General features: G+C 68.9%; 79 protein-coding genes (1 of these 79 running past the window's edge). 49 read left to right on the plus strand and 30 right to left on the minus strand.

Annotated features, from left to right (window positions below; all coding sequences use genetic code 11):
- Positions 1–612: the 3' portion of a dephospho-CoA kinase gene (gene coaE / locus IT779_RS28660; protein WP_196152559.1), read on the plus strand. 546 nt of this gene lie to the left of the window's left edge; 612 of the gene's 1,158 nt are visible here — the last part of the coding sequence; its start codon lies beyond the left edge, outside the window; it ends in the stop codon at positions 610–612.
- Positions 613–625: 13 nt separating this feature from the next.
- Here the strand turns inward: coaE and IT779_RS28665 are convergent, their stop codons facing one another.
- From IT779_RS28665 to IT779_RS28685, 5 genes are all read right to left on the minus strand, one after another.
- Positions 626–1,150, minus strand: a complete 525-nt coding sequence (locus IT779_RS28665; protein WP_196152560.1) for a DUF402 domain-containing protein — start codon at positions 1,148–1,150, stop codon at positions 626–628.
- Positions 1,151–1,214: 64 nt separating this feature from the next.
- On the minus strand, positions 1,215–1,841 hold the full coding sequence (locus IT779_RS28670) for a DUF402 domain-containing protein (RefSeq protein WP_196152561.1): 627 nt from the start codon (positions 1,839–1,841) through the stop codon (positions 1,215–1,217).
- A gap of 125 nt (positions 1,842–1,966) precedes the next feature.
- On the minus strand, positions 1,967–3,331 hold the full coding sequence (locus tag IT779_RS28675) for a serine-threonine protein kinase (RefSeq protein ID WP_196152562.1): 1,365 nt from the start codon (positions 3,329–3,331) through the stop codon (positions 1,967–1,969).
- 21 nt (positions 3,332–3,352) lie between these two features.
- Positions 3,353–5,158 (minus strand): S8 family peptidase, encoded by a 1,806-nt coding sequence (locus IT779_RS28680; protein ID WP_196152563.1) that lies wholly within the window; start codon positions 5,156–5,158, stop codon positions 3,353–3,355.
- 285 nt (positions 5,159–5,443) lie between these two features.
- Positions 5,444–6,355, minus strand: coding sequence for a hypothetical protein (locus tag IT779_RS28685; protein WP_196152564.1), 912 nt, complete (start codon positions 6,353–6,355; stop codon positions 5,444–5,446).
- 723 nt (positions 6,356–7,078) lie between these two features.
- On the opposite strand from IT779_RS28685, the gene uvrB reads away from it, so the two are divergent.
- Positions 7,079–9,268: an excinuclease ABC subunit UvrB gene (uvrB, locus tag IT779_RS28695; protein ID WP_232542195.1), complete on the plus strand. Its 2,190-nt coding sequence runs from the start codon at positions 7,079–7,081 to the stop codon at positions 9,266–9,268.
- A 26-nt stretch (positions 9,269–9,294) separates the two neighbouring features.
- Here uvrB and IT779_RS28700 read toward each other — a convergent pair whose 3' ends face one another.
- Positions 9,295–9,777, minus strand: a complete 483-nt coding sequence (locus IT779_RS28700) for a VOC family protein (protein WP_196152565.1) — start codon at positions 9,775–9,777, stop codon at positions 9,295–9,297.
- A gap of 52 nt (positions 9,778–9,829) precedes the next feature.
- Here IT779_RS28700 and IT779_RS28705 point away from each other — a divergent pair, with 52 nt between their 5' ends.
- Entirely contained in the window at positions 9,830–10,696 is an 867-nt protein-coding gene (locus IT779_RS28705; protein WP_196152566.1) for a DUF6597 domain-containing transcriptional factor, read from the plus strand.
- A gap of 311 nt (positions 10,697–11,007) precedes the next feature.
- Positions 11,008–11,460: a universal stress protein gene (locus tag IT779_RS28710; protein ID WP_196152567.1), complete on the plus strand. Its 453-nt coding sequence runs from the start codon at positions 11,008–11,010 to the stop codon at positions 11,458–11,460.
- Positions 11,461–11,535: 75 nt separating this feature from the next.
- On the opposite strand, the gene IT779_RS28715 is transcribed toward IT779_RS28710, so the two are convergent.
- The 4 genes from IT779_RS28715 to IT779_RS28730 form a co-directional block, all read right to left on the minus strand.
- Complete coding sequence (locus IT779_RS28715; protein ID WP_332839022.1) at positions 11,536–13,779, minus strand: HelD family protein; 2,244 nt, start codon at positions 13,777–13,779, stop codon at positions 11,536–11,538.
- Between the two features lie 226 nt (positions 13,780–14,005).
- Complete coding sequence (locus IT779_RS28720; protein ID WP_196152568.1) at positions 14,006–14,344, minus strand: antibiotic biosynthesis monooxygenase family protein; 339 nt, start codon at positions 14,342–14,344, stop codon at positions 14,006–14,008.
- Between the two features lie 11 nt (positions 14,345–14,355).
- The gene (locus tag IT779_RS28725; RefSeq protein ID WP_196152569.1) at positions 14,356–15,687 is read right to left on the minus strand and encodes a diguanylate cyclase domain-containing protein; all 1,332 of its coding nucleotides are present in this window, start codon (positions 15,685–15,687) and stop codon (positions 14,356–14,358) included.
- 255 nt (positions 15,688–15,942) lie between these two features.
- Positions 15,943–17,667 carry a GAF domain-containing sensor histidine kinase gene (locus IT779_RS28730; RefSeq protein WP_196152570.1) on the minus strand — a complete coding sequence of 575 codons (1,725 nt, stop codon included), beginning with the start codon at positions 17,665–17,667 and terminating at the stop codon, positions 15,943–15,945.
- A 184-nt stretch (positions 17,668–17,851) separates the two neighbouring features.
- On the opposite strand from IT779_RS28730, the gene IT779_RS28735 reads away from it, so the two are divergent.
- On the plus strand, positions 17,852–18,637 hold the full coding sequence (locus IT779_RS28735; RefSeq protein ID WP_332839015.1) for a sigma 54 modulation/S30EA ribosomal C-terminal domain-containing protein: 786 nt from the start codon (positions 17,852–17,854) through the stop codon (positions 18,635–18,637).
- Between the two features lie 7 nt (positions 18,638–18,644).
- Here IT779_RS28735 and IT779_RS28740 read toward each other — a convergent pair whose 3' ends face one another.
- On the minus strand, positions 18,645–19,277 hold the full coding sequence (locus tag IT779_RS28740; protein WP_196152636.1) for a response regulator transcription factor: 633 nt from the start codon (positions 19,275–19,277) through the stop codon (positions 18,645–18,647).
- Positions 19,278–19,851: 574 nt separating this feature from the next.
- On the opposite strand from IT779_RS28740, the gene uvrA reads away from it, so the two are divergent.
- On the plus strand, positions 19,852–22,842 hold the full coding sequence (gene uvrA / locus IT779_RS28745) for an excinuclease ABC subunit UvrA (protein ID WP_196152572.1): 2,991 nt from the start codon (positions 19,852–19,854) through the stop codon (positions 22,840–22,842).
- A gap of 623 nt (positions 22,843–23,465) precedes the next feature.
- Here the strand turns inward: uvrA and IT779_RS28750 are convergent.
- Positions 23,466–24,176 carry an alpha/beta fold hydrolase gene (locus IT779_RS28750; RefSeq protein WP_196152573.1) on the minus strand — a complete coding sequence of 237 codons (711 nt, stop codon included), beginning with the start codon at positions 24,174–24,176 and terminating at the stop codon, positions 23,466–23,468.
- Between the two features lie 52 nt (positions 24,177–24,228).
- A complete protein-coding gene (locus IT779_RS28755; protein WP_196152574.1) occupies positions 24,229–24,570 on the minus strand; it encodes a DUF1844 domain-containing protein in 342 nt (113 codons plus the stop codon).
- A gap of 417 nt (positions 24,571–24,987) precedes the next feature.
- Between IT779_RS28755 and infC the strand changes: the two genes are divergently transcribed.
- The 18 genes from infC (at position 24,988) to IT779_RS28845 (ending at position 43,943) form a co-directional block, all read left to right on the plus strand.
- Positions 24,988–25,701 (plus strand): translation initiation factor IF-3, encoded by a 714-nt coding sequence (infC, locus tag IT779_RS28760; RefSeq protein WP_196152637.1) that lies wholly within the window; start codon positions 24,988–24,990, stop codon positions 25,699–25,701.
- Positions 25,702–25,758: 57 nt separating this feature from the next.
- A complete protein-coding gene (rpmI, locus tag IT779_RS28765; RefSeq protein ID WP_040706116.1) occupies positions 25,759–25,953 on the plus strand; it encodes a 50S ribosomal protein L35 in 195 nt (64 codons plus the stop codon).
- Between the two features lie 104 nt (positions 25,954–26,057).
- The gene (gene rplT / locus IT779_RS28770) at positions 26,058–26,438 is read left to right on the plus strand and encodes a 50S ribosomal protein L20 (protein ID WP_196152575.1); all 381 of its coding nucleotides are present in this window, start codon (positions 26,058–26,060) and stop codon (positions 26,436–26,438) included.
- A gap of 26 nt (positions 26,439–26,464) precedes the next feature.
- On the plus strand, positions 26,465–27,253 hold the full coding sequence (locus IT779_RS28775) for a TrmH family RNA methyltransferase (protein WP_196152576.1): 789 nt from the start codon (positions 26,465–26,467) through the stop codon (positions 27,251–27,253).
- A 300-nt stretch (positions 27,254–27,553) separates the two neighbouring features.
- Positions 27,554–27,808, plus strand: coding sequence for a ribbon-helix-helix domain-containing protein (locus IT779_RS28780; protein WP_196152577.1), 255 nt, complete (start codon positions 27,554–27,556; stop codon positions 27,806–27,808).
- Positions 27,809–27,817: 9 nt separating this feature from the next.
- Positions 27,818–28,132, plus strand: coding sequence for a type II toxin-antitoxin system PemK/MazF family toxin (locus tag IT779_RS28785; protein WP_196152578.1), 315 nt, complete (start codon positions 27,818–27,820; stop codon positions 28,130–28,132).
- A gap of 147 nt (positions 28,133–28,279) precedes the next feature.
- Positions 28,280–29,344 (plus strand): phenylalanine--tRNA ligase subunit alpha, encoded by a 1,065-nt coding sequence (gene pheS, locus IT779_RS28790; protein WP_196152579.1) that lies wholly within the window; start codon positions 28,280–28,282, stop codon positions 29,342–29,344.
- 31 nt (positions 29,345–29,375) lie between these two features.
- Positions 29,376–31,880 (plus strand): phenylalanine--tRNA ligase subunit beta, encoded by a 2,505-nt coding sequence (pheT, locus tag IT779_RS28795; RefSeq protein ID WP_196152580.1) that lies wholly within the window; start codon positions 29,376–29,378, stop codon positions 31,878–31,880.
- A 247-nt stretch (positions 31,881–32,127) separates the two neighbouring features.
- Positions 32,128–32,418: a DUF427 domain-containing protein gene (locus tag IT779_RS28800; protein ID WP_196152581.1), complete on the plus strand. Its 291-nt coding sequence runs from the start codon at positions 32,128–32,130 to the stop codon at positions 32,416–32,418.
- A gap of 12 nt (positions 32,419–32,430) precedes the next feature.
- Positions 32,431–33,213, plus strand: coding sequence for an alpha/beta hydrolase (locus IT779_RS28805; protein WP_198429036.1), 783 nt, complete (start codon positions 32,431–32,433; stop codon positions 33,211–33,213).
- 37 nt (positions 33,214–33,250) lie between these two features.
- Complete coding sequence (locus tag IT779_RS28810) at positions 33,251–33,742, plus strand: PspA/IM30 family protein (protein WP_196152582.1); 492 nt, start codon at positions 33,251–33,253, stop codon at positions 33,740–33,742.
- Positions 33,743–33,796: 54 nt separating this feature from the next.
- Positions 33,797–34,819: a hypothetical protein gene (locus IT779_RS28815; protein ID WP_196152583.1), complete on the plus strand. Its 1,023-nt coding sequence runs from the start codon at positions 33,797–33,799 to the stop codon at positions 34,817–34,819.
- A 198-nt stretch (positions 34,820–35,017) separates the two neighbouring features.
- Positions 35,018–38,221, plus strand: a complete 3,204-nt coding sequence (locus tag IT779_RS28820; RefSeq protein ID WP_332839016.1) for a sensor histidine kinase — start codon at positions 35,018–35,020, stop codon at positions 38,219–38,221.
- Positions 38,222–38,239: 18 nt separating this feature from the next.
- Complete coding sequence (locus tag IT779_RS28825) at positions 38,240–38,692, plus strand: roadblock/LC7 domain-containing protein (RefSeq protein WP_332839017.1); 453 nt, start codon at positions 38,240–38,242, stop codon at positions 38,690–38,692.
- Positions 38,689–39,132, plus strand: coding sequence for a DUF742 domain-containing protein (locus IT779_RS28830; protein ID WP_232542197.1), 444 nt, complete (start codon positions 38,689–38,691; stop codon positions 39,130–39,132). The genes IT779_RS28825 and IT779_RS28830 overlap by 4 nt, the downstream gene beginning before the upstream one ends.
- Positions 39,116–39,739: a GTP-binding protein gene (locus tag IT779_RS28835; RefSeq protein WP_456299695.1), complete on the plus strand. Its 624-nt coding sequence runs from the start codon at positions 39,116–39,118 to the stop codon at positions 39,737–39,739. The genes IT779_RS28830 and IT779_RS28835 overlap by 17 nt, the downstream gene beginning before the upstream one ends.
- Positions 39,740–39,839: 100 nt before the next feature.
- A complete protein-coding gene (gene ppc, locus IT779_RS28840) occupies positions 39,840–42,659 on the plus strand; it encodes a phosphoenolpyruvate carboxylase (protein ID WP_196152584.1) in 2,820 nt (939 codons plus the stop codon).
- A 3-nt stretch (positions 42,660–42,662) separates the two neighbouring features.
- Positions 42,663–43,943, plus strand: coding sequence for a type III PLP-dependent enzyme domain-containing protein (locus IT779_RS28845; RefSeq protein ID WP_196152585.1), 1,281 nt, complete (start codon positions 42,663–42,665; stop codon positions 43,941–43,943).
- Positions 43,944–43,952: 9 nt separating this feature from the next.
- Here IT779_RS28845 and IT779_RS28850 read toward each other — a convergent pair whose 3' ends face one another.
- On the minus strand, positions 43,953–44,501 hold the full coding sequence (locus IT779_RS28850) for a TetR/AcrR family transcriptional regulator (RefSeq protein WP_196152586.1): 549 nt from the start codon (positions 44,499–44,501) through the stop codon (positions 43,953–43,955).
- 101 nt (positions 44,502–44,602) lie between these two features.
- Between IT779_RS28850 and IT779_RS28855 the strand changes: the two genes are divergently transcribed.
- On the plus strand, positions 44,603–45,700 hold the full coding sequence (locus IT779_RS28855; RefSeq protein WP_196152587.1) for an FAD-dependent oxidoreductase: 1,098 nt from the start codon (positions 44,603–44,605) through the stop codon (positions 45,698–45,700).
- 388 nt (positions 45,701–46,088) lie between these two features.
- On the opposite strand, the gene IT779_RS28860 is transcribed toward IT779_RS28855, so the two are convergent.
- Positions 46,089–47,159 (minus strand): helix-turn-helix transcriptional regulator, encoded by a 1,071-nt coding sequence (locus tag IT779_RS28860; protein ID WP_196152588.1) that lies wholly within the window; start codon positions 47,157–47,159, stop codon positions 46,089–46,091.
- A 61-nt stretch (positions 47,160–47,220) separates the two neighbouring features.
- Here IT779_RS28860 and IT779_RS28865 point away from each other — a divergent pair, with 61 nt between their 5' ends.
- Complete coding sequence (locus tag IT779_RS28865; RefSeq protein ID WP_196152589.1) at positions 47,221–47,712, plus strand: pyridoxamine 5'-phosphate oxidase family protein; 492 nt, start codon at positions 47,221–47,223, stop codon at positions 47,710–47,712.
- A 4-nt stretch (positions 47,713–47,716) separates the two neighbouring features.
- On the opposite strand, the gene IT779_RS28870 is transcribed toward IT779_RS28865, so the two are convergent.
- Both IT779_RS28870 and IT779_RS28875 read right to left on the minus strand, forming a co-directional pair.
- A complete protein-coding gene (locus IT779_RS28870) occupies positions 47,717–48,886 on the minus strand; it encodes an alpha/beta hydrolase (protein ID WP_196152590.1) in 1,170 nt (389 codons plus the stop codon).
- Between the two features lie 131 nt (positions 48,887–49,017).
- Entirely contained in the window at positions 49,018–49,782 is a 765-nt protein-coding gene (locus IT779_RS28875; RefSeq protein WP_196152591.1) for a VOC family protein, read from the minus strand.
- Positions 49,783–49,984: 202 nt separating this feature from the next.
- On the opposite strand from IT779_RS28875, the gene argC reads away from it, so the two are divergent.
- From argC to IT779_RS28905, 6 genes are read left to right on the plus strand one after another with little or no spacing between them, the layout of a single operon-like run.
- Positions 49,985–51,043: an N-acetyl-gamma-glutamyl-phosphate reductase gene (gene argC / locus IT779_RS28880; protein ID WP_196152592.1), complete on the plus strand. Its 1,059-nt coding sequence runs from the start codon at positions 49,985–49,987 to the stop codon at positions 51,041–51,043.
- Positions 50,998–52,251, plus strand: a complete 1,254-nt coding sequence (gene argJ, locus IT779_RS28885; RefSeq protein WP_408637807.1) for a bifunctional glutamate N-acetyltransferase/amino-acid acetyltransferase ArgJ — start codon at positions 50,998–51,000, stop codon at positions 52,249–52,251. The genes argC and argJ overlap by 46 nt, the downstream gene beginning before the upstream one ends.
- Positions 52,248–53,189 carry an acetylglutamate kinase gene (gene argB, locus IT779_RS28890; RefSeq protein ID WP_196152594.1) on the plus strand — a complete coding sequence of 314 codons (942 nt, stop codon included), beginning with the start codon at positions 52,248–52,250 and terminating at the stop codon, positions 53,187–53,189. The genes argJ and argB overlap by 4 nt, the downstream gene beginning before the upstream one ends.
- Positions 53,186–54,400 carry an acetylornithine transaminase gene (locus tag IT779_RS28895; protein ID WP_196152595.1) on the plus strand — a complete coding sequence of 405 codons (1,215 nt, stop codon included), beginning with the start codon at positions 53,186–53,188 and terminating at the stop codon, positions 54,398–54,400. Before argB ends, IT779_RS28895 begins: the two co-directional genes overlap by 4 nt.
- A complete protein-coding gene (argF, locus tag IT779_RS28900) occupies positions 54,397–55,368 on the plus strand; it encodes an ornithine carbamoyltransferase (protein ID WP_196152596.1) in 972 nt (323 codons plus the stop codon). The genes IT779_RS28895 and argF overlap by 4 nt, the downstream gene beginning before the upstream one ends.
- Before the next feature lie 37 nt (positions 55,369–55,405).
- Positions 55,406–55,924 carry an arginine repressor gene (locus IT779_RS28905; RefSeq protein ID WP_196152597.1) on the plus strand — a complete coding sequence of 173 codons (519 nt, stop codon included), beginning with the start codon at positions 55,406–55,408 and terminating at the stop codon, positions 55,922–55,924.
- A gap of 29 nt (positions 55,925–55,953) precedes the next feature.
- Here the strand turns inward: IT779_RS28905 and IT779_RS28910 are convergent, their stop codons facing one another.
- The gene (locus IT779_RS28910; protein ID WP_196152598.1) at positions 55,954–56,097 is read right to left on the minus strand and encodes a hypothetical protein; all 144 of its coding nucleotides are present in this window, start codon (positions 56,095–56,097) and stop codon (positions 55,954–55,956) included.
- 219 nt (positions 56,098–56,316) lie between these two features.
- Between IT779_RS28910 and IT779_RS28915 the strand changes: the two genes are divergently transcribed.
- The 5 genes from IT779_RS28915 (at position 56,317) to IT779_RS28935 (ending at position 60,880) form a co-directional block, all read left to right on the plus strand.
- On the plus strand, positions 56,317–57,519 hold the full coding sequence (locus IT779_RS28915; protein WP_196152599.1) for an argininosuccinate synthase: 1,203 nt from the start codon (positions 56,317–56,319) through the stop codon (positions 57,517–57,519).
- Between the two features lie 54 nt (positions 57,520–57,573).
- Positions 57,574–59,013, plus strand: a complete 1,440-nt coding sequence (argH, locus tag IT779_RS28920; protein ID WP_196152600.1) for an argininosuccinate lyase — start codon at positions 57,574–57,576, stop codon at positions 59,011–59,013.
- Between the two features lie 106 nt (positions 59,014–59,119).
- A complete protein-coding gene (locus IT779_RS28925; protein WP_196152601.1) occupies positions 59,120–59,374 on the plus strand; it encodes a hypothetical protein in 255 nt (84 codons plus the stop codon).
- Positions 59,375–59,492: 118 nt separating this feature from the next.
- Positions 59,493–59,816, plus strand: a complete 324-nt coding sequence (locus tag IT779_RS28930) for a DMT family transporter (RefSeq protein WP_196152602.1) — start codon at positions 59,493–59,495, stop codon at positions 59,814–59,816.
- A gap of 179 nt (positions 59,817–59,995) precedes the next feature.
- The gene (locus IT779_RS28935; protein WP_196152603.1) at positions 59,996–60,880 is read left to right on the plus strand and encodes an SDR family oxidoreductase; all 885 of its coding nucleotides are present in this window, start codon (positions 59,996–59,998) and stop codon (positions 60,878–60,880) included.
- A 293-nt stretch (positions 60,881–61,173) separates the two neighbouring features.
- Here IT779_RS28935 and IT779_RS28940 read toward each other — a convergent pair whose 3' ends face one another.
- Positions 61,174–62,364, minus strand: a complete 1,191-nt coding sequence (locus IT779_RS28940) for a serine hydrolase domain-containing protein (protein WP_196152604.1) — start codon at positions 62,362–62,364, stop codon at positions 61,174–61,176.
- A 145-nt stretch (positions 62,365–62,509) separates the two neighbouring features.
- On the opposite strand from IT779_RS28940, the gene IT779_RS28945 reads away from it, so the two are divergent.
- The 3 genes from IT779_RS28945 to IT779_RS28955 all read left to right on the plus strand — a co-directional run bounded on the left by IT779_RS28945 (position 62,510) and on the right by IT779_RS28955 (position 65,576).
- Positions 62,510–63,265: a GntR family transcriptional regulator gene (locus tag IT779_RS28945; protein ID WP_196152605.1), complete on the plus strand. Its 756-nt coding sequence runs from the start codon at positions 62,510–62,512 to the stop codon at positions 63,263–63,265.
- Between the two features lie 86 nt (positions 63,266–63,351).
- Positions 63,352–64,848 carry an NCS1 family nucleobase:cation symporter-1 gene (locus IT779_RS28950; RefSeq protein ID WP_196152643.1) on the plus strand — a complete coding sequence of 499 codons (1,497 nt, stop codon included), beginning with the start codon at positions 63,352–63,354 and terminating at the stop codon, positions 64,846–64,848.
- Positions 64,848–65,576, plus strand: coding sequence for an aspartate/glutamate racemase family protein (locus IT779_RS28955; RefSeq protein ID WP_196152606.1), 729 nt, complete (start codon positions 64,848–64,850; stop codon positions 65,574–65,576). Before IT779_RS28950 ends, IT779_RS28955 begins: the two co-directional genes overlap by 1 nt.
- A 54-nt stretch (positions 65,577–65,630) precedes the next feature.
- Here IT779_RS28955 and IT779_RS28960 read toward each other — a convergent pair whose 3' ends face one another.
- The 5 genes from IT779_RS28960 to IT779_RS28980 all read right to left on the minus strand — a co-directional run bounded on the left by IT779_RS28960 (position 65,631) and on the right by IT779_RS28980 (position 70,599).
- A complete protein-coding gene (locus IT779_RS28960; RefSeq protein WP_196152607.1) occupies positions 65,631–65,981 on the minus strand; it encodes a hypothetical protein in 351 nt (116 codons plus the stop codon).
- A gap of 290 nt (positions 65,982–66,271) precedes the next feature.
- Positions 66,272–66,841, minus strand: a complete 570-nt coding sequence (gene idi / locus IT779_RS28965) for an isopentenyl-diphosphate Delta-isomerase (RefSeq protein WP_332839018.1) — start codon at positions 66,839–66,841, stop codon at positions 66,272–66,274.
- Positions 66,838–67,710, minus strand: coding sequence for a geranyl diphosphate 2-C-methyltransferase (locus IT779_RS28970; RefSeq protein WP_196152608.1), 873 nt, complete (start codon positions 67,708–67,710; stop codon positions 66,838–66,840). The genes idi and IT779_RS28970 overlap by 4 nt, the downstream gene beginning before the upstream one ends.
- A gap of 32 nt (positions 67,711–67,742) precedes the next feature.
- Positions 67,743–69,167, minus strand: coding sequence for a family 2 encapsulin nanocompartment cargo protein terpene cyclase (locus tag IT779_RS28975; RefSeq protein WP_196152609.1), 1,425 nt, complete (start codon positions 69,165–69,167; stop codon positions 67,743–67,745).
- A gap of 16 nt (positions 69,168–69,183) precedes the next feature.
- The gene (locus tag IT779_RS28980) at positions 69,184–70,599 is read right to left on the minus strand and encodes a family 2B encapsulin nanocompartment shell protein (RefSeq protein WP_196152610.1); all 1,416 of its coding nucleotides are present in this window, start codon (positions 70,597–70,599) and stop codon (positions 69,184–69,186) included.
- A gap of 304 nt (positions 70,600–70,903) precedes the next feature.
- Between IT779_RS28980 and IT779_RS28985 the strand changes: the two genes are divergently transcribed.
- The 3 genes from IT779_RS28985 (at position 70,904) to IT779_RS28995 (ending at position 75,689) form a co-directional block, all read left to right on the plus strand.
- Entirely contained in the window at positions 70,904–71,692 is a 789-nt protein-coding gene (locus IT779_RS28985; RefSeq protein WP_196152611.1) for a bestrophin-like domain, read from the plus strand.
- Positions 71,693–71,816: 124 nt separating this feature from the next.
- Positions 71,817–74,777: an AMP-binding protein gene (locus IT779_RS28990; RefSeq protein WP_196152612.1), complete on the plus strand. Its 2,961-nt coding sequence runs from the start codon at positions 71,817–71,819 to the stop codon at positions 74,775–74,777.
- A 312-nt stretch (positions 74,778–75,089) separates the two neighbouring features.
- Positions 75,090–75,689: a class I SAM-dependent methyltransferase gene (locus IT779_RS28995; RefSeq protein ID WP_196152613.1), complete on the plus strand. Its 600-nt coding sequence runs from the start codon at positions 75,090–75,092 to the stop codon at positions 75,687–75,689.
- 1 nt (position 75,690) lies between these two features.
- Here IT779_RS28995 and rffA read toward each other — a convergent pair whose 3' ends face one another.
- Both rffA and IT779_RS29005 read right to left on the minus strand, forming a co-directional pair.
- Positions 75,691–76,830, minus strand: a complete 1,140-nt coding sequence (gene rffA / locus IT779_RS29000; RefSeq protein ID WP_196152614.1) for a dTDP-4-amino-4,6-dideoxygalactose transaminase — start codon at positions 76,828–76,830, stop codon at positions 75,691–75,693.
- Positions 76,820–77,974 (minus strand): glycosyltransferase family 2 protein, encoded by a 1,155-nt coding sequence (locus IT779_RS29005; RefSeq protein WP_196152615.1) that lies wholly within the window; start codon positions 77,972–77,974, stop codon positions 76,820–76,822. The genes rffA and IT779_RS29005 overlap by 11 nt, the downstream gene beginning before the upstream one ends.
- Before the next feature lie 263 nt (positions 77,975–78,237).
- Between IT779_RS29005 and IT779_RS29010 the strand changes: the two genes are divergently transcribed.
- From IT779_RS29010 to IT779_RS29025, 4 genes are all read left to right on the plus strand, one after another.
- Entirely contained in the window at positions 78,238–80,469 is a 2,232-nt protein-coding gene (locus IT779_RS29010; protein ID WP_196152616.1) for a hypothetical protein, read from the plus strand.
- A gap of 123 nt (positions 80,470–80,592) precedes the next feature.
- Positions 80,593–82,950 carry a hypothetical protein gene (locus IT779_RS29015; protein WP_332839019.1) on the plus strand — a complete coding sequence of 786 codons (2,358 nt, stop codon included), beginning with the start codon at positions 80,593–80,595 and terminating at the stop codon, positions 82,948–82,950.
- Positions 82,947–83,450, plus strand: coding sequence for a GtrA family protein (locus IT779_RS29020; RefSeq protein WP_196152617.1), 504 nt, complete (start codon positions 82,947–82,949; stop codon positions 83,448–83,450). The genes IT779_RS29015 and IT779_RS29020 overlap by 4 nt, the downstream gene beginning before the upstream one ends.
- A gap of 10 nt (positions 83,451–83,460) precedes the next feature.
- Positions 83,461–83,694, plus strand: a complete 234-nt coding sequence (locus IT779_RS29025) for a Trm112 family protein (protein ID WP_196152618.1) — start codon at positions 83,461–83,463, stop codon at positions 83,692–83,694.
- Here the strand turns inward: IT779_RS29025 and IT779_RS29030 are convergent, their stop codons facing one another.
- The 4 genes from IT779_RS29030 to IT779_RS29045 form a co-directional block, all read right to left on the minus strand.
- Positions 83,695–84,294 carry a TetR/AcrR family transcriptional regulator gene (locus IT779_RS29030; RefSeq protein WP_196152645.1) on the minus strand — a complete coding sequence of 200 codons (600 nt, stop codon included), beginning with the start codon at positions 84,292–84,294 and terminating at the stop codon, positions 83,695–83,697. It abuts the gene before it with no gap.
- Between the two features lie 71 nt (positions 84,295–84,365).
- The gene (locus tag IT779_RS29035) at positions 84,366–85,148 is read right to left on the minus strand and encodes an ABC transporter permease (RefSeq protein ID WP_196152619.1); all 783 of its coding nucleotides are present in this window, start codon (positions 85,146–85,148) and stop codon (positions 84,366–84,368) included.
- Positions 85,145–85,876, minus strand: a complete 732-nt coding sequence (locus IT779_RS29040; protein WP_196152620.1) for an ABC transporter ATP-binding protein — start codon at positions 85,874–85,876, stop codon at positions 85,145–85,147. The genes IT779_RS29035 and IT779_RS29040 overlap by 4 nt, the downstream gene beginning before the upstream one ends.
- Positions 85,877–86,011: 135 nt before the next feature.
- Positions 86,012–87,532 carry a multicopper oxidase family protein gene (locus IT779_RS29045; protein ID WP_198429038.1) on the minus strand — a complete coding sequence of 507 codons (1,521 nt, stop codon included), beginning with the start codon at positions 87,530–87,532 and terminating at the stop codon, positions 86,012–86,014.
- Positions 87,533–87,884: 352 nt separating this feature from the next.
- Here IT779_RS29045 and IT779_RS29050 point away from each other — a divergent pair, with 352 nt between their 5' ends.
- A complete protein-coding gene (locus IT779_RS29050) occupies positions 87,885–88,517 on the plus strand; it encodes a DNA-3-methyladenine glycosylase (RefSeq protein WP_196152621.1) in 633 nt (210 codons plus the stop codon).
- Between the two features lie 277 nt (positions 88,518–88,794).
- Positions 88,795–90,084 (plus strand): tyrosine--tRNA ligase, encoded by a 1,290-nt coding sequence (tyrS, locus tag IT779_RS29055; protein ID WP_196152622.1) that lies wholly within the window; start codon positions 88,795–88,797, stop codon positions 90,082–90,084.
- Positions 90,085–90,556: the final 472 nt, after the last annotated feature.

Consider the following 90,556-nt stretch of genomic DNA (forward strand, 5'->3'; position numbering starts at 1 on the left):
GCGCCGGTGGTGCACCAACTGTGGGAACAGCGCCTGGTCCCGTTCGAACACAATCTACGCACCGGAAAGGCGGCCCCCGCCCCCTCGGACGCGCCGACGACCGATCCCGAACGCCCCGCCGAGGCACAGCGCCTCATCGCCCGCCTACGAGCCGCGTGCGGCGCGCACGCGAAATCCGTCGACCACATCGGCGACACCGCGGTCCCGGAAATACCCGCCCCGGCGGTGCTCGAATTCCAGATCACCGTCACCGACCCGGCCGCGGCGCGCGAAGTGGGCGCGGCGCTCGGCGGCGCGGGATTCCCGGTCCGCGACGACGTGCCCGCGCCGGATCCCGACGACCTGCTCGGAGCCGAGGCCGTCCACGGCAACGCCGACCCCGGCCGCCCGGCCACCGTATACGTGCGCGTCGACGGCGCACCCGCACAAACCTTCGCCCTCGCCGCACGCGATCTTCTACGCTCCGACGCCGAGGTACGCGCGGACTACCTCGCGGTCCGGGCGGAAGCGGCGGCGAAGGCGGCGAGCGCGGAGCCCGAGGACGCGGGTCGAACCGCCGCGAGCGTGCTCCGCCCGTGGCTGGAGGAGCTCGCCCGACGCCTTGGCGCCTGAGTCGGCGGGTGCGCTACTTCCAGGTCAAAGTGATGCCCTGGGATTCCAGCCACCGCTCCAGGGAGTACCCGTTGGCGGCGATGCCGTCGATGGCGGCGGTGGCTCGTTCGATCGCCGTCTGTGATTCGGCCGCGCCGAGCAGGCCCGCGTGGTGGGCGGCGAGCAGTTCGTCGACGTCGAGGAGTTCGGTCTCGCGGCCGGTGCGCACGACGATGTCGAGGTAGTGGTCGACCGAGGTCCAGCGGTCGGGGCTCACCTCGGTGAATTCGCCCAGATCGAGGTAGTAGTTCTGATCGCGGCGATATTCGGGGTTGTAGTGGAAGATCGTGACGCGCAACGCGAGGGCGGGCAGCAGCCAGGACTCCATGTAGTGGAACTCCCGGTGGTCGGCGGGGCGCGCCATGTACAGGCCCCACGGTTGCACATGGTATCGCTCGACCTGGCGGACGAATCCTTTCGGATCGGTGTTGGTCAGGCTCGCGATATCGAAGTACTCGACCTTGGGTCGGTGCACGTGGACTGCTGGTGCCTGTGTCATGCACCCAGAATCTACCGCCGCGGCCCCGGCGTCGAGCGGAACGGGCCGCGGCGGTGATCCCCGGTCACATCCAGGTGAGCACGATGCCCTCGGCGGCGAGCCATTCCTCCAGGTCGTGGCTGTGCGAGGCGCATCCGTCGACGACCGAGGTGGCGCGGTCGAGGGCGCGGCGGGCGCGTTCGGCGTCGACCAGGCCCGCCGCGTGCGCCGCGAGCAGTTCGTCGGCGCCGTGCAACTCGGCGGGGCGACCCTGGCGGGCCACGATATCGAGGTACAGGTCCACCGCGCGCCACCGTTTCGGCGAGATCTCGCCGAATTCGCCGATGTCGAGGCGGTAGTCGTGTTTGCCGAAGCGGGCGGGGCGGCGGTGTGCGCGGGTGACCCTGATGCCGAGTTCGGGCAGCAGCCAGGTCTCGCTGTGGCGGCGTCCGGCGCCGTCGGCCCGCGCGACGTAGAGCCCCCACGGCGCGCGACGGCACCGGTCGACGGGCCGCACGTAGCCGCGGGTGTCGGTGCCGGTGAGATCGGCCAGGTCGAAGTATTCGACGGCGGGCCTGCGCACCGGGGGCCCCGGCGGCGCCTGCTCACCCGGCGGATGGCTGTCGGAGTTGCGCCGGATGTCGCGAGCCATATAGCCCGCGATCCCGGTCATGGTGGGCGCGGCGACGAGCAGTGGTACCAGAGCGCTCATGGCGACTCCTTCGACAGGTCCGGCAACCTTTCCAGGCTACACCCGCGCGCGCCCCGCGCGGGTGTGACCGGATCGCACGCGAAACCGAAAGGAACTGTCGCTCGGTATGTTTCGCGGGCGCGGGCTCACGGCGCCCGATGCAGTCCCGACGCCGCGGCGACGACCCATGCCAGTTGCGGCTTGAAGATGTCGCTGTGCGCGCCGCCCGGCGGCGGTCCCTGATTCACCACCGTGGATGCGTCCAGGTTGAGGATCTGCTGCTTCTCGAACGGGTAGGTCGCGCCGACGCCGCCGAGCGGTTGCTTGTGCAGCGGTTCGAAGGCGCCGTGCGAGCCCATCGCGCGGAATCGGAACAGTTCGTCGCTCGCGTCGGAGGATGCGTCGCCCGCCGCCAGCGAGGCCAGCGGATACATGGTGCCGAGCGCGGAATCGAAACTCGAGTAGCAGACCGTGAGCGGGCCGTCGAGCCGCCGCAAACGTCCGGCGAGCGCGCCGCCGCCCGAGGCGAACGGGAGCCGTTCGGTGAAGGCGAAGCGCGAGAACGCGCCCTGCAGGATCGTGATCGACTTGATCGGCGAGCCGCCGTCGGTGTCGAGCCCGTCGAGCGCGAAGGCCACCACCCGCCCGCCGAAACTGTGGCCGATCAGATGGATGCGCAGTTCCGGATGATTCGCGGCCAGCCCGGTGATCACCGGGCCGACGCCCGCGCGGCCGACCACGCCGGCGCGGCCCTTCATCTTCCAGTACGACAGCTGCCGCAGCGCCTCCTTGGCGCCGTGCCGGATACGTGTGGCGAATTCGCCGAATCCGGCTGCCCCGCCGCCGATTCCGTCACCGGAGTCGACGTCGACGCCGGTCTCGGACAAGCCTTCGGCGAAGGCTTCCAGCAGTTCGGTCGGGTCGTGGTCGTCGTCGAACATGCCTGGCACGCCCGCCTGGACGAGTTCACCGTCGTCGGTCCCGGACGCCACCGCCTCGTGCCAGCCGCGCAGGTGCGCGACCAGCTGGGTGGCGCTCACCGCGGGCGCGGCCGGATCGAGCAGCCCGGCCAGCGCGGCGAGTTGGTCGGCGCCGGAAGGGAAGAGGGCGTCGAGTTCGGCCACGGTCCTCGGGTCGAGGGCGCACGAGCCCGCGGGCACCGAGCGGGCCGCGTCGAGTCCCGCCGCACCGCCCTCGGATTCGGCGGGCGCGGGCGGTGCGGCGAAGTCGGGCATCGACTCGTCGCGCCACAGCTGCGACGGCCACAGCACACCGGCAAGACCCACCCGCCGCGCCGGGGCGATGTGGTCGTCGAGCAGGGTGAACCAGCGCCGGTACAGGTCGAGCGCGCCCTCCTGCCCGTTGTTCCAGCCGTGCGAGAACATCACCAGATCGGTGATCCCGGCGCCGGTGATCTCCGCGTCCAGCGCCGCGACGAGTTCCCGGTCGGGATCGCCGTCGGCGTCGAAGGCGAGTCGCCAGAACGGGCGCTCCGCGATGGTTTCGGTCATTGTCCTGTCCTCTCCGGTGTCTCACACCGCTTGCAGTGCCCGCATGAGGTCGAGCAGCCCGCCGCCCTGGAACGCTCGGTCGCGCCCGAGCGAGGTCGCCGACTCGACGAAGATGCGCTTCACCCTTTCGGGTTCGCCGATGAATTCACGCTGGACCGAGAGGAATGCCGCGACGGCGCCGGAGACGTGCGGCGCCGCCATGCTCGTTCCGCTCGACTCCACGTAGACCGCCATGTCGTCCATGGCCGCCGGATCGTCGAAGGTGCGCGACACCGGGATCAGCATCGCGCCCGCCGCAGCCGAGGCGATCCGTTCGCCGGGGGCGACCAGATCCGGTTTGCACCGGCCGTCGGCGGTCGGTCCGCGCGAGGAGAAATAGGAGATGCCGTAGGAGTGCGGCGAATCCTTGTGCGTGGATCCGACCGTGATGGCGCGTTCGGCGTTGCCTGGATCGTTGATGGTCATCGCCGTACTGAATTGATTCACTTCGGATTTCGCGGTCTTGAAGGTGACGTACGCGGAATTGCCGGACGCGACGACCACGACGACGCCGGAGCGCACCAGTTTGTCGACTTCGAGGCACAGCGGACTGTGCCCGCACGCGAACCATTCCGGATTGAATTCGTAGCCGAGGCTCAGGTTGACGCCGTGGATGCGCGCGGGTTTGCCGCCGCCCGCGTTGATCCTGCGCACATGAGCGAGCGCTTCGATGACCCGCGTGGTGCGCGCGTCGCCTTCGTCGTCGAAAACCTTGAGGCTCACCAGTTTCGTGCGCGGCGCGATTCCGGTGAGCACGGTCGGGTCGGCGACCGGGCGCGGCTTGACGATGGGCGATTCGGGTTCGGCTATGTTGTAACGGTTTTCGGCGACCAGCACCCGGTCGGGTCGGTCCCGCCAATGTTCGAGTCCGCCCGCGATGATGCCCGCGACGTGGGTGCCGTGCCCCTTCTCGTCCACCAGCGGCGCGCCGTTTCCGGTGAAATCCTTGTGCAGATCGGACACGCTCGGATCGGTCAGCGTGCGATGGCCCTCGAAATGCGGGTGATCGCCCTGGATTCCGGAATCGATGACCGCCCACACGATTCCGTCGCCGAAACTGTTGAACGAGCGTTGCGCCGCGGTGGCCTTTATGGTGTCCGCGGATATGTCGATCTGCGGTTTCACCTCGAAATCCGGCCAGATCCGGTAGATCGCGCGATCGTTCCAGTCGATGCCGACCGCGTCGGCGGAGATCAGGCCCTCGATCTGATTCGCCGTCAGCTCGCCGACCGCGTATTCCTCGGCGAGCGGGGTGCACGGCTGCTCGGCGCCGAGGTAACGCCACAGGTCCGCCACCCGCGCCGCCGCGCCGAGCGGTCCGGTGCGGAAACGCAGATTCAATTCGATCATGATCGGGATGGCCAGGGTCGCACGGGTTTCCGAGTCGGTGGCGGCGGAGAGCAGTTCCCGCAGCGGCGGGGTGAGCACGCCCGCGATCGGCAGGCCCGCGTCCGGTCTCGGCTGCCGGTCGGGCGGTACCTGCGCGGGCAGGCGTCCCGGTGCGCCCGCCGCGCGCTCGCAGGCTTGTCCGAGCGCCTGCCTACCGGCGGGGGTCAGGCGCATGGCGTCGACGAGGCCCTGCTCGCGCAGCGTTGCCATGGCCTTGTCGACGCGGTGGTGCCAGCGTGGTTTCTTGGCTGTATAGAGTCGAGCGTCGGGTTCGAACTGGGCGGCGTAGCGCGCCGCGATCGTCTTGAGCACCGCTTCGTCGGTGATCTTCACGTACAGCGCGGACAATTCCCCCAGCACACACAACACACGATCGGTCCATATCGTGTTCTCGCTCACGACACACCGGACCTGATACCGATTGTTCGCATGCGGTGATTATCGGCGTCGCGGTGTGCGCGTTCACGAGTAGCGAACTACCTTCCCACCGTGAAATCCGCCTCATTCTCGGGCCGCACCGCCCGGATCGCCTACCGCGCATTCGAATACGCCGTTGCCGCGAGGCGGGCGGCTCGTACGCGCGCCGCGCGCGGGCGGCTCGACCATCCCGATAGCGGCGGAGGCGAGTAGCCGACTACTCGCGCACGCCGCCGACCACTTCGGTACGGGCGAGCGCGCTCGGCCTCAGTCGGGTGCGCCGATCCGCTCGGGGCCGCCGACCGCGAACGCCCGTGTGCGCCACAGTTCGAGGACCGCGAGCCGGAACGGGTTGCCGCCGGGCAGCGCCGGTATCCGCCCGTTGTCGAAGGCGTCGGCCAGCTCGGCCAGCCTGCGGGCGCCGACCGCGGGCCAGTCGTTGGCGAGCGCCCAGCTGTAGGCGGCCGCGCCCGTGCAGCGATGGCCCGCGCGGTAGAGGATGTCGAGGATGGCGGTCGCGTCGCGGTGATCCGATGCCGAGGCCAGGGTCAGCGGGCGGCTGAGCATCCCGGACAGCGTGATCATGGCCTGGGTCGGGATCGGGTCGGGTGCGCTCGGCGGTGCGGGCGTGGTCGCGTCGCCGAGCAGGGCAGGGTCGGCGATGGCCGCCCACGCGACCACGTCGGCCGGTCGCGTCGGGGTCACGCACAGGGCGTCGGTGCGCGGGTCGTCGGCGAGTTCGGCGATGTCGTCGCGCTCGGGGTCGACCGCGAGCACCGCGCCGCGCCGCCAGGCCGGGGCAGGATCACCCGGACAGGTGACGACCACCCGGTTACGGTCGACGAAGTTGCGCAGCACCGCGCAGGCGGAGATCGCCGAGGCGTGCGGCACGCGAAGCATCGGCGTGCCGCCGGAACGCTGGGTGGTCGCCGTGAGCCATGTCACGGCGGCGGCGATGCCGTCGTCGCCGGGGGAGGTGACCGCCGAGGGGAAGCGCCAGCGTTTGGCTGTCGGCGAGGTCCGGCGCATGTCCTCTGTCGAGGTCCGCCGCGTGTCCTCCGGCGGGGTCCGTCGGATGTCCTCTGCTCGGATCAGCCGCGTGTCCTCGCCGCTGATCGCCCCGGTTCGGGCGGTCGCGTCGCGTGTTGGCGTCTCGGATGTCGCAACGACCTCGGTCACCGGCCTACCTCGTTCCGCGTGCAGAAGCGCACCCCGGTGGCCGCCGTCGTACTCGCGGTGCGCCCGACTGGCCGGTGTGCGCGAACTTTCGACAAACAATGAGGATAACAGCGTTACTAGGAGTATGCCAGTCCGTGGCCGACTGGTGACTCGGATATGGACGACAGGCTGTCCGATTCGGGAACGATACTGAAACATGTTGCAGTTCAGTGGTTTCGAAACGGAACCGATTCGCCGTCGGCCGCCGCGCGTGGTCAGCGACGAGATTTGCCGGTAGGGCCGGTCGAACTCGGTGGGTCGACCGCACGCTCGGTGCTCCGGTGTGGGCAGGCGCTTGCCTGCGACTTTCGAGGACAGGGGCCGGTGAAGGGAGGGCCGAGTTCAGGACGGGGGTCGGCGTCGGGCCGTCGGCGTGCCAAGACGGTGCCGCGCCGCTCGAGTCGAAGAGTTCCTCGACGGCGTGCGCGACGCGGGGGTCGACCTCGCGCTCCGACAGCTACAAGCCGAGATCGAGCTCGGAGGTGACCGCGGCGGCGGTGCTCAGGTCGCCGTCGTCCACGATGCGGGCACGGACCGCGACGGTGGCGTCCGGCATGTCGGGGCCATGGTGGTGGGCAGACCTACCGGCGCGCGTTCGTCTGAACCGACGTCCGCCGTGGCGGCGGTGTCCCGAGGGGTCCGGGAGCGGCGAACTTGTCGGTGGTCCGGCCTACGCTGGGGACCATGGCATTCGCAACCGAGATTCCAGCCGAGGGTTACGAGGGCCGGGCCCACGGCGAGACGCCGCTCGCGCATTCGGAGTTCCGGCCCGTCGGGTCGATCGAGCGCGCCGACGGGCTGTTCCAGGTGGTCAGCGAGCACCGTCCGGCGGGTGATCAGCCGACGGCCATCGCCGAACTGGAGCGCCGGGTGCGGTCGGGGGAGCGCGATGTGGTGCTGCTCGGCGCCACCGGCACCGGCAAGTCGGCCACGACGGCCTGGCTCATCGAGCGTCTGCAGCGGCCGACGCTGGTGATGGCGCCGAACAAGACGCTGGCCGCGCAGTTGGCCAACGAGTTGCGCGAGATGTTGCCGAACAACTCGGTCGAGTACTTCGTCTCCTACTACGACTACTACCAACCCGAGGCCTACATCGCGCAGACCGACACCTACATCGAGAAGGACAGCTCCATCAACGACGACGTGGAGCGGCTGCGGCATTCGGCCACGTCGAACCTGCTCTCGCGCCGCGATGTCGTGGTGGTCGCCTCGGTGTCGTGCATCTACGGCCTCGGCACGCCGCAGTCCTATCTCGACCGGTCCGTCGCGCTTCGGGTCGGCGCCGAGATCGATCGCGACGCGCTGCTGCGGCTGCTGGTGGACGTGCAGTACACGCGCAACGACATGTCGTTCGTGCGCGGCTCGTTCCGGGTGCGCGGCGACACCGTCGAGATCATCCCGTCCTACGAGGAGTTGGCGGTGCGCATCGAATTCTTCGGCGACGAGATCGAGGCGCTCTACTATCTGCACCCGCTCACCGGCGACGTGGTCCGCCAGGTCGACACGCTGCGGATCTTCCCGGCCACCCACTACGTCGCCGGTCCCGAGCGCATGGAGCGCGCGGTCGGCGATATCGAGCGCGAACTCGAAGAGCGCCTGGCCGAACTCGAACGTCAGGGCAAATTGCTCGAGGCGCAGCGATTGCGCATGCGCACCCAGTACGACCTGGAAATGATTCGCCAGGTCGGCTTCTGCTCGGGCATCGAGAACTACTCGCGCCATATCGACGGCCGCCCCGCCGGATCGGCGCCCGCGACCCTGCTCGACTACTTTCCCGAGGATTTCCTGCTTGTCATCGACGAGTCGCATGTCACGGTGCCGCAGATCGGCGGCATGTACGAGGGTGACATGTCGCGCAAGCGGAATCTGGTCGAATACGGCTTCCGCCTGCCGTCGGCGGTGGACAACCGCCCGCTCACCTGGGAGGAGTTCGCCGACCGGATCGGGCAGACGGTCTACCTCTCGGCGACGCCGGGCCCGTACGAACTCGGCCAGGCGGGCGGTGAAGTGGTCGAACAGGTCATCCGCCCCACCGGCCTCGTCGATCCGCAGGTGGTGGTGAAGCCGACCAAGGGCCAGATCGACGACCTCGTGCACGAGATCAGGGGCCGCACCGACCGCGACGAACGCGTACTGGTCACCACCCTCACCAAGAAGATGGCCGAGGATCTCACCGACTACCTGCTCGGCCTGGGCGTGCGGGTGCGGTACCTGCACTCCGAGATCGACACCCTGCGCCGCGTCGAACTGCTGCGGCAGCTGCGGCTCGGCGAATACGACGTGCTGATCGGCATCAACCTGCTGCGCGAGGGGCTCGACCTGCCCGAGGTGTCGCTGGTCGCGATCCTCGACGCCGACAAGGAGGGCTTCCTGCGCAGCAGCACCAGCCTCATCCAGACCATCGGCCGCGCGGCGCGCAATGTCTCCGGCGAGGTCCACATGTACGCGGACAAGATCACCGACTCCATGCGGCACGCCATCGATGAGACCGAACGCCGCCGCGCCAAACAGGTCGCCTACAACACCGAGATGGGCATCGATCCGCAGCCGTTGCGCAAGAAGATCGCCGACATCCTGGATCAGGTCTATCAGGAGGCCGACGACGAGGTCGCGGTCGGCGGATCGGGCCGCAACGCCAGCCGCGGCCGCCGCGCCCAGGGCGAACCGGGCCGCGCGGTGAGCGCCGGGGTGTTCGAGGGGCGCGACATCAAGTCGATGCCGCGCGCCGAACTCGCCGACCTGGTCACCGAACTCACCGCGCAGATGATGAACGCGGCCCGCGAACTACAGTTCGAACTCGCGGGCAGGCTGCGCGACGAGATCGCGGATCTGAAGAAGGAATTGCGCGGCATGGACGCGGCCGGGCTCAGTTGAACGCCCGCCGCGCCGCCGCGCCCGGTTCAGCCCTGCGTGGCCATCCACTCGTCGACGCGCCGCTCGGCCTCCTCGCGCGGCACGTCCTCGACCCTGGTCATCACCGCCCACCGGTGGCCGAAGGGATCGATGACCACGGCGTAGCGATCGCCGGTGACGAAGGTCTGCGGTTCCTCCGCGCTGCGCGCCCCGTGTTCGAGAGCCCGCCGGATCACGCTGTCCACGTCGGGGCAGTAGTGCACGATCGAGGTGTGCACCCATTCGCCGGTGGGCGCGAGCACGCCGTTGTCGGGTATCGGCATGCCGAGTTGCAGGGTGGAATCGCCGAAGCGGAGTTCGGCGTGCGCGGGCTGCCCGTCGGGCAGGTCGTTGCGGCTGATCACTTCCGCGCCGAAGACCGCGCGGTAGAACTCGATCGCCTTGTTCCCGTCGGGTACGGCGAGGAAGCAGGTGATCGAGTGGTAGCCGTCGGGGATGGGGTGCACGGTGTCGGTTGTCGTCTCGCTCATGGGATCGAGCCTGGTCCACGCGGCGCGCTCGGTCTTGTAAGAACGCGACACCGTGGCTGAATTCCCGCTCGCGCGCGCGACGCCCGGCCCGCAGGATGTGAAGGGCATCCTGCATCCGGACGAACAGGCCCGCCACCGTTCTCTGGTCCGACTCCCGCCGGGACCGTCGGTGGCGCGGTTCGTCGAATGGTATTGGGTGGTGCGCTGGGATCTGCGCGGACGGCCGCCGTATTTCGCCGAGGTGTTGTCGTTTCCGTGCGTCAACATCACCTTCGAACGCACCGAGACGAGGTCCGGCGGATTCGTCAACGGCGTCGTGACCACGAAATTCGTTCGCGAACTCGGCGGGCTCGGCGAGACTTTCGGTATTCGTTTCCGCGCGGGCGGTTTCGGCGCGTACACGGGATTGGATGTCGGCGCCCTGCGCGATACCTCGGTCGGGCTCGAGGAGGTGATACCCGAGGCCGCCGGGCTCACCGCACGGGTGCTCGAGGCATCGTCGGATGCCGAACGCCGCGATCTGGTCGAGGAATTCTTCGGCAGCCGCCGCGTTCCCGACGATCCGACGTATCGGTCCGTGTTGCGGATCGTGGCGGCCATGGAACGCGATACCGAGTTGACGCGTGTGGATCAGGTCAGCGAGCGATTCGGGGTCACCGCCCGCACTCTGCAACGGGCGTTTCGGCGCTATGTCGGCGCGAGCCCGAAATGGGTGTTGCGCCGCTATCGATTACAGGACGGCGCGAATCTACTGGCGCGCGGCCGGTTCGAGGATCTGGCCGCGCTCGCGGCGGAGCTCGGCTACTTCGATCAGGCGCATTTCTCGCGGGAGTTCACCGCCGAGGTCGGAATGGCGCCGCTGGAATACGCGAAGAATTCGATTCGGTCGCGCGACGAGGTCACCTCGAAAGTCTTTTGAGCGGACGGTGGAGCGTGAATACCGTCACCGTGTGATGAATATCCCAGCGCCGCAAGCGGGTTCACGCAACTTGTGAGGGGTCACAGAATTTCGGGCCGGTGAATCATGTCGGCCCAGGTCACTTCGCTTTCGCCGAAACCACACGGCGGCGGCGCTGTCGAATGGGCGCGACACCGGCGGTGTGATGTGTTGCGATTTCTGAAATATCCGGGCGATTTGCCGCTATGGTCGAGCGCAGTCGCCGCGACGGTGCCTCGACTCGCTCGGGAGGCCGCCGCCAGGCACCCGACCCGCATAGTTGGAGGACTCACATGACCGCCTACCGGACCGTTGTCGTCGGTACCGATGGCTCGGACTCGTCTTACGTCGCCGTCGACAAGGCCGCGTCGCTGGCCGCGGCGGCGGGCTCGACGCTCGTCATAGCCTGCGCCTTCTATCCCACCGACGATCGCGACGTCGCCGCCGCGGCCGACGTGCTCAAGGACGAGGCGTACCAGGTCCGAGGGTCCGCACCGACCAACGAGATCCTGCGCATCGCCCGCGACCGCGCCGCCGCCGCGGGCGCGAACGAGATCGTCGAGCGCGCCGTGGTCGGCGAGCCGGTGGACTCGCTGCTGGCCCTGGTCAAGGAGGTGCAGGCCGATCTGCTCGTCGTCGGCAACCGCGGCCTGAACACCCTGGCCGGACGCCTGCTCGGCTCGGTGCCCTCGGATGTGGCCCGCAAGTCGCGCTCCGATGTCCTGATCGTGCACACCGTCCGCTGAGCCGGACCGGACAACGCCCCGCATCGCGTCCGAGACGCCGATGCGGGGCGTTCGCCGTGGACGGTCGGCCGCGGATCAGCCGAGCGCGGCGAGTTCGGCGGGCAGGTCCTCGCTGTGCAGCACGGTCAGCCGCTGGGTGGCGCGGGTGAGCGCCACGTACAGGTCGTTGCGCCCGCGCGGGGATTCCGCCACCACGCGCTGCGGCTCGACCAGGTAGACGGCGTCGAATTCCAGGCCCTTCACATCGTGCACGGTCAGCACCCGCACCGATGCCGCGGCCAGATCCGACAATTCGGCGACGAGGTCGTGTGGCGCGATCACCGCCACCGTGCCCGGTCCTTGTTCCTCGGCGAGCGAACGGGCAAGTGCGGCGGGCAGTTCGGCGGCGGCGACCCGGTGCGCGCGCGGCACGTGGCCGGATTCGCGCACCGACCGGGGGACCGCGGCGTCGGGATCGATGACGGCAAGCACCCGCGCGGCCACCGCCATGATCTCGGCGGGCGTGCGGTAGTTCACGGTCAGCTCCGTGAGCTTCCAGCGTTGCGCCACATACGGTTCGAGCATCGCCGCCCACGAGGACGCGCCCGCCGGGTCGCCGGTCTGGGCGACATCGCCCACCACCGTGATCCAGCGATTCGGGATGCGCCGCATGACCATTCGCCACGCCATCTCCGACAGTTCCTGCGCCTCGTCCACGATCACGTGTCCGTAGGTCCAGGTGCGATCGCCCGCGGCCCGCTCGGCGGTGGTCTGCCGCCCGCGCACGTCCTGGCGCTCGGCCAGTTGACTCGCGTCGATCAGGTCGTAGGCCATCAGGATCTCCGGATCGAGTTCGTCCTCGAGATCCTGTGGCGCGGAACCGGTCAGGATGTCGAGGGCGTCCTGCGCCTCGGCCAGTCGCGCGCGCCAGCGGCGACGCGAGCGCTCGCGTTCCTCGGCGTCGTCCACCCCGAGCAGTTCGGCCAGTTCGTCGAGCAGGGGCGCGTCGGCAGGGCCGAATTCGCCGTCGTCGGCGCGCACGAGTGCGGCGCGGTCGGCGGGATCGAGCGCGGTGGCGGCGCGGTCGAGCCGTTTCGGGTCGGCCAGCAGGTCGGCCAGCACCTCCTGCGGCGACAGGATGGGCCACAGCCGCCCGATCGCCTCCTGGACGTGCGGGTCGCTCTTCATCTCCTCGCGGATCTCGGCGAGGTCGGTACGGCTGAGCAGGCTCGGCCCGCCGGACAGGTCGGCGCCCATGGTCTGGGCGAGTTGATCGGTGAGCGCGTCGACGACCGAGGCGGCGAAGATCGGGCGGGCCAGATTGTGCGGGCGCCGCGAGGACCGCGCCCGGCCGCGCGCTCTGGTCGCGATCTTGCGGTCCAGGGCGACCGGATAGCCGTCGAACGCGAGCGTGATCGGCTCGCCGGGTAGCTCCTGACGGTCGCGCACGGCCTGTTTGAGCACCTCGATCATGGCCGATGAGCCCTTGATCGCACCGGCGCGCAGGGTGTCCTCGCGGGTCGCGGTCACCCCCGGATACAGGTTGCCGATGGTGGAAAGCAGCACGCCGGTCTCGCCGAGGGAGGGCAGCACCTGACCGATGTAGTCGAGGAAGGTGGCGTTGGGCCCGATGATGAGCACGCCGCTCTTGGCCAGCTGCTGGCGGTAGGTGTAGAGCAGGTAGGCCGCGCGGTGCAGAGCCACGGCGGTCTTGCCGGTGCCGGGGCCGCCCTGCACCACGAGCACGCTCTTGTGCTCGGAGCGGATGATCGCGTCCTGCTCGCTCTGGATGGTCTCGACGATGTCGTTCATGTGGCCGGTGCGCGCCGCGTTGAGCGCGGTGAGCAGCGCGCTCTCGCTGCCGACGCCGCCGTCGTCCGCGACGGTGCCCGCCCGGCGCGCCGCGTCGAGGTCGAGGTATTCGTCGTTGATCGCGGTGACGCCGCGGTTGCGCGACCGGATGTGTCTGCGTCTGGTCACGCCGTCGGGTGTGGCGGTGGTGGCCAGGTAGAACGGGCGCGCCAGCGGTGCGCGCCAGTCGAGCAGCAGCGGCTCGAAGTCGTCCTGCTCGTCGAGGATGCCGAGGCGGCCGATGTAGCGGTACTCGTCGCCGTCCTCGCTCGCCGCGAGGTCGATGCGGCCGAAACAGAGTCCGTGTTCGGCGGCGTCGTATTTGGCCAGGTCCTCGGTGTAGAGCTGGGTGAACGACTCGCGTTCGCTGCGCGCCTGCGGGGTGCCGCCGGATTCGAGCAGCACCGTCTCCAAGCGTTTCTTCGCGTAGTCGCGCATGCCGTCGAGGCGGTCGTAGAGCACCGAGAGGTAGCTCTGCTCCCGCTCGATCTCCGCGTCGCGAGTGTGCTCGGGAGCCTGCGCGGCGCCGTTGCGCGACGGGACAGCGGCCGCGCGCTCAGGCCTGCGAGCGCTGTCGCGCTCGTGGACGCCGTCGCGCTCGGCGCGGTCCTTGGTGAGGCGGTCGGGCAAACTGAACTCCTTGTCACCGCGATGAGCCGGGCCACCCGCGGGCGCGAGTGAGCCGCGCACGCGAGTGAAAACAGAGTTGTCGAGCTTACTTGGTATCCGGCGAGCTCGCCGCAACCGCAGGTGAGGCCTCCGGTTGCGATACCGGTTCGAAGTGGCGGACGGTCGGAAAAGGGTCGTAGAAATGGTGCAGCAATTCCGACCAGCGCGCGTACCGGGCGGAGCCGCGGAAGCCCTCGGTGTGGTCTTCGAGACGGTCCCATTCGACGAGCAGCAAATAGGTGCCGGGCGCCTCGACGCAGCGCGACAGCGACAGCGACCGGAATCCCGGCGTCGCCTCGATCAGCGGTCGCGCCGCAGCGAAGGCGGCTTCGAATTCCGCGCCGCGATCGGGCGCGACGGGCAGCAATACGTGTTCGATGATCAATCCGGGCACCTTCAGGAAGCGTGGGTGTTGTTCGGGCGCAGGCCGGATGCCTGGCCGGTGGTCTTGGCCCGGTACATCGCGAGGTCGGCGTCGTGCAGCACCGCCTCGGGGGTGCGGTGATCGTCGGAGTCGAGCGCGGTCACCCCGATGGACGCCTTGATCTCGATGCGGTGTCCGCGCGCGACGATCGGTTCGGCCGTCGTGGCGCGCAAGCGCTCAACCAGCGCGTCCACGTCGAATCGCCGGGTGGCCCCGGAGAGCAGCACCAGGAATTCGTCGCCGCCGAGCCGCCCGACCAGATCGTCGCCGCGCAGCGCCCGCTGCAGGCGCTGGGCCACGATCTGCAGCACGGTGTCGCCGATGGCGTGGCCGAGGCTGTCGTTGATGGCCTTGAACCCGTCGAGGTCGATGAACAGCACCGTGGACACCGGAAGGTCTTCGCTGGTGGCCAGCGCGCTCGCGAGCTGCGACAGGATCAGCGAGCGGTTGGCCAGCCCGGTCAGCGAGTCGTGGGTGGCCTGGTATTCCAGTTGCCGCCTGCTGGCCCGGAATTCGGTGATGTCGGCGAAGGAGGACACCGCCGAGGATTCCGGATCGTCCGGATTGAGCAGTCTGCTGCTTCCGGAGAGCCAGCGCCGTTGCCCGTCCGCGCGGTCGACGCCGAACACATAGCCGGTGATGGTCTCGCCGGTGGCCAGGGTGCGCGCGATCGGATGCCGCGACGGCGCGAGCGGTTGGGCGTTGGCGTCGAGCAGTTCCATGGGCAGTTCGCCGATGGTGTATCCGGTGAGGTCGCCGTCGTGCGCGCCCGCGCCGAAGATGCGAACGGCGGCCGGATTGGCGGATTCGATGCGGCCGTCGCGGTCGATGACGACCACGCCCTCCTCGAGCTGGGACACCACGGTCGTGAAGTGCTGTTCGGCCAGTCGCTGGCCCGCCTCGGCGGCGCGCTGGGCGGTGAGGTCGTGGATGACGACCTGGTAGGCGAGCCGGTCGAACCACGGTGTGCGCACCGAGACGGTTTCGACCTGGACGGTCTCGCCGTCCAGACGCAGCAGTGTCATCTCGGTGCGGTCCGAGGCCGACCCCTCGGTGTCGAGACGGCTCATCCGGTCGAGCATGGCCGGGATCGAACGCGGGTGGACGAAGCGGGTCAGCGGCTCGCCGACGAGCTCGCCCGCGTCGTGCGCGGCGAGCAGCCGGACGGTAGCCGGGTTGACATAGACGAGCCTGCGACCGTCGTGCACGCAGATCCCGTCCGGGGCGTGTTCGACGAGGGACCGGTACCGCTGGGCCAGCTGCTCGGCGTCCGCCGAGCTGTTCGCCGCCCTGTCATCACCCACTCGCAAACCCCCGATCGTCGACCGAATCATGGTCATTGCACCACGGGATTGATCTGGTTTCGAGGTGCACGAGATCACACCGCCGTTATTGCTTCGCTCACAGCTCGGATATTCCGTCGCATCCCATCGAATCGATCATGACAGAAAGCCGGTTCCCGGGGCCCGCCGGATGCGGTCACCGGGAGCGTCGGCGACGGAGTTACGGCATATCGGGCGCCGCGTTCGATACCACGGTCGGGGCAGTGCCCGCGGTGGTCATTGCGCGGGCAGCGGCACCGTCCAGCACAGCCGGGTGCCCGGCTGTCCCGCGCCGTCGAGATCCGCGCGGGCGCGGACGGCCTGCCCGATGACGAAATCGCCGCCCGACTTCTCGGCGCGCTGCTCCAGATTCCGCAGGCCGCTGCGGATGACGTGATTCGGTATGCCCCAGCCGTTGTCGGTGACGACGATGGTCAGGTAGTCGTCGACGCTGATCTCGACCCCGACGGTGTCGGCGCCGGAATGGCGCACCGCGTTGGTCACCGCCTCGCGCACCACCGCCTCGGCGTGGTCGGCGAGTTCGGCCTCGATCACCGACAGCGGGCCGGTGACCCGCACCGTCGTGCGCACCGGACTGTCGGCGCTCTGCTTGCGCACGGCCTGCTCCAGACGCTGTTGCAGACTCGCCTCGCCCTCGCCGCCGTGCAGGTCGAAGATGGAGGTGCGAATCTCCTGCACCACCTCCTGCAGATCGTTGACCGCCGTCGAAAGTCGTTGGCGCACTTCGGGGATGCCCGCCCTGCCGATCGCGCCCTGCAGGGTGAGGCCGATGGCGAACAGCCGCTGGATGACGTGGTCGTGCAGGTCGCGGGCGATGCGGTCGCGGTCGGCGACGATGTCGAGTTCGCGCATCCTGCGCTGGGTTTCGGCCAGTCGCATGGCCAGCGCGGCCTGATCGGTGAAGGCCGCGGTGAGTTCGACGAGTTCGTCGGGATAGGGCGCCGAACCGGCCGGTCGGACCGTGACCAGCACGCCCAGAGTGGAATCGGCGGTGCACAGCGGAAGGATCAGCGCCGGACCGACATCGGAGATCGGCACCCCGAAATCGACGCGCGCGGCATCGTCGAAACGCAGCGGTGTGCGGCTGGTGAACGCCTCGCCCAGCGCGGTGCCCTCGGTGCGCACCGGCCAACCCGCGTGTCCCGCACCGGGACCCGACCACTGCGTGAGGATCAGGTCCTCGCCCTCCGCGCCGGCGAGGAAGCATCGGTGCGATCCGGTGAGGCCGCGCGCGTGGTCGACCACCTGAGCCAGCACCCGATCGGATTCGGTGCCCGCGAGGAATTCGGTGGCGATGTCGCGGGTCGCCTCGATCCACGCCTGCCTGGTGCGCGCGGATTCGTAGAGCCGCGCGTTGTCCACCGCGATCCCCGCTGCGGCGGCCAGCGCCTGCACCAGCACGTCGTCGTCCTCGGTGAACGGCTGGCCGCCCGCCTTCTCGGTGAGGTAGAGGCTGCCGAACAACTCGTCCCGAATGCGTACCGGCACACCGAGAAACGAATGCATCGGCGGATGGCCATCGGGAAGTCCGACCGCGTCGGGGTGTTCGGCGATATCGTCGAGGCGAAGCGGTCGCGGCTGTTCGAGGACCACGCCGAGCACGCCGTGTCCGGCGGGCAGGCGGCCGATGCGCTCGCGCGTCGCCTCGTCCATCCCCTCGTCGATGAACTGGCTCACCTGCCGGTCGTGGCCGAGCACCGCGAGCGCGCCGTATCGGGCGTCCACCAAGTTGATCGCCGTGCGAACGATGGTGCGAAGGGTGTCGTCGAGGTCGAGTCCCGAGGTGACGGCGAGCATCGCCTCCACCAGGCCGCCCATGCGGTCGCGCGAGTCGATGATGAGTTCGACGCGCTCTTTGACCTCACCGAGCAATTCGCGTAATCGCAGCTGGGAGAGGGTTTCACGGACCGAGTACGGCTCACCCCCGCCGTCGTCGGTCATCTCGGATTCCGTTCTCGATGGCGTATTCGATTGTGTCGCTGACGGTCTTCTGTGTGGCTGAGAAGTCTCCGATCGAATGCCGCAATCAGTGTAGTTCCCGGATCGGGGACTTTCGGCCCTGTTCGCGATGGCCGTGCGAACGGTGGGATGGTCGGATCGAAGGATTAGAGAGCAGAGGTGTCCTGTGAATTCGTCGCAGCCGTTGTACCTGTCGGAGCAGTGGACCACGGCGGCGGAACCGGACTTGGCGGTCACCACCCGCGGCGCGGTTCCCCCGGCTGACGTGACGAGGGCCGTGCGCGCCATCGGACGAGTGCTGCGCCGCCACCATCTCGACGTGCCGGCGCGGGTGCGCGTGACCGCCCCCGCGGATCGCGACCAGCCCACCGTCGTGCAGGCCAATGTGCGCATGCACGAGACGCCGACCCGCGTGCAGGTCACCGGTCCGCGCGGGTTCGCCGTCACCTTCGCGGTCGAACGGCTCGACCGCCAGATCGCCCGGCTGGCCGCGCACGAGTCGCGGTCCTGGCCCGATCCCGCGCGGCCGCCGCTGGCGCGGATCACCGAGCGCCGCCCGATCGTGCGGCGCAAGGACTGCGCCCTGCTCACCGGGACGCCCGAGGAGGCCGTCGAGGTCATGGACGCCATGGACTACGACGCCTACCTGTTCACCGACGCCGAATCCGGCGAGGACGCCGTGGTGTCGTGGACCGACCCGATAGGCGTCGCGCTGGCCCGCCAGCGCGCGGTCTACCCGCCCGCCCCGACCGAAGACCGACCGCTCACCGCGGGCTCGCTGCCGATCGCGGTGCGACCCGATCCGACCCCGACCCTCACCGAGGACGAGGCCGCCACCTGGCTCTGCCGCGCGGGCCTACCCTTCCTGTTCTACTCCGACGAGCACACCCGCCGCGGCAACCTCCTCTACCGGCGTTACGACGGCGACCTGACGGTTGTGGCGCCCGCCTGAGCCGGGCTCATGACTCCCGCATCTTCGACGCGAGCACCGCAGCCTGGGTGCGGCGCTCCATGCCGAGTTTGGCCAGTAGTCGCGAGACGTAGTTCTTCACCGTCTTCTCCGCGAGGAACATGCGCGCCGCGATCTGCCGGTTGGTGAGTCCCTCGCCGAGCAGTTCGAGCAGCCTGCGCTCCTGATCGGTGAGTCCGGCCAGCCTGCCGTCGCAGTCGGTGCTGTCGCGCAGGCGCGCCTTGAGCGCGGCCGCGGCGCGATTGTCGAGCAGCGAGCGACCGGATCCGATGGCCTTGATGGCCTCCGCGAGTTCCATCCCCTTGATGTTCTTCACCACGTATCCGCTGGCGCCCGCCAGGATCGCGTCGAGCATGGCGTGCTCGTCGGTGTAGGAGGTGAGGATCAGGCAGCGCAGCCCCGCCACGTCGGCGAGCAGGTCGCGGCACAGTTCGATGCCGTTGCCGTCGGGTAGGCGCACGTCGAGTACCGCGACGTCGGGCCGGGCGCGTGGGATGCCCGCCATGGCCTGGGCGACGTCGCCCGCCTCGCCGATGACACTGAGTTCGGGATCACTGTCGAGCAGATCGATCAGTCCGCGCCGCACGATTTCGTGGTCGTCGACCAGGAACACCTTGATCACGCTCGCCTCCCGGCGTTTTCGGATGTGGTCCGTCGCGTCCGTCGCGCGGTGGTTCTGCCCCGGATCACCGTAGCCCGGATGCCGGGAACCCATTGCGAAATCGTTGCCGGAGGAAAAAGCCGGTGCCGCAGTATGTTTCGCTGGGGATCGGGTCGCGCCGGGAAAAGGGTCGCCTGCGTGCGCAATGGCGTGATTGCGCCGGCCCGCGATCGAACCGCCGCGCGGGCGGTTGGCTCGAGTCGCTCGCGGACCGGTCGGTATCGGCGGATGTTCGCCTCGCGGACTCGATGTGGTGCGGGTCACGAGCCGGTGCGAGCCCGTCGTCGGTGACCGAACGGCGTCCGAGCAGTGGGGATAGTGTGGTGGTTGCGCGGCAGGCGCGGGCCGGGGAGTCCGTCCGCGCGGTCGCACAGCCGCACGGCGCACGCGTTCGCGCGGGCCCGCGAAACTTGTCGGTGGTCGCGCTTAGCATGTCGGCGGGATAGGTCCGGGCATCGGCCGCATGGGTCGTTCGGCCGTACGGACCCCCGTGTGACCGGTACGAACACCGAGACGATCTAGAAGGGACTCACTGGTGGCCGAACGCCTCACCGTGCGCGGAGCTCGGGAGCACAACCTGAAGGGGGTCGACCTCGATCTGCCCCGCGACAGTCTCATCGTGTTCACCGGTCTGTCCGGCTCCGGCAAGTCCAGCCTCGCCTTCGACACCATCTTCGCCGAGGGGCAGCGCAGGTACGTGGAATCGCTGTCGGCCTACGCCAGGCAGTTCCTCGGGCAGATGGACAAGCCCGACGTCGACTTCATCGAGGGACTCTCGCCCGCGGTCTCCATCGACCAGAAATCCACCAACCGCAACCCGCGCTCCACCGTCGGCACCATCACCGAGGTGTACGACTACCTGCGCCTGCTCTACGCGCGCGCGGGCACGCCGCACTGCCCGGTCTGCGGTGAGCTCATCGCCAAGCAGAGCCCGCAGCAGATCGTCGACCAGGTGCTCGCCATGGCGGAAGGCATCCGGTTCCAGGTGCTCGCGCCGGTGGTGCGCACCCGCAAGGGCGAATTCGTCGACCTGTTCGATCAGTTGAACACCCAGGGCTATTCGCGCGTGCGCGTCGACGGCGTGGTCCACCCGCTCACCGATCCGCCGAAGCTGAAGAAGCAGGAGAAGCACGACGTCGAGGTCGTGGTCGACCGCCTCGCCGTCAAGCCCGGTTCCAAACAGCGGCTCACCGATTCCATCGAGACGGCGCTGCGCCTGGCCGACGGCATCGTCGTCCTCGACTTCGTCGACCGCGACGAGCACGCCCACGACCGCGAGCGCCGCTTCTCCGAACGGCTGGCCTGCCCCAACGGCCACCCCCTCGACATCGAGGACCTGGAGCCGAGATCCTTCTCCTTCAACTCGCCCTACGGCGCCTGCCCCGACTGCACCGGGCTCGGCATCCGCAAGGAGGTCGATCCCGAGCTCGTGGTGCCCGATCCCGAGCTGAGCCTGAACGACGGCGCCATCGCGCCGTGGTCGCGCGGGCAGACCGCCGAGTACTTCACCCGGCTGCTCTCGGGGCTGGCCGAGGCGGTCGGCTTCTCCATGGACACCCCGTGGCGGGAACTGCCGCTCAAGGCGCGCAAGGCGGTGCTCGAGGGCAGCGCCGACCAGGTGCACGTCTCCTACACCAACCGCTACGGGCGCAAACGGTCCTACTACGCCGACTTCGAAGGCGTCATGCCCTTCCTGCAGCGGCGCATGGAGAACACCGAATCCGAGCAGATGAAGGAGCACTACGACGGGTACATGCGCGATGTGCCGTGCCCGGTCTGCAAGGGTGCGCGGCTGCGCCCGGAGATCCTCGCGGTCACCATCGACTCCGGTGGCGACCGCAAATCCATCGCCGAGGTCAGCGAACTGTCCATCGCCGACTGCTCGGATTTCCTGAACGCGCTCACCCTGGGCGAGCGCGAGGCCGCGATCGCCGGTCAGGTGCTCAAGGAGGTGCAGGCGCGCCTCGGCTTCCTGCTCGACGTCGGCTTGCAGTACCTGTCGCTCTCGCGGGCCGCGGCCACCCTCTCCGGCGGTGAGGCGCAGCGTATCCGGCTGGCGACCCAGATCGGCTCCGGTCTGGTCGGCGTGCTCTACGTGCTCGACGAACCGTCCATCGGCCTGCACCAGCGCGACAACCGCAGGCTCATCGAAACCCTCACCAGACTGCGCAATCTCGGCAATACGCTGATCGTGGTCGAACACGACGAGGACACCATCAAGGCATCGGACTGGGTGGTCGACATCGGCCCGCTCGCCGGTGAACACGGCGGTCGGGTCGTGCACAGCGGTCCCTACAGCGAACTGCTCACCGACCCGAATTCGCTGACCGGCGCCTATCTCTCGGGTCGGGAACGCATCGAGGTGCCGATGGTGCGGCGCCCGGTCGACCGCAAGCGCAGGCTCACCGTGGTCGGCGCCACCGAACACAATCTGCGCGGCATCGATGTGGCGTTCCCGCTCGGCGTGCTCACCTCGGTCACGGGCGTCTCGGGTTCGGGCAAGTCGACGCTGGTCAACGACATCCTGGCCACCGTGCTCGCCAACAAGCTGAACGGCGCGCGGCAGGTGCCCGGCAGGCACACCAGGGTCAACGGCCTGGACCACCTGGACAAACTGGTGCAGGTCGACCAGTCGCCGATCGGGCGCACTCCGCGTTCCAACCCGGCCACCTACACCGGCGTCTTCGACAAGATCCGCACCCTGTTCGCGGCCACCACCGAGGCCAAGGTGCGCGGCTATCAGCCGGGGCGGTTCTCGTTCAACGTCAAGGGCGGTCGCTGCGAGGCGTGCTCGGGCGACGGCACCCTCAAGATCGAGATGAACTTCCTGCCCGACGTGTACGTGCCCTGCGAGGTCTGCCACGGCGCGCGGTACAACCGCGAAACCCTCGAGGTGCACTACAAGGGCAAGACCATCGCCGAGGTGCTCGAAATGCCGATCGACGAGGCCGCGGAGTTCTTCCAACCGGTCACCTCGATCCACCGCTACCTCGAGACGCTGGTCGACGTCGGGCTCGGCTACGTCCGACTCGGGCAGAGCGCGCCGACCCTGTCCGGCGGTGAGGCGCAGCGCGTCAAGCTGGCCGCCGAACTGCAGAAACGCTCCACCGGCCGCACCATCTACATCCTCGACGAGCCGACAACCGGCCTGCACTTCGAGGACATCCGCAAACTGCTCGGCGTCATCAACGGTCTTGTCGACAAGGGCAATTCGGTGATCGTCATCGAACACAACCTCGATGTCATCAAGACTTCGGACTGGGTGATCGATATGGGACCGGAGGGTGGCTCCGGCGGCGGCACCGTGGTGGCCGAGGGCACGCCGGAGGAGGTCGCCGAGGTCGCCGAGAGCTACACCGGTCAGTTCCTGCGGGATGTGCTGGCCGCGCCCGAGGCGCCGAAGCGGGCGCCCGCGAAGAAGGCCGCGAAGGCGCCCGCCAAGAAGGTCGCGGCGAAGAAGGCCAAGGCTCCGGCCGAGCCCGCGGCGGCCAAACGCCTCGCGCGCAAGGCGGCCGCGCTGCGCTGAATCCGCAGGCAGACCGCCTGCGGGTGTATTTCGATGCCTGGATCAGCCGGTCACCGGCGCGGGTTCGGGTACTGCTGTCCGACCGTGGGCCGCACCTCGCTTCGGCGCGGGTGCGGTCCACGGTCGTTCTGCTTCAACAGGGTTTGCCCTGGTGTCGCTGGTCTGCGGCGCGAGTCGTCCGAGGTGGGGTGGGTCCGGGAATGGGACGCCGGGAGGGGCGAAAGGGCGGCAGAAGTGAAATGGTCGTGTGTAAGATCGGCTAACCTGTTCGGCAGCGACCGGACAGCGGCGATAGGTGAACCGGGGTACCGGTCCGTTGTCGGCAGTAGTCGGCGCCGGGATCCCGGTGTGAGAAAGGAAGTTTCATGGAAGGCGTAGACATCGCCGCCCTGGTTGCCCTGCTCCTCGGAGTATTCGGCTCCGGCTCGTCGATCAACTACACCCCCGGCGCCTGAGCGCGTCCTGGAAAGGAAACACACACTATGGACACCGGAAGCGCGGGCTTCAGCGCCCTCTTCGCGGCACTGGCCAACCTGATAGCCACCGGCTCATCCATCTCGGTGACCCCCGGACTGTGAACGCCGTTGACGGGGCGGGCGCGCGGGGCCTGCCCCGTCTTCGTCTCATCCCTGGCCCACGATCCCGTCCACGAGTTCGGCCAGCGCGTCCGGCTCCGACCACATCGGCCAGTGCCCGGTCGGCAGATCGACCAACACCGCGCCCACCCGAGGGACCTCGGAGAAGATCGGGGCCTCCCCGCTCGTACTCAACTGTCCGACCAGATCCGCGGCGATACTCGTGCACACCACCGTCGTCGGCACCGCGAGCCTGGCTGTCGATTCGCTCAACTCCAGCGGCGCGCCCGCGATACTCGCGGGCTGCGACACCGCCCGCTCCCGGAACCTGGCCAACGCCTTGTCGTCGAGTCCGGTGAGACTGTTGCCCTCGGCCTCCAACTCCGCCCACGACGGCAGCGCGAACTCGCGCGCCGAACCCAGGTCGTCGCGCAGCACGAACCCGTCCGGAATCGGCGCGCTGTCGATGTAGATCGCGTGCCTGACCCGCTCGGGCGCACGGTCGGTGGCCAGATACGCGGGCACCGCGCCGCCGGAGTGCGCGACCAGCACCGCGTCGCCGTCGGGGCCGATGGCCGCCACGATCGCCCGCGCCTGATCCGCGAGTGTGGCGTCGAGTCGGTGCGCGTCCTCGGGGTCGAGGCCGGGCAGGGTCAGCGCGCACACCTCGTGCCCGCGTTCCCGCAGCCGCTCGCCCACCTCGTCCCACGCCCACGCGCCGAGCCAGAATCCCGGAATCAATACGACCCGAGTCGTCATGTCCCCTCCAAATCTCGCGGATCAACCCGGCGCGCCCGTGCGGGCGGCGGCGCTAGTAGACCGGACCCGTGTACTTCTCGCCCGGCCCTTGACCCGGCTGGTCCGGGTGGGCCGACGCTTCGCGGAACGCCCGCTGCAATGCCTGCAAGCCGTCGCGGATCGGACCCGCGTGCGGCCCGAGGTATTCGACCGAGGCGGTGACCAGACCCGCGAGCGCGGTGATCACCCGACGCGCCTCGTCCAGGTCGAGGCGCGAGCCGCCGTTCGGGTCCTCCTCGGCCAGTCCGAGCTTCTCGGCCGCCGAACTCATGAGCATCACCGCGGCGCGGCTGATCACCTCCACCGCGGGAATGTCGGCGAGTTCGCGCACCGGGACGTCCGGCTGTTCAGTCATATCGGCAAGGCTAGGCGGCGGGGTCGCGGCCGCTGCGCGCGCCCGGTGGTCGACACCGCCGCTTCGGGCATGTCCGCAGTTCAGGGCGCGATTCTCGAGGTCGGGGCGGGGCGCGATTCGGCGATAGCGTTCGGCAATGTTAGACTTCTCGCTGACGACCGCCCCGGACTTGCGCCGGGGCCGATAAGTGGAGCCCGACTCCCACCGTTGCCGACATGGCATCAAGCCATCGTACGTTCAACGGTCCGGTCACCCGCCCACGCCGGGCGGGATTCTCGTGCGAAGCGCATCGCCTTCGACGCGGGATCGACGTGTGTGCGCCGCTGTGCGATCACCTCCGTCGATGATCGGTCGACTCGGGCCTCGTGGTGAAGAAATTCACCGCGGGGCTTTTGTGTTGAACATGGGGTTGCATTCATTGCGCGCGGTCGTCCGACGACACCGTTTGACCTAGGAGGCCCCATCAGCACTGAGACCCGCATCAACGATCGCATCCGTGTTCCCGAAGTCCGGCTCATCGGACCTGGCGGTGAACAGGTTGGGATCGTGCGTGTTGAAGATGCGTTACGCGTCGCCCTCGAAGCCGACCTCGACCTCGTCGAGGTGGCCCCGGATGCCCGTCCGCCGGTCTGCAAGATCATGGACTACGGCAAGTTCAAGTACGAGACGGCGCAGAAGGCGCGCGAGTCTCGGAAGAACCAAGTGCAGACCGTGATCAAGGAGCAGAAGCTCCGACCGAAGATCGACGACCACGACTACGAGACCAAGAAGCGCAATGTGGTGCGCTTCCTCGACGCCGGTTCGAAGGTCAAGGTCACGATCATGTTCCGCGGTCGCGAGCAGTCGCGGCCCGAACTGGGCTTCCGGTTGTTGCAGCGCCTCGCCTCCGACGTCGCCGAACTCGGTTTCGTCGAGACCTCCGCCAAGCAGGACGGTCGAAACATGACCATGGTCCTCGCGCCGCACAAGGGCGCGAAGACGCGGGTCAAGGCCCAGCAGGAGTCGTCGGCTCCGCGGCCGCCGCAGTCCGCGCCCGCGCAGTCCGCGCCCGCGCAGCCCGCGCAGGCGCAGACCGCCGCCGCACCGGCCGCCCCCGCCGCGGAACAGGCCGCACCGGCCGAGCCGCAGTAACACCGACAGAACCGGTGGTTCGCGAGAGCCACCGGCACGAGACAGATAGAGGAATCCATGCCGAAGATGAAGAGTCACAGCGGCGCCTCGAAGCGATTCAAGGTGTCCGGTAAAGGCAAGCTGCTGCGTCAGCAGGCGAACCGTCGCCACCTGTTCGAGCACAAGCCCACCCGCCGGACTCGTCGTCTGGACGGCACGGAGGTCGTCGCGGCTGCCGACGTCCGTCGCGTGAAGAAGCTGCTGGGTATCTGACACCCGCCCCCGCGGCACAGCGCGACCGGAGACTTCCGGCGCCATCCCGACCGACCATATTCGGGCGCTACACACGCGCCCCCAACTTCGAACAGGACTGACCAGTGGCACGCGTCAAGAGGGCCGTCAACGCTCAGAAGAAGCGCCGTTCCATCCTCGAGGCATCCAAGGGCTACCGCGGCCAGCGCTCGCGGCTGTACCGCAAGGCCAAGGAACAGCAGCTGCACTCGCTCACCTACGCCTACCGGGACCGCCGGGCGCGCAAGGGTGACTTCCGCAAGCTGTGGATCGCGCGCATCAACGCCGCGGCGCGGATCAACGACATCACCTACAACCGCTTCATCCAGGGCCTGAAGGCCGCGGGTGTCGAGGTCGATCGCAAGATCCTCGCCGAGCTGGCCGTCTCCGACGCCGAGGCGTTCGCCGGACTGGTCGCGGTCGCGAAGGCGGCGCTGCCCGCCGACGTGAACGCGCAGGCCGCCTGAGCTTGACTCCAACCCCGGAACGACCCGTGGAAGCGCTCTCCGAGCGGAATCCGCGGGTCGTTTCCGCTGTGAAGCTCCATCGCGCCGTCCAGCGCCGCCAGAGCGGGCGCTTCCTCGCCGAGGGCGCGAATTCCGTCGCCGCGGCCCTGGAGACCGGGCGGGTGCGCGAGCTGTTCTATTCGGCGCAGGCCGCGTCACGTGAGCACGAACTCGTCGCCGGGGCGGCGGCCGTCGGCGTGCGGGTCACCCTGGTGAGTGATCGCGCGGCGCGCAAGCTCTCCGAGACGGTGACGGCGCCGGGCCTGGTCGCGGTGTGCGATCTGATCGATGTCGCGTTGGCCGAGGTGCTCGACGCGGGTCCGCGGCTGCTCGCGGTGCCGGTGGAGATCGCCGAACCGGGCAATGCGGGCACGCTGATCCGGGTGGCCGACGCGGTCGGCGCGGACGGCGTCGTGCTCGCGGGCGACACCGTGGATCCGCACAACGGCAAATGCGTACGCGCCAGCGCGGGCAGCGTGTTCCACGTGCCGATCGCGCGCGGCCACGATATCGACGCCACGCTGGATGCCATCGCCGCCGCCGGGGTGACGCTCGTGGCCACCGCGGCCGACGGCGAGGTGGACCTGGACGACGCGGGGCAGATCCTGTCGGGTCCGGTGGCGTGGCTGTTCGGCAACGAGGCGCACGGTCTCGATCCTGAGGTGGCCGCGCGCGCCGACCATCGCGTGCGCATCCCCATCCGTGGCCGCGCGGAGAGCCTCAACCTCGCCGCCGCGGCCGCCATCTGCCTGTACGCGGGTTCGCGCGTGCGGTGACTCCCGTCGCTGTCGCGCGGCGTGTCGAAGGTCGGGCGCCGCACATCGGCGCCAGGTCACGCCACGCTGCCGCGCGTGCGGTGCGTCGGGGATCCGCGGTCCCGGTGATCCGTGGCGAGCGGGCATGCAGGCGAAGAGTCGTTCGCCCCGGCGAGCCGGTGTGATGTGTGCGCCTGGCAGCGCCGGACGAACAAGCACGGGGTGGCGCGCGTTGTTCGCCCCGGCGATGCCGGTGTGATGTGTGCCGGGTCGGGTTCGGGTTGTCGGTACAACCGAGGTGTTCGCCTGTACCGTGGATATGTGACGAAACCGGTCAATATGCGGTTGCCGCACGAACTCGTCGAGGCGGCGCGGCGGGTCGCCGATCGCGAGGGTATCTCGTTGACCGCCTTCGCCGTCAGGGCGATCGAGGCGGATCTGCTGCGCAGGGAGTTCGCCGAGCATGCCCGTATGGTGACCGAGGCCGAGGATGCCGACCGGCTCGCGGGCAAGTCCCGCGCGGTGCGCGACGGCCTGTCGAGATGGAAGCGGGACCGCTCCAGCGGGGCGGCGTGAAGCGCGGTCGTGAAACAGGGCGACGTCTACATCTCCGAACCGTCGGCGTTGACCGGCGCGCGTGACCTGTATCTCGTCGTCTCCAGTGACGAATACAACAACGCGGAAGGGCCGACGGTGGTGGTCGTCGAGATCGAAACCGGAACGCGTTTCCGCGCAACGCCTTTCGGTACCGCGGTGGAGACCCCGTTCGGGGTGGCTCTGGCCGACCGGCTGCTGTGGCTGCCGCGCGTACTCGTCGGGCAGCGCTTCGACGTCCTCGATCCCGACCTGACCCGTCAGGTGGTCGACGCGGGCTGCCGGGTGCTGCGCGGCGTGCTCTGAGCGCGGTCCGGACACACCCCGCGACGTCGCCGGGCGGTAATCCGAATGAAGTGGGTATGGCCGATCCCATAGGATTCTTGCTTGGCAATGTGGGTAAGCATCCGCCGTACCCGTGTGAACTGATCCCAAGGGGAGAGTCGAACGATCGTGGCCGACGACACGAAAGCCGCCGCCGAAGCGAGCGCGGAGCTGACCGAGGAGTCGCTGGCCGCCGCCGCGGCGGCGGCCGAGAAGGCGTTCGCCGCCGCCGCCGATCTGGACGCGCTCGCGGTCGCCAAGACCGACCATCTCGGCGGCAAGGCGCCGCTGGCGCTGGCCCAGCGGGCGCTCGGCGCGCTGCCGAAGTCGGAGAAGGCGGATGCCGGTAAACGCGTCAACGTCGCGCGGGCGCGGGTGTCGGAGGCGTTCGAGTCAAGGCGCGCTGTGCTGCTCGCCGAACGCGATGCCGCGGTGCTGGTCGCCGAGGCCATCGACGTCACGCTGCCCGCGCGCCGCGAACAGGTCGGCGCCCGGCACCCGATCACCGTGATCTCCGAGCGCATCGCCGACGTGTTCGTCGGAATGGGCTGGGAGGTGGCCGAGGGCCCCGAGGTCGAGACCGAGCACTTCAACTTCGACGCGCTCAACTTCCTGCCCGATCATCCCGCGCGCACCATGCAGGACACCTTCCACATCGCCCCGGAGGGTTCGCGCCAGGTGCTGCGCACCCACACCTCTCCCGTGCAGGTGCGTTCGATGCTGGAGCGGGAACTGCCGATCTACGTCGTGTGTCCTGGCCGCACCTTCCGCACCGACGAACTCGACGCCACCCACACCCCGGTCTTCGCCCAGGTCGAGGGCCTCGCGGTGGACAAGGGCCTGACGATGGCGCATCTGCGCGGCACCCTCGACGCGTTCGCGCGCGCGCTGTTCGGTCCCGAGACGCGCACCAGGATGCGCCCCAACTACTTCCCGTTCACCGAACCCTCCGCCGAGGTCGACGTGTGGTTCCCGGACAAGAAGGGCGGCGCGGGCTGGGTCGAATGGGGCGGCTGCGGCATGGTGAACCCGAAGGTGCTGATCGCCAGCGGGATCGATCCCGAGGTGTACAGCGGGTTCGCGTTCGGTATGGGCTTGGAGCGCACGTTGCAGTTCCGCAACGGCATCCCGGACATGCGCGACATCGTCGAGGGCGACGTGCGTTTCACGCTGCCCTTCGGTATCCGGTCCTGACCCACCTTCGATCGAGAGAGCGAAACGTCAAGTGCGAGTAGCGCAGTCCTGGCTGACCGATATCATCCGGCGCACCAACCCCGAGTGGTCGGTGACGCCGGAGGAGCTCGACGCCGGATTCGTCCGCGTCGGCCTCGAGGTGGAGGAGGTCGACGAACTCGAGCGGGTCGGCGGCGAGATCGCCACGCCGCTGGTCGTCGGCCGGGTCGCCGAGATCACCGAACTCACCGAGTTCAAGAAGCCGATCCGGTTCTGCAAGGTGGATGTCGGCAATCCCGACCCGCAGGAGATCGTCTGCGGCGCGAGCAATTTCGCGGTCGGTGATCTGGTCGTCGTCGTGCTGCCCGGCGGCGTGCTGCCCGGCGGTTTCGCGATCTCCTCGCGCAAGACCTACGGACACGTGTCCAACGGCATGATCTGCTCGGTGGCCGAACTCGGTATCGGCAAGGACCACAGCGGCATCCTCGTGCTCGAGCCCGGCACCGCCGAGCCGGGGGCCGACGCCAACGAACTGCTCGGACTCGACGACACCGTCATCGAACTGAACATCACCCCCGACCGGGGCTACTGCTTCTCGGTGCGCGGTCTGGCCCGTGAGCTGGCCTGCGGATTCGATCTCGAATACGCCGATCCCGCGGTGCGCACGCTGCCCGACGCCGAGGCCGACGCCTGGCCGGTCACCGTCGAATCCGGTTCGCGGTGCACGCGGTTCGCGGTGCGCCGGGTCACCGGGATCGATCCGAAGGCCGTGAGCCCGTGGTGGCTGCAGCGTCGGCTGCTGCTGTCCGGGGTGCGTCCGATCTCGCCCGCTGTCGACGTGACCAACTACGTCATGCTCGAACTCGGCCAGCCGCTGCACGCCTTCGACGCCGCCGCCGTGCGCGGCGGTCTCGTGGTGCGCACCGCCAACAAGGGCGAGACGCTGCGCACCCTCGACGAGGTGGAGCGGGTGCTCGACGCCGAGGACGTGGTGATCGCCGACGACTCCGGCGTGATCTCGCTGGCGGGCGTGATGGGCGGCGCGAGCACCGAGGTCGGCGCGAGCACCACCGATGTGGTGTTGGAGGCGGCCACCTGGAATCCGCTGCTGGTCTATCGCACCGCGCGCAGACACAAGCTGGTCTCGGAGGCGGGTAAGCGCTACGAGCGGGTCGTCGATCCCGAGATCAATGTCGCCGCGTTGGACCGGGCGGCCACGCTGCTGGCCGAGATCGCGGGCGGCACGATCGAATCCGCGCTCACCGATGTCCGCATCCCGGTGCCCGCGCCCGAACCGATCCGCATCGATATCGATCTGGCCGACCGGGTCGCGGGCGTCACGTATCCGACCGGAACCTCGGCGCGCCGCCTCGCCCAGATCGGCTGCACGGTCGAGGTGGCGGTGAACGAGGCGACCGCGCACGGTCAGCTCGTGGTCACCCCGCCGAGCTGGCGGCCCGATCTCGCGCAGCCTGCCGACCTGGTCGAGGAGGTGCTTCGCCTCGAAGGGCTGGAGCAGATCCCGTCGGTGCTGCCGACGGCGCCCGCCGGTCGCGGACTCACCGCCGCCCAGCGCCGCCGCCGCGCGGTGAGCCGTGCGCTGGCCTTCGCGGGCGCGGTCGAGGTGCTGCCGCCGCCGTTCCTCGCGGCCGGTGTGTTCGACGTGTGGGGGCTGGACGCGGAGGATCCGCGTCGGGTCACCACGCGGGTGCTGAATCCGCTCGACGTGGAGCGCGCCGAATTGGCGACCACGCTGCTGCCGGGACTGCTCGAGGTGGCCGCGCGCAATATCTCGCGCGGCACGCGCGACCTGACCCTGTACGGCATCGCGCAGGTCGTCGCGCCGGGTCCGAACACCCGGTCGGTCGACGCGCTGCCGGTCGATCGCCGTCCCACCGAGGAACAGATCGGCGAACTGCTGGATTCACTGCCCGCGCAGCCGGTGCACGTCGCCGCGGTGCTCACCGGACGGCGTGCGCCGCGCGGGCCGTGGGGACAGGGCCGCGCGGCCGAGGCCGCCGACGCGTTCGCGCTGGCGGATGTGATCGCCGACGCGGCCGGGGCGCGGATCGAGCGGCGCCCGGTCGCGCACCTGCCGTGGCATCCTGGCCGGTGCGCCGAACTCGTCGTCGACGGTGTCGTGGTCGGGTACGCGGGGGAGTTGCATCCGGCCGTGCTCGAGCGCGCCGACCTGCCGCCACGCACCTGCGCGCTCGAACTCGATCTGGACGCGTTGCCGCTGGCGGAGGCACGCCCCGCACCGCTGGTCTCGCCGTTCCCCGCGGTGTTCCAGGACGTGTCGGTGAGCGTCGACCGGTCGGTGCCAGCGGCGTCGGTGGAGTCCGCGCTGCGCGGCGGCGGCGGTGATCTGCTCGAGGACATCGCACTGTTCGACGTGTACGAGGGCGCGCAGGCGGGCGAGGGCCGCAAATCCCTCACCTACGCGCTGCGTTTCCGCGCGGCGGACCGCACCCTCACCGAGGACGAGGCGAGTGCGGCGCGCGATGCGGCGGTGGCCGCTGCGGGTGCCGCCGTGGGCGCGGTGCTGCGCGGGTAGCGCGTGACCGTGCGGAGAGCGGTGGCCGAGCGCGCCGCGGACCGCACGCCGACCGTGGGCGGCGATCGGGCGGCGATCGGGCGGTGGCCGCCGCGGGATGGCAGCGCCGGTAGCGCGGCGGTGACGTCGAGTACCGGTCGAAGTCGTCTCGCGCGCGCTTCGGCCGGGGTCCGAGGACGGTCTGCGGGGATGTCGGACGGTGCGGGTAGCGTGGGCGCGGAGTCCGCAACCCGAACCGGAGGTTCCGATGAGCGTGCAAGCGGTATGGAACGGCGCCGTACTCGCCGAGAGCGAGGACACCGTGGTCGTGGAGGGCAACCACTACTTTCCGGTGGATTCGATCGTCGCCGAGTACTTCTCGGGTAGTGATACGCACACCGTCTGCCCGTGGAAGGGCACGGCCTCCTACTACACGGTCACGGTGGACGGTAAGTCGAATACGGACGCGGCCTGGTTCTATCCCGAGCCGAAATCCGAGGCCGAGCGAATTCGCGACCGGGTGGCGTTCTGGCGCGGCGTCGATATCGTGCGGAACTGAGTCGGTATCCGGATGAAACTCCTCGTGCGGCATCCGGCCGCCCCGATCCTCAACGCGCTGACCTTCCAGCCCCAGGACCGCGCGATCGCGCGGACGCCCGCCGCGCTCGGTCTGACCTTCACGGATCTTTCCATCGACACCGCCGACGGTCAGACCGTGCACGGCTGGTGGATGCCCGCCCCGCGTTCGCGCGGGCACGTCCTGTTCGCGCACGGCAACGGCGGCACGATCGGTGATCGGGTGCCGATCTTCGCGCTGCTCGCCGAATTGGGGTTGGATGTGCTCGCCTTCGACTATCGCGGGTTCGGACGCAGCACCGGACGCCCGAGCGAGCGCGGCACCTATCTCGACGCGCGGGCGGCAAGGCAGACCCTGCTCTCGCGGCCGGGCGTTGATCCCGATCGTGTGCTGTACCTGGGCAAATCGCTCGGCGGCGGGGTGATGACGGAGTTGAGTTCGCGGCATCCGCCCGCCGGATTGATCCTGATGTCGACGTTCACCGGCATCCGTGACGCGGCCCGCACGCTGTATCCGTACCTGCCGAGCCCGCTGGTGCCCGACGCCTATCCGAGCCTGCGCCGCATCCGCGACCTGCGCACGCCGGTGTTGATCATGCACGGCGACCGCGACGAACTGCTCCCGCTGCGGCACGCGCGGCGGCTGCACGAGGCGGCGCACGAACCCAAACGGCTCGAGGTGTTCGAGGGCGCGGGCCACAACGATCTCATCGCGCTCGGCGCCGGGCGGTGGATGCGGATTCTGCGCGAGTGGACCGGCGAGGTGCTCGGTCCGTGACGGGTCGGGCCGCGCGTGCGCTGCGTAACCTGGCTCTATGAGTGATGACAGTGATATCGCGGCGCGTCTGGCGGCGCTCTCGGATGCCGAACTGATCGCGGTTCTGCGTCCGGTGGTGGCCGGTCGTTCGCGGCTGTGGGCCCTGAGTGCGGCGCTCGATGAGCTCGCGGGTGTGCACCATGCCGAGATCGTCGACGATGTGAATCCTGGCACAACGAAGCCGGGGACCCGTGACGCGGCACCGAGCGGTTATGCGTCGGGGCAGGTGAGCGGCGGTATCGCGGTGCCGGTGGTGCCGTCGGGTACCTCTGATTCGGCTCTCACCGGCGGTTACTCCTCCTCCGGCGTGCCGACCTTCGACTCCGTTCGCGATAAGGTCGAGCGGCGCTTCGGCACCGCGCAGGGCATGGACGAGCTGGATCGGCAGACCCCGGTGGGCCGCGGCGTCGAGGAACAGTTCCAGGCGCGGGAGAAGGCGGCGCGCGAGCGTCTCGACCGGATACGGGAGTCGTTGCGCGACGACGGCTAGCGACGCACGTCGTTCGCTTCGCTCGCCGCGCCGGACACGGATGGAGGATTGGCGATGGGCGAAGCGCGAGAGATCGCCGAACGACTACTCGACGCCCAGGTGGAGTTCCTGCTCGCCGAGGTGAGCGGTGCGCGGTTCGCCGAGGTGATCGCCCGTGACGTGGACGCGGTGATCGGCGTGGCCGACACTCTCGTGGTGCGCGAGGTCGTCGGCATCGAGCAGGCCAAGCAGACGGTGCGCACCGTGGTCGACCTGATCGGCGGCAGTCCGGTTTTCGCCGACACGGCGGGCGTGTTCGCGAACTCGATCTACGACCACATCGCCGACAACGACGAGTACACCCTCGGCGACGTGGTGGAACGCGAACCGGTGGAGGCGTTGCTGGCCAAGATCTTCGGCATGCACCAGGCCCAGGAGCGGATGCTGAACCGGCTCACCGAGTCTCCGCTGGTGGCCACCGTCGCCGCGAAGTTCGTCGACAAGCTGATCGACGACTTCATGTCCGCCAATCGTGAACGCGCCGAGAAGATTCCGGGTGTGTCCTCGCTGATGTCGATCGGGCAGTCGGCGGCCAATCGGGCCAGGAAGGTCGCGGCCGACAACACGTTCGTCGGCGATCTCGCGGGCAAGGGCGCGCTGTTCGCGCTCAAGCGCACCAACAATGCCATCCGCGAGATGTTGCGTGACGCGCCGGTGCATTCGGCGGCGATGGAGTTCTGGGATCTGCACGCCGACGAGCCGGTGAGCGGGCTGCGTGAATACCTCACGCGCAAGGATCTCGAGGAACTCGTCCTTCTGGTCTACGAAATCGCCGTGACCACGCGGGAGAAGGAGTATTTCGGGTTGCTGCTCGACGAATGCGTCGAGGTGTTCTTCCAGAAGTACGGCGATCTGAGCTTGGCGGCCATGCTGCCCGAACTCGGTCTCACCGAAGCGGATATCGCCGGTGAGATCCTGCGCTACGGCCCGGCGATCATCGAGGGCGCCAAGCGCGACGGTGTGCTCGCGGCCCTGATCCGGGAGCGGCTCGAGCCGTTCTATACCTCCGCGGCGGTGCTGTCGATTCTGGCCGGTTGACGCACCGGTTCTCGACACCCTTTGTGAGCGGATGGACACACCGGAACATGTTGATTACCAGCATGTATACAAATAAGTAGTATGTCCGAATTGTCCGTTTTTCGCGTTGACTGGCGATACCCCCTGTGGGAGCGTGCACCTGACTTTCCGTGTGCTCGCCGTGGAGCAATCACGGCTCGCGTTCGGAGGAGCAGGGTGGTGCGTTTACGGTTCAGGCCGGAAAAAAGCGGTGCGGCAACCGCTGTCGTGGACGGTGCGGCAAACGCGGGCGCGCGTGCTCGGCGCAGGCCAGGCGCCGCTTCCAATCTGGTTCGACCGCGCACCATTCGCGGCCAGCTGAGCCGAATTCTGCTGGTGTCGCTACTCATGGTGTCGGCGCTGCTCGGTGTCATCGCGGTAGGTCAAGTCGAGAAATACCGCGGCAGTGGCGACACCGTCGAAGCCGTGGAACTCGGACTGGCCGTGCAGGATCTGCTGCACGAGACGCAACGTGAACGCGGTCTGACCAACGGCTGGCTCGGCGGTGACGGCAGGCTGCGCAACAGCGTCGTCGACCAGCGCGGCAACACCGATCGCGCGCTCGCGGCGCTGGAAGCCGCGATGGCGCAAGGTCCGAGCGGCGCCGACCGGGTGGCTTCGGCGGCCGGACAGTTCGCCCCGCTGGCCGCGACCAGAACCCAGATCGATGCCGGACGAATTCCCCGTGCCGCCGCGTTCCAGTACTACACCGACGGAATCAACGCGCTGAACCACCTGCGCCTCGGCCTCGACGAGGCCGACGACCCCGAGGTCCGGCACGCCTTGCAGTCCTTCTACGCGCTCGGCGAGGCGAAGGAACAGACCGCGCGCGAACGCGGATTCCTCAACGGCGTCTTCTCCGCCGAAGGATTCGCGCCGGGCGAATATGTCCAATTCCTCGACATCCGCGCCGCCAAGACCGCCGGGCTCGCGGCCTTCGCCCGCGACGCCACCCCCCGGCAGCAGACCATACTCGACACCGCGATGGGCAGTGAGAACGCCTTGCGCGCAGGCGAGTCCGAGAAGATCGCCATCGACTCGGCGGCGGGACCGCTGATCGCCGAGGTCGATCCGATCGCGTGGTGGTCGCAGATGACCGCTGTCATCGATGATCAGCGCACCGTGCAGCGCGCGGTCGGCGCGGCGGTCACCGGTCGCGCCCACGAATTGCGCCGCGCCGCCGCCTACGCTCTCGCGGGCTTCGGGGCGGCCGCGCTGCTCGCGGTCGCCATGCAGATCGCCCTGGTCGTCGGCAGTATGCGTGCCATCGTGCGACCGCTGGCGGCGTTGGCCGACGAAGCCGACGACGTCGCGGGCCAGCGCCTGCCGACCGTGATCGACGCCTGGCACGACGCGGGCGAGGTGGTGCCGGACCCGCCGACCCCGGTGCGCACACCCGACGGGGCGAGTGTCGAGATCGCCGCCGTGGCACACGCGTTGGACCGGGTGCAGACCACCGCGGTGGAACTCGCCTCCGCGCAAGCGGTGATGCGGCGCAACAGCACCGACTCGATGGCGAACCTGGCGCGGCGCAATCAGAACCTCGTCCGCCGCCAACTCGGCCTGATCAGCGAATTCGAACGCGCGGAACTCGATCCGAAGGCGCTGTCGAATCTGTTCGAGCTCGACCACCTCGCCACCAGGATGCGCCGCAACGCCGAAAGCCTGCTTGTGCTCGTCGGTGAGGCCAGTCCACGCCGCTGGACCTCGCCGATCCCGCTCACCGACGTCATCCGCGCCGCCCTGTCCGAGGTGGACGACTACCGCCGCGTGATGTTGCGCCGCATCGACGACGTCTCCGTCGCGGGGTCGGTGGTCAGCGAACTCGCGCATATGCTCGCGGAACTGATCGAGAACGGATTGGCCTTCTCCCCGCCCGATCTGGAAGTGGAGATCTACGGCCGCAAACAGGGCAAGAGCTACCTGCTCGCCGTGGTCGACCACGGTGTCGGCATGCCCGAAGATCACCTCGCCGAGGCCAACGCCCGGCTGCGCGGCGAACGCGACTTCATGGTGGCACCCACTCGCTACCTCGGGCACTATGTGGTCGGTCGCCTCGCGCGCCGCCTGAAGGTCGGCGTCGAACTGAACACCTCACCGGTCAGCGGCATCGTCGCCCGCCTGCTGTTGCCTCCGGAAATACTCGACGGTTACACCGAACCCGTCGCCGAATCCGACGTGGTCGAGCCCGCGGAGTCGGTGAGCTCGCAGTCGGTGAGCGCGGAGTCGGTGAGCGCCGAGCTCTCCCTGCTCACCTTCTCCGACGGCGCGAGCGCCGGGCCCGCCGACCATCCGGTCGCCGAGCCCGCCGCTCGCGAACGCCGCCGCGCGCCCGCCGCCGCGAACGGGCAGGCGGGACTGGCTGCCGCGCTCGACATCTGGAACGGGCCGGGTCCCGCGCACGCGGTAGGCCGTCCCAGAACCGAAGAAGTCCCCACGCCGCCCACCGCCGATGAAATCGCCGCGCCTGCCACCCTCGCTCCTCCTGCCCGATCGGCGACAACGGGTGTCGCGACCGGGCAGCTCGGCGCACCAGGAAGCAACGGCCGCGGTGGACCCGATGGCAGTGAACACGGCAAACCCGCGGCGGAGGTTCGGGGGCCATCGAAGGACGGGGCCGACGCGGGCCCCGAGCCCGCGTCTCGACAATGGTGGCAGGTCTCCGACGAGGCCGAATCCGAAGCGGATACCACACAATCGACGCGGCGCACCAAGAATGGACTGGTCAAGCGCAACAAACGCATCCGAGGAACAGACGCCGTCGCGGCGCGCCCGATGCCCCCGCGCCCGCCGCGCACCCCCGTACCGGAGCGCAGCCCCGAGGAGGTGCGAGGCATGTTGTCGGCCTTCCGCACCGGCACGCAGCGCGCGGCCCCCGCGCCGGCGACTCCGCAATCGCCGGCGCGTCCCGCCGCCGCACCGCCGGGACCGCTCGAGACGATGCCGCTGCCGCACCGCGCGGCGGCCACGGCGGCGCAGATCGAACCACACGCCCCGGGGCGGATCGCCCCGCGCAAACCGCTCCCCGGTGCCGGGCAGGGACAGACCACCGCCACTTTCGCGCCGGGACCGGCCGCGACGCGGACACCGCATTCGGCATCGCGGATCTCGCCCGGCGTCGCCGCCGCGCCGCAAGTCGCCGGGCAGGTGCCGCCGCCGCGATCCTCGCCTGCCACGGCGTGGGAGCAAGCGCGTGACGCCACGGCGTGGGAGCAAGCGCGTGACGGCAAGGCCGGTGCGGCGCGACGGCCGGGTGACGCGCCGCTGCCGCAACGCAGAATGTTGTCGCAGTCGGCGCCGCCGCCGGTGCCGGGACAAGACGTAGTCGGATCCGAAACCGACACGCGCGCCGTCGATTCGGCGCGGACGTTAGATCACTACTGAGTACGACAAGGGGAGTTCGTGACCACACATGCCGTGACCACTTCGGTCGATTCCGCGTCCACCGCGGATCCACAGAGCTTCAACTGGTTGTTGGCGAACTTCGTCCGCAATACCGACGGCGTCCGCGATTCGGTAGCCGTCTCCTCCGACGGACTGCTCATCGCGATGTCGGAGGGACTCGATCGCGCGGGCGGCGACCGACTCGCCGCCATGGTTTCGGGTCTGACCAGTTTGGCCAAGAGCGCTTCGCGCAGTTACGAATTCGACGGTCTGAAGCTGATCATGATCGAGATGAAGCGCGGCTTCCTGCTCATCTCGGCGCTCGGCGACGGCAGCTGCCTCGGCGTGATCGCGGACGGCACTTGCGATGTCGGCCTGGTCGGCTACGAGATGGCGATTCTGGCGGAGCGGGCGGGCACTCTGCTGAATCCGGCGTTGATCACTCAGTTGCGGGGGACATTGCGCAGATGAGAGAACCCGATCGGCCGCGCTTGCCTGATCCGCGCATGATTCCGGTGACCCGGTCGACGGGGTGGTTCGATCCGACCGCGCCGCCGCCGGATCGAACGACGGACTACGACGTCGACAGCGCGGACAGTTTCGTGCGGCCGTTCGTGATGACGGCGGGGCGCACCACGCCCCTGCTGGACGGTCTGCGGATCGAGACGCTGGTCCAGGCTTCGCCCGCCGCGCTGTCCGCGCCGCTGCGTTTCGAACAGCGTACGGTGGTCGCGCTGTGTCAGATCGCGCATTCGATCGCCGAGATCGCGAACAAGCTGCGGGTGCCGATCGGCGTCGCACGGGTGATCGTCGGCGATCTGGCCACCCAAGGTTTCGTGCAAGTCCGCGACGCTCCCGAGTTGTCGATCGCGGCCATCGAGAGGATCAGGGATCTTGTCCGGGCACTCTGAATTCGGTATCGCAGGCGATGTCGCGCTGGCAGGGCCGCCGCCGTCGTCGGTGAAGGTGGTGATCAGCGGCGGTTTCGGCGTCGGCAAGACCACCTTCATCGGCGCGATCTCCGAGATCGAACCGCTGGTCACCGAGGCGGCCATGACGGAAATGGCGCTGGGGGTCGACGATCCGGGGCATCGCGCCGACAAGTCGGTGACCACCGTCGCCCTCGATTTCGGGCGCATCACGCTGGACAGTTCGCTGATCCTCTACCTGTTCGGCACTCCGGGGCAGGACCGTTTCGTCTTCCTGTGGGACGACCTGGTCGACGGTGCGCTCGGCGCGGTGATCGTGGTCGACACCAGCCGCGTCGAGGACTGCTATCCGGTGCTCGACTATTTCGAGGAGCACAACACGCCGTTCGTGGTGGCGGTCAACCGTTTCGACGACGGCACCGTCTTCGCGCTGGACGAGGTGCGCGAGGCGCTCGAACTCGAGGACTGGATTCCGGTGCTGGAATGCGATGCGCGCAGCCGCGAGTCGGTGCGCGACATTCTGGTCGCCCTGCTCGAGCAGGTGCTGCTGTTCCGGGTGGCGCCGCCGCGGGTCGGTTCCCGAGGATGAGCGCGCACGGTCGGCTCGCGGGCGCCACGCGGTGCTCGGGCAGTGTGATCCGATCGCGTAGGGGTGCCCACTCGCGGCTACTCGGCAGTACTGTTCGAGGATGACCGAACCGCGGATCGAGACCGAACAGGACGCCATCCGGCCGCTGCGCGACGACATCCGCTTCCTCGGCGGCGTGCTCGGCGACACCATCCACGACCACGAGGGGCCCGAGGTCTTCGACCTCATCGAGCGCGTGCGCATCGAGGCGTTCCGGGTGCGGCGCGAGGAGGTGGGGCGCAGCGCGGTGGCGCGCATGCTGGAAGGCGTCGACATCGCCGTTGCGCTGCCGCTGATCCGCGCTTTCAGCTATTTCGTGCTGCTGGCCAATCTCGCCGAGGATCTACAGCGCGACCGGCGCCGCGCCGTGCACGAGGCGGCGGGGGAGCCGCCGCAGGATTCGTCGCTGGCCGCCACCTACCGCAAACTCGACGCCGCCGCCCTCGACGGCGCCGCGGTGGCCGACCTGCTCGCCGACGCGCTGGTCTCCCCGGTGATCACCGCGCACCCCACCGAGACCAGGCGGCGCACCGTCTTCGACGTGCAGACCGGGATCACCGAACTCATGCGGCTGCGCGGCCGCTACGCCGAGGGCGAGCGGGAGCGCGCCGAATTCGAGCTCGGCATCCGCAGGCAGGTGCTCGCGCTGTGGCGCACGGCGCTGATCCGCTTGCAGCGGTTGCGGATTCAGGACGAGATCGCGGTCGGTCTTCGCTATTACGAGCTGACCTTGTTCGACGTGATCCCGGCGATCAACGCCGAGGTGCGCGCGGCGCTGCGGTCCCGTTGGCCGGGTGTCGACCTGTTGCCGCGGCCGATGTTGCGGCCCGGTTCGTGGATCGGCGGCGATCGCGACGGCAATCCCTTCGTGACGCCGGAGGTGGTGCGGCAGGCGGCGAGTCGGGCGGCCGCGGTCGCCTTCGGCCGGTATCTGCGCGAGTTGGAGGAGTTGGAGAAGTCGCTGGCCCAGTCGGCGCGGCTGGTGACGGTGTCGGCGCGGGTCGCGGAACTGGCCGCGGCGGGCTATCCGGATCCGGCCGTGCACGCCGACGAACCGTATCGCCGTGCGCTGCACGCCATCCGGCGCAGGCTGACGGTCACCGCCGCGCACGCCCTCGACGCGATCGACGGCGGTAGCGAGGCGGCCGCACCGCCCGAGCCGCTTGCCGCCGCACTCCCCGCTCGCGAAACCGAAGGCGCCGAACCGTATCCCACTCCGCAGGCGGTGCTCGACGATCTGGACGCGATCGACGCCTCCCTGCGTGCCTGCGGTGACGACCTGCTCGCCGACGATCGCCTCGCCGCGCTGCGCAATGCCGTGGAGACATTCGGGTTCCACCTCCAGGGTCTGGACATGCGCCAGAACTCCGAAGTGCACGAACAGGTGGTGGCCGAACTGCTGGCATGGGCGGGAGTGCACCGGGACTACGTGAGCCTGTCCGAAGACGAGCGTGTCGAACTGCTCGCGGCCGAATTGCGCACGCGGCGACCGCTGCTCGGTCCGCACGCCCGGCTCGGCGAACTCGCCGCGAAGGAGATCGGGATCGTGCGCGCCGCCCGCGACGTGGTGGCGGCGCTCGGCCCGGAAGCCGTCCCGAACTACATCATCAGCATGTGCACCTCGGTCAGCGACATGCTCGAGGCCGCGCTGCTGCTCAAGGAGGGCGGCCTGCTCGATCCGGGCGCGCCCGACGTCGCGCCCGCCTGTTCGGTGGGCATCGTGCCGCTGTTCGAGACCATCGAGGATCTCGGCGCGGGCGCGGCGACCCTGGCCGCGGTGCTCGACGTGCCGGTGTATCGGGATCTGGTTGCGGCCAAGCAGATGCGCCAAGAGGTCATGCTCGGCTACTCCGACTCCAACAAGGACGGCGGCTACCTGGCCGCCAACTGGGCGCTGTACCGGGCCGAACTGGATCTGGTCGAGGTGGTGCGCAAGACCGGAATCAGGTTGCGGCTGTTCCACGGTCGTGGCGGCACCGTCGGACGCGGCGGCGGGCGCAGCTACGACGCCATCCTCGCCCAGCCCGCCGGCGCGGTGCTCGGATCGCTGCGGCTCACCGAACAGGGCGAGGTGATCGCCGCCAAGTACGCCGAACCGCGTGCGGCCCACCGCAATCTGGAATCGCTGATCGCGGGCACCCTCGAATCCACGCTGCTCGACGTGGAGGGACTCGGTCCCGACGCCGAACCCGCCTACGAACTCATGGACGAACTGGCCGCGCGCGCCCGCGCCGCCTACTCCCGATTGGTGCACGAGACACCGGGTTTCGTCGAGTACTTCCGGCAGTCGACACCGGTGGCCGAGGTCGGCGACCTGAATATCGGCAGCAGGCCCGCCTCGCGCAAGCCGACGAGTTCGGTCTCGGATCTGCGGGCGATCCCGTGGGTGATGTCGTGGAGTCAGGCCAGGGTCATGCTGCCCGGCTGGTACGGCACCGGAACCGCGCTCGAGGAGTGGATCGGCGGCGACGCCGACCGGCTGGCGACCTTGTCGCGGCTGTATCGGACCTGGCCGTTCCTGCGCACCGTGCTGTCGAATCTGGCGCAGGTCATGGCCAAGAGCGATCTCGACATCGCCGCGCGCTACGCCGACCTGGTCGAGGACGCGACATTGCGCGACACCATCTTCGGCATGATCACCGACGAACACGCCCGCACCGTGCGCGTGCACGCCGCGATCACCGGCAACGACCATCTGCTCGCGGACAATCCGTCGCTGGCGGAGTCCATCCACAACCGGTTCCCGTATCTGGAGCCGCTGAACCAGATGCAGGTGGAGTTGCTGCGCAGGCTGCGCGCCGGCGACGATTCGGAGCTGGTCAAGCGCGGCATCCTGTTGACCATGAACGGGTTGGCGACCGCGCTGCGCAACTCCGGGTAGCGCGTGGACATCGACGAGCCGGCCGTCGCCGCGTTGTCGCTGCGGCGTCTCGGACCCGAGCACAAGGGTGTGCCCGCTGCCGCGTGGGGTCGTACGGTGGTCGAATTCCTCGATACCGCACCGGGTCTCGACGCATTCCAGACACCGCTGCTCACCCTCGACCGCCGGGTGCTCGATGCCAATCTCGCCGTCATGGGCGAGTTGGCGCGGCGGGCCGGGGTGCGGTTGGCGCCGCACGGCAAGACCACCATGGCGCCGCGGCTGTGGGCCGAGCAGTTGGCGGCCGGATGCTGGGGGATCACGGTGGCCACCGTGTGGCAGGCGCAGGTGGCGCGGATGTTCGGGGTTCGGCGGCTGCTGTTGGCCAACGAGCTGGTCGATCCGGTGGGGTTGCGTTGGGTCGCCGAGGAGTTGGCTCGGGATCCTTTGTTCGAATTCGTCTGCTGGGCCGACAGTGTGGACGCCGTCGAGGTGATGGCGCAAGTGCTGGAGTCCGTGCCGGGTGCGCCGCGGCTGCGGGTGTTGGTCGAACTCGGTGGGGCCGATGGCCGGACGGGTGCGCGCGGGATCGGCCGGGGGCGTGCGGTCGCGGACGCGATCCGGCGGGCGAAATCCCTTGTCCTGGCGGGTGTCGGTGGTTACGAGGGTGTGCTCGGGACGGATCGCGGGCCAACCGCGCAGTTCGTTGTCCGCGGGTATCTGGACGAGATCGGCGCGCTGCACCGGGAATTGGCCGCACGCGGGTGGTACGAGGATTCGGCGATCGTCACCGCGGGCGGCAGTGCGTACCAGGACCTGGTGATCGAACGGCTGGCGGATTGTGCCGACGCGGCGACCACCGTGATCCTGCGCAGCGGCGCCTATCTGGTGCACGACGACGGCTTCTACGCGGATATCTCACCGCTGTCGCCCGAACGCGCCGCCGAACCGCTGCGCTCGGCCATGCACGGCTGGGCTCGGGTGGTGTCGAGGCCGGAGCCGGGACTCGCGCTGCTCGACGCGGGTAAGCGTGATCTGCCCTACGACAAGGGATTGCCGGTGCCGCAGCTCGTGATCGGATCGGTCGATACGGTGCGAATTCCGGGCGCCGCTGTCACCGAACTCAACGATCAGCACGCTTATATGCGACTGCCCGCCGATGCCGAACTCTCGGTGGGTGATGTGGTGCGGCTCGGGTTGTCGCATCCCTGTACGGCTTTCGACAAATGGCGGTTGATCCCGGTCGTCGACGACGCGGATGCCCTGCGCCCGCGCGTGATCGACCTGGTGCACACCTTCTTCTGAGCGTACGGCTCAGCCCAGCAGCGCCCGCACCGTGCGATCCATCGCCTGCGTCGGGTCGAAATCCGCTGTCGGGTTGAACAGTTGATGCATGACGAGACCGTCGAGGTAGTCGGCGAGGATCTTCGCGGTGGTGGCGTCGGCGTCGAACGCGCCGAGGATGGTCGCCGCCCACGCGAGCAGGCGCTCGTGACTTCGCCGCATGGATTCCAGGAGTACGGGATTGGTCTGCGCCTCGAGGAACAGGGCGTAGCGGGCCAGGGTGCGGGTGCGGTCGGTGTGCACCGCGTGCCGGGCGAACAGGGTGAGGCCCGCGACGAGATGGTCGATCTCGGTGGGGGCGGGTACCCGGCTCAGGGCCGCCCAGTCCGTGTAGTCGCGTTCTTCGAGGCGTTCGGCGACGCCGGTGAGCAGCGCCTCCCGCGTGCGGAAGTAGTTCGACGCGGAGCCCGACGGCATGGACGCGGATTCGTCGACCGCGCGGTGGGTGAGGGCGCGCAGGCCGCGGGTCCCGAGTAGTTCGATCGCCCCGTCGAGAACGAGTTCGCGTTTCGTAGGCACCCGCGCGACACTACATCAGTAGTTGAGATACTACAAATGTTGTGGATCTACTACATAAGTAGTAACGTGGCCTGCACGCGATTCATTGAGAGGTGGCGGAAATGTCCGGGGCGGTCATCGTCGGCGGTGGAATCGGCGGATTGGCCACGGCCATCGCGCTGTCCCGGCGCGGTTGGGACGTCGAGGTGCTGGAGCGTTCGCCTCGGCTCACCGCGCTCGGTGCGGGCCTGTCGCTGTGGTCCAACGCGCTGCGCGCCCTCGACGCGCTCGGCGTCGGCGCGCAGGTGCGGGCACGCGCGCGGGAAGAGGTCGGCGCCGGCATCCGCGACAGCCGCGGCAGGCGGCTCGCGCGCTCCGATATGGCGGCGGTCCGCGCGCGCTACGGCTTGCCGATCGTCATCCACCGCGCCGACCTGCTCGACATCTTGCGCGCCGCACTGCCGGAATCCGCGGTGCGCACCGGGATCTCGGTCACCGAGGTGTGCACCGACGGCGTCGTGACACACAGCGGCAGCCGCGAAACCGCCGACCTGGTCGTCGGCGCCGACGGCATCCGCAGTGTGGTGCGACGCGCGGTCTGCGGCCACATCGAACCCGTCTACGCGGGCTACACCGCATGGCGCACCGTGCTGACACCGCGCGAACCCCTGCTCGACATGGGCGAGAGCTGGGGTCGCGGTGAACGTTTCGGCTTCACCCCGCTCCCCGACGGCCGGGTATACGCCTTCGCCTGCGCGAATATGCCCCCCGACGCCGAAATCGACGGACCGTCCGAACTCCGCCGCCGCTTCGGCCACTGGCACAACCCGATTCCGTCCCTGCTCGACGCCATCGACCCGGCCGCCCTGCTCCGCCACGACATCTACGACCTGCCCCGCCTCGACACCTACGTGCGCGGCCGGGTCGCGCTGGTCGGCGACGCCGCGCACGCCATGACCCCCAACCTCGGCCAAGGCGCATGCCAGGCCCTGGAAGACGCCGTGGTCCTGGCCCGCCACGCCGACGAACCCGACCTCACCGACTACGACCGCGAACGCCGCCCACGCGCCCGGATGATCGCCGACCGCTCGGCCCGCATCGGCCAGGTCGCCCAACTCTCCTCGCCGCCGGTGGTTTTCGCACGCGACCTCGCACTGCGCGCGATCCCGGCGTTGGCGCAGGTCCGCGGGCTGGCGCCGGTGCTGGATTGGAGTTGTTGAGGCGGTGGACCGCTCGTGACGGAGTCGGGCGCGGCGGCTGTCGGCTACGACCGTGTCGAAGCGCACCGGCTCGCACGCGGTCGAGGATGTGCGCGAGGATGTCGGCGATCGGACGCTCGTCGTCCCGGCGAATGTCGCCGCCTGAACCGGTTTCGTACCACCCCGGTGGCGCCATCGTCGCCGGACCGGGCGACAGGCCCGCACCTGGTTGTCGAGCGATGGTGGTGGCCGAGCCGATCACCTTCGGCTGCGATTCGAACAGGCTGACCGTCGGCGGCGGGACCCACTCGGATCCATGGCGGTGACGCATCGTCGGTGCCCCACGGGGCGAGCACCGTGAGTACGCCATCGCGGCCATCGACGACGATGTCGGCTGCCCGTGCACTGCCTACGGCCACCGACGAGACGTCCGTGATGGGTCCCTGTCGAGTGCTGCGGGTGCGTGACACTCGGCGCGCGTGCTCTCGGCATCGTCCGATCGGGTCGGTTCGGGTGTCGCGTATCGTTTCGCCATCGCGGCGGTGATCTCGGCCATCCGTGCTCGCACCTCCGGGGGGTCCAGAATTTCCGCGTGCTCGCCGATCATCAGAAGGCCGTGCAGGAGAACCTCGTACGACTCGCAGGGCACGGTCACCAGCACTCGGCCCTCGTCGTCCGGCGCCGACATGCTCGCGTGCGCTTCGGCGGCCACCGCCGGGTCGAACGCCAGCCGCAGCATGCCGATGTGTTCCTGATCGATCCGGCAGCGCGCCCGCACTCGCATCATCGAGCGAGCGAACTCCGCCTGCGCCGCGGTCCAGTGCGTGGCGAGGTCGAAATCAGCGGGCCGGGTGAAGGTTTCGTCGGTGATCCGGGCGGATTCGATGCGCCCGACCCGGTAGGACCTGATATCGGCGCCGTGGCGCGCAACCAGGTACCAGGTGCCCGCTTTGAGGACGAGGCCGAGCGGGTCGAGTGCGCGTTCCACCACCCGGTCGGCGCGACCGTAGCGCACCTCGAGCCTGCGGTCGTGCCACAGCGCGTCGGTGAGCGTGGCCAGGGTCGGGGTGTCGTCGGGTCGCTGGAACCAGCCCGGCGCGTCCACGTGCACCCGTTCGGAGATCCGCGTCGCGCGTCCGCGCAGTTCCGGCGGCAGCGCGGCGAGCACCTTCAACTGGGCGGTGGCCAGCACGGTGCCGAGTCCCAGGTCGGCGGCGGCGTGCGGCAGTCCGGCCAGCAGTACCGCGTCGGCCTCCTGCGCGGTGAGCCCGGTCAGTCGCGTCCGGTACCCGTCGACCAGCCGCACCCCGCCCGCCCGACCCTGTTCGCTGTAGACCGGAACCCCCGACGCCGACAGCGCCTCGATATCGCGGTACACCGTCCGCACCGACACCTCGAGCTCCTCGGCCAGCGCGGGCGCGGTGGCACGGCCCCTGGTCTGCAATATCAGCAGCAACCGAACCAACCGACTCGCACGCACCACCCGAGAATATCCGGCAAACCTGACAGAAGATGACAGGTTTGCGTCGTACCGTCGTCGCATGACCACTTGGAGCGAGTTCACCGAGCAGGCCCCGACGATCGCCGCCGTCTTCACCCGCCGCCACCGCGCCACCGGCAACCTCTGCATGCTCGCCACCCTGCGCGCCGACGGTTCCCCGCGCATCAGCCCACTCGAGCCCCGCATCTTCGAGGACGACCTCGTCCTCGCGGGCATGCCGAACACCACCAAATTCCACGACCTGTCCCGAGACCCCCGCTTCTGCCTGCACACCGCCACCGTCGACACCATGGTCGGCGACGGCGACGCCAAACTCTTCGGCGCCGTCACCGACAACCACGACGAATCCCTACACCGCCGCTTCGCCCAATCCCTCTTCGACGAAACCGGTTTCGACATCCGAGACCAGAAATTCGACCACTACTACATCGCCGCCCTGACCGGCGCCTCCACCGTAGAAGTAATCGACGACCACCTCCTCATCACCATCTGGACCCCGGGCCGAGCCGAACACGTCGTCCAAAAGCATTGAGGGGTCATGGGGTCGGGAAGTGGTCGGTGAGGAAGGTGGTGAAGGTGTGGCGGGAGATCTGGGTTGGCCAGTCGCCCCAGGTGTAGTCGTAGACGTGGTCGGCGTAGGGGAGGGGTTGGAGGGTGGTGGGGACGGCGACGGCGGTTAGTTCGGTTGCGAGGGTGGTGGATTGGGAGTACGGGACGATGTGGTCGCGGGTGCCGTGGAGGAGCAGGGTCGGGGGGAGGCCGGGGCGGACGTAGGTGCGGGGGGAGGCGGCGGCGTAGCGGTCGGGGTGGGATTCGGGGGTGCCGCCGAGGTAGTCGGTGAGGACGCGGTGGCTGTAGTCGGGGTCGCCGGAGTCGTACCAGCCTCTGGCGAGGTCGGTGGCGGGGTAGAGGGCGGCTACGGCGGTGACCGAGGTGTCGGTGACGGGGCAGCTCGGGGGGATGCGGTCGTCGGCGTAGGCGCCCATGAGGGCAAGGTTGCCGCCTGCCGAGCCGCCCGCGAGCATCACGCGGGTCGGGTCTACGCCGAATTGGCCCGCCTGTTGTTTGACCCAGCCGACGGCGCATTTCACGTCGGCGGGCGCCTGATCCCAGCGCGGCGGCGGCGCGAGTCGGTAGTCGATGGCGAAGACGGCGTAGCCGAGGTCGTTGAGCCAGCGGTGCCATTCGGGCGCCTCGCCGCGGTCGCCGGAGCCGAATCCGCCGCCATGCACCCACACCACCGCGGGGCGCGGACGCTCCAGGTAGCCGGTGGGTAGTTTGACGTCGACCTTCAGGTCGGTGCCGTCGATGGTGGCGTAGGTGTTGCTGAGGGCTTCCACTGGTGCGCCGGTATTGGTCCCGCCGGTGAAGTATTCGAGGAAGGACAAGTCCGCGGACTGTTTGCTCGCCTCCCGCCACGAGGCGATCAGCGGTGCGAGAGCCGCCGCGGTCGCGACCGCGCACACCAGGCCGATCGCCGCGCCGAGGACCCGCAGCACCGCGTGGTTGCGGCGCTGGAACAGGATCATGCCGATGCCGACCCCGAGCAGTCCGGCCGGTATCAGGTACAGGCCGTAGTTGCTGACCACGAACGACAGCGGGATGAGTTTCGGGGGAATGTCGGCCGAGGCGATGACGTAGGTGATCGCCCCCGAAACGACAGCCAGCGCCACACCGAACAGGGCGACGATCCAGCGAATGACCATGGGGTCATTCAACCAACGACGGGCGCGCCGAACCGGATTCGGCGCGCCGCAGCCTTCTCTCGGAAGGGCCCTTTCGCAGAGTCATTCCACAGCATTGCGGCCGACGCCTTCCACTCTGCCGACGGCGAGTCTCACGGCCGATCGGCGGAGCGGATGAGGGTGAAGTCGGCGCCGAACGGGTCGCGCGCCACCGCGATCCGGCCGAAGGGCGTGTCCTTCGCGGTGAGCACGACCGTGCCGCCCGCTTCCGTTACCCGAGCGAGCGCCGCGTCGGTGTCCTCGACCTCGAAATAGGTCGACCAGTAGGTCGCGGCAGCCGATGGTTCGCCCTGGATGCCGCCGATGGGATGTCCGTCGGGGCGGCGCAGCACCGTGTAGTCGAAGCCCGACATGGGCTCGAGCGTGAAGTCGAAGACGGCAGTGTAGAACTCGCGCGCCGCGTCCGCGCGTGCGGTGGCGAGTTCGCTCCACACGATGGAGCCGGGTTCGTCGACGATGCGCGCCCCTATGTGGGCTTTGCCCTGCCAGAGCCCGAATTGCGCGCCGGTCGGGTCGAGCACGATCGCCAGCCTGCCCTGGTCCATGACGTCCTCGGGCGGCACGGCGACCGTGCCGCCCGAGGACGTGACGCGCTCGACGGCGGCGTCGCAGTCGTCGGTGGCGAAGTACAGGTTCCACCAGAACGCGGTGGCGTCGGGGTCGGGGTTGGGGGCGAGCGCGGCGACGGGTTCGCCGCGCAGCAGGCACAGCGTGTAGTACCCGGTCTCGGCGGGACCTTCCTCGAATTCCCAGCCGAAGACCGCCGCGTAGAACGCCATCGCGCGCCGGTGATCGGGTGTGCCGAGGTCGACCCAGGTGGGTGTCCCGTTCGGGGGAACTCGGGTGATCTCGGGCATGGGCGCTCCTTCGTGCGTGTGGGCTGTCGTCACCATCCTTGTCGCGCGGGGGCGGCGCGCCGGGGTTTCCGGAGAATTCGCCGGGTGATGTCACACGCCGTTCGACCGGGTGAACGTTCTATGGTCGAGAGGGGCCGGGGTCGGAATCGCCGGGCGGTGCCCCGTTCATGCATGAGATTGCACCATCGTGCATAATCATTTCATGGTTGATTCGTCGGACGAGCCCGTCGTGCGGGTGGCCGTGGCCGGAGCGAGCGGTTACGCGGGCGGTGAGGTGCTGCGCCTGCTGCTCGGACACCCCCGATACCGATCCGGTCGCCTCGAGATCGGCGCGCTGACCGCGGGCGCGAACGCGGGCGCCACGCTGGGCGAGCATCAGCCGCATCTGCTCCCGCTGGCCGATCGCGTGCTCGCGCCGACCACGGTGGAACAACTCGCGGGCCACGACGTGGTCTTCCTCGGCCTGCCGCACGGCCGGTCGGCGGCCATCGCGGCGGAACTGCCCGAATCCACGGTGATCATCGACTGCGGCGCGGACTTCCGCCTGCGCGACGCGGCGGCATGGACCAAGCACTACGGCACCGAGCACGCGGGCGCCTGGCCCTACGGTCTGCCGGAACTGCCCGGCGGCCGCGACGCGTTGCGCGGCGCGCGCCGGATCGCGGTCCCCGGTTGCTATCCGACCGTGGCAAGCGTCGCCTTGGCGCCCGCCGTCGCGGCGGGCATCGTCGAACCGTCGGTGCATGTGGTCGCCGTGAGCGGGACCTCGGGCGCGGGACGCAAACTCGATGTCGGCCTGCTCGGTTCCGAGGTGATGGGTTCGGTGCGCGCCTACAACATCGCGGGTGCGCACCGGCACACCCCCGAGATCGCGCAGAACCTCGCCGCGGCGGCGGGCGCGCCGGTGTCGGTGTCGTTCACCCCGGTGCTCGCGCCCATGCCGCGCGGCATCCTTGCGACCTGCACCGCCCCGGTCCGGGTGGACGCCGCGCAGGCCCGTGCGGTGTACGAGAAGGCTTACGCGGACGAACCTTTCGTGCATCTGCTACCGGAAGGCGTACTGCCGCAGACGGGTTCGGTCCTCGGTTCCAACGCGATCACCCTCCAGGTGGCCGTCGACGCCGACGCCGGACTGCTCGTGGTGATCGGCGCGATCGACAACCTGACCAAGGGCACCGCGGGCGCCGCGGTGCAATCGATGAATCTGGCCGTCGGATTCGACGAGGCAGAAGGACTTTCCACCGTAGGAGTGGCACCGTGACGACTGTCGAGACCGGAAGACTGGTGCGGACCCAGGGCGTCACCGCCCCGCTCGGTTTCCGCGCCGCGGGGATTGCCGCGGGCCTCAAGGCGAGCGGAAAACCCGATCTGGCACTGGTTTTCAACGAGGGACCGGATTACGCGGCGGCGGGCGTCTTCACCCGCAACCAGGTCAAGGCGGCACCCGTGCTGTGGTCGCAGCAGGTGCTCACCTCGGGCCGGTTGCGCGCGGTCGTGCTGAATTCCGGTGGGGCCAATGCCTGCACCGGACCGGGCGGCTTCCAGGACACCCATCGCACCGCCGAGGAACTCGCCACGGCACTGAGCAATTGGGGCACCGAGACCGGCGCGGGCGAGATCGCGGTCTGCTCGACCGGGCTGATCGGCGACCGACTGCCGATGGACAAGCTGATCCCCGCGATCACCGAGATCGTGCACGAGATGGGCGGCGGACTCTCCGGCGGACTCGACGCCGCGCACGCCATCATGACCACCGACACCGTGCCGAAGGAAGCCGCATTCCACCACCGCGACAAATGGAATGTCGGCGGCATGGCAAAGGGCGCAGGCATGCTGGCGCCTTCGCTGGCCACCATGCTCGTCGTGCTCACCACCGACGCGAGAGTGTCCGCCGCGCAACTGGATCGGGCGCTGCGCACCGCGACCGGGCGCACCTTCGACCGGCTCGACGTCGACGGCTCCTGCTCCACCAACGACACCGTGCTGCTGCTGGCCAGCGGCGCCAGTGAGGTCACGCCGTCGCAGGAGGATCTCGACGCCGCGGTGCTCGCGGTCTGCGACGACCTGGCCGCGCAGTTGATGGCCGACGCGGAGGGCGTCACCAAACGCGTCACGATCACCGTCACCGGCGCGCTCGACGAGGAGCAGGCGCTGGTGGCCGCGCGCGCCGTCGCCCGCGATTCCCTGGTCAAGACCGCGCTGTTCGGCTCCGATCCGAACTGGGGCCGGGTGCTCGCGGCGATCGGCATCGCGCCGATCACCCTCGACCCGAACCGGATCTCGGTGTCGTTCAACGGGAATCCGGTCTGTGTCGACAGCGTCGGCGCGCCGGGCGCGCGTCAGGTCGACCTGTCCGGCGCCGATATCGACATCCGCGTCGAACTGAATGTCGGCGACGGCGAAGCGTCGGTGCGCACCACCGACCTCTCGCACGCCTACGTCGAAGAGAATTCGGCCTACAGCTCATGACCGGCCAACTGCTGCGCGAACTCTCGGCGCTCGACAAGGCGCACGTGCTCGCGGGCGCGCTGCCCTGGTTACAGAAGTTCCGCGACAAGATCGTGGTCGTGAAGTACGGCGGCAACGCCATGGTCGACGACGGGCTCAAACGCGCCTTCGCCGCCGATATGGCCTTCCTGCGCACCGTCGGCGTGCATCCGGTGGTGGTGCACGGCGGCGGACCGCAGATCAGCGCCATGCTGAAGCGGCTCGGCCTGCAGGGAGAGTTCCGCGGCGGCTTCCGGGTGACGACGCCCGAGGTGATGGACGTGGTGCGGATGGTGCTGTTCGGCCAGGTGGGGCGCGAACTCGTCGGCCTGATCAATGCGCATGGACCGTACGCGGTCGGCATCTCCGGCGAGGACGCGCGACTGTTCACGGCCACCCGGCGCACCGTCGACGTGGACGGCGCGCCCACCGATATCGGACTGGTGGGCGATGTCACACGGGTGAATCCCGACGCGGTGCTCGACCTGATCGGCGCGGGTCGCATCCCCGTGGTGTCCACCATCGCCCCCGACGCCGACGGTGTCGTGCACAACATCAACGCCGACACCGCCGCCGCCGCGCTGGCCGAGGGCATCGGCGCGGAGAAACTCGTGATCCTCACCGATGTCGAGGGCCTCTACACCGACTGGCCCGATCGCTCGTCGCTGACCAGCAGCATCGACACCGCCGAACTCGCCGTGCTGCTGCCGCGCCTGGACGAGGGCATGGTGCCGAAGATGGAGGCGTGCCTGCGCGCGGTCCTCGCGGGCGTGCCGACCGCGCACGTCATCGACGGCCGCCTGCCGCATTCGGTACTGCTGGAATTGTTCACCGGCGAGGGCATCGGCACCATGGTCACCCCCGCCGAACCCGAAGGCCACACGATCGCCGCACCCGAGCGAAACGGAGTCGACGAATGAGTACCGACGATTTACAGCAGCGGTGGTCGGCCGCGCTGATGAAGAACTACGGCACCCCGAAGGTCGCGCTGGTGCGCGGCGCGGGCGCGGTGGTCTACGACGCCGACGGCAAGCGCTATCTCGACTTCCTCGGCGGTATCGCGGTGAACAGCCTCGGACACGGGCATCCCGCGATCCTCGAGGCGGTCACCAACCAGCTCGGCACCCTCGGGCACACCTCGAATCTGTATGTCAACGAACCGGTCGTCGAACTCGCCGAACGGCTGCTCGCGCATTTCGGCGACGGCGAATTCGGCGACGGGCACGGTCGCGCGTTCTTCTGCAATTCGGGCACCGAGGCGAACGAGGCCGCGTTCAAGATCGCGCGGCTGACCGGGCGGCACAAGATCATCGCCTGCGAGGAGGCGTTCCACGGCCGCACCATGGGCGCGCTCGCGCTCACCGGCCAGTCCGCCAAACGCGCGCCGTTCGAACCGATGCCGCCCGGCGTCACGCACATCCCTTATGGTGACGCCGCCGCACTGGAAGCGGTGGTGGACGACGACACCGCCGCGGTCTTCCTCGAACCCATGATGGGGGAGAGCGGCGTCGTTGTGCCGCCGCTGGACTACTTGGTGAAGGCGCGCGAGATCACCGCGCGCAACGGCGCGCTACTGGTCCTGGACGAGGTGCAGACCGGAATCGGGCGCACCGGCAAGTTCTACGCCCATCACGCCAGCGGCATCGTGCCCGACGTGATCACGCTGGCCAAGGGACTCGGCGGCGGTCTGCCGATCGGTGCGGTGCTCGCCACCGGCCGGGCGGCCGAGTTGTTCACACCGGGCCTGCACGGCACCACCTTCGGCGGTAACTCGGTGTGCGCGGCGGCGGCGCTCGCGGTGTTGCGCACCATCGACGAGGAGGGTCTGCTCGCACACGTCGAATCGGTCGGTAAACGGCTCAGCGACGGCATCGAACTGCTCGAACATCCCGCGATCGATCACGTGCGCGGCGCCGGACTGCTGTTGGGAATCGTTCTCACCGAGGACATCTCGGCCGAGGTCGAGAATCGGGCCAGGGACGCCGGATATCTGGTGAACGCGCCGAAGCCGAATATCATCAGGTTGGCGCCGCCGCTGGTGCTCACCGAGACCCAGTCCGACAATTTCGTGGCCGACCTGCCCGAGATACTCGACGGCGCCGCCGCGGACGCGAAGGGAACCACGACATGAGTGCAGCGGTGGGTACAGGCGAGGCGGCGGGAGTTCGGCACTTTCTGCGTGACGACGATGTCACACCGGCCGAACAGGACGAAATCCTCACCCTGGCGGCGGAATTGAAGGCCGCGCCGTTCTCGCGCCGCCCGCTGGACGGTCCGCGCGGCGTCGGCGTCATCTTCGAGAAGAACTCGACGCGCACCCGGTTCTCCTTCGAGCTCGGCATCGCCCAACTCGGCGGCCACGCGGTCGTGGTCGACGGCCGCGACACCCAACTCGGCCGCGAGGAGACCCTCGCCGACACCGGACGGGTGCTCTCGCGCTATGTCGACGCCATCGTCTGGCGGACCTTCGAACAGGCCCGCCTCGACGAGATGGCCTCGGCCGCGACGGTTCCGGTGGTGAACGCGCTGTCCAACGAATTCCACCCGTGTCAGGTCCTCGCCGATCTGCTGACCCTGCGCGAACGCCTCGGCGACCTCACCGGCCGCAAGCTCACCTATTTCGGCGACGGCGCCAACAATATGGCGCATTCGCTGCTGCTCGGCGGTGTCACGGCGGGCGTCGACATCACCGTCGCCGCACCCGCCGGATTCGAGCCGCAGCCGTGGATCCTCGAGGCCGCACGCAAACGCGCCGCCGACACGGGCGCCACGGTCACCGTCACCGGCGATCCGGTGGCCGCGGCGTCGGGCGCCGACGCACTGGTCACCGACACCTGGACCTCGATGGGCCAGGAGCACGACGGCCTCGACCGCGTCCGCCCTTTCCTCCCCTTCCGGCTGAACACCGAACTCCTCGCCGAAGCCCGCCCGAATGCCGTGGTCCTGCACTGCCTTCCGGCGCATCGCGGCGAGGAGATCACCGACGAGGTGCTCGACGGCCCGCACAGCGCGGTCTGGGACGAGGCGGAGAACCGCCTGCACGCGCAGAAGGCGCTGCTGGTCTGGCTGCTCGCGAAACGACGCGGAGACGGCTCGTGAGCGTGGGTATCCGCCGCGCGGTGTCGAGGCGAACCGCATGACCGTCCGACCGGAGACCGGCGCGAACGCCAAGGGCGCTGCCATCGCAGGCACCCGCGCCGGTCGCCAATCCCGCATCGTCGATCTGCTTTCGGCCCATTCGGTGCGCAGCCAGACCGAACTCGCCGCCCTGCTCGCCGCCGAGGGGATCGAAACCACGCAGGCCACCCTGTCCCGCGATCTCGACGAACTCGGCGCGGTCAAACTCCGCGCGGCCGACGGCGGCGCGGGCGTCTACGTGGTCCCCGAGGACGGCAGTCCCGTGCGCGGCGTCACCGGCGGCACCAACCGACTCTCCAAACTCCTGGGCGACCTACTGGTCTCGACCGATTCCAGCGGCAACATCGCCGTCCTGCGCACCCCGCCGGGCGCCGCCCACTTCCTGGCCAGCGCCCTCGACCGCGCCGCCCTCCCCTTCATAGTCGGCACGATAGCGGGAGACGACACCATCGCCGTCATAGCCCGGGAACCCCTCACCGGCGCCCAATTGGCCGCCAAGATAGAGGAACTGGCCTGAAGCCGTTGCCCCGAACGGGTGAATTACGCTCAGCTGAAAGGGTATCCGCCGCGACCCGAACGGTCGGCGGTGGCGATGTCGATGAGGTTCTGGACCAGGCCGATCAGTGCGCGGCCGAGGTCGAGGATGCCGTTGCTGATGACCGTGAAGTCCTGAGCGGTCGAAAGGATCATTGGCCTGTCTTTCTACCCGGCCCGAATGGTGCCCCATCAGCGTCGCACACCTCGGCGGCCGCTGCCGGGTCGAACGGGTGCGCACCCGGTTATGAATGGGCTTGCATCATCATGCATAATCATTTGTAGGCGGGGCTGCGCGCCCGGACATGTGGGCACCATACTGCCGGGACACGAAGAACCACGAGGCATCAGAAACCAACCGAGGAGCACACAGACATGTCCGATCGCGTCGTACTCGCCTACTCCGGTGGGCTTGACACCTCCGTCGCCATCAGCTGGATCGGCAAGGAGACCGGCGCCGAGGTGGTGGCCGTCGCCATCGATCTCGGTCAGGGCGGCGAGGACATGAACGTGGTGCGTCAGCGCGCCATCGACTGCGGCGCCGTCGAGGCCGTCGTGGTCGACGCGCGCGACGAGTTCGCCGACGAATACTGTCTACCCACCATCCAGGCCAACGCCCTGTACATGGGCCAGTACCCGCTGGTCTCGGCGATCAGCCGTCCGCTCATCGTCAAGCACCTGGTCGAGGCAGCGAAGTTCCACGGCGCGAGCACCGTCGCGCACGGGTGCACCGGCAAGGGCAACGACCAGGTCCGGTTCGAGGTCGGCATCGGCGCGCTCGCGCCCGACCTCACGGTGATCGCCCCGGTCCGCGACTACGCCTGGACCAGGGAGAAGGCCATCGCCTTCGCCGAGGAGAACCAGCTCCCGATCAACGTCACCAAGAAGTCGCCGTTCTCCATCGACCAGAACGTGTGGGGCCGCGCCGTCGAGACCGGCTTCCTCGAGGATCTGTGGAACGCGCCGACCAAGGACGTCTACGACTACACCGCCGACCCCACCGTCAACTTCGAGGCGCCCGACGAACTGATCGTCACCTTCGACAAGGGCGTCCCGGTCGCCGTCGACGGCCGCCAGGTCAGCGTGCTCGAGGCCATCGTCGAGCTGAACCACCGGGCGGGCCGCCAGGGCGTCGGTCGCCTCGACATGGTCGAGGACCGGCTCGTCGGCATCAAGAGCCGTGAGATCTACGAGGCGCCGGGCGCGCTCGCGCTGATCACCGCGCACCAGGCGCTCGAACACGTCACCATCGAGCGCGAACTGGGCCGCTACAAGCGCCAGGTCGAGCAGCGCTGGGGCGAGCTCGCCTACGACGGCCTGTGGTTCTCCCCGCTCAAGCGCGCCCTCGACGCGTTCGTGCGGGACACCCAGCAGCACGTCTCCGGTGAGATCCGCATGGTGCTGCACGGCGGTTCCGCGGTGGTCAACGGGCGTCGCTCGGATCAGTCGCTCTACGACTTCAACCTCGCCACCTACGACGAGGGCGACACCTTCGACCAGTCGCTGGCCAAGGGCTTCGTCCAGATCCACGGCCTGTCCTCGAAGGTCGCCGCGCGCCGGGACCTGAACCAGAAGTAGAGCGAATACGCTCGCCCCGCACCCAACCACCCCAGTCGAGGAGAAAGCGCACCCATGACACCGAGCGGCGAGCAGTCGACCCGGCACGGCACGAACGAAGGTGCGCTCTGGGGCGGGCGTTTCGCCTCCGGTCCCGCCGCGGCGATGGCCGCGCTGAGCAAGTCGACGCATTTCGACTGGGCGCTCGCGCCGTACGACGTGCGCGCCTCCAAGGCGCACGCGCGCGTCCTGCACAAGGCCGGGCTGCTGTCCGACGGTGACCTGTCCGACATGCTCGCGGGCCTCGACCAACTCGACGCGGATGTGGCCTCCGGCGCGTTCGGGCCGCTCGAATCCGACGAGGACGTGCACGGCGCGCTCGAGCGCGGCCTCATCGAACGGGTCGGCGCGGAACTCGGCGGCAGGCTGCGGGCGGGTCGCTCCCGCAACGACCAGGTGGCGACCCTGTTCAGGATGTGGTTGCGCGACGCGGTGCGACGCGTCGCGTTCGGGCTGCTCGAAGTGGTGGACGCGCTCGTCGCGCAGGCGCGTGCCCATCCCGACGCGGTGATGCCCGGCAAGACCCACCTGCAGGCCGCGCAGCCGGTCCTGCTCGCGCACCACCTGCTCGCGCACGCGCATCCGCTGCTGCGCGATATCGACCGGCTGCGTGATTTCGACCGTCGTGCCGCGGTGTCGCCGTACGGTTCGGGCGCGCTCGCGGGTTCCTCGCTCGGACTCGATCCCGAACAGATCGCGGCGGAACTGGATTTCACGGCGTCGGCGGCGAATTCGATCGACGCGACCTCCGCGCGCGACTTCGCGGCGGAGGCGGCTTTCGTCCTCGCCATGACCGGTGTCGACCTCAGCCGCATGGCGGAGGAGATCGTGATCTGGAGCACGCCGGAGTTCGGCTACATCACCCTCGCCGACGCGTGGTCGACCGGGTCATCGATCATGCCGCAGAAGAAGAACCCTGACGTGTCCGAACTCACCCGCGGCAAGGCCGGACGGCTCATCGGCAACCTCGCGGGCCTGCTCGCCACCCTCAAGGCGCAACCGCTGGCCTACAACCGCGACCTGCAGGAAGACAAGGAGCCGCTGTTCGACTCGGTGGCGCAACTGGAACTGCTGCTGCCCGCCATCGCGGGCCTGGTCGCCACCCTCACCTTCCACACCGAGCGCATGGCCGAACTCGCCCCCGCCGGTTTCACCCTCGCCACCGACATCGCCGAATGGCTGGTGCGCCGCGGCGTCCCGTTCCGCGACGCGCACGAGGCCGCGGGCGCCTGCGTACGCGCCGCCGAAACACGCGGCGTCGGTCTCGCCGACCTCACCGACGCCGAATTCGCCGACGTCTCCCCGGCGCTCACCCCGCAGGTCCGCGAGGTGCTGACGGTCCAAGGCTCCATCGCCGCACGCGACGCCCGCGGCGGCACGGCGGGAGTACAGGTCGCAGGCCAGCTCGAAGAGGTCGCGGCGACCGTCACGGAACTGCGCGCCTGGCTGCACTGAGCACGCGCACGCCTTGCCCGGCAAATCGCGCGGGGGCGTTCGTGAGTAGAGGGCCATGCCTCCGCAGAGACCAGGAGTCGATGCGGAGGCTCGGTAGCATCGACGCGTGAGCGGTCTCTTGCTGTTCGTCGCGACGGTCGGTCCCATGGTCTTGATCACCGGGGGCTTCGGTCTGGCGGTGACGCGCGCACAGCGCCGCGGTCTCGGGCCCACGGTTATCGGCCCGTTCCAGGACATGTGGGATCCGAGCGCGGCCCGCACCCAGGTCGAAATCGAGATCAGGGCCGAGCAGAAGGCTCCGACTCCATCTCCGGGTGATCCGCCCTCGGATGAAGGTCCGCGAGTCGTTCCGAGCAAGTAGTCGTGCCGCGACCTCGCCGGAATTCCGATCCGGCGTCGACGTCCGGCACTCACGTGGCATCCATCGTAGGAGCGCGACGCCGACCCGCGCGGCGGCGCCATATCGCTATCCTGCCGCAATGACCTTCCTGTACCTCGCGCTCGCGATCGTCTCCGAGATCTCCGCGACCGTCTCCTTGAAACTGTCCGAGGGGTTCAGCAAGGTGGCGCCGTCGATCGTCGTGGTGATCGGCTACTGTGCCGCGTTCTTCTTCCTGTCGCAGGCGTTGAAACGCGGGATGGCGATCGGTGTCGCGTATGGGATCTGGTCGGCGGTGGGGGTCGCGGTGGTCGCGATCATCGGCGCGCTGTTCCTGGACGAACGGCTCAGCGCGGTGCAGGTCGGCGGGATCGCGCTGGTGATCCTCGGCGTCGTCGCGTTGGAACTCGGCGGCGCGCACTGAGCGGCGGTCCGCCGGTGTCCGAGTGCCGTCGCTGTTCGGGTACCGCCGCCATACGACTGCCGTCGGTGTTCGGATATCACCGCCCCTCGGGTACGCGCGCGGTCGCGTGATCGGGTCTCCTTATCCGCGTGTCCTTTTGATATCGTTCGCCCACTGATACCGAGGAACGAGGGTTCGAGATGTCGGACAATATTGCCCAGGACGAGCGCGACACACCCGACGCGGGTACGCGGCCGGTCTCGATCATCACCGGCGGCGCGGGCGGCATGGGCGTGGCCACGGCCGAAATCCTCGGGCGCGACCACACGGTGGTCCTCGCGGACGTCAGGGCCGAGCGGCTCGACGCCGCCGTCGCGGCGCTCTCGGACCTCGGCATCACCGCCACGCCCGTGGTGTGCGACGTCACCGAGGAGAAGGCCGTCGAGGAGCTCTTCGACGTCGCGTCCGGGCTCGGCGTGATCGCCTCGGTCATCCACACTGCGGGCGTGAGCCCGAGCATGGGCGACGCCGACTACGTGATGCGCACCAACGTCCTCGGCACGCTGCACGTCGGCGAGGTCTTCTATCGGAGGGCGCACCCGGATGCGGCGCTCGTGAACGTGGCGTCGATGGCGGCGCATCTGCTACCTGTGGAGGCCGTCCCGTCCCAGCACTTCCCGACTGCGCTGCGCGATCAGGACGCGTTCCTCGCCGAAATGGCGGCAATCTGCGGCGCCGTCCCCGAAGAGGCGCGCTCCGGCTACGCCTACGCCATCGGCAAGAGTTTCGTGAAGTGGTACTCCGAGTCGCAGGCGGAACGGTTCAACGGGCGCCACCTGCGCATCGTCTCGGTGTCACCGGGGTCGATCGAGACCGAGATGGGAAAGCTCGAAGCCGAGGCGGGCGCGGGCGCGATGGTCGCCGATTTCGCGGTGCCACGCTGGGGAAAGCCCGAGGAGATGGCCGCCCTGTTCGCGTTCGCCGCGAGCCCGGCGGCGGGCTACCTCACCGGTACCGACATCCTCGCCGACGGCGGCGTCGTCGCCTCGATGCGGGAACGCGCCAGGGTCGCGGCGCAGGGCTGAACGGGCCGCGAGCTCTTCGAGCAAACACGAGGACCCGCACCACAGCTCCGGTGGACCCCGCGCGCCGCTCTGCCGCGCAGGCAGGCGCAAGGTCTCACACTCGGCGATGTCGCCGTGCGACCGTGCGCGCCTACATCATCGCGCTTGCTGTTCGAGTGCGCCGTCGTTCCGTGACCACGGGCCGACGCGTACACGCACGGAGACGGCGTCGCGGCGGTGAAGAGCACCCATCGCGGTGTCGGTTCGACGCGTGAGCGCACGGGACGGCGACGGGGCCATCGGACCCGCCCGAATTATCCGCGAGCCTCGTCGGCCTTCTTCGCCAGGGAATGCGCGACCGCGCCGAGTCGGGCCAGGCGCGCGTCGCCGAGCGGGGTGAGTCTGCCGCCGAGTCGGTTGGTCACGAAGCCCAGCGACATGCCCGTACTCGGATCCGCGAACGCGCCGGAACCGCCGAGACCGAAATGGCCGAACGCCGAAATGGGTTCGGCCTTGGACGGTTTCATCGGCACGCCGTGGTACCCGAGCCCCCACGGAATGCGGAAGGCCAGCACGTAGTCGGGGGTGAAGACCTGCCGCGTGGCGATCGCGTCGATGGTCTCGGGCCGCAAGAGTTGGTATCCGTCGAGCGTTCCCCCGTTGGCGAGGGCCCCGTAGAGGCGAGCCAGCGCGCGGGCCGAGAACACGCCGTTGACGCCGGGCAGCACCGAATCGTGCAGTCGCGGGTCGGCGACCAGGTCCGCGAAGCCGGCGGGCGTGGTCTCGGCGGCCGCCGAGGTGAAACGGGTGCGGCCGAGCAGGTTCGCGCCCGCGTCCCAGCTCATGCCTGCCACGGTGAGGCGCGGGAAGTTCGGGGCGATGCGGTCGCGTTCGGATTCCGGCACCCGGAACCAGAGTTCGTCGGCGCCGAGCGGTTCGGCGATCTCGGTGCGCAGCAGTTCGGTGAAGTCGCCGCCGCCGACGCGGCGGACCAGTTCGGCCGCGAGGTGTCCGAAGCTGATGCCGTGATAGCCGCTGGTCACCAGGTGTCGCGGGTCGGGTGCGGCGGCGGCGAGCGCGCCGGTGACCGCCGCGTCGTCGAGGTAGCGGTCCACCGGGCCCGCGAGCAGCCCGCGCAGGCGGTGCAGTCCGGCGCGGTGGGTCAGCAGTGCGCGGACGGTGATCCGTTCCTTACCCGCCGCCGCGAATTCCGGCCAGTATTCGGCGACGGGGGAGTCGTAGTCCAGCGCGCCGCGCTCGGCGAAGCGGTGCAGCAGCGTGGACGCGACTCCTTTGCCGGTGGAGTACGCCATCGCGACGGTGTCGTGGCGCCACGGTCGGTCTGGTCCGGCGAATCCGGCCCAGACGTCGACGACCGGCTCGCCGTGCTGATAGACCGCGAGTGCGCCGCCGCCGTCGCCGGGGCGGCGGAACAGCCGGTCGAATTCGGCGACCAGGCTCGCGTAGCGGCGGTCGACGAATTGGGTGGTCGGAATCGTGGTCACGGTCGCTCCTCTCCTTGCGTCGTCTCGTACAGCGTATGACCCAGCCCCGATTCGTCACCTCACCGCCCACCGCCGGTGACTGTGCATTTTCCTGAGTGTCACATCGGGAACCGTGATCGCAACACGGCTGTCCTACCGTGTGATCATGCCTCCACGGAGACGTTCGGCCCTGCTCGCGAGGTTGGTTGTCGACGAACCGGGCAGACCACAGGTGATACTCGGCGAGCTGCGCCGGGTGATACTCGACGGTGCGGTGCCGCCCTCGACGGTGATTCCGCTGCGCGAGGTCGCGGTGCTGTTCGGGGTCAGCCACATTCCGGTGCGCGAGGCGTTGAAGACGCTGATGGGCGAAGGACTGGTGACCCACGAGCCGCACGGCGGCTATACCGTCGCCCAGCTCACCGCCAATGAACTACGCGAAATGTACATCGTGCGTGAGACTTTGGAGACGGCGTCGCTGGCCGCGGCGGCGACCAACGCCTCCGACGCCGAGCGCGCGGAACTGCTCGAGATCAACGCGCTGCTGGAACAGGCGATCCGCGACGACGATCCGGTGGCCTACCATCGCCAGTCTCGCCGCTTCCACGTGGCGCTGACCAGGCCCTCGCGCATGTTCCGGCTGCTGCACATGCTGGAATCGGCGTGGAATGTGACCGAGCCCGTGCAGTCCATGGTGCACATCGGCGGCGCCGATCGGGTGAAACTGCACACCGATCACGCGCTCATGCTCGACGCCTTCCTCGCCCGCGACGTGGAACGCCTGCTGCTGGTGGCCGAAAGTCACCACCGCAGACTCGAGTCGGTGATCGCCACCCTGCCCACCGACACCGGACTCCTCGCGCCCGCCGATGCCGTGCCCACCGACGCTGTGCCCGCCGCGGATATATCTGTCGCGCAATAGCCGGGCAATAACGGCGCAACGGTCGGGCAATGGCCGATTCCTACCGTTTCATCCATCACAGTTTCACCCTTCGGATGGGAATCACCATGACCGAATTGCTCGCTCCGCCCGCATCGGCGGATCCGGGGACCGCGCCGCGGCCCGCACCCGACTATCACCCGCGGCTCACCAACGAGGACCTGGCTCCGCTGCGCGAACAGAAATGGAACTCCTACAACATCTTCGCGTTCTGGATGTCGGATGTGCACAGCGTCGGCGGATATGTCACCGCGGGAAGTCTGTTCGCGCTCGGCCTCGCCAGCTGGCAGGTGTTGGTCGCGCTGCTGGTCGGCATCACGATCGTGTATTTCTTCTGCAATCTGGTGGCGAAGCCGAGTCAGGCGACCGGTGTGCCCTATCCGGTGATCTGCCGCAGCGCGTTCGGCGTGCTCGGCGCGAATATCCCGGCCATCATCCGCGGCCTGATCGCGGTGGCCTGGTACGGCATCCAGACCTTTCTCGCCTCCGCGGCGCTCGACGTGGTGCTGATCAAGTTGTTCCCCGGACTCGCACCGTACGCGGTGGTCGAGGACTACGGATTCCTCGGGCTTTCGCTGCTCGGCTGGGGCAGTTATCTGCTGCTGTGGGTGGTGCAGGCGTGCGTGTTCTGGCGCGGTATGGAAGCCATTCGCAAGTTCATAGATTTCTGCGGGCCCGCCGTCTATGTCGTGATGTTCCTGCTGTGCGGATATCTGATCGCCAAGGCGGGTTGGGGCGCCATCGATCTCAGCCTCGGCGAGGTGAAATACACCGGATTCGACGCGGTGCCGATCATGTTGGGCGCCATCGCCCTCGTGGTGTCCTACTTCTCCGGCCCGATGCTGAACTTCGGCGATTTCTCCCGGTACGGAAAGTCTTTCGCGGCGGTGAAACGCGGCAATCTGCTCGGCCTCCCGCTCAATTTCCTGGTGTTCTCGCTGCTCGTGGTGATCACGGCATCGCTGACGCTGCCGGTCTACGGTGAACTGATCACCGATCCGGTGGCGACGGTGGCGCGCATCGACAGCACTTTCGCGATCGTGCTCGGCGCGTTGACCTTCACCATCGCGACCATCGGCATCAATATCGTCGCGAATTTCATCTCACCGGCCTTCGATTTCTCGCACGTGGATCCGCAGCGGATCAGCTGGCGGGCGGGCGGCATGATCGCGGCGGTCGGCTCGGTGCTGATCACGCCGTGGAACCTCTACAACAATCCCGATGTGATCCACTACACCCTGGAGACGCTCGGCGCGTTCATCGGCCCGCTGTTCGGGGTGCTGATCGCCGACTACTACCTGATCAAGCGGCAGCGGGTGGTCGTGGACGACCTGTTCACCATGTCCGAGACCGGAAGTTATTGGTACAGTAAGGGTTACAACACGAATGCGGTCATCGCCACGGCCGTCGGCGCGATCGTCGCGGTGATCCCGGTGCTGGCCAAGGGCGTGCCCGGCATGTACACCGCCGCGCAGTACAGCTGGTTCATCGGCTGCGGACTCGGCTTCGTCGTCTACTACCTGCTCGCGGCGCGCACGCGGGCGCCCGAGGAGGTCACCGCCTGATGCGCATCCGGGTCGTCAACCCGAACACCACGCGGGCGATGACCGACACGATCGAGCGGAGCGCCGCGGTCGTCATCGGCCCCGGCGTTCTGCTCGACGCCGTGACCGGCGAGATGGGGCCCGCGTCCATCGAGAGCCACTACGACGAGGCGATGAGCGTGCCCGGCGTGCTCGCGGCCGTCGCGCGCGGCGAGCAGGAGGGGGTGGACGGCTACGTGATCGCCTGCTTCGGCGATCCCGGACTCGACGCCGCCCGCGAGATCGCCCGTGGACCGGTGGTCGGCATCGCCGAGGCCGCCATGCGGACCGCGGCGTATCTGGGTCGCGGATTCAGTGTCGTCACCACGCTGGCCCGCACCGTCGGTCGTGCCGAGGATCTGGCCGAACACTACGGTCTGCGTCGGCACTGCCGAGGAATCCACGCCTGCGAATTGCCGGTGCTGGCGCTGGAGACCGACCCCGACGCCCGCAAGATCGTGACCGAAGCCTGCCGGGAGGCGGTGGAGCGCGACGGTTCCGACGCGATCGTGCTCGGCTGCGCGGGCATGGCCGACCTGTGCGAGCACATCCGGGGCGAACTGGGGATTCCGGTGATCGACGGCGTCGCGGCCGCCACCCTCACGGTGCGGTCGCTGATCGCCATGGGACTGCGCAAGTCCGGTCGGGGCGAATTCGCCGCGCCGCCGGCGAAGCCGTACGCGGGCATGCTCGCGCCGTTCGCACGGTAGTTCCGACACGCACGAGCCCCGGCCGAATGCACGGCCGGGGCTCGACGCGCGGACTCAGGCCGCGACGGCCCAGGTCAGTTCGCGCAACGCGGCATCGGGATCGGCCACGTCGACCACGAGGCGGGTGAATTCCGAACCGGCGAGGTCGATGCGGATGGCGCGACCGCCGAATCGAGTGTCCCAGAACTCTTTCCGATGCCTGCCACGATAGGTGCCCGCCGCGATCACGCCGGGGAAGAAGGTGCCGGGCGCGCGGACCCAGGGCGGGCGAAGGTCGACCTCGGCGAGTGCGACGGCGGTGATGTCGGCGACATCGACGGTGACCTGTTCGCGCAGCGACAGGATCCGGTCGACGCCGAGCACGCTCACCGTCACCGTGCTGTCATCGACTTCGAACTCGACCATGGTGCACCTCCACTTACGCCGAATGTACGTACCGTTCCAAGGATCGCCGTCGCATCTGTTTCCAGCCTGTGGCAAACCTGTGATTCAGCCAAGGTTTCGGGAGCGAACTCTCCGCGACCTGCGTTCGGGGCCGTCGGGAACCTGAGAGGAACGTGGGTGCTATCTCTACATGGCACTATGTAGATATACGCATCTGACGAGTAGCTCGGACGATGGAGGAATGCTTCCGGTGAGCTTCGGACGGAGGGAGCTCGCGACGTGACGGCACAGCCACGTCGCGGCCCCGCGATCTACTTCTCGACCAGGTGGGATGCCTCGTCTGCGATCTCCAGCACACCGCCCAACCACGGCGAATAGCTGCCGGGATCGTCGCACAGCCGCATCCGCAACGCGTCGGGCCGCACCCAGGCGTAATCGGCCACCTCGGCCGGATCGGGCCGCGGCTCACCCGCGTCCAACCGACCGATGACCACGTGATCCCATTCGTGCTCGACCCGCCCGGAACCGTGGTCTTCGGCGTGATAGCGGAAGACCCCGGCCTCGACCAGATCGGCGGCCAGACCGAGTTCCTCGGTGAGCCGCACCGCCGCCGCGTCCGTCACCGACTCGCCGGGGGCCGGGTGGCCGCAGCAGGTGTTGGCCCACAGCAGCGGGAAGCGGGTCTTCACGGCCGCGCGCCGCTGCAGCAGCACCCGGCCCGTGGCGTCGAACAGCAGCACCGAGAAGGCGCGATGCAGCAGTCCGGGCGGCTGATGCGCCTGCGATACCGGGCACGCCCCGATCGCGCGGCCCGCGTCGTCGACGAGCTCGACGGGCAGCGCCTCGCGATCGGTGCGTGGGTCGGCCAGGGTCTCGATCACCGCCCCACCTTATCGGCGGCGATCATCAGGTATTGGAAGCTGCCCTCGCGGTAGGCGGTGAGGAACGGCTTCTCCACACCCGTCGCGAGCTCGGACTTCGTGCGCAGATCCCAGTACGGGATGGTGTCCGCCGTGAGGTCGGTCACGCTGATCGGGATGAGCCCGTTATCGGCCAGCGCACGGAAGTACTCGCTGCGCGGATGGATCATGCAGCCGTAGTGCGCGTCGATCCAACTGACCGAGGACGAGCGCCCGCCGGTCAGATCGTTGGAGCAGCCGGTGATGCAGACGTAGCGGCCGCCCGGTTCGAGGAGTCGGGAGAACTCGGCGAACAACTCGAACAGGTCGACGTACATGGTCGTCTCGTTGGTCCAGATGCCGCGCATGGAACCGGATTCGAACCCGGTGTCGAGCATGTTCCGGAAATGGAACCGCACCCGGTCCTCGACCCCGCGCGCCTCGGCCTGCTCGTTGGCGAAACCCACCTGGTATTCGGAGATGGTGACCCCGTCGACCCGGCAGCCGAACCGCTGGTTGGCCATGATGCTGGTGCCGCCGCGCCCCGACCCGCCGTCCATGAGCCGGTCGCCGGGGCCGATGTCGCCGAGGTGGTCGAGCAGTAGATCGGCCTGTGCGGTCTCGAGCCGGTGCAGCTCCTCCACGATACGGCGCTGCCTGGTGTTCTCCGGGCCCTCGAGCACCGACAGGTCGGGTTCGCCGATGCCGTAGTGGTGGTGGAAGAGTCCGTCGACCTCGCCGAGTTCGGTGTTCACGCGGTCGTCGTTGGGGTTGTTGTTCCAGTACTCGGCAACGGACTTCTGGTAGCTGGTACGCAGTACAGTGCTGGTTTCGGGGTTGAGCATGGTCATCGCCGATCATCCCTCTCGCGTTGCGGTACTGGCTATTTCGCATCCTGGTAACGCTTGCTGTCGGCATGCCATGCGCGGTTGCCGCCCATCCATGCCCACAGTCCTGCCAAGAACCTGCGCAGTTCGGGCGAGCCCGAAGCGGCCAGCGGGGCCGCCTCGGTCTCGAACCGGTGCACAAGTTCGTCGTGCACGGCGGCGGTGCGCCGCACCGCCTCCCGCCGTGCACAGTTCTCTTCCGCGGCCAACACCGTGGGAAGGTTGAATTCCCGGTGTTCGGCGCGGTCTTCGCGTGCCATCGAATACAGATCATTGACCATTTGACTAGCCAACGCCGCCGTGGTGACTACACGGCGAACCCCCGGTTCGGTGTATTCGGCGGCGGATAATTCGTAGCCGCCGAGCACATCTATGGGCGCCATGCACGGTAGGAAGCTGTGCGGTTGCCGATTGGTGAGGTATTCCCAGACCGGCGGCATTCGATCCGCCACCCGCCAGCCCGCTTCCGCGCCGAGTGCGATGAACCAGCCCGCTATTTCGGTGCGCAATCGGGCCAATTGCGCCGGGGTGGCGTAGCGCGCAAGGTGTTCGAAAGAGGTTCGGAAGGCGCGCAGAATCGGGTCGGCCCGCATCGCCTCTTCCAATTGTGCGACATAGCGCACCGGAAGATGCGCGGGATCCATCGCGGCGGCCGCCAATTCGAGCCGGGGACCGAGTTCGGCGGTGGCCGTGGACGGGCTGCCGTCCGGCGCGCGTTCGTCGGCCCCTTCCTCGCAGTAGTAGTCGTCCACCGACCATTCCGAGACCGCGCATTTCGCGGCGGCCAGCAGCCGGTCGGCGTCGTCGCAGTCCGGGTGGGCCAGCATGATGAGCCGACCGAAGTCGGCGTCGCGGAGTTCGTCGAGTCTGCCCTCGTACAGTCCGATCTCGTCGGCCCAGGCGATCAGGCCGTCGTTGACGAGTTCGGCCAGTCTCGGGTCGTCGCGCACCGGCGGGGGACAGTAGAGCGGGGGGATCGGTCCCGCGTCGGTCTCCGCCGCGTCCGGCCGCGGGATGCGTGCCGATGTGGTTCCCAAACCGGTGGGACCGCAGGGTATTTCAGGGTGATCACCCGCCGTCCGCGTGGGTTCGGCGGGAATTTCGCTCGCGCGCAGCGTCTTCGGTGTGGCATCGGGCGGCGCTTCGGGCGCCGGTGGTGGTGGTAGTCGTAGCGCGGCCGATCCGACGCCGGTCGGGCCGAGCAGCCGCGCCGGGGTGACACCCGGCCGCGGCTGCCCGCTCGTCGACGAGTCGGGACGGGGAATCGACGGCGAATCCCGCTGTGGGGCTTCGGGTGTTGTCGCGGGCGCACCGAACAGCTCGGCGGGCGCGGCGGCGCCGACGGTGCCGAGCAGCGCGGCGACGGTCGCCGCCACCTCGTCCGTGGCCGGTGGCGCCGCGGCACGTGAGAGTACCGACATGGCGAACGGCCCCCGATCAGTCGGTGGTACGGGCGATCTGGACGTTGTCGAGAATGCCGAGCGCGTCGGGGACCAGCACCGCGGCCGAGAAGTAGCAGCTCACCAGGTAGCTGATGATCGAGTGGTTGTCGATGCCCTTGAAACGGATGTTGAGGCTCGGCTCGTACTCGTCCGGAATCCCGGTCTGGTGCAGGCCGATCACGCCCTGGTTCTTCTCGCCGGTGCGCATGGCGAGGATGCTCGTGGTGCCCGCGGCGCTGACCGGGATCTTCGAACACGGCAGCACCGGGATGCCGCGCCACGCGGGCAGGTGGTGTCCGTCGATCTCGACGGGCGTGGGGTAGATGCCCGCGGCGGTAGCCTGGCGGGAGAAGGCTGCGATCGCTTTCGGGTGCGCGAGAATGAGATTGGTGCCGCGCCGCATGGAGATCAGTTCGTCCAGGTCGTCCGGGGTCGGTGCGCCCGCATGGGTGTGGATGCGCTGTTTGAGGTCGCAGTTGTGCAGCAGGCCGAAGTCGGGATTGTTGACCAGGTCGTGTTCGCGGCGTTCGTAGAGCGCCTCGATGGTCAGGCGCAACTGCTGCTGGGTCTGGTTCATCGGGTCGTTGAACAGGTCGGCGACCCTGGTGTGGATGCGCAATACCGATTGCGCCAAGGACAATTCGTACTCCCGCGGGCGGGTGTCGTAGTCGACGAAGGTCGGTACGAGTTCCGGTTCGCCCTCGTGGCCGGAGGCGATCTCGATATCGGCCTCGCCGCGGGAGTTCTGCGCCCGCGCGGGTGTCGAGCCCGCCGCCGCCAGGTGCTCGCGCAACACCGGGCTCGCGGCGCGGACGTTGTCGAGTACATCCTTGGTGAGCACCAGAATCGTGGTCGGGGTCAGGGTTTTCAGCGTGTGGTCCCAGATCGCGTCGGCGTCGGTGAGCACCGCGTCGCCGTAGTGATCGCCCGCGCCGAGCAGGCCGACCTTGGTCTGCTCGCCGAATTCGCCCGCGCCGATCAGCGCGATCTTGCCGTGCACGACCAGCACCAGCTGGTTCATGGGGTTGCCGAATTCCGCGATCACCGAACCGGTGTCGAGGTCGTGCTGGACGAAGCGGTCGGCGAGCCCGGACAGGACCTCGATGTCCTCGAGGCCGTACAGCGTGGGAATCTCGGTGAGCTCCAACGGAATAACGCGCGCCGTCGGGCCGTCGATCACGTACTCGATCTCGCCGTTGCCGACCGTGTGCGTCAGACGCCGGTTCACGCGGTAGACACCGCCGTTGACCTGCACCCACGGCAGGCTGCGGCTGAGCCAGCGCGAGGTGATGCCCTGCATCTGCGGTTCGGATTTGGTGGTGGTCGCCAGTTGGTGCGCCGCCCCCGTCGACAGCGACAAGCGGGGAGCGTCCACCGAATCATCGGTCGGAACGGGCATTTCAATGGTCATGCGAAGTCCTCACCTCGAGGTGGTCACGAACGTGCACTGGAGAGAGAATCGATGGGTGTTCGGAATTACACGGACACAACGGGACATCGGTCCGCCACCGGAGCGAATTGAATTACACGCCACGGTATTTCCGGACGTTCTGATGCTAGGTCGCGGAGCCGTAGCGGCGCAGCCGAATTCGCAAGATCATCGAATGCCGTCCGGTCGGTGTGGCGACACGCGGTGAATGCGCGGACACGCTTGACCACTCGGTATGTAATGAGGATTCAGGGACGAGCAGCACTCGCGTAGCTATCTTTGGTGCATGTTCACCTGGATATACGGGTTGCCTGTCTGGCTGGACTTCATCATCATCGCCGGCATCGCCGTACTGATCACCTGCGCGGGCATCTGGTTCGCCCACCCCCTTGTCGTCGAGATCTTCGGCCCGGAACCGGGAAAGAACGACACCGTCACGATGGTTTTGACGGTCGGCGGCGTCTTCTACGGTCTGCTACTCGGCCTCATCGCCGCGGCGGCGTACGAAAACGCCGATGTGGCACAGGGACTCGTCGCCGACGAGGCGGCGGCCATCGGCACCCTGTACCGGGAGGTCAGCGCCTACCCGGAGCCGGAACGCACGCTCCTGCAACAGGATCTGCGCGATTACACCGACAACATGCTCGACGAGGCGTTCCCGGCGCTGCGGCGCGGCGCGGAGCCGGTGGGCGGCACCGCGCTGGTGACCCGTTTCCAGGGACACCTGCTGGCCTTCCAGCCGGACACCGCGTCCGAGCAGATCGTGCACGCCGCGACCATCGACCAGTTCGCCCGCTTCGATCAGGAGCGAAGACACCGGATCAACGCCGCCGCGGGCGGCATCCCGGACGTGCTGTGGATGATCATCCTGCTCGGCGGCCTGATCAACATGGTGCTGCTGTGCCTGTTCAGCCTGAACCGGGCCGCGCATCTGCTGCTCGGCGGGCTGTTCGCCTTCTTCCTCGGCGCGATGATCTTCCTGATCGCGATCCTGGACCATCCGTTCCGCAGCGACCTGAACGTGAGCCCCGAACCCTTCGAGAGCATGTACGTGAACGTGATGAGCGCGCCGTGACGCCGGGTCCCGTGGCCGCGCCGTGATCACAGCGGCCACATAATGGACCGGCGATGTGGGAAGCTCGATCTGCTGCGTCGCGTGTGTGTTGCGGGTCACGTTCAGGGTAGGGCCGGGAGCGATCGTGAAGTTGACTACGAAGGATATGACGAGCTCGGTGCGGCGGTTGATGTCCACCGCGCAGAACGGGCTCGAGGTCATCCGCTTCGGCGGACTGACCCATGACGTGGAGTCCTCGCCGTACGAGGTCGTCGAACGCAGGCGCATGTACCGGCTGCGCCACTACTTCCCCGACGAGCCCGCGCCCGCCGACGGCACGCCGCGCCCGGTCGCGCTGCTGGTGCCCCCGCTCATGGTCAACGCCGACATCTGGGACGTCAACGCCGAGCACGGCGCCGTCGGAATCCTGCACCGCGGCGGCGTCGACTGCTGGGTCGTCGACTTCGGGTCGCCCGCGACCGAGGAGGGCGGCTGGCAGCGCGACCTCGCCGACCACGTCCTCGCCGTCGACAGCGCCATCGACGCGGTCGGCGCCGCTACCGGCGCGGGCGTGCACCTCATGGGCTACTCCCAGGGCGGCATGTTCGCCTACCAGAGCGCGGCATACCGCTTCGGCAAGGGCGTCGCGAGCATCGTGACCTTCGGCAGCCCCGTCGACATCGTCGCGGGCCTGCCGTTCGGCCTGCCCTACGGCTTGGTCTCCGATGTCGCGGACTTCCTGGCCGACCACGTGCTGCCGAGGCTGCCCATCACCGACGCGATGGTTCGCCTCGGCTTCCAACTGCTCGACCCCGTCAAGACCGCCAAATCCAGGATCGACTTCCTGCGCCAACTGCACGACCGCGAGGCGCTGTTGCCCAAGGAACGGCAGCGCCGCTTCCTCAACAGCGACGGCTGGGTCGGCTACGCCGGTCCCGCCGCTGCCGACCTGCTCAAACAGTTCGTCGTCCACAACCGGCTGATGCTCGGCGGATTCGTCATCCGCGGCCAGCCGATCTCGCTGGCGGAACTGCGCTGCCCGATCCTCGCGTTCATCGGCGAGGTCGACGACATCGGCCAGCCCGCCGCGGTGCGCGGCATCGTGCGTGCCGCGCCGAACGCCGAGGTGTACGAGGCGAGTCTGGTCGCCGGACATTTCGGACTCGTCGCGGGCAGCAACGCGAGCAATGTGACCTGGCCGCTGGTACGGGAGTGGATCGACTGGCGCGAGCGCGGCGGGCCGCTGCCCGAACAGATCGTCCCTATGACCGAACACGTGCCGACCCCGGGCCCGCGCTCGGCGGCGACCAGGGTGGTGCACACCGTCGGCGCCCTCGCCGAGGCGGGCGCGGGCTTCGGCAAGTCGTTCGAGTCGCTGGCCAACAGCACCGTGCGCGGCTCGGTCGAACTGGTCGGCGAGGCGGCGCGCGCACTGCCGAGGCTGACCCGGCTCGGCATGATCCAGCCCAACACCAGGATTTCGCTGGGCCGCCTGATCGCCGAACAGGCCAGGCGCGCGCCGCTGCGGGAGTGCTTCCTGTTCGACGACCGGGTGCACACCAACGCCGCGGTCGACGCCCGCATCGACAATGTGGTGCGCGGGCTGATCTCGGTCGGCATCCGGCCCGCCGCGCGCGTCGCCGTGGTCATGGAGACCAGGCCGAGCGCGCTGGCCACGGTGGCGGCGCTCTCGCGCATCGGCGCGGTGGCCGTGCTGCTCGCGCCGGGCAGCGAACTGGACCGCGCGATCGAGCGGACCGGCGCGCATATCGTCGTCACCGATCCGGAGAACCTGCGCCAGTGCGTCGCCACGGGTCTGCAAGTGCTGGTCCTCGGCGGCGGCAGCACCCGCACCCTCGACATCCCCACCGGGGAAGGCGTGGTCGACCTCGAGCGCATAGATCCCGCACAGGTGCGGCTGCCCGCCTGGTACCGCCCCGATCCCGGTCTGGCCCGCGAACTGGCCTTCGTGCTCGTCACCGGGACCGGGGAGCGGCTGGAGACCAAATACATCACCAACCACCGCTGGGCGCTGTCGGCCTTCGGCACCGCCACCTCCGCCGACCTCGGTCGCGGCGACACCGTGTACTGCCTCGCACCGCTGCACCACTCGTCGGGACTGCTGGTGAGCCTCGGCGGCGCCATCGCGGGCGGCAGCCGGATCGCGCTGGCCCATTCCCTCGACCCGGAACGCTTCGCCGCCGAAGTGCACCGCTACGGCGTGACCGTGGTCACCTACACCTGGACCATGCTGCGCGACATCCTCGACGCGCGGGTCTTCCCGGCGGGCCACGCCCACCCGATCCGGCTGTTCATCGGCTCCGGCATGCCCGCCGGACTGTGGCGGCGCACCACCGAACAGTTCGAACCCGCGCGCGTGCTGGAGTTCTACGCCTCCATCGAAGGAGACGTGGTGCTGGCCAACGTGACCGGCGCCAAGGTCGGCTGCAAGGGCAGGCCGATGCCCGGCACCGCGAAGGTCGAACTCGTCGCCTACGACCCGATCGCCGAACGGATACGCACCGACGAATCCGGATTCGCCCGCCGCTGCGCCGACAACGAGGTCGGACTGCTGCTCGGCAAGGCCGCCGACGGTGTCGATATCTCCTCCGGCGGTCTGCGCGGCGTTTTCACCGCGGGCGACTCCTGGATGCCGACCGAGAACCTGTTCCGCCGCGACAGCGACGGCGACTACTGGTTGGTCGACCGCACCGACACCGTCATCGACACGGTGCGCGGTCCGGTGTTCACCCAGCCGATAGTCGACACCCTAAACGACATCACCGCCGTCGACCTCGAGGTGGCCTACGGGCTCCCCATCGGCGCGCACGAACTTGCGGTGGCGGCGGTCAGCGTGCGCGACGGATTCCGGTTGGAGGCCAAGGACGTGACCGAGGCCGTGCGGGCCATCGAGCCGGATCAGCGGCCCGATGTCGTGTACGTGGTCGATGACATCGCGCGCAGCGCCACCTACCGGCCGTCGACACGGGCCGTGCAGGCGCTCGGCGGGCCGCGACCCGGACCGCACACCTGGTGCTACGACCGGACCTCCGAAACCTACGAGGTCATGACCGAGGCGCACGCGAGCGCGCTGCTCGAGCCGTAGCGCGCTGCTCGAGCGGTGGCGCGCTGCTCGAGCGATTGCGGCCGCACACGCGAACTCGCGAGCGCGAGCAGCCCCGCAGACGGGTCCCCCGCGCGCGAATCGTTCAGTTCGCGAGGCCCGAGCCGACCTGTGGCGAGCTGCCGAGTCGCGAGCCTTCGGTACGAGGCATGAGCCCCCGAGCTCGTCCGCTCTCGCAGCGGTCTACGGCCGGTAACGAATCACCTTGCCGAACAAAGGTTTCGATAACGGATACGAGCCGGTACGAGCACATCGAGGTGCCGTCGCCGGATTCGGCACGTAGCATCCGTCGGTGTGAGGGCGAGCGTCATCTACCACAACCGAACCACCTACGAACTCCTGATGCGCGGACTGTACGGGCGGCACTACGGCGCCAGGTACCGGGCGATCGCGGATCTGATTCCCGACGGCGCGAGCGTGGTCGACCTCTGCTGCGGCCCGGCCACCCTCTACACCGGATACCTGCGCGAGCGCGGCGTCGAATACACCGGACTCGATCTGAACGCGGGATTCGTCGCCCGCCTGAACGCCTCCGGCGGCACGGGCGCCGTCTGGAACATGCATTCCGACGAACCGCTGCCCACCGCCGACTATGTGCTCATGCAGGCGAGCCTCTACCACTTCCTGCCCGACCCGGCCCCGGTCCTGAACCGGATGCTGGCCGCGGCCCGCAAACAGGTGATCATCGCCGAACCGGTCCGCAATCTCGCCTCCAGCGACAACAAGGTGCTCGCGGCGGTGGCGCGGCGCTTCACCGACGCGGGCGAGGGCGCCGAGGAACACCGGTTCACCGAGACCAGCCTCGACGCCTTCCTCGACCGCTACGCCGACCGCGTCGAACAGCGGTCGCTGATCGCGGGTGGCCGCGAGAAACTCTACGTACTGTCGGCGTGACCTAGACCGTGAACGCGGTGACCGCGTCGACCACCCGGTCGACCTGGTCGTCGCGCAGGGCGGGCCACAGCGGCAGCCGCACCACGGTGCCGGAGAATTCGGCGCTGCGCGCGCACGGCGTCGGCGTGCGGCCCAGCTTCAGGCCCGCCGGACTCGAATCCAGCGGCACGTAGTGGAACGGCGCCGAGATGCCGCGCGCCGACAGGTGCGCGATCAGGTCGTCGCGGCGCTGTTCGGTGGGGGTGCGCAGGTAGTACAGGTGCGCGGTGTGCTCCCGATCCTCGGGCACCCGCATGAGCGTGACATCGTTGCGCGCGGCCCAGTCGGGCAGCGCTTCCGCGTAGCTGTTCCACACCCGGTGCCGCTCGGCCTGGATGGCGTCGAATTCGTCGAGTTGGGCGTCGAGCACCGCCGCGTTCAACTCGCTGGGCAGATAGCTGGAGCCGATGTCCTGCCAGGAGTACTTGTCCACCGCGCCGCGCAGGAAGCGGGCGCGGTCGGTGCCCTTCTCGCGGATGATCTCCGCGCGCGCCATCAGGATCTCGTCGGTGAGCAGCAGCGCGCCGCCCTCGCCGCAGTGCACGTTCTTGGTGTCGTGGAAACTCAGCGTGCCCATGGTGCCGATGGTGCCGAGCCGACGGCCGCGCCAACTGCCGCCGAGACCGTGCGCGTTGTCCTCCACGATCGCGAAACCGTGCGTATTCGCCAGGTCGAGCAGCCGGTCCATATCGGCGGCGACACCGCCGTAGTGGATGACGACCACGGCCTTGGTCCGTTCGGTGACCGCCGCGGCTACCGATTCCGGGTCCAGATTGCCGGTGGCCGGGTCGATATCGGCGAAAACGCAAGTCGCCCCGCGCAGCGCCATGGACGTGGCCGTCGAGGTGAACGCGAAGCTCGGTACGACGACCTCGTCGTCGGGCCCGAGTTCGAGCAGCAGCCCGGCCATTTCCAGCGCCGACGTGCACGAGGTGGTCAGCAGCGCGTGCGGTGCGCCGGTGATGGCGCGCAACTTGGCGGTGGCCGCCGCCGTGAACTGTCCGTCGCCGTGACTGTGGTCGGAGGCGAGCACGGCCTCCAGATTGGCGAGTTCCCGGCGCGCCCGGAACGGGCGGCTGAAGATGACGCGGTCAGTGCTCAAGCCGGTCGGTCCCCCTGCTGGCTGCGGTCGTTGACAGTTCCCGGTACTCCGCGACCGGATCCGTGGTTACGGAGGCTACCGCCTCACCCGATTCGCGCGCCGGGCGAGGGGTCGGCGTCGCCACCGTCAGATACAGCGGCTTGCCGACCAGCACGTGCAACGCGACCCCGAGATATTCGGCGATGAGACCGAGCGAGAACAGGATCGCCCCGGAACACAGCAGCAGCACCACGATGGTCGAAGCCCAGCCTTCGGGCGCCCAGTCGTCGGCGCTCAACGCCTCGTAGACGACGACACCGGCCATCGCCACGCCGCCGAGCGCGAGTGTGACGCCGAGCAGGCTCACCAGGCGCAGACCGCGAGTACCGCTGCACAGCACCATCTTCCAGAACAGCGAGAACAGCCTGCGGTAGTTGTAGCCGGACTCCTGTCTGCCCTCGGCGCGCAACTCGACCGGCACCTGCGCCACCCGGCCGACCACCCAGGTGAGCGCGACATCGAGATAGACGCCATTGGAGGCGACCTCGGCCAGCTGCCGTCCGATATCGCCGCGGATCAGGCGGTAGCTCTCGAACCGGGTGGAATCGGGGAAGGCGAAAACGGTGGCCAACACCAGTTTGGCGCCGCGCGAGGTGAGATTGCGCAGGAAGCCGTGCGGGCGGGTGTTGACCGGTTTCGAATAGACCAGGTCGGCCCGCTCCGAGAGCGCCGCGTCGAGAAAGGCGGCGATGAAACCGGGATCGTGCTGGCCGTCCTCGTCCATGGTGACGATCCAGTCGCCGCGCGCCGCCGACATGCCCGCGATGGTCGCGGCGTCCTGGCCGAAGTTGCGGCTCAGCCAGACCGTGCGCACCTCGGCGTAGGTCTTCTCCAGTTCCTGGAGCACCACGTCGGAGCGGTCGGGTCCGTTGTCGTGGACGAGGATGATCTCCGACACCGCGAACGGCGCACCGGACGGTGTGTGCCCGGTCGCGGTCAACTCGTGGAGTTCGGCGACGAGCGCCCCGATGGTGCTCTCACCCCGGTAGACCGGGACGACGACCGAGACGGCGTGCGGTCGGTCGATGCCGGGCAGATCGCGCGGCGCGGCATCGGCGGACCGGAACGGGCGCGCGGACGGCAGAGGTGTTGAGGGAGGCGGCATCAGCTTGATCGACTTTCGAGGACGGTGCGTGCCGGAATTTCCGCTGGACAGCAGAGCCCGAACCGCCGTGAACTCTAACACGGCGGGCCCAGCGCACCCGGTAGCCGGACATCACACCATCATCATGGCCCGCGACGCCGATGCCAACCTCTTGCGGTGCCATGTAGGGTTTGGATCTCGTGACGGATAGTGCTGTACCGAAGACGACGAACGACGGGGGCCACAGCCTCGCGAAGGATGTCGTCTCCGCCTCCGATTCCGCTGTGACGCCGTCGGATTCGCGTCGCGAAGCGATCCGGTGGGCGATCGTCACCGTGGTCGGTGTTATCGCCGGTTACGCCGCCGTCCTGCTGGCCAACGCCCGCCATTTCTTCACCGACGACACCGAGTCCCAGTACACCGCCCTGTGGGTCGGACTCGGCCGCTCGCTGCGCGACGGAAACTTCCCCGTCATGGTGCCCGAACAGTGGATGTCGGGGAACAACACCATGGACGACGCGGGACTGTTCAACCCCCCGCAGTTGCTCATCGACCTGATCGCGCCATCGATCGACAACGTGGCCGTGTACGCGACGGTCGTCAAACTGATCTTCGCGATCATCGCCGCCACCGGCGTGTACCGCATCTGTCTGGTCTACGGCAGCAGGCCGCAGTGGGCGGCGGTGGCCGGTGTCGCCTTCCCGCTCTCGGGTTTCTTCCTGTTCTTCGACCAGGCCAGTTGGATGACCGCGCTGACCGGCACCGCCTGGCTCGTGCACGCCTGGGCCTCGGCCGTGCGCTACACCCGAGGACAGTCCGGACCGATCCCGGTCTTCGTGTTCCTGTACCTGACCATCTCCACGCAGTACATCTTCCCCGCGGTCGAAGCCGCGCTGATGCTGCTCGCGGTGGCCGTCGGCGAACTGGTGTACCAGCGCCGTTGGCAGCCGGTGTTGCGCCTGACCCTGGCATCCACGTGCGCGGGCCTGGCCGGTCTGCTGACCTTCCTGCCGAGCATGCTCTCGGCCAAGGTGACCTGGCGCGGCACCGCCCAGATCATCAACGACCAGTTCCTGACCGTGCCGTGGTCGGAATCGCTGAACGCCAGCCTGCCCAGCTCGCTGCCCGCCTTCACCTCGTGGTGGGGTTACGTGCAACCGATGCCGGTCACCTACATCGCCTGGTTCCTGATCCCGGCGCTGGCCTTCGTCGACTGGGGCCGGGCGCGGGCGGCGTGGCGCGAACTCACCGCTGTCGCCCTGTTCTCGATCATGATGCTGATGTGGACCGCGGGGCCGGGCTCGGTCGGACCGCTGCGCTGGCCGGTGCGCGTGCTGCCCATGCTCGCCATCGGACTGCTGGTGCTGGTCTGCGTGCTCGTCGGACGGTTCGGCACCCTGCGTGATCCGAAGAGCCGGTGGATCGCCGCGGGCGTGCTGATCGGCCTGCTGTGGGTGCGTACCTTCTCCGCCGACCCGCGCGACTGGTACTGGCATGTGCTCGCCGCGGTCGCGGTCGCGGGCCTGGTGTACGCGGTGGTCTGGCTGGCCCGCCACCGCGGCGTCGCCGCCGCCTGCGCGCTGACCATCGTCGCGATGTTCCCGATCGCCTACGTCCAGGTCGAGGCCGCACAACCGACGCCCATGTCGTGGAATCTGCCCGCCAAGCGTTCCGAGGCCATGGCGAAGTTCCCCGACTTCACCGGCACCACCATCCAACTCGGTGACCGCGGACTGTTGCAGCCGCAGGACAAGAGCATCGACGCCGCCTACGGTTCGCTGGTATTCGGCAACTACGCCAGGGCGCTGGAACAGACCTATGTCAACGGCTACACCCCCACCGGGCACTTCTACTTCGGCGAGCTGACCTGCATGCGCTGGGACAGTAGCGTCTGCCCCGACGCCTACCGCCGCATGTTCGCCCCCGAACCGACCACCGGCAAGCCACTGGTCGACCTCATGAAACTGGACCGGGTGGTACTGCAGCGCGCGCTGTTCCCCGACGCGGTGAACCAGCCCGCGCCCGAAGGCTGGAAGTGGGTGGACTACCCCGGCCACACCCGCTACATCGCGGTCCTCGAACGCGAGAACGGCCCGGTCTCGACGGTCGACGGCCGCGTCTCCGACACCAAGAACGTCGACGCCGTATCCCTGTCGGAGACCGACACCACCAGCCGCGTGCGCGTCACCTCCGTAGACGGCGGCCGAGTGGTCTTCGCCCGCCTCGGCTGGCCCGGCTACCGGGCCACTCTGAACGGCAAACCCGTCGAATTCACCACCATCGCCAAATCCTTTGTCGCGGTCAACATCCCGGCCGGAACCCAGAACGCCGAATTGGTACTCACCTGGCGCCCGCCCGGCTGGAAGATCGGCATCGCCACCCTCGCGGCAGGCCTGCTCGGTATCGGCCTCCTGCAATGGCTGCACATTCGCTCACGCCGCCGCGACCAGGACACGCCCGACCCCGAATCCACCCCGCGCGAGCCGGAACGCGAACTGGCCGAAGCGGTCTCGTAACCGGGCGATCGCGTCGGGGGCTGCCGCGTCGAGAGCGCGGGTTGCTGTCGAGTGTTCCGGCATCCGGTGTGTCGAGGGGCGCGGTGTCGAAGGTGGACACCGGCACCGTATGGTCTGGGACTCGTGGCGGAAACCGGTACCCGCGTCCGGCGGGACGTGTACGCGTGGGGTCTGATCACCGCGGTCGGCGTGGTCGCGGGGTATCTCGCGGTCCTGCTCGCCCATCCCCGGCATTTCTACACCGACGACACCGAATCGCAGTACGCGCCACTGTGGGTGATGCTCGGCCGGAATCTGCGTGACGGCCGCCTGACCACGATGGTTCCCGAGCACTGGATGGCGGGCAACTACACCATCGAGGAGGCGGGCCTGCTGAATCCGCCGCAGCTGCTGATCGACCTGATCGCGCCCTCGGTGGACGACCTCGCCCTCTACGCCACCGTCGTGAAGCTGCTCTTCGCGATCGTCCTCGCCCTCGGGGTGTTCCGCGTCTGCGACACCTACGGCGCGGCACTGCCATGGGCGTGCGTGGCGGGTGTCGCCGCTCCGTTCACCGGTTGGCTGCTGTTCTTCGACGAGGCAAGCTGGTACACCGCGTTCACCGGCACCGCGTGGCTGGTGCACGCCTGGGCCTCGGGGGTGCGGTACGCGCGCGGCCGCGGCGGTCCGATACCGACCTTCGTCTTCCTCTACCTGGCGATCTCGGTCCAGTACATCTTCCCGGCGGTCGAGGCGGGCATCGTGATCGCCGCCGTGGTGGTCGGCGAGGCGGTCCGGCAGCGGCGGTGGCAGCCTTCGGCACGGCTGCTCGCGGTCGCCGGGTGTGCGGCGGCGGCCGGTCTGGCGACCTACCTGCCGAGCATGCTGTCGGCGAAGGTGACCTGGCGCGGCACCGCCCAGATCAACAACGACCAGTTCCTTACCGTGCCGTGGTCGGAATCACTGAACGCCTCGCTGCCGAGCGCCCTGCCCGCCTACAGCTCGTGGTGGGGTTACGTGCAGCCGATGCCGGTCACCTACATCGCCTGGTTCCTGATCCCGGCGCTGGCCTTCGTCGACTGGCGCCGGGCCCGACGCGACCGGCGCGAGTTCACCGCCATCGGCATCGTCGCCGTCACGGCCCTGATGTGGACCGCGGGACCGGGCGCCATCGGCCCGCTGCGCTGGCCCGCCCGCGTCCTGCCGCTGCTCGCCCTCGCTCTGCTCGTGCTGGTGTGCGTCCTGCTCGGCCGGTACGCGACGGTGCGCCGGTGGCGGGAGCGCGCGATCGCCTCGGGTGTGCTCATCGGGGCGCTCTGGTTGCGCTCGGTCTCCGCCGCTCCCGACGAACTGCCGTGGCATGTGATCGCCGCCCTCGGTGTCGCCGCGCTCGGCGCCGCGGTGGTGTGGCTCGGCGCGCGCCGGGGAACCGCCGCCGTCTGCGTGCTCGTGGTCGCTTCGATCGCTCCGGTCGCCTACCTCCAGGTGCGCGCCGCGCAACCGACACCCATGGGCTGGAATCTGCCGGAGCGGCGCTCGGAGATGAAAGCCGCATTCCCCGATTTCCCCGGCGTCACCCTGCAACTGGCCGACCGCGGACTGATCGCGCCCTCGGAACGGACACTCGACGGCGCCTACGGATCGTTGGTCTTCGGCAACTACGCCAAGAATCTGGAACTCACCTACGTGGGCGGATACACCCCGAACGGGCATTTCTGGTTCGGCGAACTGCTGTGCATGCGCTGGGACACCAGCGTCTGCCCCGACGCCTACCGCCGCGCGTTCGCCGTCGAGCCGTCCACCGGACGGACCGTCGTCGACCTGATGCGAGTGGACCGGGTGGTCCTGCAGAAGGCGCTGTATCCCGACGCGGGCGTCGATCCCGCGCCGCCGGGCTGGACCTGGGTCGACTATCCGGGGCATGAACGGTGGATCGCGGTACTCGAACGACGCGACGGGCCGCTGCCGTCCGGTCGGATCGGTGCGACCGAAGACGTCACCGCAGTATCGGTGTCCGAAACCGACCGCGCGAGCCGTGTCCGGGTGGACTCCGCGACCGGTGGGCGCGTTGTCTTCGCGCGATTGGGCTGGCCGGGGTACCGTGTCACCCTCGACGGCAAGCCGATCCCTTACCAGCTTGTCGCGAAAACCTTTGTCGCGGTCGATATCCCGGCGGGAACGCGGGACGGCGACCTGCGACTGACCTGGTATCCGCCCGGCCGCACCCTCGGCGCGGCGGCAATATTGCTCGCACTACTCGGAGTGGGGGTTCTGCAATGGGGCCATCGACGGACACGTCGGCGCGACGAACCGAGCGCGGTGTCGCCGAGCGCGACATCACCGAGACCCGGCGCGACATCACCGAGCGAGGTATCGCCGAGTACGGTGTCGTCGGGCGTGACGTCTCCGACCACGGCGTCACCGGGTGCGACGTCTCCGACCACAGCGTTGCCGGGCGCGACGTCACCGAACACGGTGGGACCGGCGGAAGCGAGACGATGAGCGGCGAGATCTTCGGCGAATCCGCGGGACACGCGGGCGCCACCGGCGCCGAGGACCCCGGTCCGCTGCTGCGTCTGGTCCGCCGCCAGGAATTGGCCTTCGCCGTGGTCGGCGGCGCGAACACCCTGCTCGGCATGGGTCTGACGGTGTTGTGGCTGACCATCCTCGGCCCGGACACCCGGCCCATGGTGGCCGTGGTACTCGCCTACGCCATCGGCATCGCGGTCGCGTTCGTCCTGCACCGCACGCTGGTGTTCCGCGTGCGCGGCCACGTCCTGCGCGACTTCCTGCGATTCTGCGTGGTCAACTCCGGCGGCTTGCTGCTGAACGTGCTGCTGCTCGAACTCGCGGTCACCGTGCTGCACTTCCCGGACCGACCGGCCGCGATCGTGGTCATGGGCCTGGTCGCGGTGGCGAGCTTCTTCGGGCACCGCTACATCTCGTTCCACCGGCCGGCCGTCGCGGCGGACGGTTCCCGCCCCGATCCGTCGGCGGGGTAGGTTATCGGCTATGCCGCACGAGACCGTTCTCGACCCGACGCTGTTGAGCCTGCTCGCCTGCCCGCAGGACAAGGGGCCGTTGCTGCTGGTCCGCGCCGAGGACGGCGCGAGCCTGTTCTACAACCCGAGGCTGCGCCGCGCTTACCCGATCGAGGACGGCATCCCGGTGCTGCTGATCGACGAGGCGCGCGAGGTCGGCGAGGCCGAACACGAGGGTTACCTCGCCCAGCAGTCCGGCGCGTGATCAGCCGAATTCGACCGGGCCGGTGAGGTAGCGCTGCAACGTCGGTCCCACGGCCGCGACCAGTTCGGGACCGGGCATCGAGGCGATCGGCTCGACGCCGACGAGTTTGCGCGCCACCAGAATTCCCATCATCTGCGAGGCGACAAGGCCGATCCGCGCCCGCGCGTCGTCTTCCGGTGTCGCGATGCGCAGCCGGACGCGTTCGAGCACCACTTCGAGGATGAACATGCGGGCCATCGACATGTCCCCGCCCGCGAGCATGCTGCGCAGCACCGCGACCAGCCCCGGTCCGGCGGGGGAGTCCCATACCTCGACCACCTCGCGCAGGATCGTGGCCCCGAGTTGTTCGATCGGGGCTTCCAGGATGGTCGACAGGGGCTTCTCGGGATCGATCGGCAGTTGCGCCATCGCCGCGAACAGTTGGCGTTTGGTGCCGAAATAGTGGTGCACGAGCGCGGGATCGACCCCGGCGTCACCCGCGATGGCGCGGATCGAGGTCTGGTCGAAACCGTTGCGGGCGAAGCGGGCTCGCGCGGCTTCCAGGATCGCTTCGCGCGCGCCGGAACGACCGGGTCTGCGCCCGGAGCGGGACGGGCGCATGGCGGCCTCGTCGGTCGGGTCCGTGCCGTCACCGGCGTCCTCGGGGTGGACGCTGTCGGCGGAACCTGCGCTCATGTGGTCCTTCGTCGTAGGGTCGCGGCGCCGAGACACAGCGCCACCACCGCGAAGGCCGCGACGATGGCGATGTCACGCCACATCCGGCCGGTCGCCTCGGTGTTGACCGACACCTGTTGCAGCGCGTCCACCGCGTAACTGAGCGGCATCACATTGCTGATCGGCTCCAGCCAGCTCGGCAACTGGTCGCGCGGCACGAGCAGGCCGCACAGGAAGATCTGCGGTGCTACCACCACCGGCATGAACTGTACGGCCTGGAATTCGGTGCGCGCGAAAGCGCTGGCCAGCAGACCGAGCGCGACACCGCAGACCGCGTCGACGACGGCGATCAGCACCACCCAGCCCGGATTGCCCGCGGCTTGCAGGTCGAGCAGGCCGAAGGAGACCAGGCAGGCCGCGATCGCCTGTCCGGCGGCGGCCACGGAGAACGCGGTGCCGTAACCGGCGAGCAGGTCGACCTTGGACAGCGGCGTGGTGAGCAGTCGCTCCAGGGTGCCCGAGGTGCGTTCGCGCTGCATGGCGATCGCGGTGATCAGGAACATGACGATGAACGGCAGGATGCCGAGCATGCTGATGCCGACCCGGTCGAACAGCGACGGACCGTGCGGCGGCCGCGGCGCGTCCTGGTAGATGAAATACAGCAGGGCCATCAGCAGCGCGGGCACCACGAGGATCATGCCGACGGTGCGGTGGTCGCCGCGCAGTTGACGCAGGATGCGCCCGGTGGTGGCGAGGTAGGGCCGCAGCGGCGGCCGGGCGGGGGCGAGGGTGGCGCTCATGCGATGGGTCCCGTCGTGATGAGGGTGAGGAATGCCTGTTCGAGGTTCTGTTCGCCGGTGCGTTCGCGCAGCTCGTCCGGGCTGAGTTCGGCCAGCAGCGTCCCCTCGCGCAGCAGGAGCAGCCGGTCGCAGTGTTCGGCCTCGTCCATCACGTGACTGGAGACCAGCAGCGTTGTGCCGTTCGCGGCGAGTTCGTGGAACTGCTTCCATAGTTCGACGCGCAGCACCGGGTCGAGTCCGACGGTGGGTTCGTCGAGGACGAGCATGTCCGGTCGCGCGACCAGTGCGCAGGCCAGCGATACCCGCGTCTTCTGGCCGCCGGAGAGTTCGTCGCCGCGCTGGTGGGCGTGTTCGAGCAGGCCGACCGAGGTGATCGCCACGTCGACGTCGTCGCGGTCGCGACCGTAGAGCGCGGCGTAGTAGGCGACGTTCTCGCGCACGCTGATATCGGGGTAGATGCTCGGCGCCTGCGTGACGTAGCCGATGCGCCTGCGTAGTTCGGGCGAGCCCGCGGGCAGGCCGAGCGCCGAGACCGCGCCGCTCGCCACGATCTGGGTGCCGACGATGCTGCGCATCAGGGTGGTCTTGCCGCAGCCGGAGGGGCCGAGCAGCCCGGTGATCGAGCCGCGCGGGATCGTCAGCGAAATATTGTGCAGGACTTCGCGTTTACCGCGCCGCACGGTGAGGTCGCGGATGTGCACGGCGGCGGACGGCGATGGCTGCGACATGGTCGCCTCAATTCATCGTGTGTTGAATTCACTACATGATGAATTTAGCGCCGCGGCACCGGGCGCACAAGGGTTCCTCGCCCGCACCGGCGTGTCTCGCGTGCGTCGCGCCGTGGTTCAGCGTCGCGCCGTGGTTCAGTGACCGTGCGGAATGTGCGTCGCGGCATCCTGACCGGGCTCGACGACCACGAATTGGCCCATCATCGCGGTGTCCTCGTGCCACAACAGGTGGCAGTGGTACATGTACGGCGTCGTCGGGTCGGCCGGTCCGTCGAAGCGCAACGCCAGCCGGACGGTCCGGCCCGGCGCCACGTACACGGTGTCCTTCGGACCCGACAGCGCGGGCGGAGGCGGCGCGCCGTCCACGCTCAGCACCGCGAACCGCACGTCGTGCACGTGGAAGTTGTGCGGCATGCCATCGGTATTGCGCACCTCCCAGATCTCCTCGGTGCGGCGCGTCACCGCGAAATCGATGCGTCCCATATCCATCGCCCGGCCGTTGATCCCCGACAACTCGAGTGTGAAATGCCGCTCGCGCACGGCCGCCGCGCCGTCGGGCGTTGTGGTCGGGGCGAGGACGGCAGGCAGTTCGGGGGAGGGGCGCAGCGCATCGGCCGCACGCAATTCGAGGATGTCGAAACCGTCGTCGCCGCCGGAGAAACGCCGATTCCAGAAATCCAGCCCATCCGTGCGCGGTGTACTGCGCAACACCGTGCGCTCACCGGGGCGCATCCGCACCACGATCTCGGCACGCTCGCCGGGCGACAGAGCGAGCCGCGACAGGGAAGCGGGCCGGGACAACAGTCCGCTGTCGGTTCCGATCAGGGCGAAGTCGCGGTCGTCGGAGAAACCGAAGTCGTACCGGCGCGCGGTGGAGGCGTTGAGCAACCGGAGTCGCACGAGTTCGTCACCCACCTCGTGGAACGGCGCGAGCGTTCCGTTGACCAGGATCTGCTCACCGAGGAAACCGACATCGCGGAACATCCGATGCGTGCCGTCGAGCCGGTTGCCGCGCAAGCTCACGTCCTGGACGACGACCGGGACATCGTCGACACCGTAGGCGTGCGGCAGGGACAGCGCGTCGGAGGTGTCGTCATCGAGGAAGAACATGCCGGCCAGGCCGCGGCGGACATGGGATTCGGTCGTCCCGTGCGGATGCGGGTGGTACCAGAGCGTCGCGGCGGGCTGATCGACGGTCCACGTCGGAGTCCACCTCCCGCCCGCCGCGATCGCCTGATGCGGGCCACCGTCCATGACGGCGGGCAGATGCATGCCGTGCCAGTGCACCGATGAGGTCTCCCCGAGTCGATTATCCACCTCGACACGCACCCGCTCGCCACGCCGCGCACGCAGCGTCGGACCGAGGTGGTCGCCGTTGAACCCCCAGGTCTCCGTCCAGGTGCCGGGCCGGAATTGTGTTCGCCCGGAACGCATCTCGAGGCCGAACACCCGGACTCCTTCGGCGTCCACCGTCCCCGTGTCCAGCGTCGGAATCGCGAGCCGGTGGGTGAAATCCACGCCGCCGATCGTCGAGACGGGCGCCCTCGTGTAGGTCACCGCGACACATCCGACGGGGATCGCGGCGATCGCGACCACCGTGAGTACCGCCGCCATCGTCCACCGCCGCCACCTGCGGGAGTTGTCCTGCGCAAACATGCCATGACGGTAGGAATTCGAGCTGCCACACCACATCCGGGAACGCCCCGGTTCGGCCCCCGATCCATCCCTGACAACCCGATGGGCGCGGTGGGTTCGAAACCGGACGTTGGTTGCGGCCGAGATCGAATGGGTCGCGATCGGGTGTGGCTCGAGGTGGGGCATGACCGCGATCGAGTCGGTCGCGGTCGGGTTCGGATCGGAGTGGGCCGGTCCCGAATCAGGTGGATCGCGGTCGGTCCGGACCGAGTGGGCCGTGGTTCGGTCCGGATGAAGTGGGTCCTGGTCGGGGCCGGATCGCGTCGTCTCGGGCAAGTGGGGCGCGGACGGCTCGGTGCAGCGTTGCGGGAGAATGTCGGCTGTGTCCGCCGATCAACTCGCGCTCGATCCTCCCGCCGCCGCCCGACGACTGCTCGGTTCGACACTCTGGTCGGGCGCTGTCGGCGTGCGGATCACCGAGGTGGAGGCGTACGGCGGTGACCCCGCCGGGCCGTGGCCCGACCCCGCCTCGCACTCCGGTCGCGGCCGCACCGCCCGCAACGCCGTGATGTTCGGACCGGCCGGTTCGCTCTACGTATATCTCAGCTACGGGATGCACTACTGCCTGAACGTGACCACCGGCCCGGACGGCACGGCGAGCGCCGCACTGCTGCGCTCCGGCGAGGTGATCGCCGGATTCGACGAGGTGCGCGCCCGCAGACCCGCCGCCCGCTCCGATCCCGACCTGGCGAAGGGCCCCGGCAATTTCGGCAGCGCCCTGGGAATCACATTGCACGACTACGGAACTCCGCTCCTCGATCCGACCTCCCCGATCCGGCTGGAACTCGCCGCCCCGGCCCGGTCCGCCGACATCGCACACGGCCCGCGCGTCGGCGTCAGCCTCGCCGCCGACATCCCGTGGCGCTTCTGGCTACCCGCGTCACCGACGGTCTCGACCTACCGCCGCAGCCCACGCGCCCCCCGCCCCACCGCCGAAACCGCCTGACCACCTGGTCGCACCGAATCTTCCTGCCGATCCCCGACAACTTTGCGACCGCGAGCCCGACAGCCGTCCTGCGCTTCGCGAGCCGCAGCGAGTCGACATCGCGAGCGAATCAGCGGTTCGAGCCCGACTGCCGCTCCGCTGCCACCGGCGGCCGCCGACGGTCCGGCTCCGCTCGGCTCGGCGGAAAATCGGTCGTGCGAGCGACGGTCGATGGCACACGATGATCGGCGACACCTGCGCATCGGCGCAGGACAGCGGTGCGGAAAGATGGGACGGCGTGAGCGGCGACATCATCGATGAACTGACCTGGCGCGGACTGATCGCACAGTCCACCGACCTCGACGCCATGCGCTCGGCGCTGGCCGACGGCCCGCTGACCCTGTATGCCGGTTTCGATCCGACGGCGGCCAGCTTGCACGCCGGACATCTGGTGCCGCTGCTGGCGTTGAAGCGGTTCCAGCGCGCGGGGCACCGCCCGATCGTGCTCGCGGGCGGCGCCACCGGACTGATCGGTGACCCGCGCGATGTCGGTGAGCGCACCATGAATTCGACCGACACGGTCGCCGACTGGGCCGTGCGCATCAGGTCGCAGCTGGAGCGTTTCGTCGACCTGGACGACTCGCCGACCGGCGCGCTCATCGTGAACAACATGGACTGGACCGGTTCGCTGTCCACGGTCGACTTCCTGCGCGATATCGGCAAGCACTTCTCGGTGAACGTCATGCTGGCCCGCGACACGGTGAAGCGCCGTCTCGACGGTGACGGCATCTCCTACACCGAGTTCAGCTACATGCTCTTGCAGGCCAACGACTACCTGCAATTGCGCCGCGCGCACGGCTGCCTCCTGCAGGTCGGCGGGTCCGACCAGTGGGGCAACATCATCGCGGGCGTCGAGTTGAACCGCCGGGTGGACGCCGCGGCGGTGCACGCGCTGACGGTGCCGTTGGTCACCTCCTCCGACGGCAAGAAGTTCGGCAAGTCGACCGGCGGCGGCAGCCTCTGGCTCGATCCGGAGATGACCAGCCCCTACGCCTGGTACCAGTACTTCGTGAACACCGCCGACGCCGATGTGCTGCGCTACCTGCGCTGGTTCACCTTCCTCACCCGCGAGGAACTCGACGATCTCGAGAAGGCGACGGTGGAACGCCCGCACGCTCGTGAGGCGCAGCGCAGGCTCGCCGCCGAGATGACCACCCTGGTGCACGGCGAGGCGAACACGGGCGCGGTGCAGTTGGCGAGCCAGGCCCTGTTCGGGCGCGGGGAACTGCGCGACCTCGATGAACCGACCTTGGGTTCGGCGCTGCGCGAGGCCGCGCTCGACGGGACGGTCGCCGAGCTCGGCGCCGGGGCGGCGACCACGATCGTCGACCTGCTGGTGGTCAGCGGGTTGTCCGACAGTCGTGGCGCGGCCCGGCGCGCGGTCAACGAGGGCGGGGCCTACGTGAACAACCAGAAGATCGCCGATCCCGAATGGACCCCCGCCGAGGGCGATTACCTGCACGGACGCTGGCTGGCGCTGCGTCGCGGCAAGCGGAACATCGCCGGTGTCGTGCGGTCCGGCGACTGAGTTGATCGTGGCTTGGGTCACACTTCTGCGGCCCAAGCCCGGTTTTCCCGCTGTCGCGAGTCGCTGACCTGGGGAATCACAGTGCTGTAGTGCGGATTTGACGCGACGTTCTCCGCCGCGTAACTTATGTCGAGTCAGAGCGACACGGACACCGACCCGGAGCCCGAAAGCCCAGCTCAGAAGCTGGAACAGGGACCGGGAAACGAGGTAGTACGAGGAGCGCCTGGCCAACCTGTAGAACACTCGGCCCGACACGCACGACCCTGCGGACTTGACTCCGTGAGGCTGTGTGGATAGGCTGGAAAAGTTGCCTCACGAAAGTTCCGGTTGAATTCCGGTATGGAAGTGTGTGCGTGTGTTCTTTGAGAACTCAATAGTGTGTCGATGAATGTCAGTGCCAAATGTTTTTGGTTCCTGCTGCTCGTACCCCCGTGTGGGTGGCAGGGTTTATTTTGTCAGCTAATTTTCTGGC

Origin of the sequence: Nocardia bovistercoris (genome assembly GCF_015674855.1) — a bacterium.
Lineage (GTDB): Bacteria > Actinomycetota > Actinomycetes > Mycobacteriales > Mycobacteriaceae > Nocardia > Nocardia bovistercoris.

Excerpts from the sequence above, each read along its gene's own strand:
- IT779_RS28665 (WP_196152560.1), bottom strand. The coding sequence starts at position 1,150 with ATGACACAGGCACCAGCAGTCCACGTGCACCGACCCAAGGTCGAGTAC.
- IT779_RS28670 (WP_196152561.1), bottom strand. The coding sequence starts at position 1,841 with ATGAGCGCTCTGGTACCACTGCTCGTCGCCGCGCCCACCATGACCGGG.
- IT779_RS28675 (WP_196152562.1), bottom strand. The coding sequence starts at position 3,331 with ATGACCGAAACCATCGCGGAGCGCCCGTTCTGGCGACTCGCCTTCGAC.
- uvrB (WP_232542195.1), top strand. The coding sequence starts at position 7,079 with ATGGCATTCGCAACCGAGATTCCAGCCGAGGGTTACGAGGGCCGGGCC.
- IT779_RS28700 (WP_196152565.1), bottom strand. The coding sequence starts at position 9,777 with ATGAGCGAGACGACAACCGACACCGTGCACCCCATCCCCGACGGCTAC.
- IT779_RS28710 (WP_196152567.1), top strand. The coding sequence starts at position 11,008 with ATGACCGCCTACCGGACCGTTGTCGTCGGTACCGATGGCTCGGACTCG.
- IT779_RS28730 (WP_196152570.1), bottom strand. The coding sequence starts at position 17,667 with ATGACCGACGACGGCGGGGGTGAGCCGTACTCGGTCCGTGAAACCCTC.
- IT779_RS28750 (WP_196152573.1), bottom strand. The coding sequence starts at position 24,176 with ATGACGACTCGGGTCGTATTGATTCCGGGATTCTGGCTCGGCGCGTGG.
- IT779_RS28755 (WP_196152574.1), bottom strand. The coding sequence starts at position 24,570 with ATGACTGAACAGCCGGACGTCCCGGTGCGCGAACTCGCCGACATTCCC.
- rpmI (WP_040706116.1), top strand. The coding sequence starts at position 25,759 with ATGCCGAAGATGAAGAGTCACAGCGGCGCCTCGAAGCGATTCAAGGTG.
- IT779_RS28800 (WP_196152581.1), top strand. The coding sequence starts at position 32,128 with ATGAGCGTGCAAGCGGTATGGAACGGCGCCGTACTCGCCGAGAGCGAG.
- IT779_RS28805 (WP_198429036.1), top strand. The coding sequence starts at position 32,431 with ATGAAACTCCTCGTGCGGCATCCGGCCGCCCCGATCCTCAACGCGCTG.
- IT779_RS28810 (WP_196152582.1), top strand. The coding sequence starts at position 33,251 with ATGAGTGATGACAGTGATATCGCGGCGCGTCTGGCGGCGCTCTCGGAT.
- IT779_RS28815 (WP_196152583.1), top strand. The coding sequence starts at position 33,797 with ATGGGCGAAGCGCGAGAGATCGCCGAACGACTACTCGACGCCCAGGTG.
- IT779_RS28830 (WP_232542197.1), top strand. The coding sequence starts at position 38,689 with ATGAGAGAACCCGATCGGCCGCGCTTGCCTGATCCGCGCATGATTCCG.
- ppc (WP_196152584.1), top strand. The coding sequence starts at position 39,840 with ATGACCGAACCGCGGATCGAGACCGAACAGGACGCCATCCGGCCGCTG.
- IT779_RS28855 (WP_196152587.1), top strand. The coding sequence starts at position 44,603 with ATGTCCGGGGCGGTCATCGTCGGCGGTGGAATCGGCGGATTGGCCACG.
- IT779_RS28865 (WP_196152589.1), top strand. The coding sequence starts at position 47,221 with ATGACCACTTGGAGCGAGTTCACCGAGCAGGCCCCGACGATCGCCGCC.
- IT779_RS28870 (WP_196152590.1), bottom strand. The coding sequence starts at position 48,886 with ATGGTCATTCGCTGGATCGTCGCCCTGTTCGGTGTGGCGCTGGCTGTC.
- IT779_RS28875 (WP_196152591.1), bottom strand. The coding sequence starts at position 49,782 with ATGCCCGAGATCACCCGAGTTCCCCCGAACGGGACACCCACCTGGGTC.
- argC (WP_196152592.1), top strand. The coding sequence starts at position 49,985 with ATGGTTGATTCGTCGGACGAGCCCGTCGTGCGGGTGGCCGTGGCCGGA.
- argB (WP_196152594.1), top strand. The coding sequence starts at position 52,248 with ATGACCGGCCAACTGCTGCGCGAACTCTCGGCGCTCGACAAGGCGCAC.
- IT779_RS28895 (WP_196152595.1), top strand. The coding sequence starts at position 53,186 with ATGAGTACCGACGATTTACAGCAGCGGTGGTCGGCCGCGCTGATGAAG.
- argF (WP_196152596.1), top strand. The coding sequence starts at position 54,397 with ATGAGTGCAGCGGTGGGTACAGGCGAGGCGGCGGGAGTTCGGCACTTT.
- IT779_RS28905 (WP_196152597.1), top strand. The coding sequence starts at position 55,406 with ATGACCGTCCGACCGGAGACCGGCGCGAACGCCAAGGGCGCTGCCATC.
- IT779_RS28910 (WP_196152598.1), bottom strand. The coding sequence starts at position 56,097 with ATGATCCTTTCGACCGCTCAGGACTTCACGGTCATCAGCAACGGCATC.
- IT779_RS28915 (WP_196152599.1), top strand. The coding sequence starts at position 56,317 with ATGTCCGATCGCGTCGTACTCGCCTACTCCGGTGGGCTTGACACCTCC.
- argH (WP_196152600.1), top strand. The coding sequence starts at position 57,574 with ATGACACCGAGCGGCGAGCAGTCGACCCGGCACGGCACGAACGAAGGT.
- IT779_RS28930 (WP_196152602.1), top strand. The coding sequence starts at position 59,493 with ATGACCTTCCTGTACCTCGCGCTCGCGATCGTCTCCGAGATCTCCGCG.
- IT779_RS28935 (WP_196152603.1), top strand. The coding sequence starts at position 59,996 with ATGTCGGACAATATTGCCCAGGACGAGCGCGACACACCCGACGCGGGT.
- IT779_RS28945 (WP_196152605.1), top strand. The coding sequence starts at position 62,510 with ATGCCTCCACGGAGACGTTCGGCCCTGCTCGCGAGGTTGGTTGTCGAC.
- IT779_RS28950 (WP_196152643.1), top strand. The coding sequence starts at position 63,352 with ATGACCGAATTGCTCGCTCCGCCCGCATCGGCGGATCCGGGGACCGCG.
- IT779_RS28955 (WP_196152606.1), top strand. The coding sequence starts at position 64,848 with ATGCGCATCCGGGTCGTCAACCCGAACACCACGCGGGCGATGACCGAC.
- IT779_RS28960 (WP_196152607.1), bottom strand. The coding sequence starts at position 65,981 with ATGGTCGAGTTCGAAGTCGATGACAGCACGGTGACGGTGAGCGTGCTC.
- IT779_RS28970 (WP_196152608.1), bottom strand. The coding sequence starts at position 67,710 with ATGACCATGCTCAACCCCGAAACCAGCACTGTACTGCGTACCAGCTAC.
- IT779_RS28975 (WP_196152609.1), bottom strand. The coding sequence starts at position 69,167 with ATGTCGGTACTCTCACGTGCCGCGGCGCCACCGGCCACGGACGAGGTG.
- IT779_RS28980 (WP_196152610.1), bottom strand. The coding sequence starts at position 70,599 with ATGACCATTGAAATGCCCGTTCCGACCGATGATTCGGTGGACGCTCCC.
- IT779_RS28985 (WP_196152611.1), top strand. The coding sequence starts at position 70,904 with ATGTTCACCTGGATATACGGGTTGCCTGTCTGGCTGGACTTCATCATC.
- IT779_RS29005 (WP_196152615.1), bottom strand. The coding sequence starts at position 77,974 with ATGCCGCCTCCCTCAACACCTCTGCCGTCCGCGCGCCCGTTCCGGTCC.
- IT779_RS29020 (WP_196152617.1), top strand. The coding sequence starts at position 82,947 with ATGAGCGGCGAGATCTTCGGCGAATCCGCGGGACACGCGGGCGCCACC.
- IT779_RS29025 (WP_196152618.1), top strand. The coding sequence starts at position 83,461 with ATGCCGCACGAGACCGTTCTCGACCCGACGCTGTTGAGCCTGCTCGCC.
- IT779_RS29030 (WP_196152645.1), bottom strand. The coding sequence starts at position 84,294 with ATGCGCCCGTCCCGCTCCGGGCGCAGACCCGGTCGTTCCGGCGCGCGC.
- IT779_RS29035 (WP_196152619.1), bottom strand. The coding sequence starts at position 85,148 with ATGAGCGCCACCCTCGCCCCCGCCCGGCCGCCGCTGCGGCCCTACCTC.
- IT779_RS29040 (WP_196152620.1), bottom strand. The coding sequence starts at position 85,876 with ATGTCGCAGCCATCGCCGTCCGCCGCCGTGCACATCCGCGACCTCACC.
- IT779_RS29045 (WP_198429038.1), bottom strand. The coding sequence starts at position 87,532 with ATGTTTGCGCAGGACAACTCCCGCAGGTGGCGGCGGTGGACGATGGCG.
- IT779_RS29050 (WP_196152621.1), top strand. The coding sequence starts at position 87,885 with ATGTCGGCTGTGTCCGCCGATCAACTCGCGCTCGATCCTCCCGCCGCC.